110 protein-coding genes, 3 tRNA genes, 2 pseudogenes and 2 riboswitches (1 of these 117 only partly in view) are annotated in these 111,279 nt (G+C 57.5%); of the genes and pseudogenes, 58 read left to right on the top strand and 57 right to left on the bottom strand.

The features are described from left to right. Positions 1–172, bottom strand: the 5' portion of a protein-coding gene (locus tag CPPEL_RS00575) for a hypothetical protein (protein ID WP_229718472.1). 77 nt of this gene lie to the left of the window's left edge; 172 of the gene's 249 nt are visible here — the first part of the coding sequence; the start codon lies at positions 170–172; its stop codon lies beyond the left edge, outside the window. Between the two features lie 35 nt (positions 173–207). On the opposite strand from CPPEL_RS00575, the gene CPPEL_RS00570 reads away from it, so the two are divergent. The 3 genes from CPPEL_RS00570 (at position 208) to CPPEL_RS00560 (ending at position 2,493) form a co-directional block, all read left to right on the top strand. Next, positions 208–654 (top strand): hypothetical protein, encoded by a 447-nt coding sequence (locus tag CPPEL_RS00570; protein ID WP_123959169.1) that lies wholly within the window; start codon positions 208–210, stop codon positions 652–654. A 3-nt stretch (positions 655–657) separates the two neighbouring features. Then, the gene (locus CPPEL_RS00565; RefSeq protein WP_245990461.1) at positions 658–1,101 is read left to right on the top strand and encodes a GtrA family protein; all 444 of its coding nucleotides are present in this window, start codon (positions 658–660) and stop codon (positions 1,099–1,101) included. Between the two features lie 123 nt (positions 1,102–1,224). Next, positions 1,225–2,493 carry an HNH endonuclease signature motif containing protein gene (locus CPPEL_RS00560; RefSeq protein ID WP_123959166.1) on the top strand — a complete coding sequence of 423 codons (1,269 nt, stop codon included), beginning with the start codon at positions 1,225–1,227 and terminating at the stop codon, positions 2,491–2,493. Here CPPEL_RS00560 and CPPEL_RS00555 read toward each other — a convergent pair. Genes CPPEL_RS00555 through CPPEL_RS00545 form a run of 3 tightly spaced genes read right to left on the bottom strand, consistent with a single transcriptional unit; the run spans position 2,490 to position 4,881 of the window. Beyond that, positions 2,490–3,395 carry an ABC transporter substrate-binding protein gene (locus CPPEL_RS00555; RefSeq protein WP_245990460.1) on the bottom strand — a complete coding sequence of 302 codons (906 nt, stop codon included), beginning with the start codon at positions 3,393–3,395 and terminating at the stop codon, positions 2,490–2,492. The two genes, CPPEL_RS00560 and CPPEL_RS00555, sit on opposite strands and share 4 nt — an antisense overlap. 56 nt (positions 3,396–3,451) lie before the next feature. After that, positions 3,452–4,339, bottom strand: a complete 888-nt coding sequence (locus tag CPPEL_RS00550; RefSeq protein ID WP_123959163.1) for a PrsW family intramembrane metalloprotease — start codon at positions 4,337–4,339, stop codon at positions 3,452–3,454. Then, positions 4,336–4,881 carry a hypothetical protein gene (locus CPPEL_RS00545; protein ID WP_123959160.1) on the bottom strand — a complete coding sequence of 182 codons (546 nt, stop codon included), beginning with the start codon at positions 4,879–4,881 and terminating at the stop codon, positions 4,336–4,338. The genes CPPEL_RS00550 and CPPEL_RS00545 overlap by 4 nt, the downstream gene beginning before the upstream one ends. 43 nt (positions 4,882–4,924) lie before the next feature. On the opposite strand from CPPEL_RS00545, the gene CPPEL_RS00540 reads away from it, so the two are divergent. Both CPPEL_RS00540 and CPPEL_RS00535 read left to right on the top strand, forming a co-directional pair. Further along, positions 4,925–6,865, top strand: coding sequence for a M13 family metallopeptidase (locus CPPEL_RS00540; protein ID WP_245990459.1), 1,941 nt, complete (start codon positions 4,925–4,927; stop codon positions 6,863–6,865). 4 nt (positions 6,866–6,869) lie between these two features. After that, positions 6,870–7,736, top strand: coding sequence for an alpha/beta hydrolase family protein (locus CPPEL_RS00535; RefSeq protein WP_123959158.1), 867 nt, complete (start codon positions 6,870–6,872; stop codon positions 7,734–7,736). Here CPPEL_RS00535 and CPPEL_RS00530 read toward each other — a convergent pair. From CPPEL_RS00530 to CPPEL_RS00495, 8 genes are all read right to left on the bottom strand, one after another. After that, positions 7,708–7,998, bottom strand: a complete 291-nt coding sequence (locus CPPEL_RS00530; protein ID WP_123959155.1) for an MGMT family protein — start codon at positions 7,996–7,998, stop codon at positions 7,708–7,710. The two genes, CPPEL_RS00535 and CPPEL_RS00530, sit on opposite strands and share 29 nt — an antisense overlap. Next, positions 7,988–8,788 carry a VOC family protein gene (locus tag CPPEL_RS00525; protein WP_123959151.1) on the bottom strand — a complete coding sequence of 267 codons (801 nt, stop codon included), beginning with the start codon at positions 8,786–8,788 and terminating at the stop codon, positions 7,988–7,990. The genes CPPEL_RS00530 and CPPEL_RS00525 overlap by 11 nt, the downstream gene beginning before the upstream one ends. Continuing rightward, entirely contained in the window at positions 8,788–9,075 is a 288-nt protein-coding gene (locus CPPEL_RS00520; protein ID WP_123959149.1) for an RNA-binding S4 domain-containing protein, read from the bottom strand. Before CPPEL_RS00520 ends, CPPEL_RS00525 begins: the two co-directional genes overlap by 1 nt. 17 nt (positions 9,076–9,092) lie before the next feature. Then, positions 9,093–9,836, bottom strand: a complete 744-nt coding sequence (locus CPPEL_RS00515) for an SDR family oxidoreductase (RefSeq protein WP_123959146.1) — start codon at positions 9,834–9,836, stop codon at positions 9,093–9,095. An 11-nt stretch (positions 9,837–9,847) separates the two neighbouring features. Continuing rightward, positions 9,848–10,456: a DNA-3-methyladenine glycosylase I gene (locus CPPEL_RS00510; protein ID WP_123959143.1), complete on the bottom strand. Its 609-nt coding sequence runs from the start codon at positions 10,454–10,456 to the stop codon at positions 9,848–9,850. 194 nt (positions 10,457–10,650) lie between these two features. Then, on the bottom strand, positions 10,651–11,646 hold the full coding sequence (locus CPPEL_RS00505; RefSeq protein ID WP_123959141.1) for a hypothetical protein: 996 nt from the start codon (positions 11,644–11,646) through the stop codon (positions 10,651–10,653). A gap of 106 nt (positions 11,647–11,752) precedes the next feature. Next, positions 11,753–12,736, bottom strand: a complete 984-nt coding sequence (locus CPPEL_RS00500) for an LCP family protein (protein WP_123959138.1) — start codon at positions 12,734–12,736, stop codon at positions 11,753–11,755. A 59-nt stretch (positions 12,737–12,795) separates the two neighbouring features. Beyond that, positions 12,796–14,064, bottom strand: a complete 1,269-nt coding sequence (locus CPPEL_RS00495) for a glycosyltransferase family 4 protein (protein ID WP_164470333.1) — start codon at positions 14,062–14,064, stop codon at positions 12,796–12,798. A gap of 417 nt (positions 14,065–14,481) precedes the next feature. Here CPPEL_RS00495 and CPPEL_RS00490 point away from each other — a divergent pair, with 417 nt between their 5' ends. From CPPEL_RS00490 to CPPEL_RS00470, 5 genes are read left to right on the top strand one after another with little or no spacing between them, the layout of a single operon-like run. After that, positions 14,482–15,108, top strand: coding sequence for a sugar transferase (locus CPPEL_RS00490; protein WP_123959133.1), 627 nt, complete (start codon positions 14,482–14,484; stop codon positions 15,106–15,108). Continuing rightward, entirely contained in the window at positions 15,105–16,244 is a 1,140-nt protein-coding gene (locus CPPEL_RS00485; RefSeq protein ID WP_123959130.1) for a polysaccharide biosynthesis C-terminal domain-containing protein, read from the top strand. Before CPPEL_RS00490 ends, CPPEL_RS00485 begins: the two co-directional genes overlap by 4 nt. A 3-nt stretch (positions 16,245–16,247) precedes the next feature. After that, the gene (wecB, locus tag CPPEL_RS00480; protein ID WP_245990458.1) at positions 16,248–17,381 is read left to right on the top strand and encodes a non-hydrolyzing UDP-N-acetylglucosamine 2-epimerase; all 1,134 of its coding nucleotides are present in this window, start codon (positions 16,248–16,250) and stop codon (positions 17,379–17,381) included. Beyond that, positions 17,378–18,460 (top strand): glycosyltransferase, encoded by a 1,083-nt coding sequence (locus CPPEL_RS00475; RefSeq protein WP_123959127.1) that lies wholly within the window; start codon positions 17,378–17,380, stop codon positions 18,458–18,460. Before wecB ends, CPPEL_RS00475 begins: the two co-directional genes overlap by 4 nt. After that, on the top strand, positions 18,460–19,653 hold the full coding sequence (locus CPPEL_RS00470; RefSeq protein WP_123959124.1) for an O-antigen ligase family protein: 1,194 nt from the start codon (positions 18,460–18,462) through the stop codon (positions 19,651–19,653). Before CPPEL_RS00475 ends, CPPEL_RS00470 begins: the two co-directional genes overlap by 1 nt. Before the next feature lie 7 nt (positions 19,654–19,660). On the opposite strand, the gene CPPEL_RS00465 is transcribed toward CPPEL_RS00470, so the two are convergent. Further along, positions 19,661–20,533 carry a glycosyltransferase family 2 protein gene (locus tag CPPEL_RS00465; protein WP_123959122.1) on the bottom strand — a complete coding sequence of 291 codons (873 nt, stop codon included), beginning with the start codon at positions 20,531–20,533 and terminating at the stop codon, positions 19,661–19,663. Positions 20,534–20,567: 34 nt separating this feature from the next. Next, positions 20,568–21,893, bottom strand: coding sequence for an oligosaccharide flippase family protein (locus CPPEL_RS00460; protein ID WP_123959119.1), 1,326 nt, complete (start codon positions 21,891–21,893; stop codon positions 20,568–20,570). A 217-nt stretch (positions 21,894–22,110) separates the two neighbouring features. Between CPPEL_RS00460 and CPPEL_RS00455 the strand changes: the two genes are divergently transcribed. Next, positions 22,111–23,469, top strand: coding sequence for a phenylacetate--CoA ligase family protein (locus CPPEL_RS00455; RefSeq protein ID WP_164470332.1), 1,359 nt, complete (start codon positions 22,111–22,113; stop codon positions 23,467–23,469). Continuing rightward, positions 23,469–24,551, top strand: a complete 1,083-nt coding sequence (locus CPPEL_RS00450) for a glycosyltransferase family 4 protein (RefSeq protein ID WP_123959113.1) — start codon at positions 23,469–23,471, stop codon at positions 24,549–24,551. Before CPPEL_RS00455 ends, CPPEL_RS00450 begins: the two co-directional genes overlap by 1 nt. A gap of 39 nt (positions 24,552–24,590) precedes the next feature. On the opposite strand, the gene CPPEL_RS00445 is transcribed toward CPPEL_RS00450, so the two are convergent. From CPPEL_RS00445 to CPPEL_RS00430, 4 genes are read right to left on the bottom strand one after another with little or no spacing between them, the layout of a single operon-like run. Continuing rightward, entirely contained in the window at positions 24,591–25,541 is a 951-nt protein-coding gene (locus CPPEL_RS00445) for a glycosyltransferase family protein (RefSeq protein ID WP_123959111.1), read from the bottom strand. Further along, on the bottom strand, positions 25,538–26,806 hold the full coding sequence (locus CPPEL_RS00440; protein WP_123959108.1) for a nucleotide sugar dehydrogenase: 1,269 nt from the start codon (positions 26,804–26,806) through the stop codon (positions 25,538–25,540). The genes CPPEL_RS00445 and CPPEL_RS00440 overlap by 4 nt, the downstream gene beginning before the upstream one ends. After that, positions 26,803–27,924, bottom strand: a complete 1,122-nt coding sequence (locus tag CPPEL_RS00435) for a polysaccharide biosynthesis protein (protein WP_123959105.1) — start codon at positions 27,922–27,924, stop codon at positions 26,803–26,805. The genes CPPEL_RS00440 and CPPEL_RS00435 overlap by 4 nt, the downstream gene beginning before the upstream one ends. Continuing rightward, on the bottom strand, positions 27,924–29,342 hold the full coding sequence (locus CPPEL_RS00430) for a polysaccharide biosynthesis protein (RefSeq protein WP_123959103.1): 1,419 nt from the start codon (positions 29,340–29,342) through the stop codon (positions 27,924–27,926). The genes CPPEL_RS00435 and CPPEL_RS00430 overlap by 1 nt, the downstream gene beginning before the upstream one ends. Before the next feature lie 391 nt (positions 29,343–29,733). Between CPPEL_RS00430 and CPPEL_RS00425 the strand changes: the two genes are divergently transcribed. Then, positions 29,734–30,219, top strand: a complete 486-nt coding sequence (locus CPPEL_RS00425) for an arsenate reductase/protein-tyrosine-phosphatase family protein (RefSeq protein ID WP_123959101.1) — start codon at positions 29,734–29,736, stop codon at positions 30,217–30,219. A gap of 37 nt (positions 30,220–30,256) precedes the next feature. Here CPPEL_RS00425 and CPPEL_RS00420 read toward each other — a convergent pair whose 3' ends face one another. Beyond that, complete coding sequence (locus CPPEL_RS00420; protein WP_123959098.1) at positions 30,257–31,885, bottom strand: tyrosine-protein kinase domain-containing protein; 1,629 nt, start codon at positions 31,883–31,885, stop codon at positions 30,257–30,259. A 389-nt stretch (positions 31,886–32,274) separates the two neighbouring features. Between CPPEL_RS00420 and CPPEL_RS00415 the strand changes: the two genes are divergently transcribed. Further along, the gene (locus tag CPPEL_RS00415; RefSeq protein ID WP_245990518.1) at positions 32,275–33,360 is read left to right on the top strand and encodes an S-(hydroxymethyl)mycothiol dehydrogenase; all 1,086 of its coding nucleotides are present in this window, start codon (positions 32,275–32,277) and stop codon (positions 33,358–33,360) included. Further along, positions 33,357–33,998: an MBL fold metallo-hydrolase gene (locus CPPEL_RS00410; protein ID WP_123959092.1), complete on the top strand. Its 642-nt coding sequence runs from the start codon at positions 33,357–33,359 to the stop codon at positions 33,996–33,998. Before CPPEL_RS00415 ends, CPPEL_RS00410 begins: the two co-directional genes overlap by 4 nt. 41 nt (positions 33,999–34,039) lie before the next feature. Here CPPEL_RS00410 and CPPEL_RS00405 read toward each other — a convergent pair whose 3' ends face one another. Then, positions 34,040–35,611: a DUF885 domain-containing protein gene (locus CPPEL_RS00405; protein WP_123959089.1), complete on the bottom strand. Its 1,572-nt coding sequence runs from the start codon at positions 35,609–35,611 to the stop codon at positions 34,040–34,042. 59 nt (positions 35,612–35,670) lie between these two features. On the opposite strand from CPPEL_RS00405, the gene CPPEL_RS00400 reads away from it, so the two are divergent. Beyond that, entirely contained in the window at positions 35,671–36,969 is a 1,299-nt protein-coding gene (locus CPPEL_RS00400) for an ATP-binding protein (protein ID WP_123959086.1), read from the top strand. 20 nt (positions 36,970–36,989) lie between these two features. Here CPPEL_RS00400 and CPPEL_RS00395 read toward each other — a convergent pair whose 3' ends face one another. Next, entirely contained in the window at positions 36,990–37,646 is a 657-nt protein-coding gene (locus tag CPPEL_RS00395; protein WP_342767971.1) for an 8-oxoguanine DNA glycosylase OGG fold protein, read from the bottom strand. A gap of 166 nt (positions 37,647–37,812) precedes the next feature. On the opposite strand from CPPEL_RS00395, the gene CPPEL_RS00390 reads away from it, so the two are divergent. The 4 genes from CPPEL_RS00390 to CPPEL_RS00375 are packed head-to-tail and all read left to right on the top strand — an operon-like array spanning position 37,813 to position 41,081. Beyond that, the gene (locus tag CPPEL_RS00390) at positions 37,813–38,541 is read left to right on the top strand and encodes an amino acid ABC transporter ATP-binding protein (protein WP_164470427.1); all 729 of its coding nucleotides are present in this window, start codon (positions 37,813–37,815) and stop codon (positions 38,539–38,541) included. Positions 38,542–38,562: 21 nt separating this feature from the next. Beyond that, positions 38,563–39,441 carry a glutamate ABC transporter substrate-binding protein gene (locus tag CPPEL_RS00385; protein WP_123959079.1) on the top strand — a complete coding sequence of 293 codons (879 nt, stop codon included), beginning with the start codon at positions 38,563–38,565 and terminating at the stop codon, positions 39,439–39,441. A 15-nt stretch (positions 39,442–39,456) separates the two neighbouring features. Next, positions 39,457–40,143 (top strand): amino acid ABC transporter permease, encoded by a 687-nt coding sequence (locus CPPEL_RS00380; protein WP_123959077.1) that lies wholly within the window; start codon positions 39,457–39,459, stop codon positions 40,141–40,143. Then, positions 40,143–41,081, top strand: a complete 939-nt coding sequence (locus CPPEL_RS00375) for an amino acid ABC transporter permease (RefSeq protein ID WP_123959075.1) — start codon at positions 40,143–40,145, stop codon at positions 41,079–41,081. Before CPPEL_RS00380 ends, CPPEL_RS00375 begins: the two co-directional genes overlap by 1 nt. A 65-nt stretch (positions 41,082–41,146) precedes the next feature. On the opposite strand, the gene CPPEL_RS00370 is transcribed toward CPPEL_RS00375, so the two are convergent. The 4 genes from CPPEL_RS00370 to CPPEL_RS00355 form a co-directional block, all read right to left on the bottom strand. After that, positions 41,147–41,371 (bottom strand): hypothetical protein, encoded by a 225-nt coding sequence (locus tag CPPEL_RS00370; RefSeq protein ID WP_123959073.1) that lies wholly within the window; start codon positions 41,369–41,371, stop codon positions 41,147–41,149. A gap of 3 nt (positions 41,372–41,374) precedes the next feature. Then, a complete protein-coding gene (locus CPPEL_RS00365) occupies positions 41,375–41,608 on the bottom strand; it encodes a hypothetical protein (protein WP_123959071.1) in 234 nt (77 codons plus the stop codon). A gap of 181 nt (positions 41,609–41,789) precedes the next feature. Next, positions 41,790–42,776, bottom strand: coding sequence for an asparagine synthase C-terminal domain-containing protein (locus tag CPPEL_RS00360; protein ID WP_164470331.1), 987 nt, complete (start codon positions 42,774–42,776; stop codon positions 41,790–41,792). A 70-nt stretch (positions 42,777–42,846) separates the two neighbouring features. After that, complete coding sequence (locus tag CPPEL_RS00355) at positions 42,847–43,938, bottom strand: hypothetical protein (protein WP_123959067.1); 1,092 nt, start codon at positions 43,936–43,938, stop codon at positions 42,847–42,849. Positions 43,939–44,135: 197 nt separating this feature from the next. Here CPPEL_RS00355 and CPPEL_RS00350 point away from each other — a divergent pair, with 197 nt between their 5' ends. Continuing rightward, positions 44,136–45,263, top strand: coding sequence for a CE1758 family FMN-dependent luciferase-like monooxygenase (locus tag CPPEL_RS00350; protein WP_123959065.1), 1,128 nt, complete (start codon positions 44,136–44,138; stop codon positions 45,261–45,263). Next, a complete protein-coding gene (locus tag CPPEL_RS00345; RefSeq protein ID WP_123959063.1) occupies positions 45,260–45,817 on the top strand; it encodes a CE1759 family FMN reductase in 558 nt (185 codons plus the stop codon). The genes CPPEL_RS00350 and CPPEL_RS00345 overlap by 4 nt, the downstream gene beginning before the upstream one ends. Here the strand turns inward: CPPEL_RS00345 and CPPEL_RS00340 are convergent. Together CPPEL_RS00340 and thiC are read right to left on the bottom strand one after the other, a co-directional pair. Next, positions 45,786–46,082, bottom strand: a complete 297-nt coding sequence (locus CPPEL_RS00340; protein ID WP_123959061.1) for a hypothetical protein — start codon at positions 46,080–46,082, stop codon at positions 45,786–45,788. The genes CPPEL_RS00345 and CPPEL_RS00340 overlap by 32 nt on opposite strands. Before the next feature lie 248 nt (positions 46,083–46,330). Continuing rightward, positions 46,331–48,052: a phosphomethylpyrimidine synthase ThiC gene (gene thiC, locus CPPEL_RS00335; protein ID WP_123959059.1), complete on the bottom strand. Its 1,722-nt coding sequence runs from the start codon at positions 48,050–48,052 to the stop codon at positions 46,331–46,333. Beyond that, a riboswitch (TPP riboswitch) is annotated at positions 48,050–48,169 on the bottom strand. (Overlaps the previous gene by 3 nt.) Positions 48,170–48,275: 106 nt before the next feature. Beyond that, positions 48,276–48,380, top strand: a riboswitch (TPP riboswitch). Here thiC and thiO point away from each other — a divergent pair. From thiO to CPPEL_RS00315, 4 genes are all read left to right on the top strand, one after another. Continuing rightward, the gene (gene thiO, locus CPPEL_RS00330; RefSeq protein WP_123959057.1) at positions 48,373–49,407 is read left to right on the top strand and encodes a glycine oxidase ThiO; all 1,035 of its coding nucleotides are present in this window, start codon (positions 48,373–48,375) and stop codon (positions 49,405–49,407) included. (Overlaps the previous riboswitch by 8 nt.) Continuing rightward, positions 49,404–49,604 carry a sulfur carrier protein ThiS gene (thiS, locus tag CPPEL_RS00325; RefSeq protein WP_123959055.1) on the top strand — a complete coding sequence of 67 codons (201 nt, stop codon included), beginning with the start codon at positions 49,404–49,406 and terminating at the stop codon, positions 49,602–49,604. The genes thiO and thiS overlap by 4 nt, the downstream gene beginning before the upstream one ends. Positions 49,605–49,608: 4 nt before the next feature. Continuing rightward, positions 49,609–50,379 carry a thiazole synthase gene (locus CPPEL_RS00320; protein ID WP_123959053.1) on the top strand — a complete coding sequence of 257 codons (771 nt, stop codon included), beginning with the start codon at positions 49,609–49,611 and terminating at the stop codon, positions 50,377–50,379. Beyond that, positions 50,366–51,079: a HesA/MoeB/ThiF family protein gene (locus CPPEL_RS00315; protein WP_123959051.1), complete on the top strand. Its 714-nt coding sequence runs from the start codon at positions 50,366–50,368 to the stop codon at positions 51,077–51,079. Before CPPEL_RS00320 ends, CPPEL_RS00315 begins: the two co-directional genes overlap by 14 nt. On the opposite strand, the gene CPPEL_RS00310 is transcribed toward CPPEL_RS00315, so the two are convergent. Both CPPEL_RS00310 and CPPEL_RS00305 read right to left on the bottom strand, forming a co-directional pair. Continuing rightward, complete coding sequence (locus CPPEL_RS00310) at positions 51,027–51,716, bottom strand: thiamine phosphate synthase (RefSeq protein WP_123959049.1); 690 nt, start codon at positions 51,714–51,716, stop codon at positions 51,027–51,029. The genes CPPEL_RS00315 and CPPEL_RS00310 overlap by 53 nt on opposite strands. A 42-nt stretch (positions 51,717–51,758) precedes the next feature. Continuing rightward, positions 51,759–52,457 (bottom strand): alpha-ketoglutarate-dependent dioxygenase AlkB, encoded by a 699-nt coding sequence (locus CPPEL_RS00305; RefSeq protein WP_123959047.1) that lies wholly within the window; start codon positions 52,455–52,457, stop codon positions 51,759–51,761. A gap of 109 nt (positions 52,458–52,566) precedes the next feature. Here CPPEL_RS00305 and CPPEL_RS00300 point away from each other — a divergent pair, with 109 nt between their 5' ends. Further along, positions 52,567–54,927 carry an ATP-dependent RNA helicase gene (locus tag CPPEL_RS00300; protein ID WP_123959045.1) on the top strand — a complete coding sequence of 787 codons (2,361 nt, stop codon included), beginning with the start codon at positions 52,567–52,569 and terminating at the stop codon, positions 54,925–54,927. 8 nt (positions 54,928–54,935) lie between these two features. Here CPPEL_RS00300 and CPPEL_RS00295 read toward each other — a convergent pair whose 3' ends face one another. Then, on the bottom strand, positions 54,936–55,694 hold the full coding sequence (locus CPPEL_RS00295) for a sulfite exporter TauE/SafE family protein (RefSeq protein ID WP_123961168.1): 759 nt from the start codon (positions 55,692–55,694) through the stop codon (positions 54,936–54,938). 55 nt (positions 55,695–55,749) lie between these two features. Here CPPEL_RS00295 and CPPEL_RS00290 point away from each other — a divergent pair, with 55 nt between their 5' ends. Then, positions 55,750–56,811: an AbrB family transcriptional regulator gene (locus CPPEL_RS00290; RefSeq protein ID WP_123959043.1), complete on the top strand. Its 1,062-nt coding sequence runs from the start codon at positions 55,750–55,752 to the stop codon at positions 56,809–56,811. A gap of 23 nt (positions 56,812–56,834) precedes the next feature. On the opposite strand, the gene CPPEL_RS00285 is transcribed toward CPPEL_RS00290, so the two are convergent. Together CPPEL_RS00285 and CPPEL_RS00280 are read right to left on the bottom strand one after the other, a co-directional pair. Further along, entirely contained in the window at positions 56,835–57,254 is a 420-nt protein-coding gene (locus CPPEL_RS00285; protein WP_123959041.1) for a MarR family winged helix-turn-helix transcriptional regulator, read from the bottom strand. 103 nt (positions 57,255–57,357) lie between these two features. Beyond that, positions 57,358–58,425 (bottom strand): TIGR00730 family Rossman fold protein, encoded by a 1,068-nt coding sequence (locus CPPEL_RS00280; protein WP_123959039.1) that lies wholly within the window; start codon positions 58,423–58,425, stop codon positions 57,358–57,360. Positions 58,426–58,635: 210 nt separating this feature from the next. On the opposite strand from CPPEL_RS00280, the gene CPPEL_RS00275 reads away from it, so the two are divergent. Together CPPEL_RS00275 and CPPEL_RS00270 are read left to right on the top strand one after the other, a co-directional pair. After that, positions 58,636–59,535: a formate/nitrite transporter family protein gene (locus CPPEL_RS00275; protein WP_164470330.1), complete on the top strand. Its 900-nt coding sequence runs from the start codon at positions 58,636–58,638 to the stop codon at positions 59,533–59,535. A gap of 199 nt (positions 59,536–59,734) precedes the next feature. After that, complete coding sequence (locus CPPEL_RS00270) at positions 59,735–60,697, top strand: ROK family transcriptional regulator (protein WP_164470329.1); 963 nt, start codon at positions 59,735–59,737, stop codon at positions 60,695–60,697. Between the two features lie 20 nt (positions 60,698–60,717). On the opposite strand, the gene CPPEL_RS00265 is transcribed toward CPPEL_RS00270, so the two are convergent. After that, complete coding sequence (locus tag CPPEL_RS00265; protein ID WP_123959033.1) at positions 60,718–61,272, bottom strand: gamma carbonic anhydrase family protein; 555 nt, start codon at positions 61,270–61,272, stop codon at positions 60,718–60,720. 204 nt (positions 61,273–61,476) lie between these two features. On the opposite strand from CPPEL_RS00265, the gene CPPEL_RS00260 reads away from it, so the two are divergent. From CPPEL_RS00260 to thiD, 3 genes are all read left to right on the top strand, one after another. After that, complete coding sequence (locus tag CPPEL_RS00260) at positions 61,477–62,271, top strand: esterase/lipase family protein (protein ID WP_123959031.1); 795 nt, start codon at positions 61,477–61,479, stop codon at positions 62,269–62,271. A 105-nt stretch (positions 62,272–62,376) separates the two neighbouring features. After that, positions 62,377–63,090 (top strand): VIT1/CCC1 transporter family protein, encoded by a 714-nt coding sequence (locus tag CPPEL_RS00255; RefSeq protein WP_123959029.1) that lies wholly within the window; start codon positions 62,377–62,379, stop codon positions 63,088–63,090. Between the two features lie 10 nt (positions 63,091–63,100). Further along, positions 63,101–63,934: a bifunctional hydroxymethylpyrimidine kinase/phosphomethylpyrimidine kinase gene (gene thiD, locus CPPEL_RS00250; protein WP_123959027.1), complete on the top strand. Its 834-nt coding sequence runs from the start codon at positions 63,101–63,103 to the stop codon at positions 63,932–63,934. On the opposite strand, the gene CPPEL_RS00245 is transcribed toward thiD, so the two are convergent. The 4 genes from CPPEL_RS00245 to bioB form a co-directional block, all read right to left on the bottom strand. Continuing rightward, the gene (locus CPPEL_RS00245; RefSeq protein WP_123959025.1) at positions 63,931–64,488 is read right to left on the bottom strand and encodes a methylated-DNA--[protein]-cysteine S-methyltransferase; all 558 of its coding nucleotides are present in this window, start codon (positions 64,486–64,488) and stop codon (positions 63,931–63,933) included. The genes thiD and CPPEL_RS00245 overlap by 4 nt on opposite strands. Continuing rightward, a complete protein-coding gene (locus tag CPPEL_RS00240) occupies positions 64,445–65,857 on the bottom strand; it encodes a cell wall-binding repeat-containing protein (RefSeq protein WP_123959023.1) in 1,413 nt (470 codons plus the stop codon). Before CPPEL_RS00240 ends, CPPEL_RS00245 begins: the two co-directional genes overlap by 44 nt. A gap of 202 nt (positions 65,858–66,059) precedes the next feature. Then, positions 66,060–66,314, bottom strand: coding sequence for a biotin synthase auxiliary protein BsaP (bsaP, locus tag CPPEL_RS00235; RefSeq protein WP_123959021.1), 255 nt, complete (start codon positions 66,312–66,314; stop codon positions 66,060–66,062). Beyond that, a complete protein-coding gene (gene bioB, locus CPPEL_RS00230; protein ID WP_123959019.1) occupies positions 66,314–67,312 on the bottom strand; it encodes a biotin synthase BioB in 999 nt (332 codons plus the stop codon). Before bioB ends, bsaP begins: the two co-directional genes overlap by 1 nt. A gap of 100 nt (positions 67,313–67,412) precedes the next feature. Here bioB and CPPEL_RS00225 point away from each other — a divergent pair, with 100 nt between their 5' ends. Then, positions 67,413–68,735: a M20/M25/M40 family metallo-hydrolase gene (locus CPPEL_RS00225; RefSeq protein WP_123959017.1), complete on the top strand. Its 1,323-nt coding sequence runs from the start codon at positions 67,413–67,415 to the stop codon at positions 68,733–68,735. On the opposite strand, the gene CPPEL_RS00220 is transcribed toward CPPEL_RS00225, so the two are convergent. Together CPPEL_RS00220 and CPPEL_RS00215 are read right to left on the bottom strand one after the other, a co-directional pair. Beyond that, entirely contained in the window at positions 68,693–69,220 is a 528-nt protein-coding gene (locus CPPEL_RS00220) for an aspartate/tyrosine/aromatic aminotransferase (protein WP_123959015.1), read from the bottom strand. The two genes, CPPEL_RS00225 and CPPEL_RS00220, sit on opposite strands and share 43 nt — an antisense overlap. After that, positions 69,217–70,422, bottom strand: coding sequence for an MFS transporter (locus CPPEL_RS00215; RefSeq protein ID WP_123959013.1), 1,206 nt, complete (start codon positions 70,420–70,422; stop codon positions 69,217–69,219). The genes CPPEL_RS00220 and CPPEL_RS00215 overlap by 4 nt, the downstream gene beginning before the upstream one ends. Before the next feature lie 129 nt (positions 70,423–70,551). Between CPPEL_RS00215 and CPPEL_RS00210 the strand changes: the two genes are divergently transcribed. The 7 genes and pseudogenes from CPPEL_RS00210 to CPPEL_RS00180 form a co-directional block, all read left to right on the top strand. Next, positions 70,552–71,358, top strand: a complete 807-nt coding sequence (locus CPPEL_RS00210) for an ABC transporter ATP-binding protein (protein WP_123959011.1) — start codon at positions 70,552–70,554, stop codon at positions 71,356–71,358. Continuing rightward, positions 71,355–71,990: an ABC transporter permease gene (locus tag CPPEL_RS00205; RefSeq protein ID WP_123959010.1), complete on the top strand. Its 636-nt coding sequence runs from the start codon at positions 71,355–71,357 to the stop codon at positions 71,988–71,990. The genes CPPEL_RS00210 and CPPEL_RS00205 overlap by 4 nt, the downstream gene beginning before the upstream one ends. Then, positions 71,987–72,640 (top strand): ABC transporter permease, encoded by a 654-nt coding sequence (locus tag CPPEL_RS00200; RefSeq protein WP_123959008.1) that lies wholly within the window; start codon positions 71,987–71,989, stop codon positions 72,638–72,640. Before CPPEL_RS00205 ends, CPPEL_RS00200 begins: the two co-directional genes overlap by 4 nt. Before the next feature lie 61 nt (positions 72,641–72,701). Then, positions 72,702–73,337: an ATP-binding cassette domain-containing protein gene (locus CPPEL_RS00195; RefSeq protein WP_164470328.1), complete on the top strand. Its 636-nt coding sequence runs from the start codon at positions 72,702–72,704 to the stop codon at positions 73,335–73,337. Further along, a complete protein-coding gene (locus CPPEL_RS00190) occupies positions 73,325–74,053 on the top strand; it encodes an ABC transporter ATP-binding protein (protein WP_123959004.1) in 729 nt (242 codons plus the stop codon). Before CPPEL_RS00195 ends, CPPEL_RS00190 begins: the two co-directional genes overlap by 13 nt. 9 nt (positions 74,054–74,062) lie before the next feature. Next, positions 74,063–75,553 (top strand): ABC transporter substrate-binding protein, encoded by a 1,491-nt coding sequence (locus tag CPPEL_RS00185; protein ID WP_123959002.1) that lies wholly within the window; start codon positions 74,063–74,065, stop codon positions 75,551–75,553. Further along, positions 75,553–77,199: pseudogene (locus CPPEL_RS00180) on the top strand (ABC transporter permease subunit); the annotation flags it as partial. The gene CPPEL_RS00185 and the pseudogene CPPEL_RS00180, both read left to right, overlap by 1 nt. A gap of 34 nt (positions 77,200–77,233) precedes the next feature. Here the strand turns inward: CPPEL_RS00180 and CPPEL_RS11355 are convergent. Continuing rightward, on the bottom strand, positions 77,234–78,469 hold the full coding sequence (locus CPPEL_RS11355; RefSeq protein WP_123958998.1) for an MFS transporter: 1,236 nt from the start codon (positions 78,467–78,469) through the stop codon (positions 77,234–77,236). Positions 78,470–78,528: 59 nt separating this feature from the next. Further along, a tRNA-Leu gene (locus CPPEL_RS00170) sits at positions 78,529–78,613 on the bottom strand. A gap of 417 nt (positions 78,614–79,030) precedes the next feature. On the opposite strand from CPPEL_RS00170, the gene CPPEL_RS00165 reads away from it, so the two are divergent. The 8 genes and pseudogenes from CPPEL_RS00165 to crgA all read left to right on the top strand — a co-directional run bounded on the left by CPPEL_RS00165 (position 79,031) and on the right by crgA (position 88,187). Next, positions 79,031–79,879, top strand: coding sequence for an FHA domain-containing protein (locus CPPEL_RS00165; RefSeq protein ID WP_123958996.1), 849 nt, complete (start codon positions 79,031–79,033; stop codon positions 79,877–79,879). 41 nt (positions 79,880–79,920) lie between these two features. Next, complete coding sequence (locus tag CPPEL_RS00160) at positions 79,921–80,394, top strand: FHA domain-containing protein FhaB/FipA (RefSeq protein WP_123958994.1); 474 nt, start codon at positions 79,921–79,923, stop codon at positions 80,392–80,394. Beyond that, a complete protein-coding gene (locus CPPEL_RS00155; RefSeq protein WP_123958992.1) occupies positions 80,394–81,848 on the top strand; it encodes a PP2C family protein-serine/threonine phosphatase in 1,455 nt (484 codons plus the stop codon). The genes CPPEL_RS00160 and CPPEL_RS00155 overlap by 1 nt, the downstream gene beginning before the upstream one ends. Further along, complete coding sequence (locus CPPEL_RS00150; protein ID WP_123958990.1) at positions 81,845–83,164, top strand: FtsW/RodA/SpoVE family cell cycle protein; 1,320 nt, start codon at positions 81,845–81,847, stop codon at positions 83,162–83,164. Before CPPEL_RS00155 ends, CPPEL_RS00150 begins: the two co-directional genes overlap by 4 nt. Then, positions 83,161–84,603 carry a penicillin-binding transpeptidase domain-containing protein gene (locus CPPEL_RS00145; protein WP_123958988.1) on the top strand — a complete coding sequence of 481 codons (1,443 nt, stop codon included), beginning with the start codon at positions 83,161–83,163 and terminating at the stop codon, positions 84,601–84,603. Before CPPEL_RS00150 ends, CPPEL_RS00145 begins: the two co-directional genes overlap by 4 nt. Beyond that, positions 84,604–85,621: pseudogene (locus tag CPPEL_RS00140) on the top strand (serine/threonine-protein kinase); the annotation flags it as partial. Between the two features lie 334 nt (positions 85,622–85,955). Next, a complete protein-coding gene (gene pknB, locus CPPEL_RS00135; RefSeq protein ID WP_123958984.1) occupies positions 85,956–87,887 on the top strand; it encodes a Stk1 family PASTA domain-containing Ser/Thr kinase in 1,932 nt (643 codons plus the stop codon). Between the two features lie 30 nt (positions 87,888–87,917). After that, positions 87,918–88,187 carry a cell division protein CrgA gene (crgA, locus tag CPPEL_RS00130; protein ID WP_123958982.1) on the top strand — a complete coding sequence of 90 codons (270 nt, stop codon included), beginning with the start codon at positions 87,918–87,920 and terminating at the stop codon, positions 88,185–88,187. Positions 88,188–88,622: 435 nt separating this feature from the next. Here crgA and CPPEL_RS00125 read toward each other — a convergent pair whose 3' ends face one another. Together CPPEL_RS00125 and CPPEL_RS00120 are read right to left on the bottom strand one after the other, a co-directional pair. Next, positions 88,623–89,288 (bottom strand): rhomboid family intramembrane serine protease, encoded by a 666-nt coding sequence (locus CPPEL_RS00125; RefSeq protein ID WP_123958980.1) that lies wholly within the window; start codon positions 89,286–89,288, stop codon positions 88,623–88,625. A gap of 70 nt (positions 89,289–89,358) precedes the next feature. Next, positions 89,359–89,883 (bottom strand): peptidylprolyl isomerase, encoded by a 525-nt coding sequence (locus CPPEL_RS00120; RefSeq protein ID WP_123958978.1) that lies wholly within the window; start codon positions 89,881–89,883, stop codon positions 89,359–89,361. 97 nt (positions 89,884–89,980) lie between these two features. Between CPPEL_RS00120 and CPPEL_RS00115 the strand changes: the two genes are divergently transcribed. Next, on the top strand, positions 89,981–90,640 hold the full coding sequence (locus tag CPPEL_RS00115) for a hypothetical protein (protein WP_123958976.1): 660 nt from the start codon (positions 89,981–89,983) through the stop codon (positions 90,638–90,640). 39 nt (positions 90,641–90,679) lie between these two features. On the opposite strand, the gene CPPEL_RS00110 is transcribed toward CPPEL_RS00115, so the two are convergent. The 3 genes from CPPEL_RS00110 to CPPEL_RS00100 are packed head-to-tail and all read right to left on the bottom strand — an operon-like array spanning position 90,680 to position 93,455. Further along, complete coding sequence (locus tag CPPEL_RS00110; protein ID WP_123958975.1) at positions 90,680–91,441, bottom strand: ATP-binding cassette domain-containing protein; 762 nt, start codon at positions 91,439–91,441, stop codon at positions 90,680–90,682. Continuing rightward, positions 91,438–92,469 carry an ABC transporter permease gene (locus tag CPPEL_RS00105; RefSeq protein WP_123958973.1) on the bottom strand — a complete coding sequence of 344 codons (1,032 nt, stop codon included), beginning with the start codon at positions 92,467–92,469 and terminating at the stop codon, positions 91,438–91,440. The genes CPPEL_RS00110 and CPPEL_RS00105 overlap by 4 nt, the downstream gene beginning before the upstream one ends. Further along, positions 92,466–93,455: a substrate-binding domain-containing protein gene (locus CPPEL_RS00100; RefSeq protein ID WP_425453800.1), complete on the bottom strand. Its 990-nt coding sequence runs from the start codon at positions 93,453–93,455 to the stop codon at positions 92,466–92,468. The genes CPPEL_RS00105 and CPPEL_RS00100 overlap by 4 nt, the downstream gene beginning before the upstream one ends. Before the next feature lie 216 nt (positions 93,456–93,671). Here CPPEL_RS00100 and CPPEL_RS00095 point away from each other — a divergent pair, with 216 nt between their 5' ends. Both CPPEL_RS00095 and CPPEL_RS00090 read left to right on the top strand, forming a co-directional pair. After that, the gene (locus tag CPPEL_RS00095; RefSeq protein WP_123958971.1) at positions 93,672–94,925 is read left to right on the top strand and encodes an alpha-amylase family glycosyl hydrolase; all 1,254 of its coding nucleotides are present in this window, start codon (positions 93,672–93,674) and stop codon (positions 94,923–94,925) included. Positions 94,926–95,230: 305 nt separating this feature from the next. Next, on the top strand, positions 95,231–95,644 hold the full coding sequence (locus CPPEL_RS00090) for a hypothetical protein (protein ID WP_123958969.1): 414 nt from the start codon (positions 95,231–95,233) through the stop codon (positions 95,642–95,644). Positions 95,645–95,689: 45 nt separating this feature from the next. On the opposite strand, the gene CPPEL_RS11195 is transcribed toward CPPEL_RS00090, so the two are convergent. After that, on the bottom strand, positions 95,690–96,025 hold the full coding sequence (locus CPPEL_RS11195) for a hypothetical protein (protein ID WP_206608933.1): 336 nt from the start codon (positions 96,023–96,025) through the stop codon (positions 95,690–95,692). A gap of 150 nt (positions 96,026–96,175) precedes the next feature. Between CPPEL_RS11195 and CPPEL_RS00080 the strand changes: the two genes are divergently transcribed. Further along, on the top strand, positions 96,176–96,370 hold the full coding sequence (locus CPPEL_RS00080; RefSeq protein WP_123958965.1) for a hypothetical protein: 195 nt from the start codon (positions 96,176–96,178) through the stop codon (positions 96,368–96,370). A 39-nt stretch (positions 96,371–96,409) separates the two neighbouring features. On the opposite strand, the gene CPPEL_RS00075 is transcribed toward CPPEL_RS00080, so the two are convergent. The 4 genes from CPPEL_RS00075 to gyrA form a co-directional block, all read right to left on the bottom strand. Continuing rightward, positions 96,410–96,482, bottom strand: a tRNA-Ala gene (locus CPPEL_RS00075). Positions 96,483–96,492: 10 nt separating this feature from the next. Then, positions 96,493–96,566 (bottom strand) — tRNA-Ile (locus tag CPPEL_RS00070). Positions 96,567–96,660: 94 nt separating this feature from the next. Then, positions 96,661–97,005, bottom strand: a complete 345-nt coding sequence (locus CPPEL_RS00065; protein ID WP_123958963.1) for a DUF3566 domain-containing protein — start codon at positions 97,003–97,005, stop codon at positions 96,661–96,663. Between the two features lie 2 nt (positions 97,006–97,007). Beyond that, entirely contained in the window at positions 97,008–99,569 is a 2,562-nt protein-coding gene (gene gyrA / locus CPPEL_RS00060; protein ID WP_123958961.1) for a DNA gyrase subunit A, read from the bottom strand. A 422-nt stretch (positions 99,570–99,991) separates the two neighbouring features. Between gyrA and CPPEL_RS00055 the strand changes: the two genes are divergently transcribed. The 4 genes from CPPEL_RS00055 to CPPEL_RS00040 all read left to right on the top strand — a co-directional run bounded on the left by CPPEL_RS00055 (position 99,992) and on the right by CPPEL_RS00040 (position 102,383). Next, positions 99,992–100,783: a hypothetical protein gene (locus CPPEL_RS00055; RefSeq protein ID WP_123958959.1), complete on the top strand. Its 792-nt coding sequence runs from the start codon at positions 99,992–99,994 to the stop codon at positions 100,781–100,783. A gap of 234 nt (positions 100,784–101,017) precedes the next feature. Next, positions 101,018–101,731: an Abi family protein gene (locus tag CPPEL_RS00050; RefSeq protein ID WP_123958957.1), complete on the top strand. Its 714-nt coding sequence runs from the start codon at positions 101,018–101,020 to the stop codon at positions 101,729–101,731. 164 nt (positions 101,732–101,895) lie between these two features. Then, the gene (locus CPPEL_RS00045) at positions 101,896–102,111 is read left to right on the top strand and encodes a CopG family transcriptional regulator (protein WP_123958955.1); all 216 of its coding nucleotides are present in this window, start codon (positions 101,896–101,898) and stop codon (positions 102,109–102,111) included. Continuing rightward, positions 102,108–102,383, top strand: coding sequence for a hypothetical protein (locus CPPEL_RS00040; RefSeq protein WP_123958953.1), 276 nt, complete (start codon positions 102,108–102,110; stop codon positions 102,381–102,383). The genes CPPEL_RS00045 and CPPEL_RS00040 overlap by 4 nt, the downstream gene beginning before the upstream one ends. Before the next feature lie 126 nt (positions 102,384–102,509). Here the strand turns inward: CPPEL_RS00040 and CPPEL_RS00035 are convergent, their stop codons facing one another. Then, on the bottom strand, positions 102,510–103,385 hold the full coding sequence (locus CPPEL_RS00035; protein ID WP_123958951.1) for an SDR family oxidoreductase: 876 nt from the start codon (positions 103,383–103,385) through the stop codon (positions 102,510–102,512). A gap of 247 nt (positions 103,386–103,632) precedes the next feature. Between CPPEL_RS00035 and CPPEL_RS00030 the strand changes: the two genes are divergently transcribed. After that, complete coding sequence (locus tag CPPEL_RS00030; protein ID WP_123958949.1) at positions 103,633–104,073, top strand: DUF6918 family protein; 441 nt, start codon at positions 103,633–103,635, stop codon at positions 104,071–104,073. 49 nt (positions 104,074–104,122) lie between these two features. Here the strand turns inward: CPPEL_RS00030 and gyrB are convergent, their stop codons facing one another. The 5 genes from gyrB to dnaA form a co-directional block, all read right to left on the bottom strand. Next, the gene (gyrB, locus tag CPPEL_RS00025) at positions 104,123–106,168 is read right to left on the bottom strand and encodes a DNA topoisomerase (ATP-hydrolyzing) subunit B (RefSeq protein WP_123958947.1); all 2,046 of its coding nucleotides are present in this window, start codon (positions 106,166–106,168) and stop codon (positions 104,123–104,125) included. A 93-nt stretch (positions 106,169–106,261) separates the two neighbouring features. Beyond that, positions 106,262–106,837 carry a DciA family protein gene (locus CPPEL_RS00020; RefSeq protein WP_123958945.1) on the bottom strand — a complete coding sequence of 192 codons (576 nt, stop codon included), beginning with the start codon at positions 106,835–106,837 and terminating at the stop codon, positions 106,262–106,264. Beyond that, on the bottom strand, positions 106,830–108,002 hold the full coding sequence (gene recF / locus CPPEL_RS00015) for a DNA replication/repair protein RecF (RefSeq protein WP_123958942.1): 1,173 nt from the start codon (positions 108,000–108,002) through the stop codon (positions 106,830–106,832). The genes CPPEL_RS00020 and recF overlap by 8 nt, the downstream gene beginning before the upstream one ends. Positions 108,003–108,014: 12 nt before the next feature. Next, complete coding sequence (gene dnaN / locus CPPEL_RS00010) at positions 108,015–109,199, bottom strand: DNA polymerase III subunit beta (RefSeq protein ID WP_123958940.1); 1,185 nt, start codon at positions 109,197–109,199, stop codon at positions 108,015–108,017. 568 nt (positions 109,200–109,767) lie between these two features. After that, complete coding sequence (gene dnaA / locus CPPEL_RS00005) at positions 109,768–111,279, bottom strand: chromosomal replication initiator protein DnaA (protein WP_123958938.1); 1,512 nt, start codon at positions 111,277–111,279, stop codon at positions 109,768–109,770.

Below are 111,279 nucleotides of genomic sequence, written 5' to 3'. Positions count from 1 at the left end.
GAATCTCATACACACGCACCCGATCCGCACTATCAAGCAACGGCAACTCCTGCGCCACCAACAACGTCATACGATTATCCAAAGGCGTATTCGTCCTCTCCGCCGCAATCCGCGGCGCAGCCTCCGCCTTCTTTGCCCGACGCTTCGCACGAGAAAAACCAAAACCAACCATAAGCGCAATCCTAGACGCGGTAACCTAAAGCAACTATGACAAACGCCAACCCACTCGACGACACCACCACAGGGCGCATCACCCAAGCACTCGCCCTCGCCACCTACACCGCCACACCCGACTACATCCACAACAAAGCCCTACGCACACTCGCCAAACTCGGCATCACCACCACCGCACTCGGCATCATCAGCTACGCCAACCTCCAAGACGACAACCCCGACAACGACCCCCAGGCAATACTCGGGCGGCTGGAAGCGGAGATGGCAGCCGAAGATGAGGAGCTCTCCCCCGCCAAAACCTACCTCCTCCTTCTAGGTATATGTCTAGCAGTAGGGGTGCTGGGCAAAATCGATGCCGTTTTGACCAACAAGATCACCCAAGCCCTGCGCCGCGCAGGCGTGCGCAAACCACACACACTTTTAGGAGTGCTGGCCGGTGGTGCTGTGTACGTGGCGTCGACAAGCGAAAAGCGAGGCTAAAACGTGAAAGCCGAATACACAGCCGACCCCATCGCCGGCGCACTCGCCGAACCAAAACAGGGACTAGCCGCCCAAGGCACCAAATTCCTCATCTCCGGCGGCATCTCAGCCGTCGTGGATCTCAGCATCACCTTCTTCTTCCAAACCATCATCGGTTTCGGAGCCTTCAGCGGACGCACCGTCGGATTCATCTTCGGCACCACCACCGCCTACCTCATCAACAGGCGCTGGACATTCAGAGCCGCACCAAGCGCAAAACGATTCATGCAAGTAGCCGTGCTCTACACCATCACGTTTTTCATCAACGTCGGCGGGCACAAAATCCTCTACGCATTCTTCACCGAACACCACATGGCCGAAGCGATCGCGATTGTGGTGGCGTTTGTGATTTCGCAGGGGGTTGCCACGGTGATCAACTTCGTGGTCCAACGCACCTTCATCTTCTAGATATATATCTAGAAGATGGGGGTTATCCACAGAGGGGTCAGTTATCCACAGATTTAGCCCTCCCCCGCAACTATTTCTTCTCCCCGCTTGAGTGCTCGTCTGGGCGTTTTTAGCGTCTGAGGTATGGATATTTCGCAGGCGTTTTCGGTGTTTGGTTCTCAGGGTGTGGCGGTTGCGTCTTGGGTGTATGAGCAGGTGGAGGAGTTGGTGGCGCAGCGGGGGCGGCGTTTGGCGGCGGAGTGGTTGTCGGAGCAGTTGTGTGTGCCGATGTCGCGGGCTAGGGCGTTGTTGGCGTTGTCGTTTGATTTGTTTGGGAGTCGGTGTGAGCAGCCGGAGGTGCGGCGGGCTGCGGTTGATGCGGCTCGTGAGGCTGGGTTGGGTCTGGAGTTGTTGTTGGCGGTGAATTCGGCGGTGCGGGCGCTGCGCAATAGGCAGGCGTGTAGCGTCGATAAGCTGAGGTTAGAGGTGTATCAGCTTGCCGCTGGTTTGAGTGTGGCAGAAGCCAAGGATGCGGCGCGGGCGCGGGTGCGGGGGTTGAATGCGCAGTTGGATCAGGAGCCTACTCAGCAGGCTCTTCGCGTGTCTGCCACCCCCGATGCGCTGGGGCTTCGTCACCTCCACGCCGCCTACCCCGACGCCGACGCCGCCAGCATCGAACACGCCCTGCGCCAGGCCGCCAACAAGCTTTTCGACGACCCCGCGTGCACCCTCACCCACACCCAAGCCATGGCCGAAGCCCTCAAACGCGCCGTGCTCGCACCCACAGGCTGGAACACCAACAACAACGAACACACCCCAGCCACCACCGAACACATCCTGCGCCACCCCATGGTGATCATCCCCGCCATCGGCATGCGCAACCTCGGCGACGGCATGCTCGCCACCACCGACGGCGCCACCATCCACTACACCGAACTCTGCGGCGGCATCGCAGAAGAATACGGCTACCTCATGATCTACGCCGAATCAGCCGAAGGCCACCCCGAACCAGTCGGCGGAGCGCTCATCAAACAAAACCCCCGCTTCGCCAGCCCCGCCCAACGCCTCATGATCGCCACCGACCAACTCCTCTGCGCCGACCCCACCTGCCACCGACGCGCCGCCAACTGCCACATGCACCACATCCAAGCCTGGGCCAACGGCGGCGAAACCACACTCAACAACCTCATCGCCTGCTGCGCCACCCACAACCGCCAAAACGACGACAACCCCGAAAAACCCAAAAACGGCCGCTACATCCGACACCCCCACACCGGACAAGCAGCCCACCAAACACCCAACACCCCACCCCAACACGCCACCACCAACCAACGCGACCTCGCCAAACGCTCAGGCCGCACCATCATGAATCAACACTTCACCCGAGCCACACAAACAACGCCCGAACACTAACCAGCATCCACCGAATCCAAAAAATCAGACGCAATCTGCGAAGCCGGCAACTGTTCCGTGACCGAGCGGCGGTTGAGGCGCTGGAGGGTTGGGGTGTCGAGGTGGCTATTGACGCGTTCTACAACCTCCGCCCCTCCTAGATATATATCTAGAAAAGCGAGGGGGACGACGTTCGAGGAGACGAACTGGCCTTTCGGGTCCTCAAGAATAACGAGGTCGTTTTCCTCGATCGCCGGGTCTGAGGTGTAAATAATTGCCAATTGGATGTCCCCATCCTTCAGGGACTTCACCGTCAGCGGCCCACCCGAATCCTCAATGGGGGTAAATCCCACGTCGATGCCATAGACATCTTTCAGCCCTTCTGGACCATTCGGGCGGTGCTCCGCCTCAGAATTTGCCCCCAAGGTCAAAGGCGTGGGCACATTGGCCAGATCGGCAATGGTGCGCAGATTATATTGCTCGGCAAATTCACGAGTCACCACATAAGCATCTTGATCAGCCGCTTCAGAAGGCTCTAACACCACCAAATTATCCGGAGCTGACTCCTGCAACCCCGACAAAACCTCAGCCGGTTTGCGCGCAGACGTATCGGGATTCCAATACTGAAGCAATGGGCCTGTGTACTCAGGCATGATATCGATCGAGCCCGACTCAATCTCCTGCATGTACACCTCACGCTGGCCAATTTGGAATTGGCGATCAACGCTATACCCAGCCCGCTCCAACGCCTGGGCATAAATCTCGGCAATGATCTCATTGGAGTAGTACGCCTGCGAGCCCACCACAATCGAACGGTCGCCAGCATGTGAGCCCGCCACACTATCGACGGTGCCGCAAGCTCCGAGCAGGAGGGCGGGCAAGACGGCAAGTGGAACCAGACGGGGGCGTCGAAAAGCTTTCACCGCTCCTCCTAGATATATATGTAGAAGATGGGGGCCATAGTACCTGCAGGTCCTGGCTAGGCGCCGGGCAGCTCCTCAAACCTCGTCACCGGCCGTTTCACAACGACCACGCCGGGGTCTTCGCGGATGGCGCGGCGTGACCATATCCAGATGCCGATGGCGGTGCCGTAGAGCAGGATGGCGACGATGCACATGCCGGTGAGTTGCATCCACCATTGGGGCCATTGGATGTTCCAGACGAAGTGCAGTGTGAATGACCATGCGAGGCCGCTGAGCAGCGCTTGGAGTCTTTGGACTTTGTCCCATCGGTAGGAAAATAGGGCCAAACCGATGCCGAAACCGGCCACCGCTGTGAGGAAGACGTGGAGGCCTGGGCCTGCGATGAATCGCAAAGCCCACATCGTTGTCGCTCCTTCTAGGTCACTGTTGGGATCCAGGATGGCGCCCACGCCGCCGTAGAGCAGGTTTTCAAACACCTCGAATCCCAGGCCGATGAGCCCGCCGGTGACGAATCCATGCCAGGGGCGTGTGCAGCCGCGCACCCCGTACATGATCAGCAGCACACCCAGCGCTTTTGCGGCTTCCTCAGGCCACGCGCCGGCGAAGCTGGCGGTGACGATCTCCCAACCCAAGTTGTCTGTGAGCGTCATCCATGCCTCGCCCGAGAGCATGACCAAACCAAAAGAAACACCCGCGCCCCACGCCAGCGAAGCAACCCACCACCAAACCGGGGCCGTTTTGGGCCAGAGGCCGCTGAAGCGTAGCAGCGCACCAAACCCCACCAGATACACCCCTGCTAGACATATACCTAGAAGAGAGGCGGTGGGTGAAAGCAGCACGGTTCCCAGCAGGCTCAGCAACGTCACCCCAAGGCCCGCGATCACCAGGATCCATAGGGCGATGTTGAATCCTCTTAGCTTTTCGACGTTTTCGTGGTAGCTCATGCGCGGGCAATGTCCTTGGTCTGCTCGTTTTCTTCAATGAGCTCGTTGAGGGCGAGGTTGTATAGCGGGCCGAAGTTTTCGCCGGATACGTACACCAGCAGGGTGTATTCAACCCCGTCGATGTTGCGTGCCAAGCTCATGGCGCCGCCGTTGAAGGAGTTGTGGGCGCTGCGAAGGTTGCCTTTGTATTCCCATTGGGCGGCTTCAAGGCCGTTGGCTCGCAGGTATCGCTGGAATGTGTTGTCTTGGTTTTTGCTTCCTGTCACCACGCTGGATTCGATGGTGGCGTCGCCGCAGTCCCAGGTTGCTTGGAAGGTATCGCCGATGGTTTCAACGCATCGCACGGGGCTTCCATCGACGTCGATTAAGGGGATGGCCCAGTCTTCGGCTTCTGAGCCGAGGTAAACCGGGGTTGGTTTGGAGTCGATCACGGGGATCATTTGGGCAGCCAATACCGGCCCTCCTAGATATATAGCTAGAAGAGAGAGGGTGGCGGCCCATGTGCGTTTATTCAACCGCGGCCTGAACTGGTAGTACGCCATGTGTCTGAGGTTACCGTGTTTGTTGGGCGCTATTGTGGGGCGTATGACTGTTGTTTTGCGTGATTTGTTTTCTTTGGTGAATGGTCCTTGGTTGGAGTCGCATGTGATTCCGGATGATCGGGGTGTGGATGGCACGTTTTATGCGTTGCGTGATCGTGCTGAGTCGGATGTGCGTGCGTTGGTTGAGGCTGAGGGTGATTCGCGGGCGGGGCGTTTGTTTGCGTCGTTTATGGATGTTGATGGGGTTGTTCGTGCTGGTTTGGGGGTGTTGGATGCTGATTTGGTTTCGGTTGGCTCGGTAGGTGAGCTGGTTGAGGCTTTGGGGCGTTTGGATCGTGTGGGTGTTGGTTCGCCTTTGGGGTGTTTTGTGGCGAAGGATGCTGGTGCTGAGGAGTCGGTTGCTTGGTTGATGCAAAGTGGCCTTGGTTTGCCTGATGAGGCCTATTATCGGGATCCGGCTCATGCGGAGTTGTTGGCGGCTTATGAGAGCCATGTGGCGAAGATGTTGGGGTTGTTGGATCTTCCTGATGGCCGTGGTGCTGAGGATTTGGCTGCTGATGTGGTGGCGTTGGAAAAGGAGATTGCTGCTGGCCATTGGGATGTGGTGATGTCTCGTGATGCGGTGAAGACGTATAACCCTCGTGAGTTGGGTCAGTTGCCTGAGCGGGTGCAGGCGTTGTTGCGGGCTGCGGGTTTGCCGGAGTTTCGTGTGAATGTGATGATGCCGTCGTTTGTGGATCATCTTGAGAGTTTGTTGGTTGAGGATCGTTTGGATCAGTGGCGTGCGTGGATGTTGTGGCATGTGTTGCATGCGCGTGCGGGGGTGTTGGATCCGGAGGTTTCGAGGGCTGATTTTGAGTTTTATGGGGTGAAGCTTTCGGGCGCTACGCAGCAGCGGGATCGTTGGAAGCGTGGTTTGGGTCTGGTTGAGTCGCTGGTGGGTGAGGAGTTGGGTCAGTTCTTTGTGGCTGAGCACTTCCCTGCTTCTTCTAAGGAAGAGATGGTGCGGCTGGTGGATTATTTGATTGCTGCGTATCGCGAGCGCATTGGGCAGTTGGAGTGGATGACGCCGATTACGCGCCAGCGTGCTTTGGAGAAGTTGGATAAGTTCAAGGCCAAGATTGGTTATCCGGATCGTTGGCGCAGTTTTGAGGGTTTGGAGTTCGCTGCCGAGGGTGAGCAGTTGGTGGCGAATGTTCGTGCCGGTGCTGCGTTTAATCATGATTATGAGTTGGCCAAGATTGGCAAGCCTGCTGATCGTGACGAGTGGGTCACTACTCCGCAGACGGTGAATGCTTTTTATAATCCGGTGGTCAATGACATCACGTTCCCTGCTGCGATTTTGCGTCCGCCTTTTTATGCTCCTGAAGATGATGCGGCGGAGAAGTTTGGCGCCATTGGTGCGGTGATTGGCCACGAGATTGGTCATGGTTTTGATGATCAGGGTTCGCAGTATGACGGCGATGGCAATTTGAATGCTTGGTGGACGCAGGAGGATCGTGAGGCCTTTGATGATCTCACCTCCCGTTTGGTGGAGCAGTTCAATGGTTTGGTCCCGAGTGTCCTTGAGCAGGCTGGTGTTGAGACCACGGGTGTCAATGGCCGTTTCACACTGGGTGAAAACATTGGTGATCTAGGCGGTTTGGGTATTGCCGTGGTGGCGTATCGCAAATATCTAGAAGATGAGGGCTTAGATTTCGAGACTGCGCCAAAGCAGCTTGTCGACGCCTCCGGTGCCGATTCCTCGCTGGAAGGCAAGGAGTTTTCTGGATTGCAGCGGCTGTTTATGTCGTGGGCTCGCGTGTGGCGTTCCAAGATCCGCCCGGAGCTTGCCCAGCAATACTTGGCGGTGGATCCCCACTCCCCTGCTGAGTTCCGCTGCAATGTGATTGCGGCCAATATCGCCGAGCTCTATCAGGCCTTTGATGTAGAAGAGGGCTCGAAGATGTGGCTGGCCCCCGAGCAGCGCGTGCGGATCTGGTAGCAGCATGGATGATCAACAGATGCGTGAGCAGTGGGAAATTGGTGGCCGCGAGCGAGAGATGAGCCGCGAGGAGCAGCTCGAACAGCTTGCCTCATATATTTATGCCCACTATGAGCAGCCCGAGAAGAACCCGCCGTGGTCTGATCACCCCAGCGACCCGGCTGAAGCCGACACTTATGATGCTCGTTTAGCTGATCGCAGCACCCATGCCGCGATGATCATGTTGGGCGCGGCGGTGGATCATTCAACCCCTGGTGTGGCCTTCGGCCTGGGTGCAGAGACCACGGAGGTGCCAGAAGTTGGTGGCATGATCATCCGCCCCAAAAAGCCCAGCGGGGTGTGGGGCATTTCGCTGCATCCCGGTGGATGGTGGAAAGGTTCAGGGGTGGCTTTGGAGCATGCCTGGCGCCCCGATGTTGCAGCGGTGGCCAACCTTTCGGGTGTGACCTTCTTGGATCTGGATTATCCGCTCGTCCCTGAGCACACCTTGGCGCAGGTAAGTGCTGCGGTGCAAAAGGCTGCAGCGTGGATCCGCGACACCCAAGCTCCGAAGGCTTTGGTGGGCTGGGGCTATTCTTCTGGTGCTGCGCTGGCGGTGCTTTGTGATGTGCACTTTGATCGTCTGGCGCTTACCTTCCCGCACCTGGATCTCTCGATGTTGCCAGATGAGGTTCGTGGCCAGGCAGCATTTCCGCAGCGCATCAACGCAGATGCCACCTTGTTGCAGGTTGCCAGCAATGATGCGATCGCGGGGCGCTACGAGTGGGCAGAGGAACAAGCGCAGGTCAAGCACTACGTTTCTGAACATCGCCTGAGCACCCCAGAGGTGGCGCGCGAGCGGGTTAGGGACGTCGCAGCATTTTTGGACTAACGCCGCGCTTAGTGTGCGCAATGCCCTCTTTGGCCCAGTAGGCTTTGGCACGCTCGGCTACCGCCGAGGTGCCATCGGCGCGAACAACGCGCCACCAATTGCTGCTGGCACCAAACAAGGCCATGATGCGCCCAACTTGGCGAGGGCTGCAGCCGAGCTCGTCGGCAATATCGCCATAGGAGCGCACCTGGCCTTCGGGGATGGCGTCGACGGCTTCGAGTACCGCGGCCTCAAGTTCGCTGAGTTCTGCTTTAGAGCTCAATGCCTTCGAGGGGGTCGGATTCGCGTGGTTCTTCTACGGGCTCATCAACTTCGCACAGGGTGCAGGTGGCGCCGGTGCTATCGGCGATGATGCTCATGCGACCAAAGGGTGAATCCCAGGGTTCGCGGATGACCTCGCCGCCAAGTTCTGGCACCTTCGCTACTGCTTCATCGATGTCGCGCACGCCCAGGTAGCTTTGCCAGAAGCTTGGAACCTGCGGCGGGAACTGCCCTTCGGCGTTGAACACGCCGGCGAAGGCCGCGCCGTCGACAAGCGCTGTGGTGTACTCCATCTCGTCCATGGCGGCTGTCATCCAAGCAAAAAGGCTGCGATAAAACTCCACGGCCTGCTCATAGTTGGTGGTGCAGGTCAGCTCGTGCCACACGGGGGTGCCGGGCTCGCCGGCGGCAATGAAGCTATCCTCGCCCGCAGGTTGGATCAGACCAACCAAAGCGCCGGCGGTATCCACGCACAAGGCCATGAGGCCAAGGCGCACCTCGGCGGGGTTGGCGAGCACGCGGCCGCCGAGCTGCTCGATCTGCTGGCAATCGGCGTGAATGTCCTCGCTAAAGAAGTACGTGACCCAAGTATCGGGCTGCGGTGAATCCTCGGGCGCGGGCATAAAACCCGCCACGGGAAGACCCTGGAGGCGGGCAAGGCGATAGCCGTTATCGAAGGTCTCGATCTCCCAGCCGAGCAACTCGGCATAGAAGTGGGAGGATTTGCGGATATCGCTGGTGCTGAGGTCAATCCAATAGGGCATGCCGGGTTCGGCCTGGAAAGCTGGCATTAGAGATTCCTCCACACTTCGGGGTCAAAGTCGTCATCGGCGGTGGCTTCATCGAAATAATCATCATCTTCGCCGCACACCACCTTGGCGCAAAGCTGATCAACGCACACCACGTCGCCTTCTCTTAAGGTCTTGCCGCGGCGGGTATCGACCTCACCATTGACGGTGACCTCGCCTTGAGCAATGGCCTCCTTGGCGGCACCGCCGCTTTCGACGAGGTTGGCAAGCTTGATAAATTGCCCAAGCTTGATGGATTGGTCCCGGATGGTGACTTCAACTGGCTGCATAGCTGGCATTCTATCTTCTAGATCACTTGGTCTTGCGGGGTGATCACCATGCGGTCGATGTTCATGTGCGCCGGGCAGGCCGCAATCCAGCGCACGGCCTCGGCAATGTCTTCTGCACGCAAATTGAGCTTATCGGCATAGACCTTTTCCGCCTGCTGCTGATCACCGCGGAAACGCACCAGAGAAAAATCGGTTTCCACGCGCCCAGGATTGATCTCTGAGATGCGCAAATGCTGCTCAGCTAATTCGATGCGCATCACCTTGGTCATAGCGCTGAGCCCAAACTTCGCCGCGTTATAGCCAGCGCCGCCAGCATAAGGCGCAATACCAGCAACAGAACTCATATTGATGATGTGCCCATTGGCCTCACGCAGCTTTGGCAACAGCGCCTTGCTCACCCTCAAGGTCCCAAGCACATTGATCTCATACATGCGCTGCCACTCTTCTACATTGGCATCGGCTACAGCATCCAAGCCGATGGCACCGCCGGCATTGTTGACCAATAGATCGCAGCGTTGCACCTGCTCGGCGAAGGCATCGACACTGCCTTGATCACTCACATCTAAGGCGATGGCCTCACCACCAATCTCCTGGGCAATGGCCTGCATGCGCTCCAGCCTGCGCGCACCTAAAATCACATGCCAGCCATCGGCTGCCAGTGCTCGCGCGCTAGCGGCACCAATGCCAGAAGACGCGCCAGTAACAACGGCTACTTTCTTAGTTGCTTGCTCATGTGCTTGCTTATGTGCTTGCTCAGTCATGCCCCCATTGTTCACGATTGTTCAAGCAAAGGGGCAGCGCCCACGGGGCGATCATCAACCATGCCAAGTGCTTGCATGAGCGCATAGCAGGTCGTAGGGCCTACAAAGCTAAAGCCATGGCGCTTGAGGGCCTTGGCCATCGCCTGAGATTCTTCAGACACACTCGGCGTGGCAGCAACGCTGCGCGGGCGCTGGTGCACAGCAGGTGTGAATTGCTCAAGAAAATCCACCAAGCCGCCGTGCTCACGCAAAGCGATGGTGGCGCGGGCATTGTTGATGGCCGACTCAATCTTCCGGCGATTGCGAATAATGTCGGCGCATTGCAGAAGCTCTGCAACTTCCCCCTCCCCAAACTGCGCCAGCAGGTCTGGATCAAAATGCGCAAAGCGATCACGGAAGGCCTCGCGCTTATGCAGGATCGTTTTCCAGCTCAAGCCTGCCTGGAAGCCTTCGAGGATGAGGCGCTCAAGCATGCCCGATTCGCTGCGCACGGGCCTGCCCCACTCGTAGTCGTAATAGTGCTGCAGCGCTAAAGATTCCGCCGCCCAAGGCGGGCGCAGCCTTCCGTCTTCGCCAAGGATAAGGTCCGGTGCTGGCTGGTGCTGTTCAGTTGCTGGCATGGTGTGCTCCTTTTTCTGGCCTAGCGTGTCATAGCTTCTCAGCCTGAATATCACTTCAAAAGACACCGCAATTGGTTTTTCTTTGCAAAATACCTTTGGCTTTCGGGGCGCAGCTTAATGTTTTGGCAGCACGCAGGAATCACGCTGCCAAGGTCTTATCCTCCACGCCCCCGGCGCACACCAGGCCAGGGATCTTAGCTTGCCGCAGGCCCTTCGGGCTGGGGTTCAGAATCAGGCTGTGCCGCAGAATCAGAATCTTGCGCGCCTGCATCTTCAGGCTCAACAGTGCTCGTAGAAGCTGGTTGGGTCCTGGTGGAATAGGCCACGGCCGAGGCGTTGGGCTGAGTGTTATCCGCCGATGCTTCTCGGCTCACCGAAGGCGTTGGCACATCTTCGCCCTCATCACCTTCGACTGGTGCCTCGCTATCATCCTCGCTGCCACCATCGCTATCCGGATCGCCACCAGGGGTTGTGGTGGGCGTTTCGCTTTCGGTGTTTTCGCCTTGACCGTCGCCTGCACCGGGATTTTGGTTTTCATTGTCCTGGGAAGGTCGGCTGGGTTGTCTAGAAGGAGAAGGGGTAGCCCTCGTCGGGCGCTGTTCTGGAGAGCTTTCAGGTTGCCGGTTGTTTGTCTCTGCTTCTTCTGTGCGTGTTGGGTCCTGGTTTTCCTCAGTGCGCGTTTCGCTGGTTCGCGTTGTTGAAGTCGCACTCGGTTGCGGAGAAGAGGTTTCCTCCGGTTGTTCTTCTTCGGAGGGTTCTTCGCTCTTTGTTGGCTCTGGCCTGGAGGTCTTGCCGTCAATTTTGTCAAAGACTTTAGGTGGATCCACAGGTCCTAGGCGTTCAAGGCCGCTCAAGCTCACGCAGCCTGCCACAAAAGCTACCGCGGCGGCTGGAACAACAAAGCGCCACTTGCGATCCACGGCGGCGTTATAGGTTTCTGGCTCCATGCCGGCCCGGTTGCGTCTGCTGAGGTGCCAAAAGTACCAACCGGAAGGCAGCACAAACACCACTGCAAACAGTGCTGCAGGCAGCAGACCAGTTTTTCCATAGATCAGCGGAAATCCAATGAGTGCGGCATAGCCGATGGCCATGGCTATCACCGATAGCGCAATGCCGGCGATAGAGGCGCCAGACGTGTAGTTTGCGATTCGCTCCCGCAAACTCGGACCATCGACGTTGCGCTTAAACAACCGCGCCGCCTTTCGGACTAGAACAACTCATGGGCAACCCCATAAAGTCTAAGGCTTCATAATGCCAATTACTAGCGATAACAAAGTTGCTTCTTTTTCTTCACCGCTATGAAGCAGGCAGCGGGGTGCCCTGGGAAAAGGCCCTCCAGTAGGCTTTGGCTTCCTCCGAGGCCACCACATTGCCGCCTTCGCTGCTCAAATTCACGGGAATGGTCTGCGTATTCACGCTGCCGTGCTTCATTGTCGAAAGCATCCGCTGCGCATTACTAAAGGTCACCACGCCTTCCGTGGCGAGCATGTGGCCGCTAAGGTCGTGCGCCATGGTCAGCAGCGTTGGCACATCTTGAGGCACCGATAAGCCGCGTACCTGCTGGATTACCGCTTTGAGTAATTGCTGCTGGCGCTGGATACGCGCGAGGTCTGATCCATCATCCACGCCCTTGCGTGCCCGCGAGAAATTGAAGGCCGTTTGGCCATCGACCATGTGGCAGCCTTCTGGCACCCCTGGAATTGCCGCGGCTTGTTCGGGCGTGGCGCATAATTCCACGCCACCAAGCTGATCCACCACGTCTTCTACGCCCTTGGAATCGAGCACCACGGAACCACCTAAGCTAAAACCAGTCAGCCAGGTAACTGCCCGTTCTGCGCAGCGCATCCCAGCTTCTGAAGCCTCTTCGCTTCCATCTGCACCGGCTCCGAGGGCATAGGCTGCATTGATTTTGGTGCGTTGCGGCTCGGTTTTCGTCCCATCAGAACGTTCACATGCGGGGATATCCACCAAGGTATCTCTGGGGATCGAGACGAGATCGATGCTTTGATCTTTGAGCACGCGCGCAAGCACCATTGCGTCGGTGCGTCCTACATCGGCGTTCGCAGATGCATCGGCGTTGAGGAGATCCGCGTTGCCGCCTGCTCTGGTGTCACGGATCATCACCAGGTAGACGGCCTCTTTACGAGTATCAGCGTTGGGATCTCTCTTACTCACACCGAGGCCTGAAGTAACCCAGAAAAATCCGGCTACAGCAACCAGCCCAAGCACCACGATCACTGCAACCACAGCGATTAACAAGCGACGCACCATTTTCGACATACGCGAATCCTAACACCCAACCACGGGCAAAAGAGCGGGATTTCTCCAGGTCATAGGGGCTATTTTTGAGTAATCACCTGGCGCAGTAGCGCATCTGTTGCCTCGCCCGCCTTCTCGGCAGAAAACTGCTCCCTGTGAACCTTTGCCGCATTGGCTCGCCACGTACCCAATTGGGCATCATCAACCGTGGCAAGCGTGTGTAAACATTGCGCAAGCTTTTCGACGTCCCCCGGCCCACACACCAAACCAATATCATTTTCGCCCACGACCGCTGCAACATCGCCCGGCGCGCTGCACACGATCGGAGTGTGGGAAGCGATAATCGACTGCGTCTTGCTTGGCATCGTGATGGCAGAAAGCGGCGCATCCGATAAACCAATAAAGGCCGCATCCACTGCGCCGAGCAATTCGGACATCGCCTCTTGCTCCACGCGGCCAATAAAACGCACCGGGGCATGAAGTGAAGCCGCCAATTCCCGGAGTGCTTCTTCCTGAGTACCGGAACCAGCCATCACCACTTCTGGGCCTTGATCCCCAGCCTTGGCTGCGGCGCGGATCAACGTCGACAAGCCCTGCGCCTCACCCATCGCACCTGCATACAGCAACACGCGACGCTGCCCTTCGGTGCCGAAACGCTCACGGGCTTTGGCGCGCTCAGCAACGCTTAAAGGACGAAACACACTTTCATCAGGGGCAACGGGAATGAAGTGAATCTTTTCCTCCGGCACCCCACGGCTGACCAACACATCGCGAATACCTGGAGAAAGCACCACCACGGCCTCGGCGTGCCTATACAGCAAATTGCACCACCAATGCAGTACCTTGCCAGCCACCTTCAGCACAGAATCCGCGCCTTGTAACCCAGCAACCCCCATCGTGTCGGGCCACAGATCTCCAACCCACACAACCGTCGGGATGCGACCAAACGCCCGCGAAACAAGCATCGGCAACCCCACCGTGATAGGCGAATACGCCACCCACTGCACATCAGGGCGCTGAATCTTTCCGCGCAGCCTCCCCCAGAACACCCCCGCAGCAGAGGAAAGACCAAAGGAGGCATAGTTTGCAATCCGCTTTAACGCCGAAGCATCGTGAGACGCAAACAGCGGCACACGCCAAACCTTGACCCCATCGAGCTCAGAAGGCTGCAAAAAAGACATCTTCCAACCAGGCTGCAACTCGCCCGTTGGGTAATTAGGAAAACCCGTCAACACCTCCACTTCATGCCCCCGCTGGGTTAACGCCTGAGCAATCACCGCGGGCACCACAGCAGGGCCGGGTTCTGGTGGGTACCACTGGGTGATCATCAAGGTGCGCAAAGCAGCCATGGTTTCACATCCTTCTGGATATATATCTAGGAGAGAGGGTCGTGCCATGGGTTAGTCTATCCGTGTAGCACGTTTCCCGATCTCAAGGAATCCCACCGTGGCCAACCCTGATGCAACGCTTACTTCGGTGTGCGCCCGGAGCGCACTGAAGAGGTGGCCGTTGTTGTTTCAGCGGCGTGTTGCTACGGGGGTAGGTTCCCTGCTGTGCGGGTGCGTTGCTCGGCCTGTGGGTGTTGCGCCGTTTGGCAACACCTCCTTTGCTTGGTTTCAATTTGGCCTTCTGCGGCAGGTTTCGTGTGATGCGTTCTGCCAACGTCGCAATGCTGCTTGTGTTTCGAGTTGTTTCTCGGCGGGCAGTGGTGATGTATCCATTGCGGAACCGTCCCTTTTACCCGGCCTTTATTCAGGAGATCCCCAATGAGCGCACAAGCGCAACGCGTTGAAGATTTTGCACGCCGAACGATCGATATCGTGGCCTCTGCTGGTGGCTTGGCGGTGCTTGCTGTGCCGATGGTTGCTGTGGCGGTGGCGGTGAAGGTGAGTTCGCCTGGTCCCGTTTTCTTTACTCAAGAGCGCGTGGGTAAAGATGGTGAGCATTTCAACCTGATTAAGTTCCGTTCGATGCGGCCGGCGGTTGACGATACAGCAGCTCAGGTGACCGCTGGTGGCGATCCTCGGATTACCAAGATTGGTGGCTTCTTGCGCAATTGGAAGCTTGATGAGCTGCCTCAGCTTTTTAATGTGCTCAAAGGGGATATGTCTTTAGTAGGCCCACGCCCGGAGGTGCCTCGTTACACCCCCTATTGGCCCAAGCAATATGCAGATATCATTCTCACGGTGCGACCGGGGATTACGAATCCGGTCACTGTGGAGTTGCGGGATCAAGAGGAGCTGCTCGCCGGCAGGGAAGATCCGGAGCGCTTTTATATTGATCAGATGCTGCCCGAAAAGGCCCGCAAATACGCCGAGTATGTGCAGGCCCGCACGCTCGCTGGGGATCTTCGCACCATCTTCCACACCATTAAGGCTGTGGCACGACTATGAGCGAGCATCAACCAACTATTTGCATCGTAGGCGCAGGCGGTTTCCTCGCCTGGCATGTTCGCCTCCACGCCTGGGCACATGGCTTTGCTGTGCGTGGGTGTTCCACCCGGCGCGATAGCCTTGAAGCTATTGCTGCTGCGATTGCCAATGCTGATTTAGTAGTACACCTTGCTGCCTGCAATCGCCCGGCAGAAGGCCAAACGCTCGAAGACGCCGCGGAGGCTACTCGGGTGGCCGGACAGATCACGGCACAGGCAATCGAGCTGGCAGCTAGGCAAGGTAAAGCCCCGAAGGCAGTAAGCATTGCGGGCACGACCCAGGAGGGCACGGCATACGCCGATGCCAAACGCTTCGCGGGGGAGGCTTTGTTCCAGGCTGCAGGCGATGCTGGGGTGCCTGCCACGCAGTGGCTTCTGCCTAATCTTTTTGGCGAGCACGGTACGCCGCGCCACAACATGGTTACTGCCACGTTTATCCAGGCATTGCTGGACGGAGAAACGCCGCAGATCCATGGCGATAACCCGATTACGCTGCTGGCGGCGCGTCATGCCGCCGAATTGCTGTTGGCCCCGGTGACTTCTTCCGTTGAGCCGGGAACACATGCGGTTCCTACCACGCATCTTCGTCACACCACGGTGCCTGCCTTATTGGGTACATTGCAGGATATTCACCAGGGCTATCAATCCAACGGGGCACTGCCTGATACCGCTGATCCCTTTATTAATGAGCTTTGTGCTGCGTACCTCTCCCACGCAGTTCCGCTGCGGCACGCGGTGGATTTGGTGCAGCATAGCGATGAGCGCGGCAGCTTCGTAGAAACGGTGCGCGCCGGTGGCCAAGGCCAGGTGAGCTTTTCCACCACGGTTCCAGGCATCACTCGCGGTAATCACTTACACCTGCGCAAAATTGAGCGCTTCGTGGTGCTCAAAGGTGAGGCGAACATTGAGATGCGCAAGCACGGCAGCGACGAGCGCATCCTTGTTCACGCCAGCGGCGATGCCCCCAAGGCAGTGGATATGCTGTGCGGCTGGACGCATAACATCACCAATGTCGGTAGCGACATCCTCTACACCCAGTTCTGGATCAATGAGCCCTTTGATCCGGCCGATCCCGACACGTTCTACCAGGAGGTCTAGGCAGTGAGCACTGGCAAGTTGAAGGTGATGACGGTGGTGGGTACCCGCCCGGAGATCATTCGCCTTTCCTGCATTATTAAGGCCTTCGAGCAGCACTTCGATCATATTTTGGTCCATACCGGCCAAAACTGGGATCGAAACCTCAATGAGGTGTTCTTTGAGGATCTGGAGCTGGACCAACCAGACGTGTACCTCAACGCCGATACTTCTTCCCTGGGTGCGGTCTTGGGCGATGTACTTCGCGGAACAGAAGCGGCAATCCTTGAGCACCGCCCCGATGCGCTGGTGGTGCTTGGAGATACAAACTCTTGTATCGCAGCGCTAATGGCGAAGCGTTTGAAGGTGCCGGTGTATCACTTGGAGGCGGGCAACCGCTCTTTTGATCAGAACGTGCCTGAAGAGATCAACCGCCACCTAGTGGATCACGTGAGCGACTACAACCTCACCTACACCGAGCATTCTAGGAAGAACCTCCTGGCCGAAGGCTTGCACCCGGCGCGTGTGGTGATTATGGGTTCCCCAATGCGGGAGGTGCTGAGCACCTTTAGCCAACAGATTGCGGCTTCTGATGTGCTTGAGCGCCTTGGCCTTGAGCCCGGAAACTACATCCTTGCCTCCACCCACCGGGAGGAAAATGTTGATCTCGAGGATCGCTTGAATAGTGTCGTTGCCAGCTTGGCTGCGGTGGCCAAGGATCAGCAGTGCCCGGTGTTAGTTTCCACCCACCCTCGCACCCGCAAGCGCCTTGATGCCTATGGCATCAGCGCCGATGCAGATGTGCGCTTTCATGAGCCTTTGGGCTTCCACGATTACAACAAACTGCAGCAGCAGGCGCGTTGCGTGATTTCAGATTCGGGCACGATCAGCGAGGAGTCCACCATGCTCGGATTCCCCGCCGTGACGTTGCGCGATGCCATCGAGCGCCCGGAGGCCATCGATACCGGCTCGATTATTACTACTGGTTTAGACCCTGATGATGTTGTAGACGCAGTCCGCATCACCATCGCGCAATGGAATGCCAATGGTCCGACTGCCTGCCCCGTGGATTATCAAATCAGTGACTCTTCCCGCCGCGTGGTCAACCTGATCCGTTCCACTGCAAGCACCCATCACCAGCGATTGGGTATTAGACGATGAGCAAAGCAGTGGTGTTTTGGCAACCAATCCTTTCGATCCACCAGACGCCTCTTCTAGAAGAATTTGGGCGCATCTATCCCGGCGATTGCTACCTGGTGGTGGATAAGCTTTTTCCGAAAACGCGCGTGAACGCCGGTTGGGATGTCAAGGCACCAGAAAACATTCGCCTCATTGGCCCTGAAGATAACGCCAATACGGTTCCTTCCGATGCGATCCACGTGGTCAGCGGATATGTTGGCCCTCAACGTTGGTTGCAGCAGCGCAAGCGAGTGCTTGCCGACGCCAACGCGGACGTTGTAGTCATGGTTGAAGGGATCTCGCGCTTGGGTGGGCCGGCGAAGCGCGCGGCACGCTTTTTCAAACAAGGGATGGGGCGGATGCATCTGCGCCACCACCTCCGCGGCGTGCTTGCTATTGGAACGCACGCTCAGCGTCAGGCTGCACGCATGGGGATAGCAGAAGAACGCATCTATCCCATGCTCTATGCCACGGCCACGCCAAAGGTGCAGCAGCGTCAATCCTTGCCGGAAAACTGTGCGGTGTTCGTGGGCAAGCGACGCAGCCTCAAAAACACAGACACCCTGGTCAAAGCCACCAAGGGCCTATGCCCACTGGTGCTGATTGGGGCACAGGAAGAAGGCTTCGAAGATGGCGCTGAAGCTGCAAGCCATGTAGAAGTATTAGGCCCTATTGAAAATGAGCTGCTTGCTTCCTATTTAGTTGAGGCCGCCGTGCTCGTGCTTCCTTCCTGGCACGATGGCTGGGGTGCCGTAGTTAATGAAGCCCTGGCCTGCGGCACACCGGTGGTGTGTTCTGCTTATGCCGGTGCGGCAGACCTCATCAATTCTTCAGGACCATTTCGTGGTGTGGTGGTCGATCACCCAGACCAAGATGCCCTGCACGAGGCCATCGCCCAGGTGCTGCATGCGAAGGCTGATCGGGACGTGATTCAGTCCTGGGCTTTAGAGCACATCAGCCCGAGCGCAGTGGCACCGTACTTGCAGCGCTGCTTAAATGCTGCCGCTAGTGCAAACCAAGGCCGACCGACCGCGCCCTGGCATAGGGGGTTATTAGGCTAATGCTCACCTTCTACTCAGTGCTTGCAGCCATCATTGCAGCACCCCTTGCCATTTGGTTTTCAATGGTGTGGTTCCGTAGACCCGCCTTTGCCATGGGTACAGGGGCTGCGCTCTCGGTGCTCTCGCTCACCCAGTTCTTCCCCGATTCCCTTCGTCTTGCGCTTGCCGCCTCCCTGGTGCCCCACGCCATTACTGCCCTATACGCTGCTACCCGCGGCACCTCTCCGAATAAAGACCTGAGATTCCCCAGCGTGATCCCCGTGGCGCTGTATGTGGGCATGTGCGCGCTGAGCATCCTTTGGTCTTTGGACCGGGCCCAAACCATCACCTCGACACTCGCCTGGGTGGTGCTGGCAATGTTCGCGCTGACCTTCAGGCAGTTGGTGCCCTATAAGAAGATCCGCGTGATCTTCTTCTACATTTTGCTCGGTTTCTTCATCGCTTGTATCTTCGCGCTGCTCACACCATTCGGGTGGGCAGGTGGCCGAGCCCGCGGCGTATTCCAAAACGCCAACGCCAGCGCCATCTTTGCCTTCCTCCTAGCAGGTTTAAGCATCTGGATGGGCAAGAAGTATTACCGTTGGCTGCTTCCACTGTGTTTCGTATTCATCTTCATCACGGGATCGCGCGCGGGCATGCTCGGCTTTATCGCTGTGGTGGTGGTGTCCTTCTATTGGCGCATGAACACGCTGCAAAAGCTCTTCTCTTTTGGCCTGGCGCTTATTGCACTGTTCCCGGTTGGCAACGTGGTGTTGAACTTCCTCACCTCCGGTGAAACCGATGCGGTGCTGTTGCGCACGGATAATACGCGCGAAGACACCACTGTCTTAGCACTCGACTTCATCAAAGAAAATCCCTGGCTCGGCGCGGGCTATCGTGCTACGCCCCCTGGATTGGGCTCGAATTCTTATCTGAAATTGCTGGCAGAATTCGGCATCGTTGCCATCTTCGCCGGCGTTGTACTTGCAATCGCCTATATCTCTTGGTCAAGAGTGGATTCAGTGATGTTCGGACTTACGATCGCCACCCTGATCGACTGCCTATTTGAAGATTGGCTGCTCACCGCTGGTGCGCCCATGCTGCTGATTTACTTTGTGCTGCTGATGTCAACACCGCAGCCTCAAAAAGATGAGGACACGGGCAAGAAGGTTCGAAAACCGTACTCACCTGCCGAGCAAACCTTAAAGCTCTAATAGTTTTCTAGAGCTTCGCTCGAAGTGCCGCGAGTTCCTTGCGTTTATGCGGCAGCTTATACACCAGCGAAGTAATCAATTGGGAGCCGTGCAGCACCATGTTCAATATCGCCTGCCGAGCTGCCTTAGGCAGCCTGCGAAGGTCCCGGTAGATGCTTTTAAGATGCTGCTTGGCCGAGAGGCCTTCTTCAATCTCATGCAGGGCACACAAATGCGTCAAGGCAATCCCCGAATAGATCTGCTTTTTTAGCATCACTTTCTTCGGTTCACTCTTGGTTCGCGGCTGCAGCAAAGCACCTTCAATAAAGTTGGTGGGTATTCCTTGTTTGAAGCAGCGAACCGCAAGCTCTACGTCTTCTCCCCCGTATGCAGGAAGCGACTCATTAAACCCACCCACGCGCTCGAGTAAGTCTCTACGCGCTGCACAACAACTACCCTGTGCAAACCAGATGCCAAAGCGTTGTTCCCCGCCGACTCTCGTGGCGCCGTTGATATAGAAATATCCTCCAGCGAGTTGCTCTTTATCACTATGCGCCAGTGCATCACAATAGGCACGGCCCCAGCCGGGAAGCACTACATCATCGTCGTCTACAAAGGCCACGACTTCGCCTTTAGCAAGAGCTAAACCGGTGTTGCGTGCGTAGGAAAGAGAAGGGCGATCATCTGCCCGAAGCTGTAGGGCGCGGTAAAAGACATCCGCGTGGTGTTCAAGCCAGCGTTCCACCACAGCGTATGAGTTATCCGAAGAGCAGTTATTCACCACGATGAGCTCCATGCGAGCCGCGATGTCCTGCCCCGCCAGTGCGTTGAGTTGATCCTGAATCACTGTTGCACGATTATGCGTGGCAATAACTACAGAGAGTTCGGGGGCTTGATCCATGAGGTCATGCTAGCAAAATGGACTCTCAATAACGCTAGATTTGCTGCCTCCTGGCCTGCAGCGCACGGCTAATAGTGCCGATGAGCGTGAGGTTGAGATCGAACTTCTTCCACACGAATATCGCCATCAGAATTTGGCGTAGCGATAAGCCCAACGTGGAGGCAAGCGCGATGCCATGAACCCCTATGACTGGTGCAAAGAGGAATGCCAGGCCCACCGATACCGCTACCGATACCAAGACTGCCGCTGCGGCTCGCAACTGTTGCCCGGCAAACATCGCCACTGATTCCACCGGACCGAATACCTGTGACACTGAAAATCCCAGGCCCAAAATCAGCAGAATGCTCCAGGATCCCAGGTACTCACTTCCATAGACCGCCGAGATCACCGGGCGGCCAACAAAAATGACGGGCAGCATTACAAGGAATGAGCTGCCGAGCGCCCAGAACATTGTTCGATCTGATTCGGCAGCAATTTTGGATTTATCCCCACCGGGAACTGCCTCGGCCAGGCGAGTATTAGCAACGGCAGCGATGGCGTTGTTGCCCATTACCACCAGAGCCATGCCGGCGAGCGCGACCTTGTATAGGCCTGCGGCTTTCAGGCTGAACAGGGAGTTCAGCAAAATCATGTCGATATTGCCAGAGAGAATTTTCGAGCTGCCCAGAATGGACAGGGTAAAAACAGCAAGCAAAAAGGTCTTGCGCGACATGTATGTCTTTGGCGGCTGATCAGGCAGCGCCTTGATCGCCGGGCGGATCATCCAGGCCCCCACCAAAAAACCAATCAAGGTAGCGCTTGCATAGGCCACCGCTCCCACTTCTGGGCCTACATGGTGCACGCTCACAAGAAGCACAGTGACGATGATTGCGGTGCCCACTGGCCGCACAATCATGTCTGGGATCTGGGATCGAACTGCCTGCCCCATACCTTGCATGATTGCCATTCGGTTTGAATCCGCGGCAAGCATGGGGGCTACCAGGGCGGCGACGAGGATACCTGTGCTGGTTCCTGCGATGGTGAGCCCGAATTTCCAAGCAACGATAGCGGCGAAGGCCAAGATGGGAAGCAGCAGAAGGAAGGTGTTTCGGCCACGACGGATGACCAATCGGATCAACCCTGGATCTTCATTGACTCGCGCTGCTGCTACCTCACGCGCCATTGCTCGGGGCAGGCCGGCGGTAAAGGGGATGGCAATAATGGCAGCGGTAGAAAGAATCACGCCATAAGCGCCGTAATCACTAGGGCCGAGCAGACGCGCCAAAAGCACGGACACGGCAAAACCTAATCCGCCGTTGAGTCCACGGATCCCGATGGATCGCACGTAGCTCGATCGCTGTAGCTTTGTTAGAAAATCCATTCTTCTTCTGATTCTGCGCTGCCTAATGTTTAGCCATCTTGGATCCTAGCCCTCAACACGGCAATGTCAGAGTACGGTGGCCGGTTCAACCTTCTATGGGGCCATTAGGCTTGCTGCAAAACGCGGAACTGTGCAGCAAGTGGCGTGATAAAGTCCATTGCATATTGGCGATCAGCAGCTTTCGCCCCAGCAAGCAAGAACACGAAAGACAACGCGTATGCTCGGATACCCCGCTCAATTGATGCGCGCTACGCTGGGCCGCAAGCGTGCTCAGGCAGCGTCGACTGCCGCTTTGCAGTGGTCACAAGATGCCAAGCTGGACCCTGAAGCCATCGCAGATTCTCAGTTGCGGCGTTTTAATCAGCAGTGGGAATACGCCAGCACCCTGCCTTTTTATCGGTTTTGGAAGCAACACCACGACCTGCCGGATCGCATCTCCACATTGGAGGAACTCGATCAGTGGCCGGTGTTGGAAAAAGATCATCTCCGTGAGCACGAGGATTTGGTGCAAGCGACCCCTGGCGCCACTGCTGTCTACCGAACCTCTGGATCTACAGGCAAGCCTTTTGCTTTTCCCCGCGGCGCTGCTGAATTGATGGATGGTTACGCCCGCACATGGGCGTATAGGCAAGCCCACGGCTTAAAGCCTTTCGACGCTTTCGTCTTAACCGCTAATACGCTCGGACACCAGGCACATACCCGGAAAGGCTATGTGGAAGCACGGGTGAAGCGCATGGCAAAAGACATCGCCGGTAACTCGTGGACCTTCCCAGGTTTAATCGCCTCACCAGATCAAGCGGATGCAGCGCTTGCTACGATCAGGCGCCTTCGGCCACGCTACCTGGTGGGCTATACCTCCGCCTTAGTGATGATCGCCGAGCGTTACCTGAACACGGGCGCCAAGGGTTTGGAATTTATCACTCACGTTATTCCCTCGAGCGAAACCGTCACCCCGGCGGATGCCGAATTGCTGAGCAATCTCGGAACGGTGGTGGTGGAATATGGCGCGATCGAGGCCGGGGTGATTGCTGCGACGATGCCACAACCACAGGTTCAACATGGATGGCCAATTCAAGTGCTGTGGCCTTGGATTATGCTGCGCGAAGGATCAGTGCTCAGCACCTTAAGCAAGCGAGTGTTTCCCCTGATTCATTACAGCCTGGGCGATGACTTAAGCGCATCCAAATACGGGCCAGGGGGCACAATCTTGGAGCTCTCAGCGGTGCAGGGACGCACCCGCGATGTGATTCGCCTTGCCACCACCAACGGCCCAGAAGATATCCGCGCCTGCGAGCTTTCCATGCTTGTGCGCAATATCGATGGGGTGCTTTCAGCCCAAGTTGCTCCTACTGCCGATGAAGGTGCAGATATTGCGGTGGTCTGCAGCAAGGATCACCCCAGCAACAAGATTGCAGCCCAAGCCAAAAAGGCGATGCAGATCCACCACCCCGAGGTTGTACCGGGGCGTGTGCGCTTGCGTTTTGTTGAAGAATTTGTGCCTTTAGCTCGCGGCAAAAGGGGCGTTGCTATTGATGCCGCTCGCATTCCTACCGACGCCCCGGCGGAGGAGATCTGATGAAACTGCACATTATTACCTCGTTGTGGCCATCACGCGCTAACCCCATCAGCGGCATTTTCGTAGCTGAACACGTATCCGCTTTGCGTGAACAAGGCCATGAAGTATGGGTCACGGTGGTTTCGCCAAGAAAGAGCGAATGGCTTGAGATCGCTGGTGTTACCCCGCACTATGTGCGCACCCTGCACCTGCCTGTTCGTTTTCACAGGCTCCATAGGCCAATCAACACCAAGCTCGCCGCCCGGGTTGCTAAGTGGACCTTGCCTAAGCCAGACGTCGATGCACTTATTGTGCACAATCAAATACCGCTGGGATTTTGTGTTCCGTGGTGGCAATCGAAGCCCTTGCCTACTGCCGTAATCGTGCACGGAGATAATCCGCCACTCAACGACCCAGATAACGCGGCTTGGATGCGTAAGCACCTTCCAGATATCCCCGAGCATGTGAAGGTCCTTCCGGTTGGTAAGACGGTCGTGCCGTTTCTAGAAAACCTCGGGGTGCGCCACCACACTGTGTTAGGAAATGGCACCAAATACGCCGAGAAGGCTGCTGGCAGTAGCACGCCTAAGCTTGTCGTGAGCATTTCTAATATGCACAAGGGCAAAGCCTTGGATGTGCTCATTGATGCCTTTGGGTTGCTCGATGCTAGCTGGCGGCTGCGCATCGTAGGCGATGGGCCAGAACGCCGCGCACTCGAAGATCAAGTAGAGGCGCTGGGCATTGGCCAGCGCGTGGAATTCTTAGGCCGGCTTGATCGCGAAGCCACCCTAGCTGTACTCGATGGTGCTGATCTTTTTGCTTTGCCTTCTACCCGTGAACCTTTTGGTGTGGTGTATCTCGAGGCTGCCATGCGTAGCATCCCTCCGGTTGGCTGCTTTGGCACCGGAGCCGAGGAGATCATCAACGATGGCGTCACTGGCCGTCTCGTGCCAAAGCGCGACCCAGAGGCCCTAGCTGCAGCGCTAGAAGATATGTGGGAAAAGCGAGATGCCCTCGGGGATGCGGCACGCGAGGATGCTTTAGGTAAAACCTGGCACCACTACAACGAGCAGTTATTAGCAATCCTCGGATTCCCCTCGTAGCCAGCATTGAGCCAGCAGCCAAAGCATGTGGCTCAATGCCTAGCCCAGCAGCCAATCAAAATAGGCATCTGGGTCAAAGGGTTCCGGTTCTGCTGGGATATTGGCCTGCAGTGCATGGGCTGTTGCTTGGGCAAGCGTGCTATCTGCCCCATAGGCACTTAGCGCACCACCTGCGATTTCCCTATTCTGCTGGCTATCCGGGGCGATCACGGCACGACCACCGCAGCGCGCTTCGGCTAGGGCGTAGCCAAAGGATTCCAGGGTTGGTGGAAAGAAAATGGCCTTGGCTCTACCCCACCACTGCGCCAAATCCTCGGCAGGCATAAGCCCAATGGGTTGGTAATTGGGATGCCCATCGGCTTCTGGGATATCACCTGGGAAGGCTGTGACAGCGACTTTGGTTGCGCTTTGCTCTACCGCCTCTAGTAAGGCTGGAATGTGCAGGTCAAGGCGCTTATAGGATTGTGGAACAATCGGCACCAAAATGAGGTCGTTTTCTGGCTGCATCTCAGCCCAGCCCCGCGGTGAGACGGGGTGCATCCGCACCTGGATACGATCTTCTAGCTTCGGTGCATGCTTGGCCACGCGCTCGGCCATGGCGTGGCACGGCACCACGATCCGGTCTGCTCGATGCGCAAGCGCCCGAATCACTGGGATCTGTTTACGCATGTGCTCGCTGGGGGTGTAGCCGAGCTGGGCAAATTCTTCTTCGCTGGCGAAGTGCAAGGCGTTGCGCAAAAGCACGGTTCGCTCACCGATAGGACCAAAAAATGATGCATTATTTAGCGCAATCTTTTTTGCTCCTAGGGCTTGCCATTCGCGTTGCACAAGCCATGTGGAAGAAAGCCGCTCGCCACCAATCAAGCGCACGTCTTCGCGGGGGTGGCGCTGCAGATAATCTTGAAGCTCAAGGAGAAAGCGTCTGGCGCCGCCGTTTGTGGCGCCTGCGGTATCGATGATCGTCTTTGCTGAGTTTCGCTTCAGGCTCATAGGCGCACCACGTTCGGGCTATCCGGTACCACGTTGCGGGTATCAAATACCGGTACTCCAAGCTGGGCTAAGCCAGAAAGATCGAATCCTTCGTGATCATTGATCACCACAACCACATTGGCCTGGTCTGCCCGTTCCAGGTCCCAGCGTTCTACCGCCTTTGGCCAAAGGTGCTCAGGCACAAAGGGGTCTGCCGCCACCACGTTGGCACCACGGGCTTGGAGCAGTTCGATGATGCGCAATGAGGGTGCTTCGCGCACGTCGCCGGTGTTTGGTTTATAGGCCACACCTGCCAGCAGCACGGTGGAACCTTTGAGTGATCGCTCTTGATCGTTGAGCAGGTCCTGGACGCGCTGGACCACATAGTCGGGCATGTGGTTATTGATGTCATTGGCCAGGTCTACAAAGCGGAAGGCATGGCCCAATTGGGATTCAACCTGCCAGGAAAGGTAGGAGGGATCAATGGGAAGGCAGTGCCCGCCAACGCCTGGACCTGGTGTGAACTTCATAAACCCAAAGGGTTTGGTGGCAGCGGCGTCGATCGCCTCCCATACGTTAATTCCTAATTGGCCGGCAAATTGTGCAAGCTCATTCACCAGTGCGATATTGACGTGCCGGAAGGTGTTTTCCAGCAGTTTTGCAAGCTCTGCTTCGCGGGTGCCGGAAACGGCAACGGTGCGTTCGATGAAGGTATCGAAAAATCCCTGGACTCGTTCAAGCGAGGAGGCATCGATGCCGGAGACGATCTTGGGCGTTTCTTTTAAGCCATAGCGACTATTGCCTGGGTCGATGCGCTCGGGTGAATAACCAACGAAGAAATCCTCGCCCGCTTGAAGCCCGGATCGCTGCTCCAGGATCGGGATGAGCAGTTCCTCCGTGGTGCCTGGGTAGGTGGTTGATTCTAAGATGACGGTCGATCCGGGGCTTACGAAAGGCCCGAGTGCCGCACCGGCTTCTTCAATAAAGGTGAGATCCGGGCGAGTATCGCGCAAGGGGGTGGGCACCGAGATCACGGCGATATCGAAGTCAGTTGCTAGCTCATAGCTTGTCGACGCAACGTAGCGCCCAGCATTGGCAACCGCTTCAAGGCGCGCATCGCTGATATCTTCTACCGGCGATTGCCCTTGCTGCAAGAGGCCGACTTTGCGCTGGTCTAGGTCGATGCCAGCTACGTCCCATCCGACCTCTGCGGCACAGACCGCGACTGGCAAACCAACATAGCCCTGGCCAATGACCACTACTTTGCCGCGTGCATTGTTCTTCATCGGATCCAGTTTCCTTTCTCACGGCTTGGATCGCCCACCAGGCCGCTTGCATCTACCCCGAAACGAGCGTCGAGAGCTGCAAGGTCACGGCCTGCAGAGAGCAAATCGCCACGAAGTTCGGGTACTTCAAGCAATTTTGCGGCGAGCTGTTCGCGCGTCATTCGCTCTACCAGGTCGGAATCAAAGTCTTGATCGGTTTCCAATCCAGCTACGCCTCGATCGGCAAAGTGTTCATAGTTCAGACCACGGTTATCTACCGGAAGCCTCAAGTGTGTGCCCAGATCCTCGGCAAAGGCGAGTTCCTCACGGGTTGCCAGTGTCTCATGCAACTTTTCGCCGTGGCGCACACCAATGGTGGTGATATTCGCGGGGACGTCGAAAAGCTCGCACATCACCTCAGCCAAATCGCCCACGGTGGTAGCCGGCGCTTTTTGGATGAAGATATCGCCTGCTTTACCCAGGCGAAACGCGCGCTCGACTAGATCCACTGATTCCGCCAGGGTCATCATAAAACGCGTCATGCGCGGTTCGGTGAGCGTGAGGTTCTTGCCCTGGCGCAGTTGCTGCACAAATAGAGGGATCACAGAGCCACGCGAGTACATCACGTTGCCGTAGCGCACACAGCTCACGGTGGTGTTGGCTCCGCCGACACGCCTGGCGTGCGCCCGAGCTACCTTTTCCATCAGCGCTTTCGACATACCCATCGCATTGACCGGGTAGACGGCCTTATCGGTAGAAAGACACACCACGCTTCTTACGCCAGCATGTTCTGCAGCTTCAAGCACGTTTTGAGAACCCAAAACATTGGTGGCTACGGCTTGATCTGGAAAGAATTCGCAGCTCGGTACTTGCTTGAGGGCGGCGGCATGGAAGACGTGGTCTACTCCGCGCATGGCGCGTTCCAAGGAGCCGGCATCGCGAACATCGCCAATGACATAACTCACGCGATCATCACCTAGACGGTGGCGCATGGCATCTTGTTTAGCTTCGTCGCGAGAAAACACTCGCACTTCTTGCGCTTGGGTACGAAGAATCCGCTCAACAACGGTGTGGCCAAAGCTGCCGGTGCCGCCGGTGACCAACACCGTGCGGGCATCGTATTCGGATTGCTTGCTCATTATTTCGCTCCTTGCTCTTGCTCAGCGCGGGCGTATTGCTCCATCACTTCGCGCACATCGTTTCCTTCTGGCACGCTGCTTAGCGGCGCTACACTTACCTCGCTTACGAGCGGGTGGCGATCGCCTTGGATTGCGGTTTCGCGGACGTCGAAAAGCTCTTCCGACATCTTTTCTCCTGGTCGGAGGCCTGTGTACACGATCCTCAAATCATTGCGACCGGCCATCGACATCAGGCCCCTTGCTAGATCCTCAATGAGCATTGGCTCGCCCATATCCAGCACCAAGGTTTCTCCAGACCGCCCCACTAAGGCAGCTTGGAGCACTAACTGTGCTGCCTCGGGGATCGTCATAAAGTAGCGACGAACCGAGGGATCGGTAATGGTTAAGGCATTACCGCGTTTGATCTGCCCCATGAAGGTCTCCACCACGGAGCCCCTGGAACCCAACACATTGCCAAAGCGCACCGAGACCCACCGGCCTGGGGTGCCAGCCGCTGCACGTGCGGCAGTAAGCCGCTCAGCCATTCGCTTCGAATCGCCCAGCACGCAACAGGGATTGGCGGCTTTATCGGTGGAAACATTGACCACGATTTCTGCGCCACAGGCCTCGGCGGCCAACAACACATGCTCGGTACCGAGCACATTCGTCTTCCACGCTTCTTCTGGGTAACGCTCCAGCAGTGGTTGGTGCTTCAGCGCCGCAGCATGAATCACTACTTCGGGGCGAAGTGTGCAGAATAATTCGCGGATTCCGGCCTCGTCGCGGATATCAGCCAGGATCACTGTCTCATCGTCTAAGAGCGCCTTGCCAGTCAATGAGAGCTGCGTATGGTGCAAGCCTCCCTCGTCGCGGTCAAGCATGAATAATTCTGCTGGATCAAAGCGATACACCTGGCGGCACAGTTCGGAACCAATGGAACCGCCCGCACCGGTGACGAGTACACGCTTGCCGCTAATGATGCTGCGGATGCCCTCAATATCAAGGCTGGCTTGTTCGCGGTCCATGAATTTGGCTACGTCAATATCCTCAAGGTTGCCCAAGGATAGGCCATCGACATGCTGCATCGACGGCACCGCAAGCACTCGCATCTTCGCTGCGCGGGCGGCGTCGCGAACGCGATCCAAGGTTAAATCGCTCAGTCCTGCATCGGCGATGACCAGTGTTTTCGCACCGGTCTTTTCTGCAACAGCGGCCAACTCATCTAAGCCACCGCGCACACGCATGCCATGAATAAGCCCGCCGCGGCGTTGAGGATCCTCGTCGAGCACCGCTTTGACAATAAATTCGGATTGCTCCGACTCTGCCAACTGGGCTACAAAATGCCTGCCAAGCTGCGTAGCCCCATAGAGAATAATCGGTTCACGGTCGTGCTCGCGTACCTGCGCCACCACCATCTCGGTTGCGCGAAGAAAGAGCACAAGGCACACCACGATGGGTGCCGCTAATAAGGGAACGGTCCTTGGAATCCCGGCGTTGGGATACAGTGTGACCGCTACAACAAATCCGAGGAACCCCCCCCATTAAAACTGCGGCCGCTGTAAGGATCACATTGGTGCGGCTCAAGGGGGATTGTTCCCCACTACCGCGACGGTACACACCAAGCAGCCCGCCACAAATCGCGTGGCCGAGCATGATCGCTGCCACAATCACCGGCCAATAGGAATGGCCCAGTTTGATGGTTACTGGCTCAAAGTCCAGGCGAAGCCAGATCGCCGAAATCAGCGCCGGCATCCACATGCACACATCCAATAGCATGCGACGCCATGTGAATGTGTTCATCGATGATTCCTTCCAACGTAGACTTGGCTCATGTCCTCAGTGCTTTTTATTTGTACGGCTAATATCTGCCGTTCACCCTTGGCCGAGGCTTTGTGGCAAGCCAGAGGCTTCGAAGCCTCAAGCGCCGGCATCGCCGCACGCAACGGCATGCCCATGCACGAATATTCAGCCTTGGTGCTAGAAGAGCAGGGCATCGCCGCAAAAGACTTCTCATCAACGTTGGTAACACCGGTGCAAATTGCCAATGCCACTGTGGTGTTGTGCATGGAAGCAGCACAACGCTCAAAAGTGCTAGCTATGTCACCGGCAGCCATGTCCAAGACCTTCACCTTGGGCGAATATGCGGCGATCCTCCAAGACCACCCCGGCGTGAGCACCCGCGATGCGCACAGACAACGTCGCGGATACCAAGCGCCGGATGTTGCAGACCCCATCGGTGGCACCGTGGAGGATTTTCGCACCTGCGCGGATACCATCGGAGCTTTACTCGACATCATTGAAGCTAACGCCACCTAGGATCTGCCCACCACAACTTCTTGGGTCTGGGGCATGCTCATGATCTGCCCTCAGCATCCTTGCCCGACTCAGATTCGCTTGGTTGTGGTGCTTGCTCATCTACAACCGGCGGGAATTCGTGGGTATCTGGGTGGCGCTCGGACTGTGGCTTCAGCGCGGCACTCGCCCCGGCCTGGGGAGCCTCGGCGAGCACCTTGTTTTGGGCAACGGCAGCCTTGGTGGCATCCGTTGAATTGGACTTCTTGGTATTGCCGTAGCCGTAGCCATAGCCGTACTTGCCATAACCTGAGCCACCGCCGCTACGCACACTGTTGACGATCACACCAGATGGGGTGACATTGGCAATGGAGAGGTTTTCCAGGGTGCGGGCTAGAGCTGTGCGGGTCACCACATTGACTCGGGCAACGAGCACCACAGCATCTGCCGCTGGTGCCAGCACCACGGCGTCGGTCACTGCATCGACCGGTGGGGTATCGATGATGGTGATGTCATAGTGCTCACGCGCCCATTCCAGCAGGGCTTGCATTCGCTTGCTCGACAACAGCTCGGAGGGGTTCGGTGGCGTTGGGCCTGCGGGGATCACGTCGGGTTCCATATCGCCACCGGAGAAGATCACATCTTCAAACTCGATCTGTCCTGCCAGCACGTTAGACAAACCAACATCCTCCGGCACGTCGAAGGCTGCACCGATCTTGGGCGAGCGCAGGTCGGCGCCGATAACCAAGACGCGGCTTCCCGCCTCTGAATAGGCGCGGGAGATATTGGCGGATACGAAGGTCTTGCCCTCACCTGGTAGCGCAGAGGTAATAAGGAATACGCGAGACTCCTGATCCCCTCCAACAAAGCTCATAGATGTACGAGCTGCGCGCATCGCCTCGGCAGAAGCAGAGTGGCCGGAGCGGAAGTCCAGCAACACGCCCTTCTTTTCTCCCCTGGATCGGGATTGAGGTACTTCGCCAAGGATCGGAACGCCGGGAGCCAGGGTGATAAATTCCTCGGGCCGACGCACGCGGCGATCAAGCAAGTCAGCCAAAATGCCCATGAGCAAACCGGCAATGATGCCAACGAACAGGCCAAGAGCGATCATTTGAGTGCGCGTAGGTGGCACTACCGAGGGGTTCTGGGTGTTATCGGAGACGATCGTGGCAAAAGCCTGAGGGCCGGTTCGGAAAGGAATGGCTTTGCCGTTTTCATCAAAGACAACAGGTGGCCCTCCAGGCCCCCACTTAGGCGTCTCTAGCTCCTCAATGACCTCGGGATAAACCTCCGCTAGCCCGCGAGCAACCTGAGATGCAGTCTCGGGGCTCTTGGCGGTAGCGGAGACGTCGAAAAGCACCGTCTTTTTCACATCAGAAGCATTGACCATGCCCCTGAGCTGCCCCACAGGGATCCCGGTGAGTTCAGAGACGCGGTCGAGCACCAAATTGGAGCGAACCAGCTCAACATAAGAGGCAATGCGGGTTTCGGCCGCCAAATTGTTCTGATAGGACGCGCTCGCTGAGGACGCCTCTCCGGTCATGGTCACTGTGAGTCGAGCGCTGGCCCTGTACTCCTGCTGGCGAAGTGTGCCCCAGCCGCCGACCAATCCGGCGATAACTACTGCGGTAAGCAAGATAACCCACCACTTGCGCCTTAAAGCGCCCGCCAACATTGCCAATTCGCGCATTTTGCCTAACTCCTTCGGCGCGCAATACTCATTGCGCGACTTTTATTGCACGACACAAATCTGGGCTCGTGACCGCAGTAATAGTGTCCATGAGCAAAACCCATAGAGCAAAAGTTTGTTGGGGAGCACACTGCACTTGAAAGCCGATCCGAAGGGATGGAATTCAGCACAACCGGTTTTCCCTGCAACGTTTCACTCCTGGTTCCACGAATGCCTAATCGTTGCATCGACACATTCCGAAACGATTACCCCCATTTGTGTAAATGACAATCGTTATTAGCAGCGCTTTAGTGCCCCACCCCGAAGCAAATCTAATGGCATGATCGTAAAAAGAAGCCCCCCCCACCAAAGAAAGAGGGAACGTGCCTTACTACGACAAAGTCCAAGCCATCATCGCCACCGAGGCCAACGCCCCAACCACCTCCACAACCATCTGCATTCCCGAACCAGGCCCGCATGATGTGGTGGTCAAGATCCAGGCCTGCGGCGTGTGCCATACCGATCTGGCCTACTGCGAGGGCAATATCAGTGATAATTTCCCCTTCCTGCTCGGCCACGAGGCCGCCGGGGTGGTAGAGGCCACCGGCTCGGCGGTGGAGCACGTCCAAGAAGGCGATTTTGTGGTGCTGAATTGGCGCGCGGTGTGCGGCGAGTGCCGTGCATGCAAGAAGGGCGAGCCAAAGTACTGCTTTAATACCCACAATGCTTCTCAGCCCATGACCTTAGAAGACGGCACTGAGCTTGAGGCAGCGCTGGGCATTGGCGCTTTTGCAGAAAAGACCCTGGTGCATGAAAAGCAGTGCACCCGCGTGGATGCTTCTGCTGATCCCGCCGCCGTTGGCCTGCTTGGCTGCGGCATCATGGCTGGCCTTGGTGCCGCTGTGAATACCGGCGAGATCAAGCGTGGCGAGTCTATTGCCGTGATCGGCGTGGGCGGCGTTGGCATGGCCGCTATTGCAGGTGCCGCTTTAGCTGGTGCTAGCACCATCATCGCCATCGACATCTCCGATGAGAAGCTAGAAAGGGCCCGGAAGGAATTCGGCGCTACGCACACCATCAATTCCAAGGGTTTAAGCCGCGATGCATTAGTAGAAAAGGTCCAAGAGCTCACCGGCGGTGTTGGTGTAGACGTCGCAGTGGATGCGGTGGGCCGCCCCGAGACTTATGAGCAGGCCTTCTATATCCGTGATCTTGCCGGACGTGTGGTGATGGTGGGGGTGCCTTCGCCTGATATGAAACTCGAATTGCCTTTGCTGGATATCTTTGGCCGCGGTGGCGCTTTGAAGTCTTCTTGGTATGGCGATTGCTTGCCTGAGCGCGACTTCCCCATGTACACCGACCTTTTCCAGCAGGGGCGTTTCCCTTTGGATTCCTTTGTTGATGAGCGCATCGGCTTAGGCGATGTCGATGCTGCCTTTGACACCATGAAGCAAGGCAAGGTCTTGCGATCTGTCGTAGAAATGGAGCAAGCATGAGCACATCTGAATCTGGCCTGCGCATCGACCGCGTCGTCACCCACGGCATCTTCGCCCTTGATGGCGGCGAGTGGGAAGTAGATAACAATATTTGGGTGCTTGGCGACGACCACGACTGCTACATCATCGACGCAGCCCATGATGCCGCGCCGATCATTGAGGCGGTGGGCAACCGCAATGTGCTGGGCGTGTTGTGCTCCCATGCGCACAATGATCACGTCAATGTTGCCCCTGAGCTTGCACGCCACTTTGATACTCGCATCTTCTTGCACCCAGGCGATGCGCCTCTGTGGCAAGAAACCCACAAGGACCTCCCCTTCGAGGAACTTGAGCAGGACATGGCCTTTGCTATTTCAGGCTCGAAGTTGCAGGTGCTTAACACCCCAGGGCACTCCCCTGGCTCTTGCGCCTTCTATCTTCCCGACGCCAAGGTGCTCTTCTCCGGCGACACCCTGTTTGCCGGCGGACCCGGCGCGACTGGCCGCAAGTACAGCTCCTTTGACACGATCATCGACTCGATCCGCCACAAGCTGCTCACCCTGCCGGGCGACACCGAGGTCTATACCGGCCACGGCGATGCCACCGAGATCGGTAAAGAGGCACCGCACCTTCAAGAGTGGATCGCGCGCGGGCACTAGCCTCACCCGCTAAAAGCACGATCCCGCACTAGGGAATGCCGCTAGGCCTGGTCTTGGCCTAGCACCGCCTCACGCAGAATGTTCATGGGCACGCTGCCTACCGCAAGTGCCTTGGTGTGGAATTCGCGCAGGCTCATGCCTTGGGCGAGGGCGTCATCGCGGAGTTCTTCCCACAGCCTTTGGCCAAGCGCATAGGAGGGTGCTTGGCCTGGCCAGCCTAGGTAGCGCATGAGCTCGAATTGCCTATTGGGCAGGTCCATGGAGGAATTGGCCGCCAAAAATTCCCAGGCGTATTCATAGCTCCACTCGCCGCCGTCTGGGGTGGGCAGGCCTAGGTGGAAGCCGATGTCCAAGACCACACGTGCGGCGCGGAGACGTTGGGCGTCGAGAAGCCCCATGCGAGTAGCGGGATCATCATGGAAGCCAAGCTCGGCCATGAGCTGTTCGGCATAGAGTGCCCAGCCTTCGCCATGGCCGGAATTCCAGCAGGCGATCCGGCGGAAGGTATTCAGCGGCTGTTGCATGGCGGCGGTGCATTGAAGGTGGTGGCCTGGCACGCCCTCGTGGTAGACGGTGGTGAGTTCTTGCCAGGTGTGGAATTGCTCCTGGCCTGGGGCAACAGACCACCACATGCGGCCGGGGCGGGAAAAGTCTGCGCTCGGCGGGGTGTAGAAGATGCCGCCGGTACCTGCCGGGTCAATGCAGCATTCAAGCTCGCGGGCAGGGCCTTCAATATCGAAGTGTTCACCGGCGAGGGCTGCAAGTGCCTCATCGGATCGTTGCTGCATCCACTGCTGAAGTGCCTCGACACCATTGATGGTGTAGCGCTGTTCCTGATTCAACCGGGCCATCGCTTCTTCTACGCTGGTGCCCTCACCAAACAGCTCGGCGGCGATGCGCTCTTGTTCAGCCACAATGGCAGCCAGGCGCTGTTTACCCCAGGCGTAGGCATCTTCTAGATCCACCGATGCCCCAACCCATTGGCGGCTGGCAAGCTCATAGCGCTGCCTTCCCACGGCATCGTCTTGGGTTGTTCTAAGCGTGCCCATCCAGGTGGCGAATTCTTCCAAATAGGCGCTGACCTCTGGGTTTTCTGCCGGCAGCTTGGATGCGAAGGCGCGCAGATCCTCTTGCACCCCGGCCACCTGACGGGCAGCAGGCAGCAGGCCGCGCGATTGCCCGAGTTCCAGGCTCTGCTGATAGCCCTTGAGCGCTTGGGGGATCTGCGCCACGCGCGCAGCGAGCACTTCGCGCTGCTGATCTGTCTCGGCTGGCATTTGAAATAGCGTGTCGCGGATCCACTGCACCGGGCTGGTGATGTTATTGACGTGGCGCAGGTGCTCGCCTGCCTCAAAGGCCTCAAGTTCAACGCCGAGGCGATCAATCAGCGTGGCGCGCGTGACCTCATCTTGGGCGTCTTCTGCCTGATATTGCAGCGCAAAATCGCGCAGGCTTTGGGCAAGGTCTGCTAATTGCTGGTGGTATTCGGGTGTAAAGGCATCGATCTGGGTGGCGTTTTCTTGATCCATGCCCCATGCGGTGGCGCTAAGTGGGCTCAGGCGAACCAGTGCGTGGATGTAGTCTTCGCAGCGTTGATCTAGTGCAGTGCTCATAGCCTTTCAAGTTACCCTTCGTGCCAGCTCTGAGGTTGAAGCAGTGTTAGAGTTAGAGCATGTCGGTGCGCCACAATCCCTCCCCCATGAGTGCTTCTGCCCAGGCAGCCCGAGTGGTATCGCAGGGCAAGAAATTTGCCAGCGCCGAATTGCCAAAACTGCGTGAGAGCCAGTGGTTTTCCAAACTCCCCGAAGGCAGCACCGCCCGCGATCTCGCCATTACTCTCCTGGCTTTTCATAACGCCGAAGGCGGCACCCTGATCTACTCCGGCAGCAAGGAGCTTTATCACGAAGCCTGCCTGCTCATTCACCCAGACTTCCACGCCCATTTCCGCGATTACCCCGATTTCTGCCTGGTCTATGTAGACCCTTGGCACTTCTACCACGAGCTCGCCAGCGGCGAATGCTATGTGCGTGTGGGCACGCGCAATAAGAAGCTGAATATGAACCAGCGCCAGGAGATGTGCTGGGATCGTGAGATCGAAGGCTTTACCGCACGCGCTTTGCAAAACACCGCGCATTTTCGGGTGCTGCTGGATCAAAAGCTGCTGGGGGGATTTCAGCGGGCCTTGGGCACGTCTTCGCCCAAAAAGGCGCTGCGTGCACGCGATTTATTAAGCGTTGAGGGCAATGTGTGTATCGCCGCCTACCTGCTGCTGGCCAAGCGGCCCCAGACGATGTTCCCCTATGCCTATGTAGAGGTACGTGGTGAACACGAGGTGATTCGTTGCGAAGGATCCATCCCTGAGCAGATCAAAGCAGCGGCAAAAGCTGTCGAGCACCTCGGCACCTCCATTCCGCGTGAGGCCTGGCTGGAGGGGTTACGCAATGCAGTGATCCACCGTTCCTATGCCGTGGCAGGCGATCATGTGCGCGTGCGGGTATTTGCAAACCGCATTGAAATCACCAGCCCTGGGCGTTTTCCCAATAACACCAATCCGCACACTGTAAGCAGGCTGTTTCGTAATGCCCGCAACCCGCGGGTGGCCAGGGTGTGCGCGGATCTGGGTGTGAGTGAAGCACGCGGCGCGGGGATTCGAAGGATGTGCCAGGCCATGCGTGAGGCAGGTTTTGCAGATCCGCATTATCAGCAATTCACCGAGGCAGTCAGGCTCACGCTTTTTAGTGAAACTGCTCCTGCCAAAGCCCTGCCGGATCAGATGGGGGCTACTGCCACAAGGATTGTGCACGAGCTTAAGCTAGCCAAGCAGCCCCTTGGCACAGGCCAGCTCACCGCCCTTTTGGGCTTGGCGCGGCCAACGGTGCTTCGCCACCTGAATGCCTTGCGCAAACAAGGCCTGGTGCAGTGGCAGGGGCGCAGCAAGCGCGATCCGCAGGCCACCTGGAGCGTGGGCTAGGCCGTGCTCATCCGGCCAAGCTAGACGCGCTTGCCCACGGCAAAAAGCTGGTATTCCACCACATCGAGCGGCAGATCCGGGCGCCAGCGACGCCGCAGTTGCTCGGCTGCATCCAGGTAGGCCAGGTATTCCGCGGGCGTCCACGAGGCCGTTTTTCTCCACCCCAGCGCCTGGGCCACGCGCGAATCCAAGATGATCGGCGGGCGCACATCGCCCACCTCAGGTGGCGGGGCCATAAAGTGCATGAGCTTGCTAAAAAACGCAGGCCCTAGAAACTTCACGCGGTGTGTTCCATTAAGTGCCTCATAAGCGCCAAGAGCATCGCCGCGTTGGGCTAAACACAGCCCCGCCCATAAGCGTTCCTCCAAGTCAGGCTGGCGCAGTGGCCGGGCTAGACGGTAGGCGCTCAAGGCACTGGTTCCCGCGCCCCAGGCACAGACGGCCACATAAAAATTACGCATATCTTCAGGCCCACTGGCTGCGGCACCAAGGGCAAAAAGATCCTCGCGGCACACCGAACGCTTCGGCGTTTCACCAGCTAGAACAGGCAAGTGTTGTTCCGCCTTGGGCCAATGTTGCGCAAAATAGTGTTCTGGAAGCAAGCGCACCTCAGCCACACTCGGTGCCACTTCAGGTGCCCCGAGGCGCCTTAATACTGTTTGCAGATCAACGTCCATGAGCAATCCCGGCAGATTCTATACCTTCTGCCACCCAGGGCGAGAGTTTTTTCAGGGCGTGACGGATGCGTTGGAGGGGGCGTCGAAAAGCTGAAAGCTGCAAGGGCTTTGTCTGTGAGTGCTCTTACCCTAGGATGCCAGTATGACAGAGAACACATCCACTTCGATGATTTCCCTTCGGGGCGTGAATAAGCACTTTGGCGATTACCACGCGCTGCGCAATATCAACCTGGAAATTCCAGCCCGCCAGGTTGTTGTGCTGCTTGGCCCCTCGGGTTCCGGCAAATCCACCCTCTGCCGCACCATCAACCGCCTTGAAACCATTGATGAAGGCGAAATTCGCATCAACGGCGAGCTCCTGCCAGAAGAAGGCAAAGACCTGGCCAAACTTCGCGCCGAGGTGGGCATGGTGTTCCAGCAATTCAACCTGTTTAGCCACATGACCATCCTGGATAACGTCACGCTCGCCCCGATCAAAGTGCGTGGCAAATCCAAAGAAGCCGCACGCAAGCGCGCCATGGAACTGCTCGAGCGCGTGGGCATCGCGCAGCAGGCCGAAAAATACCCCGCGCAGCTTTCCGGCGGGCAGCAGCAGCGCGTGGCTATTGCGCGCGCCCTGGCCATGGATCCGAAGGTGATGCTTTTCGACGAACCAACCTCTGCCCTCGACCCCGAGATGATCAACGAGGTGCTTGAGGTGATGGATGATCTAGCCCGCGAGGGCATGACCATGGTGTGCGTGACGCACGAGATGGGCTTTGCCCGCAAGGCAGCCGACCGCATCCTGTTCATGGCCGATGGCGAAATCGTTGAAGACCGCTCGCCCGAAGATTTCTTTAATAACCCCGAATCGGATCGCGCCAAGGACTTCCTGGGCAAGATCCTTGGCCACTAGCAGCCAGGGGAAGGTGAACTTGTGAAACGACTAGCAAAAAGCAGCATCGCCGCAGCGCTGGCGCTAGCCTGCACCGCAGCACTTGGCGCCTGCTCTGATTCCGGGCCGCGCAACCTCCTGCAAGATATTGAAGCAGGCCATGTGGTGCTTGGTACCAAATTTGACCAGCCGGGCCTGGGTGCACGCACACCCGAGAAGGAATTTGTGGGTGTAGACCCGGATGTTTCTCGCTTTGTGGTCAGCTACATTGCCAACAAGCACGGCTGGGAGGAACCGGAGATTACCTGGCGCGAGACCCCTTCGGCGCAACGCGAGACGCTGATTAATAACGGCGAAGTAGACATGATTGCCGCTACCTACTCCATTAGCGCATCGCGGCTTCGTGCCGTGGATTTTGCAGGCCCCTACCTGCTCACACACCAGGCTATTTTGGTGCGTGCCGATGATCCGATCGGTGGCTTAAAAGACATGAATGCCGACACCAAGCTCTGCTCTGTCACCGGCTCTACGCCAGCGCAGAAGATTAAAAAGGCACTGCCTGAGGTGCAGCTTCAAGAATTCGATACCTACTCCGCCTGCGTGGAAGCCCTTGCCCGCGGCAAGGTGGATGCTTTGAGTACCGACGCCACCATCCTGGCCGGCTTTGCCCAGCAATACCCGGGCACCATGAAAGTGATTGAGCTGAAAAATGAGGATGGCTCGTATTGGACCAATGAGAACTATGGCATTGGTATCGCTCAAGGCCAGCCCGAAGCCATTGCGGAAATCAATGAGGCATTAAACGCCCTGCATGATTCTGGCGAGTACGAAAAGATCATTCACAACAACCTCGGCGATGCCATCGACCCAGGTACCAAGCCCAAGATCGGTGATTTGTCCTTCACCGAAGAAAAGAAGTAGGAAGGAGGACATTTCATGAGTGCAGAACTCTGGGCCGATATGGCTCCGAATCTTTTGCCGGCTTTTTGGATGACGATCAAACTCACCGTGGCCTCTGCCATTGGTTCGATGATCCTTGGCACCATCTTGACGGCCATGCGCGTCTCCCCCGTAGCGATCTTGCGCACCATTGCCACCATCTACATCGACATCACGCGCAATACCCCGCTGACGTTGATCGTGCTCTTTGCCTCCCTTGGCCTCTATGTGAACCTCAACGTCACCCTCGCACCTGAAGGTCCAAGCTTTACCTCGCAGAACAATTTCCGCCTCGCGGTCTTGGCATTTGTGATCTACACATCGAGCTTCGTGGCAGAGTCCTTGCGTTCCGGTATCAATACCGTGCCCTTTGGCCAGGCAGAAGCCGCACGATCCTTGGGGCTAAGCTTCATGCAAAACTTCCGCCACATCATCTTCCCTCAGGCGCTGCGCGGCGCGATCGTCCCCTTGGGCAATACCTTGATCGCGCTGACTAAGAACACCACCATCGCCTCGGTGATTGGTGTGGCTGAGGCCTCCTTGCTGATGAAGTCCTCGGTGGAAAGCCACGCTGACCAGGTATTTGTGATCTTCGGCGTGATTGCCCTTGGCTTTATCATTCTGACCCTGCCCACTGGCCTGATCTTCGGTGCCGCCGCTCAGCGATTGAAGGTGAAGCGCTAATGAGTACCCGCGCAACAGTTCTCTATGACACTCCAGGCCCTAAAGGCGAACGCTTTAATAAGATCCTCACCGCCCTCACCGTGGTGATCTTGCTGCTGGTGGGTTGGTGGGTGATCTCCACCATGAATGCCAATGGCCAATTCGCAGCAGAGCTGTGGAAGCCATTTAGCACCTCGGATATGTGGACCACCTACCTGCTGCCAGGCCTTCTGGGCACCATCAAAGCAGCAGTGGTCTCGATCCTCTTGGCGCTGCTGATCGGTGGTTTGCTCGGCATCGGGCGATTAAGCCACAACAAGGCCATCCGCATTCCCTGCGCTGTGATCGTGGAATTCTTCCGCGCCATCCCCGTGCTGATCTTGATGATCTTCGCCTACCAACTCTTTGCCATCTACGGCCTGGTGCCCACCCAGCACCTCGCCTTTGCCGCAGTGGTATTCGGCTTGACCATGTATAACGGCTCGGTGATCGCAGAAATCCTGCGCTCTGGCATCAATGCCTTGCCCAAGGGCCAAAGCGAGGCAGCGATGGCCCTTGGCCTTTCGCGTTCGCAGACGATGATCAAGATCCTCCTGCCGCAGGCCATCGCCTCCATGCTGCCGGCGTTGATTAGCCAGATGGTCATCGCCCTGAAAGACTCTGCACTGGGCTACCTCATCGGCTATGTCGAGGTCGTGCGCTCTGGCCTGCAGGCCGCCTCCTGGTACCGCAATTACCTGGCAGCGATGGTGGTAGTGGCGATCATCATGATCGTCATTAACTTCCTGCTCTCTCGCCTGGCCGAGCGCGTGGAAAACCAGCTCCGCGCAGGCCGCGCCCGCAAGAACATCGTGGCCAAGGTGCCTCACCAGCCCGACCAGGGTCTGGCCACCAAGGACGAGGTGAACGTGGACTGGCACGACCCCGCCCACAAGGATCTGCGATCTACCTACGAGTAATTCGCTTTTCGACGCACCAACGCCCCTCCCCACAAACGTGGTTGGAGGGGCGTTGCGCTTGGGGTTTAGCTCTCGGGCTTTTTCTTCTTGGAACTCAGCCACAAGTATATGTGCCAAAGGATGAACAATAGCGTGAAAAGACCTGCCAATTTGAGCCAGAGATCCTTTACGCCGTCATACTCTTGGGCATATCCCAGCCCGAGATAGTTGATAGCCAACCAGGCAAAACCGTAGAGGCCAGCAATGCCGAGGACGAAATCGAAGACTATTCTAAGGGGACGTTTCTTCATGACTTAATCTTCTTCACCGAACGTATCAACGAAGAGTGCCTCAACTTCGTCATAGGAAGTTGCATTGGTCATCTTTTCTAGGAATGCTGCAAGCTCTTGCACCTCGGCCTCAGAAACCTGTTGTTCGATCGGCGGCTGAACTGGTGCTTGGCTCGTGGGGCTTGCGACTGCTTGAAATGGCAGGGCAACCGCGAAGGTGAGGGTTACCAGACCTGTGGCGAGCCTGTTCTTCCTCATGGGTAATCTCCGTCAAATTTGGGGAGTATTTTGTACTCCACTTGATCGAAAGCGATCAGACTTGTCTCAGTACATATCAACCAATTGGTTTTGGCTGATACATGCAACCTATTCAGAACAAAAATTAACAGTCAATGAATATGTTGATTATTCCCCCATCTGGAGGGATTTGACCAGCGAGCTAGCTTTGTGAATGCAGTAGCTCCAGCATCAGGCGCGAGGCAATGAAATCCACCGACTCAGTCTTGGGATTCGTATAGGCGGTGTGCCCGCCATTCCCGGCGAGTAGCTCGCGTGCTGCATCGACAATCATGTCAATGCCACCGGAGGAAACCTGCATCGGATTCTTGGTGTTCATCACCAAGTTTTGTGGAAGTCCTGCCCGGAGCGCAGCTTCGCGCATCACAAGCTTGTCGGTTTGCAGGTCGCCACCGCGCACGGCTGATGCCGCCATGCTCATGGCCAGCTCGAAAGCTTGATGCGTTTGCCACACCTGGATATGTCGTTCGGAATCTGGACCACGATCGTCGAGCAGTCTCTCGTAAAAATCAGGAATCTGGCGGTGTCTTGTGAAATTTTTCTCCACCTTCGCGCGTACCGTCTGCTGCCAGGTGCCCGAAATATCAACGTCATCTGAAAAATTGAAGCCACCGAGGAAGAGCGCATCCGCGCCGGCACCTGTAAAAATCGCGCCGTCGTATCCTTCTGCGTCAGCAGCACGGACGCACGCCAGTAGCGTGACGCCGGCGAGCACTTCCCATGGATCGCAAGTATCCAGGCGCCTGGTAGCTTCCCGCAACAACTCCAAAGCTTCTTGGGGGTTAGGATCCACCAAGATGTGCTTGAGACCTAATTCTTCAGCGACAGCGCGAGCGGTTTCCAGTTCAATTCGAGAGCTCTCAGAATTGGAATGCACAAACGTAACTGCCAACACATCCGGAGCCTGCTTCGCCACAACTGAAGCGAGTAGCACCGAGTCGATGCCACCTGAAAGCATGATTATTGGTTTCGTGGGAAATTTCGACAATACAGCGGTCACTCTGCGCTGAAGGTACCGTCGGATCTGGTTCGCTGCAGCTTCAACCTCAAGCAGGGAAGGCTCATAGGACTCTGAAAGATCGACGCTATCAGCAACATAGTGCTGTGGTGCCGCAAGATCGTCTTCCATGGCTAGTCCTTCAGTTGCAGTGTGAGAAGTCATTGCGATTATCTTACTCGCGCGCCATTGCCACCTTCTCTTACTCGCGCGACTTTTTCATCTTCTGGGAAGTAAGGAAATGGATGATAAAAAGGAACGCAGTAAGAAACGCGACCGAGATACCCAATATTGTCACTCGCTCCCATCCCACAAGGGCATCAGCAACCATAGTTTGGAAAGTTGCCACCAGCACCCCGATAAGTGCAGTAAACAACGCCAGAATCTCAATTATTCGCAGTATCAATTCCTGATGCCCACGTTGTATTTCTGCTCGTGCTTGCTCAATTTGTCCTTCTAGCTCCGCAGAGTGCTCATTGAACTCTTGCTTTAGTCGAGCTTCTAGTCGCTGCGTACTCTCTTCCAAAAGTTTCACTTGCACTTTGTCTCGAACAATCGAGTCCCGTAGGCCTGAATACTGATCATGAAGATTGTGGTCGGTATTCGCCACACCAGCAATTGCCTTATCTGCAAACTCTAGTGCCTTATCAAACTCACGAACACGCCTATAGCCAACTGCAAGCCGCATCATGGTGTTGGGATCCGTACGCCACGAACCGCCACCTTGGCGGAGCAAGCCCTCACCAAGTTTCACCATAGAGTCACCAAAGTCCGCATGAGGCGAAAGGTACATCCCATGCAACAATATGCTTCGCCAACGTGGATGCACCGAAGACTTCATCCAGGGGGTTAACTCATCTTCATCAATGTTCTCACCCTTAAACAACCGCACGAAAAGGCGATGAGCCTCGACCATGGTTTCCCTTGAACTTGGTAGCTCGCCGTACTGATCTAACAGATTTTGCAGGGAGTCGATATCGAAATTAAAACGTGCCTTGCATAATGCACTGTAATAGGCAATAAATTGTTTTTTCTCCCCATCCACCCGCCGCAGGTTGGTGGCGCCTAACGCAGTGGCCTCATTATCATCTCTTCTAATAAGCCAGGCCAGATCGGACACGAGGTCGATCATCTCTTTTTCAGATAGTGCACCCTTCTCTAATAGATTTGTAAGCGGATCCAACCAGTTTTCTGGGCATGTTCTCACCAAAGCATCTGCGAGCTCTTTCCATGATCTGCGTGCTCTGCCTTCGGCAGCAAGATGTTCCAGCTCAAGAAGGTTTTCATCGGACATAATCTCTCCCCTATAGATCAACGATATTTCCCGTACGAAGATTAACACCTAGGTTCCGAGTCCGGATTTGCGTGCACCAGCAGCGGTGATTGCGTACGGAACGCCCAAGAGCAAGGGCAAAGCTACAAGGGGTATTGACAAACTGGCGTCGCAGCGCTAACTTGTTGTCATATCAACAACAACTGAAGGAGCACACCATGCAATTCGGAATTTTTAGCGTCGGCGACGTCACCAAAAACCCCGTCACGGGGCAAACCCCTAGCGAGCACGAGCGCATTAACGCCATGACGCAGATTGCGCTGAAGGCCGAAGAGGTCGGATTAGACGTTTTTGCCACCGGCGAACACCACAACGAACCCTTCGTGCCCTCTTCACCCACCACGCACCTGGGTTATATCGCCGCGAAGACCGAGAAGCTGCAGCTTTCCACCTCCACCACGCTGATCACCACCAATGATCCGGTGAAGATCGCCGAGGATTACTCCTTCCTACAACACCTGGCCGATGGCCGCGTGGACCTCATGATGGGCCGCGGCAACTTCGGGCCGGTCTACCCCTGGTTTGGCAAGGACATCACCCAGGGCATCCCACTGGCACTGGAAAACTACGACCTGCTGCGTCGCCTGTGGCGCGAGAAGGACGTGAACTGGCAGGGCAAGTTCCGCACCCCGCTGCAAGGCTTCACCGCTACCCCGCGCCCGCTGGACAACGTCGCCCCCTTCGTCTGGCACGGCTCCATCCGCTCGGTGGAAATCGCCGATCAGGCCGCCTTCTACGGCGACGGCTTCTTCCACAACAACATCTTCTGGAACAAAGAACACACCGCCAAGATGGTGCAGATCTACCGCAAGCGCTTCGAGCAATACGGCCATGGCCAAGCTGATCAGGCCATCGTGGGCCTGGGCGGGCAGACCTTCATCGCCGATACCGAGGCAGAGGCCAAGAAGCAGTTCCGCCCCTTCTTCGATAACGCACCCGTCTACGGTGGCGGCCCCTCCTTAGAGCAGTTCACCGAGATGACTCCGCTGACGGTGGGCACCGTGGAGCAGGTAATCGAGCGCACCATGCAGTTCGCGGATTGGGTTGGCGATTACCAGCGCCAGCTCTTCCTGGTGGACCACGCCGGCCTGCCGCTTGAGGTGGTGCTCAACCAGATCGAGATTCTGGGTACCCAGGTCGTGCCGGAGCTTCGACGCCGCATGGAGGAGCGCCGCCCCGATCACGTGCCTTCCGATCCGCCCACCCACGCAAGCCTGGTGGCCGCACGCGAGGCTGGTGAATCCAACCCCCACTTCCAGATTCACCCGGCACAGCACTCAGCATGAACGCCATCACCATCGTGAGCGCAGGGCTCTCGCGGCCCTCCTCAACCCTGCGCCTGGCCGAAGCCATCGCCGCCCAATTTCCCGGCGAGAAGATCAGCACCGTGGAGATCCGCGAGCTGCTGCCGGATTTGGCCCAGGCGATGGCAGGTGGGGGCCTGAGCGCCCCGCTGGAGCAGGCAATTTCCAAGCTTGTCGACGCCCACGCCCTCATCATCGCCACACCCGTGATGAAGGCCAGCTACTCCGGCATGCTGAAGCTATTCTTTGACGTGCTGGACCCAAGCTTGCTGCAGGGCAAGCCCGTGGTGCTCGCCGCCACCGGCGGTTCAGGCAGGCACGCGCTCATGCTGGATCATGCAATGCGCCCACTGCTGAACTTCATGCGCGCCACCGTGGTGCCCACCGGAGTGTTCGCCACAGCCGAGGACTTGGCAAGCCTTGGCACCGGCGGGGAGCTGGATACACGAATAGGGCGTGCCGCTGAAGAACTGGGCGCACTAATGCCGATCTGCAGTGCGCGAGCTAGTGCTGAGGTGGTTTCTGCTGGCGCTTAAGCGCTGCGATTGCCTCAGTGATTGATGAGCCCGGGTGAGCTTCGCGATAGCGCTTGACCTCATCCGGGCTCGGATTGTCTCGATAGCGAAGCTGCTCGAGTTCCTTGATTTCCTTAGAGCTAGGCACAGAGCTAAAAAGGTTCCATGCAGCCGGAATAAGTAACACCCCGGCTGCTGCAAGGTGGTGGCTCTGCATCCACAACCACCCAGCGGCGAGCATGCCAAGCACGAAAGCGACGGTGGCGATGATACGGCGTTTGCTCATGCTCTTTCCTTCTCGCGGTGGCTTGTACAGGTTGCGCTGTTATGCACGCACATGGAGCTGCTGGAGTGTAGGACTCTACGCTCCTCGCATCGCATCCTCTACGCTCTCCACCGAGGAATCAGCTTCTGCCCTGCTTTGGAACGCAGAGCTGGCGATCCTTCCTTTGGGGCTTGGTATGAACGCGAAGTCCGGCAAGGCCATCTTCGCCGCGATCCTCGCCGGACTCTCCCCGATCCTCTCAAACCAAACTAATCCGCAGGCTTTTCTGTCAGTGGCACGTAGACCTTGGAGCCTTCGGCCACAAATTCTTGGGACTTCTCCTTCATGCCCGCCTCGATAGCCTCCACCGTTTCTAGCCCATGGGCCGCGGCATAATCGCGAACATCCTGGCTGATGCGCATGGAGCAGAACTTCGGTCCGCACATGGAACAGAAGTGCGCGGTTTTTGCGGGTTCTGCCGGCAAGGTTTCATCGTGGTATTCCAGCGCGGTGTCCGGATCAAGTGCCAGAGCGAATTGATCGTGCCAACGGAACTCAAAGCGTGCGCGCGAAAGCTCATCATCGCGATCTTGGGCACCGGGCAGCCCCTTGGCCAGATCTGCCGCGTGAGCTGCGATCTTGTAGGTGATCACACCGACTTTCACATCGTCGCGGTTGGGCAGACCCAGGTGTTCTTTGGGGGTGACGTAGCACAGCATCGCGGTACCGGCTTGGGCAATCATGGCCGCACCGATGGCGGAGGTGATGTGGTCATAACCTGGAGCAATGTCGGTGGTCAGTGGCCCGAGTGTGTAGAAGGGGGCTTCGGCACAGTATTTTTCTTCTTCTTCAACGTTCACCGCCACCTTGTGCATGGGCACATGGCCTGGGCCTTCGATCATCACCTGTACGCCGTGGTCTTGGGCGATCTTGGTTAGCTCGCCAAGGGTGCGCAGCTCGGCGAATTGCGCCTCATCGTTGGCATCGGCGATGGAACCGGGGCGCAGGCCGTCGCCAAGCGAAAAGGTGATGTCGTATTTGGCAAGGATCTGACAAAGCTCAGCGAAGCGCTCGTAAAGGAAGGATTCGCGGTGTTCTTTGAGGCACCACGCGGCCATGATGGAGCCGCCGCGAGAGACGATGCCGGTGATGCGCTCGGCGGCCAGGGGCACGTAGCGCAGAAGCACGCCGGCGTGCACCGTCATGTAGTCCACGCCCTGTTCTGCCTGCTCAATGACGGTATCGCGGAAGATTTCCCAGGTGAGTTGGTTCGGGTCGCCCTTGACCTTTTCCAGCGCCTGATAAATCGGCACCGTGCCGATGGGCACAGGTGAATTGCGCAAAACCCATTCGCGGGTTTCGTGGATATCCTTGCCGGTAGAAAGGTCCATCACGGTATCGGCACCCCAACGGGTAGCCCACACCATCTTCTCTACTTCCTCGGCAATAGAAGAGCTCACGGCAGAATTACCAATATTGGCATTCACCTTTACCGCGAAGGCCTTGCCAATGATCATCGGCTCGATCTCCGGGTGGTTATGGTTCGCACAAATCACCGCCCGACCTGCGGCAACCTCATCGCGAACGAACTCAGGGGCAAAACCTTCGCGCGCGGCAATAAAGGCCATCTCCGGGGTGATGTGGCCTGCACGAGCCCACGCCAATTGTGTACGCACCAGGGTTTCTGGCTGCGCCTCGCTCGCAGGCGAAGCCGGCGGGTAATTCCATTGCGCTCGAGTTTTTGGCAGGCCTCGCTCAAGATCAATTTCGGGCGATTCCTCGGTGTAGATACCCGAGGTGTCATACACATCGAAATGATCGCCGGTGGTCAGCTCGATTCGGCGGCTCGGAATACGAAGCGTTTGGCCATCAAAGGTGACTTCTTCATAGTGCTTGTGGCTGCGATAGATCGGCCCCGTAGTCACCGTATCTGGAGCGGTGTCCTTGGTGGAGGCGTTCTTTTTTGCTGATGGTGGGGTCACTGCACCCATGAGAGGTTATCCTTTCCCTTCGCCGGCATTACCCGGACAGGTTCATCCGGTCGACGCCTCATAAGCTCTAGCGTCCTCTCAGCTCCTCGCATGATCGGAGCTCCCGGTTACTTTCCTCCACGAGTGTAGGCACGTCGCCTCCCGCTCGTGCACGCAACGGGGGTATTTGGTGGGGGTATCTGGGGGCTGGCGCGGCGAATACCAAGGCGCGCTATGCTGGCAATCGCACACCTACGGGAGCCCGCCAAGGGCTGAGAGGGCAATGCCATTGCCGACCGTTCGAACCTGATGCGGCACCCCCGCCGGAGGAAAGGTATCTGATGTACACCGTTATTGGTGCTGGCCTCATCGGCCTAGCTACCGCTGCGCTCTTGCAGCAACGCGGCCATGAAGTCCGCGTGATTGACCCCGATCCTGCCTCGCAGGCCTCGCATTTTGCCGCGGGCATGCTAGCGCCCACGGCAGAAATGCAATTTGAGCAAGATCCCCTCTATCCGCTCATGTTCGCCTCGGCGGATGAGTACCCAGAATTCCTCGCCCTGATCGGCGCTGAGGATGCCCTGATTGCTTCTGGCACCTTGGTGGTTGCTGGCGATCGCGCCGATCTAGGGCACCTCCACGATGTATTCGATTTGCAGCAGCGCTATGGGGCCGAAGCCGAAAAGCTCACCCCGAGCCAGGCTCGCAAACTTGAACCAGCACTATCGCCTGGCATTGCCGGTGCAGTAGCAATTCCTGCGGACCATCAAATCAACCCTCGCGTGCTCATGGCCCGGCTCTTGCAGCAGGTGCAGGTGGAGCGAAGAAAAGCACAACCTGGTGACCTTGGGCCTCAGACCATCGTGTGCGCAGGTCTTGGTGCTGCTGAGCTATTCGATCTGCCGCTTCGCCCTGTGTATGGCGATATTTTGCGCCTGAATATGCCACGCACCAAAGGCGCGGAGCCGCTGTTACATAGGGTGGTGCGTGGCTTTGTGCTGGACCGGCCCGTGTACCTCGTACCGCGCGGCGATGAGTTGGTCCTAGGTGCCACCAGCCGCGAGGATAGAGAGCCGCTGCCGCTTGCAGGCGGCGTATTAGATCTACTACGCGATGCTGCGCGGGTATTGCCGGATATTCAACTGTTGAGCATCAAGGAGGTTGCGGCGGGAGCACGCCCCGGCACACCCGATGATGTGCCCTTATTTGGGCGTGATCCAAAGACCTCCTCGGTGATTTCTACGGGCTATTTCCGCCACGGCATCTTATTGGCGGCATTGGCTGCGCGCCTTGGTGCCGATCAGCTCACCGGCGTAGAACCGAGTGAACAAGACCAAGCATTTATCCAAGCGATGAACCCGGAGCGATTCCTATGAAGATTCAACTCAACGGCAACAGCCACGATGTAGATGCAAACGCCACGCTAGAGCAGGTGGTTGCGCTCATTACTGCCGATACCGCGGGAACAGCGGCGGCGGTAAATGAGGAAGTAGTGCCCAAAGCAAATTGGGCTCAATATAGTTTGCATGAAGGCGATGCGGTAGAAATCCTCACCGCCGTCCAAGGAGGCTAACGCCATGACCTGGGAGCTTGCAGGACGCACGCTCACTTCCCGCCTGCTACTTGGCACCGGCGGCATGAGCAGCGTGGATTCCATGGAAAAGGCACTCATTGCCTCTGGTGCAGAAGTGGCCACGGTAGCCATGCGCCGGCACACCCCCGCCAAGGGCGATCTCTACGGCATGCTGCGCAATGCAGGGGTGCATATTTTGCCCAATACCGCCGGCTGCCATACCGCACGCGAGGCCGTGCTCACCGCCCGTTTAGCTGCCGAGGCTTTGGGCTGCGATTGGGTCAAACTTGAGGTAATCGCCGATGACGATACCCTCTTACCCGATACCAATGAGCTGCTCATTGCCTGCGAAACGCTCGCAGCAGAAGGCATGCACGTATTGGCCTATACCTCCGATGATCCGGTGGCAGCGCGCCGGCTAGTAAGCGCCGGTGCCAGTGCCGTGATGCCTGCGGGTGCTCCCATCGGCACCGGGATGGGCATTTTAAATCCGCACAATATCCAGTTGATCACACAGCTTGAGGTGCCGGTACTCGTTGATGCCGGCATTGGCACCGCCTCAGAAGCCTGCCGCGCAATTGAATTGGGTTGCGATGGCGTCTTACTCGCCAGTGCCGTCACGCGAGCCCAAAACCCCACGGCCATGGCCCACGCCATGCGCCTTGCTATCCAAGCAGGCGAATACGCCGCAGGAGCAGGAAGAATTCCCGTGCGCGATCACGCCCAAGCAAGTTCTCCCATGAAAGGAAGGGCCTGGCGCGATGCCGTCCTCTAATCAAGCAAACCCCGCACACAACCCAAACGCCACTAAGAACGCCAGCGACCTTGAGGCCAAGCGCCTAGAACGCACCAGCGTCTTGCCTGGTTGGGATGCCGAAAAGGTAGCGCAGACCCACGTTGCCATCGTTGGCAGCGGCGGGCTTGGTTCTCCCCTGCTGCTTGGCCTGGTGGCCTCCGGCATTGGGCGCATCACCTTGTATGAGCACGACACCATTGAATTGCACAATCTGAATCGGCAGATCCTCTACTCCAGGCCAGATGTGGGCCAGCCCAAGGCCGAAACGGCAAAGAAGAAACTGCAGGCCTTAGGCGATACCACCATTGATCTCGCGGGCACCTTCGAGCCAAATACCCACATTGATGCCGATATCATGATCGATGCCAGCGATAATTTCCGCACTCGCTACCTTATCGCCGATGCTTCCCTGGATATGCCCTGCGTGTGGGGCAGCGTGCTGCAATACGGCGGCCAAGTTGGGGTGTTCCCACCTGGGCATTCCTTGCGCGATCTTTACCCCGAGCCGCCCAGCAATCCTCCTTCCAATGCCATTGGGGTGCTAGGTCCCGTGGCGCATGTGATCGGCTCCATGATGGCGGTGGAAACGCTCAAATTGGCCCTTGACCTTGGCCAGCCCGCCCAGCTCAGCGTGTACGATGCGTTGAGCGCAACCACCAAGCAGTATCGTCTGCGTTAGGCTGCCCGGCGCGAAAAGCGGCCTTGGCCTGCGAAGTCACGGCTGCGGGATCGTCCGCCTGCATGATTTCTCGCACCATCGCCACCCCGGCAATACCTGTGCCAGCTAGCTTTTCGACGTCCCCCACGCGCACATCACCAATGGCCACAATGGGTAGCTGCGTGACAGCCACCAGCGGCGGGTAGCCTGCAACACCAAGCGGCGGGCGCCCGGAGTCTTTGGTGGGAGTAGGCCGAAATGGGCCAGCGCCTAGATAATCCAGCACACCTGGGTGTTGCTCGTGGTAGCGCTGCGCTTGCTCTACCAATGCAAGCGTGCCGGTGGTCAGCCCGATGATGGCATCGGCACCTAATAATGCGCGCGCATGATGGGCGGGAAGATCGTCCTGTCCGAGGTGCACCCCATGCACGTGGCCTCCCGCTTGCATGGCGGCGAAGGCGACGTCGACGCGGTCGTCGACAAGCACCCTGGTGGCAGGATTGGCCTGCTCTACTGCCTTGGCAACCGCTAAGGTCACGTCGAGCAGCTCGCGGGTGCTTACGTCTTTCAATCGCACCTGCACCAACGCTGCGCCACCTGCAGCCGCCTTGGCTGCTTGCTCGGCGGGATGGTTGCCCATGGTGATTGCGTAGATCATGGCTCTACTATGGCACGGCAATACGCTTGCGTGCGCCCGGTACTACACCTCCACCTGGCGGAAGGTGATATTGATTCGCCCGGACTGCAACCCGCAATCGCTTGGTGCTGTGTCTGGGAAAAGCTTGGGCACACCATGAAACATCGCCCTCGATGGGCCGCCGAAGATCACCACATCACCGCTCATCAGCCGCAGATCTTCATAGGGCTTGGTGCGGGTTTCATTGTTGCCTGCGCGAAAAATCGCCTCGTCGCCGATGGAAAGCGACACCACCGGGGCATTGGAGTGCTCGAAGGCATCCTGGTGCATTCCCATGGAGGCACCCTCTGGGTAGAAGTTAACCAAGGCCGCTTCGATTCGATAGTGCCCAACCCATGCAGCTAGCGCCTCATCGAGCGCAGCCGCCTTCGCCAGCAGCCCCTGGGCAAGTGTGACCCAATGCTTGGGCACCGGCGGCACTGATTGGCCTTCGATCTCACTTGTATATCGGCCATATTCATAGCCCCAATGCCTGCCAAGCTGATACATGTATACCTTCATCTGCCCGGTGCGGGTGTGTGGACGCTGCATGGCAAAAGGTGTGCGCTGCAAACTTCTTGCATACTCGCGAGCCTCATGCACCAATTGGGCCTGCACCGAAATACCAAGGGCTTCGGGTAAAAACACCAGGCCTTCTTTGATCTGGGCAGGTTGGCGCGCAGGTAGTGGGGTATGAAACAGCGTAGGCACGCCCTTGATCATAGGGTTAGAATTGCCTCGACCAGATTCCGATGGGAGCACTCATGCGCACACTCACGCAACAAAGCAATGATCTGCGCGCACGAGGCGCCAAGGAAGTACAGAAGCACTAGTGAGTCCTTTTAATCTCGAGCGCATCGGCACAGGGCTACCGGTTGCAGATGTCATAGGAAAACTGCAGGCTGCCTGCGCGCAGCACCACGCCGCGGTAGTGCAAGCCCCGCCGGGCACGGGCAAGACCACACTTGTGCCACCGCTATTGGCTAACGAGGTAGAAGGGCTCGTCCTTGTTGTAGCCCCACGCAGGGTGGCGGTGCGCGCTGCAGCCAGGCGCTTTGCACACCTAGACGGTTCACGCATTGGCGATCGTGTTGGTTTTCGTATCCGCGGCGAATCTCACCCAGGTAGTCGCGTGGAATTTCTCACCCCTGGTGTGTTGCTTCGCCGCCTCTTGCACGACCCAGAGCTTGCAGGGGTGTCGGCGGTAGTGCTCGACGAGGTTCACGAACGCCAACTCGATACCGATCTTGCCTTAGGCATGCTCATTGAACTGCGTGAGCTCCGCGATGACCTGGTGGTAGTAGCGATGTCTGCAACGCTGGAAGCAAATACGCTTGCCCAGCTCATGGATGCCCCCATTGTGCAGGCTCATGCCCCCATTCATGAGCTCAGCATCAGCTATGTTCCCAGCACGCATCCTCGCACGGCCGTGAGCCGTGATTTTCTCCAAGAGGTAGCCACGGTGAGTGCGCAGGCGGCACACAAGAGTAAGCACAGCGTGTTGGTCTTTGTTCCCGGCAAGCGCGAGGTGCATATCCTCTGCGATCTGCTAGCGCAGCGCACATCCTTGGCGGTATTTGCCCTGCACGGGCAATTATCCAGCAGGGAACAAGATGCAGCACTCGGCTATGAAGGCCAGCGCATCGTGGTGGCCACAAGCATTGCCGAATCTTCTATCACCGTCCCCGGCGTGCGCACCGTTATTGATACCGGGCTTGCTCGAGTGCCCAAGCGCGATGCTGCCCGCGGGATCAACGGCCTGGTCACCTTGAGTACCTCGCAGGCATCTGCCGAGCAGCGTGCCGGACGCGCTGGCCGCGAAGGTCCTGGCAGCGTCATCCGCTGTTATAGCCAGCAGGATTTCTCCCGCTTTGCTCTTCATAGCACCCCAGAGATCAATGCAGCAGATCTCACCCAAGCCATGCTCACCCTGGCCTGCTGGGGCACCACGGATCTCAGGACCTTCCCCTTCCTTTCCCCTCCCCCAGCACCAGCCGTGCGAGATGCCCGCGATACCTTGCATGCCTTAGGCGCTCTTAGCTCCACCGGTGTTGCCACCGAGCATGGCCGCGCCTTGGCCGCCTTGCCACTTGCCCCCAGGCTTGGCAGCGCCTTACTCCATTGCGGCCAGAAGGCGGCTGACACGGTGGCTGCAATCAGCTTGGATGTAGCCGGGGATCTCAGCCGTATCAACCCCACCAAGGAGCTCGAACGCGAGGCCCGGCGCCTGGCTGCCCTGGCACCGCCGAGCAACAACGATGTTACCCCTGGTCAGGTGATTGCGCATGCGTTTGCCCAACGCATTGCCCGTGCAAGTACCAAGGAGGGCGAATTCCTTTTGGCCTCCGGCACGCGCGCACGCCTGGATAAGATCACCGCACTGGCCGGCTGTGAGTGGATTGCGGTGGCTGGGCTGCGTTTGAATGCTCAAGGCGATGCCTTGATCAGTGCCGCGGCACCACTGCAACAAACCGAAGCAGAAGCGATCGCCGGGGTAGAAGAGCGCACCACCGCCACCATTGAAGCAGGCCGCATCAAGGCCACCCGCGAGCGCGCACTCGGTGCAATTGTGCTCAGCAGCACCCCGTGTAGCCTCAGCCGAGAGGAAGCCAAAGCAGCCCTGACCCAGCATGTTCAAGAACATGGCTTAGATATCTTCCACTTTGAGCCTGCGGCGAAGTCTTTGTGGAATCGCCTGAAGTTCTTATACGAGCACGTTGGCGATCCCTGGCCGGATGTTGAGGTTATGAGCGCCTCCGTTTTAGAACCAGAGATTGCGCAATTGGCCCAAGGTGTGCCCCCAGCAAAGATTGCGATGGCGCCGGTGCTCAAACGCATACTGCCCTGGCCAGAGGCCGCACATTTGGATGAATTAGTGCCAGCCACGCTTGCGTTGCCCAGCGGCAACCAGGCCAACATCGACTATCAAGACCGCCCCGTGGTGGCTGCAAAGCTGCAGGAGTGTTTTGGGCTGACACAAACCCCGCTGATCTGCGGGCAGCCAGTGTTATTCCACTTGCTTTCACCGGCTGGGCGCCCCTTGGCGCTCACCGATGATCTGGCCAGTTTTTGGGCTGGGCCATATCAAGGCGTGCGTGCAGAGATGCGCGGGCGTTACCCCAAGCACCCCTGGCCGGAGGATCCGCTACAAGCCCAAGCCACCGCCAAAACCAATCGTGCTTTGCGCTCTTAGGCGCCCTGCTAGCCCCATTGCTGGATGGCTAAGACCACGCTCATGACCACCACCATCACCAGCAGGGCGATCCTTAACAGGCGATCACCGCCGCGAAGCACGGTGCGGGCACCTAGTTGTGCGCCGCAGATATTTGCCAGCGCCAGCACTAACCCGAGGCTCCACCACACATGGCCGCCGATGATAAACACGCACAAGGCGCCAAAGTTCGTGGCGGCGTTGACCACCTTTGCCATTGGCGCGGCGTGTAAGAGGTCTGCGCCTAAAAAGCTACTAAAGGCCAGGAGCAAGAACATGCCGGTACCGGGGCCGAAGGCTCCGTCGTAAAGCGCAATGGCGGCGGCAAGCACTAAAGCAAGCCGTGGGCGCATAGCCCCGACCTTGGTGCCGAATTGCGGTTTGCTTGCCACGATCACGCCTACTACCAGCAGCAACACGATGATCAGCGGGCGCATCACCTCGCGGCTTAAGGAGCTTGCCACCAAGGCGCCGGCACCTGCAGATACAAGGGCCACGGGAACAAAGCGCAGCGCGAAGCCTCGTGGCGGTGGGAGGTGGCGGCTGAGCTTGATCGCAGCAGAACTGGTGCCAAAGAATCCGGCTACTTTATTGGTGGCCAGCGCCGAGGCAGGCGCAAGCCCTGGGCATACTGCGAGTAGCAGCGGGATCAAGATGAGCCCACCGCCGCCGATAATGGCATCGATCCAACCCGCCACTGCGGCACCTGCAATGAGGACCGCCCAGCTTGCAGCTCCAAGTTCTAGCATGGCCACCTCCTGACTTTCGGGCACTATTGTCGAGGATATGCCCACCCGCTTTCACATGCCTGATGCGAACCTCGCTTTCCGATGGGCTATCGTCGTGCCTGCATCAATCGCGTTGGGGTGGGTGCTGCAGCACTACCATGTGCCTGCGGCCTGGATTCTTGGTGGCATCGTCGTCTCGGCGGCGATGGCCTTAAGCACCGCCAAAGAACTGGTGATGAATAAACACCTCTTTAGCTTTGGCCGTGGATTTATCGGCATTCTCGCCGCCCTGCCGCTGCTTGCTAGCAACCCTGCAACCTTAAGTGCCTATATCCTGCCCGGGATCCTTATCACCATCATCACCTTGGGCATTGGTGTGATCGGTGGGGTGCTCCTGGCGCGTTCCCAAGCGGCAATTTCAACCCAAACCGGCATCTTGTCCATGCTGGCTGGTGGGGCATCCATCATGCCGTTATTGGCCAGGGAATTCGGTGCAGACTTTCGCTATGTGGCCTTAAGCCAATACCTCAGGTTGTTGGCGGTGAGCCTCTCGCTGCCCTTGGTGGCCCACTGGCTTTTGACTTCCGGGCAGCATGCTCCTGATAACGCCACCCAAGCTCACCTTGACCAACCATGGTGGGCACTGCTTGCCGTGATCCTGATTGCCGCTTTTGGTGAGGGGATTGGTAGAAAGCTGCATATCCCCGTGCCCTCGGTCTTAGGGCCGCTGCTGTTGATGCTGCTTGTGGGCACGCTGGCTCCGCCGGCTGATTTCACTCCCCCGGAGGCAGTGCGGACCTTTGCGTTTTTATCTATTGGCTGGATGTGCGGCGGTTCGCTGTCGGTGGCATCGCTCAAATCTTTTGCTCGCCAGCTTCCCGCCACGCTGGTGTTTATTGTGGTGCTGCTGCTTGGTTGTGCGGTGAGTGCTTGGCCATTGATGCAGTTTTTGCACATCTCCTATTTTGAGGCCTATCTTGCTACCTCACCCGGCGCGCTTGAGACGGTCTTGGCCTTATCTGATGAAGGCGGAGCAGGCCCGGTGGTAGTAGCCATTCAGATCATCAGGCTTTTAGGTGTGCTGCTTATTGCCAGCGCTTTGCCGTATTTGCGCAAACGCCACAAGGGCGCGCGCTAAGGTTGCGCGTTCGGGGTTGCGCTTTAGGGGTGGATAAAGCGATCTACGATCTTTTCCAATACCGCCACTTCTTCCTTGCTAAAGCCCAGGCTGCCGCTGATCTCCTGGCTCATTGCTTCGGAGCGAGCCTCAAGCGCTTTGCCTTTTTCTGTAAGGAAGATGCGCACCACTCGGGAATCCTGGTCAATGCGGTTGCGCTGGATCAGGCCTGAGTGTTCCATGCGGCGTAGCAGCGGCGAGATGGTGCCGGAATCAAGATCTAGGGGCGCACAGAGGCCATTGATGCTTCGTCCATCGCGTTCCCACAACAGCCTGAGCACCAGCAGTTGCGGGTAGGTGATCCCAAGGTATTCATCCATATAGGAACGCAAAAGGCGCTGCGAGGCTCGCGAACCGCGATAGAGCGCGAAGGTGACGCGCTCTTCGTTGTTGGGAAGTTGCATGGTCGTGGTCCTTCACAAGATAAGTGATGCAATAGCGTGTAGCTAGTACTTTAGCCCCATTTGCTGCACAAACACTGCAAGATACCTTTGTGGGGGATAAGGATTACCACTTCAGCCCAGGGCTTACCCAGTGCGCGAATCCCTCGAAGAGTTCCTCCACCGTTTCAGCAACAACGATTGCGTCGAGGTAGCGATTGGGAATAAAGCCTTCCTCACTCATTGAGCGCAATGCATGCAGCATGGGATCCCAATACTCCTCGGTATTTAAAAGCCCAACCGGTCCGGTATATGGCCCAAGTTGCTGACGCACGAGCACTTCGAAGAGTTCCTCCAATGTGCCCATGCCTCCAGGTAGCGCCACGAAGGCGTCGGCAAGCTCCTCCATGCGAGTTTTGCGCTGCGCCATCGTTTCGGTGACGTCCAAAGTAGTAAGCCCTGGGTGAGAAAGTTCCAGATCCACCAGGGCTTTGGGCATCACACCATGCACGCGACCACCGGCTTCAAGGCAAGCATTGGCCGTTTCTCCCATCAAACCCACGCTGCCGCCGCCAAAGACCATCTCAATATTGCGATGGGCTAAGCCTTGACCCAAAGCGCGGGCAGCGCGGGTGAATTCCCCGCGGGCACCATGAGCCGAACCACAATAGACGGCCACACGCTGGATCTGCGGGGAAAGCGCTTTCACCATTACCGTTGCGGCATCGTTGGAGTGGGTTTGGGTAACAAAGTCGTGGCGGGCATAGAGCTTGCGGGCTGGGCTGCGGGTATCCACATTTAAGGTAATGCCAGGCCAACCGTGCCGACGCCCGTGCTCCGAGGCCTCGCCAATGAGCCAGGAACCAACGCCTTGGCCCTGCCAAGCAGGATCTACGTTTAAGACCATCTCAGGAACATTGTCTGCAACGAATCCGAAGCCGTGAATAAACGTTACCCACATGGTGCCCACAACCTTGTCTTCGGCATCGTGGAGCACCACGCCAATATCCCCGCGGGCTGGATCAAAGCTCAAGTACTCGCGGTGGCGGCTACCTGCTACATCATCGAGGGTGTAATTGGCGCCAAAGCGGTTGATGTTGCGCAGATAGGCTTCGGCACGAAGTGGGGTATCTTCTGAAGTCATCGCGCGAGCGCGCAGCTCGGGGATCGGTGGCATGGTTGCGGGAACGCTCATGGCTTTTGAGTGTAACGCCCAAGAAGGCTGCAACCATAGACGAAAAGCCACCGCCGCTTTTTAGGCCAACTTGGTTCGCGACTTAGCTAGCGACTTGTCTCGCGCATTGGCTCGCCACTTCGCTCGCGACTTGGTTCGCGACTTGGTCTAAGCCCGCTGGCACGTATGATATGCAGACCACGCACGCAACAAGCACTTAAAGGATTTCGCATGAGCGTACATCACTCGGGCTCCCACGATGCCCGCGCCGCCAAGAAGAGCCAGGGCTCGCACCTTGATTCGGTACTTCAGGCCCAGGAGGAAGCGCCGGTATCCGAGGCCACTGAGCGCCTGGTAGAAGAAGGCACGGCGCGTATCCGCCGGCCGTTTACGGCTTTGATTACCACCGGCATCATGGGTGGTTTAGAAATCGGCATTGGCCTTTTGGCTAAATATATTGTGGTCCGAGAAACCGGCAATGAGCTGCTTGGCTCCATCGCCTTTTCCATTGCCTTTGTCATCTTGTTGCTGGCGCACTCTGAGCTTTTTACCGAGGGTTTCTTAGTGCCCGTTTCTGCGGTGGTGGCCAAGAAAGCTACCGTGACTGGCCTGTTGCGTTTCTGGGCTGGTACTGCCGCGGGCAATATCATTGGCGCGGCGATCATCATGTGGATTTTGGTCAAGGCCTACCCCGGCGGCCAGGATTACTTTATTAAAGAAGGCGAACACTACGCCTCGATGGGCTTGAGCCTCTCAGGCTTCTTATTGGCAGCCCTTGGTGGCATGATGCTGACCTTGGTTACGCGCATGCATCAGCATTCCGATGAGACGATGCCGCAGGTGTTGTCTTCGATGATCGGCGGTTCCATGCTTGCCGGCACCGGCATGCTGCACTCGGTGCTGGATACCTTGTACATCTTTGGCGGCATGTTTGCCGGCGGCGATATCTCTATCCAGTCCTGGCTTGGCTTTGTGTGGTGGATTGCGCTGGGCAATATGGCAGGTGGCCTGTTGCTGGTATCCGGTATTCGTTTTGTGCGCGCCCGTGGATCCCTGGGCGGCTCCAATGCCAAGAAGCAGCGCGAGAAGAATAAGCAGGACTCAAAGCGCGAAAAGCAGAAGGCCGACTAACTTTTCAGCTTCGCGCGCAGCGGCAGGCACGACCGCCGCACGCCTTGCCCACAAGACGGATTGCCCGCCGCACGCCTTGGCCGAATATGCCCAATTAGACCGCTTTGTCTATGCCTTGCGCTGGCAATATTCCATCTATAAACCAACAGGTGCATAGTCACTAGACATAGCGGTCTATCGGGCGCTAGAATCCATGCTCATGCACACCCTCGCACGCTCAGCCCCTGCTCCACAGTTCGTGCGACCCACCCTGCCCGCGGCGGCCTGCCTGCACTTTATCCGGCACTTCCAGCCAATTACCCGCGGCGATCTCATCACCTACACCGGCAAATCCCAACCCACCATCACCCGCGCGATTGCTGCACTGCTGGATGCAAACCTCGTTCGCGAACGCGCCGATCTGGCCGTGGTACAAGGCCCAGGGCGGCCAAAAATCCCGCTCGTGCTCGCACCTAGCCCCTTTGTGCAGGTCGGCATCGCCATCGGCACCCACGCCACCTATATCGGCGCCTATTCTTTGCGCGGCAGCGCATTAAAAGAACAGCTCGTTCACATCACCGCCGCAAAGCACACCCCCGAACAATTCCTGCACACCATCGCAGAGGCGGCCATGCACGTGGCGCGCGAAACAAAACTCCCCCTTGCCTGCGTGGGCATTTCCACCTCGGGCACCATCAATCGCTTTGGCTATGTGCAGGCGCCGAACTTGGGTTGGCGCAGCGTTGCCCTGCAAGACATCGCCCACCAGCTTTTCGACGTCCCCGTCTCCATCAGCACCGCCATCCAGGCCATTGCCGGGGCAGAATTACAAAGCCAGCAACCCGATCAACCCAGCAACGTGGTGGTGCTGCACTCCGATGATTCCATCGGCGCGGCCTTAATCGACCAAAAAGAGGTGCGCTCCCTCGAGGTGGCCGACCGGGCCAGCCTGCTGGATGCATCAATTCAATTGGTAAAAACCCATGCACCTCACACGGTTGTCTTAGCCGGCGACACCTTCGAATCCACCACCGAAGCCCGGCGCTTCCACCGCACCTTGCTCCAAGAAGCACCACAGGAAGTATCCGTCAGGGTCTTTCCCGCGCACCTGGATAATGCCAGGGCCGCAGCCCGTGCAGTGGCGATGGAACGACTGATGCAAGACCCGCTGAGCCTGGCCTAGATCCCGGCTTAAACCCCGGCTTAAGAAAAGCGCACTTCCTCCAAGCTGAGCCCTTCTTCGCAGCGTGCATGCAGCTTAGAGATGTCGACATACCTGCCTGCGTGAGGGATAAAGGCCTCATACTGCTCGGCTTCAAGTACGCGACGCACCTTGCCGGGCACACCGGCAACCAGGCTGTGCTCTGGAATTTCTTGACCTTCCAACACCACCGCACCAGCGGCAATCAAACTTCCCTGCCCAATCACGCTGCGCGAAAGCAAGGCCGATTTCATGCCCACCAAGGTGCCATCGTGCACCGTTGAACCATGCACCAACGCCATGTGTCCAACGGTCACGTCCTCGCCTAACACGCAGGCGGCATCGCGATCGACATGCAGCACCGAATTATCTTGGATATTGCTGCGCGCGCCGACGTGAATGCTATTGATATCTGCCCTTAATACGCAGCCATAAAACACCGAGGCATCGGCCTCAATGGTCACATCGCCGATAATCGTCGCCGTAGGGGCAATATAGGCGTCTTTGTGTATGCGCGGGGTTTTGCCATTGATAGAGAGAATGAGCGGGCCTTGCATGGGTGCCTCCTTGCATCAGTGCTGGATCAAGTGCTCGCGCTGCTTGGCGCACAGCACGCTATATCCGACGTTAGCCGCAGCAGCCGATTCGCGTGGGCTACTAAGCTCGGGCTACTAAGCTTCGGGCTACTAAGCTTCGGGCTAGAACAAAGACTCAAGCATGAACTACTGCAACGTTGAAGCGTTGTGGAATAAGGAGCAGGCATGCCCAAAGAAGTTATGAACCACACCTTGCCGCTCTCCGCGCGCCTGCCGGCGCGAGGCCTGTTTGAAGACGACTGGCGGGCACGCCCAAGCAAGAAGCACCCCTACCCTGTTGTGTTAATCCACGGCACCGGGGTAACCAAGGGCGATTGGATGGAGCTTGGCCAAGACCTCCGCGAGGAAGGCTATGCCGTATTCGCCCCGGATTTTGGTTTTCGTTCCACCGTCTTAGTAGAAGAATCAGCTGAGCAGGTGGGCGCCTATATCCATGCCGTGCTGCAAGTGTGTGAGGCAAAGAAGGTGATTCTGGTTGGGCATTCCCAAGGAGGCATCATCGCCCGCTACTGGATGCACCACATGGGTGGTGCCAAACATACCCACCACCTCATCTCTTTGGCCGTACCGCACCACGGAACTTTGCATGGCGGTGTGATGAATCCTTTGAGTAAAACTAAGCGCGGCAGCGAGGTCATGGACTCGCTGATCAGTGGCTTTTTTGGTCAATCGGGTTTTCAGATGCTCAAAGACTCCGAGTTGATCAATGCGTTAAACGCCAAGGGCGAAACTTTAGAGGGGGTGCACTATAGCTGCATTGCCACGCGCACCGATAGCGTTATTCAGCCCGTGGAATCTGGATTCCTCGATGGGGCGCGAAATATTTATCTCCAACAAGTTGATCGCAATGCAATGGTGCTCCACGAGGATCTGCCCTATGATCCTCGCGCTCGGCAATTGGTGCACGCGGAGATCCGCCGGCTGGAGCACACCCCCTGGCGTGGCCACCACCAGCACTAACGCAGTACAGCCTTGCATTACTAAGGGTTGCTTCGGATTGCTTGCGGGCAATACAAGCTCATGTGACTATGGCTCAAAACACACCATTGTCAAAGGAGCACAGCCATGGGTATCTCCGAGGCCGTCTTAGACCACCACGAGCCACACAATGGCAATCTCAATGCCAAACTGAACTGGCTTCGTGCCGGTGTCCTTGGCGCCAATGATGGCATCGTCTCTGTTGCAGCCCTGCTGCTGGGCGTGATTGCCGCAGGTAGCAGCAACACAGCCATCTTTTCAGCCGGTATTGCCTCTACCGTGGCCGGTGCGGTGTCGATGGCGCTTGGAGAATATGTTTCTGTCTCTGCCCAACACGACTCCGAAACGATGCTGATTGCCAAAGAACGCCGCGAGCTCGCAGAACTACCAGAGGCAGAATGTGCAGAAATGGCACAAATCCTCACCACCTATGGCATTAGCCAGGCCACGGCGGATCAAGCAGCGAGGGAAATTAGCGGCGGGGATCCCATCCGCGCACACCTTCGCTTAGAACTAGGCATTGATTCTGAAGACTTAACCAATCCACTGCACGCGGCCTTTTCTTCCGCCACCGCATTTATCCTCGGTGCGCTCTTGCCGCTTCTTGCTGCTTGGCTTGCCCCGCAACCAGCCCTGGCGGTGGCGATAGTTACGATGTTGGCGCTGCTTATTACTGGTTTTGTATCCGCCAAATTGGCCCAAACCTCCCCGCTTCGTTCCTGCCTACGTTTGGGTATTGGGGGTATGGCAGGTTTAGCGCTTACCTATGGTGCCGGTGCACTTTTTGGAGCCGCAGCCTAACCTTAAGGCCATGAGTACCGGATCTGCCTTCAAACCGCGCGTTGTATCCATAGCCGGCACTGATCCCACCGGTGGCGCCGGTGCCCAAGCCGATATCAAAGCCATCAGCGCTGCTGGCGGCTACGCCATGTCGGTGATCACCTCCATCGTGAGCCAAAATACGCTCGGCGTGATCGATGTGTTTTACCCTCCTATCAAGGTGGTGCAATCTCAGCTTGAGGCCATTAGCGATGATGTGGTGATCGACGCCATCAAAATTGGCATGCTTGGCACCAGCGAGGTAATCAACTGCGTGCACGCCTGGCTGCAGCAACAGCCCAGCAGCCCCGTCGTACTCGATCCGGTGATGGTATCCACCAGCGGCCACCGCCTCCTAGATAGCGCCGCCGAAGATGCCCTGCGCCAACTACTACCCCTTGCCAGCCTGATTACCCCCAATATCCCGGAGCTAGCGGTACTGAGCAACAGTGAACCTGCAAGCGACCTCGAAGGTGCGATTGAGCAAGGCCGCCAGGTGCTTCAACGCTATGGCTGCAGCGTGCTAGTCAAAGGTGGCCACCTTTCGGGCGAGCCTTTGAATGCGGTGTTGAAGGCTTCAGAAGATGGCAGCGACATCAGCGTGCATGTGATTGAAAATCAGCGGGTGCATACCCGCAATACGCATGGCACGGGGTGTTCTCTATCCTCTGCCATCGCTACCCGCTTAGGTGCAGGTGAAAGCCTTGAGGCTGCGGTGCAGTGGGCAACGCAGTGGTTACACGGTGCCTTGAAGGCCGCCGATGCCCTTCAGGTGGGCAAAGGCCATGGCCCGGTGGATCACTTCCACCACCTGCAGATCAACTAAGTGCAGTTGAACCCTTCTAGCTCTAGCAGGGCTTGTTTCCATCTGCTACCGCCGGCATAGCCACCAATGCCCCCATGAGCAGGAAGCACGCGGTGGCAAGGAATAAGGATGGGAACGGGGTTGGCTCCGCAGGCAGTACCGATGGCTCGGGTGGCTTGAGGCCTGCCAATATATGTGGCTACTTCGCCATAGGTCCAGTACTTGCCGTATTCGATCATGCGCAGTGCCTGCCAGGTGCTGCGCTGAAACGTCGTGCCATGGTCGATGGCGATGGGCAGATCGAATGCTTGGCGCTCGCCTTGGAAGTACTGCCTCAATTGCTGCAGTGCTGCCTGCAGGTGCGCCTCGGTGGTGGCAGAGGGGTTCGCATGCACACAGGCGGCCAAGGGTGAGTCGCTGCCAAAACGCACAAAGCGCACCCCCTGATCGTCTGCTGCAATGAGCAGATCACCACAGGGAGTGCGAAGGCTCGCGGCACTGAAGCCGGGGTACTCCGAAGCTAGGCGGAGGTTATTGATAGGAGACAAACCAGGGGCGCGGTTGGACGTCTTCATAGGTCTGTTCAGGGGTGAACATGGGCTGGTCTTCGTCGTAGAAGTTCTTCCATGCCATGAAGATCTCTGGCTGCAGATCCTGGCGGATCACATTCCAGGTATCAAATTTCTGCTCAGGGGTGCCGTGGCCGTCGGCATGCAGCACAAAGGCCAATTCTGGGTAGCTCACGTTGAGATCATCGCGGTTTTGGATCATCTGCACCTGGAATTGGTGCAGCACCAAGGCCTTTTGGGGCAGATTATTCTCGCGCACCAAGTTGGCAAGCCACTCGGAGGTTTGGTTAATCTCTTCTGCTTCCACATTGCCCACGCGCTGCATGGGCACCTCGCCTGGGTTAATGCGCCACTCGGGATCAAGTGCAAGGCCGACATTTGGGCGCTTGAGCAGGTCCTCATAGAGCTTGGCTTGCTTTAAGAAGTCCGATTGGCCCGATTGCAGGTCCAACACGGCGTAGCCGCCGGCCTCGGTGATGGCGTCGATGTAGGGAATGAGCTCTTCTGGGTCGGCCTCATTGGAGTAATCCCCATCGGGGCCTGGTTCGGCGGCTGCCACGGTGGCAATGATCTCAAAGGCGGGGATCACCGGCTGCGATTCCATGGGCTGGTATTGGGCAACCAGTTCCTTGGCGTGCTCTACGGCATCGTCTGGTTTGTATTCACCCATCACACCGAGTGCTCCGCCGGAGGGGTGCCCGTAGAGGGCGATCATGCGGCGCCCAGGAAAGACCAGGCCGCCTCCGCCGGGAAGCTCACCATTATTGGCCAGCTCTAGGCGGGTATCGAAGTCATCTTCTTCTACGAAACCCTGGCCGATGGCAAGCACATCGGTATCGGGGTTTTCCATAACCAATTCGGATTCGCGGGGATCGCTGCCCATGAGCAGGTTGATGGGCGCACCGATGGCACGCGCTGTGGCAGCCGACGCCACCGAGGTGGTGGAGTTAATCAGAATCGGCTCGCCTTCGCGTTCCTTCTTGGGCTTGAGCTCGACGATCTTTTGCACAATATTGTCTTTGCTCAGATCTTCGGGAGCTTCTTGCTTAGCCTTCTCGGCATCGACATGCTCGGCTTCGGCACCGAGGCGCTCGATCTCCTTTTTCACCTCATCGGAGTCGCCCTGCAGCATGGGCACGCCTTCTTCTACTGCCTTCTTTGCTGCTGCCCACTGCTCCGGAAGGCTATCGCCAGCAACATAGACCTTCTTGCTCTTATCAAAGAGTTTGGCAGATGCTTGCGTGCCGTCGGCGCTTGCTACGCGCTCGGTTTCTTTGAAGTCCACGGCGTTGTCATTGTCCGGGCTAGCACCATTGCTGCAGGCAGCCAGGGTGAGGGTCGCCGCCGCTGCGAGGATTGCGCGTGAAAGTTTCATGGTTGCCACCTTATATGAGCAATAGTGCCGATGTGCCAAGGCAGTGAGGTTTTTTCATCAATACCCCTTAGTGCACACTGCTGTCATTTGCACTAAGGGGTATTCGTTTGTGCTTTGGCGGCCAAGTGGGAGGTTCCACGTGAAACATCGCGGCTCCTAATCCCTAGGAACCGCGATGGATGTGCTTTGAGGCTTGAAGGTTTTAACGCTTGCCTAGGTACACCGAATCAACGCTGCCGTGGCGTGAACACTGCGCTTCCCAGCCATCGGGGCGCACCTGCACCACCATGCGGCGGCCACAAAGCTGGCAGAAGCGAGGGGCCTCAAATCCAGCACGGGCCGATGGTGAGAGGCGCTGTTCTTCGTCGAAAGGCTTGCCGGTATTCGGGTGAAACGCCGGGGTATCACCAGCGAGCAGCGCCTCAAGCAACTCGGTGGAATTATTCACGCGGGCCATTAGACGCTCGAATTCAAGGCCTTGATGGGAAGGCGCAGCTTGCCCAACATATCCAGATCCTCTTCCATCGGGCGGCCCAAGGTGGTGAGGTAATTGCCCACGATCACGGCGTTGATGCCACCAAGAAGACCCTGCTCAGTACCAAGATCGCCCAAGGTGAGCTCGCGGCCACCGGCAAAACGAAGGATCGTCTTGGGCAGGGCCAGGCGGAAGGCACCGATGGCGCGCAGGGCGTCGGCAGTTTCCATCAGCTCTTTATCTTCAAAAGGCGTACCGGGGCGCGGATCCAGGAAGTTCATGGGCACCTCGGTGGGGTTGAGCTCTGCCAGATCCGCGGCAAATTCTGCGCGCTGTTCCAGGGTTTCGCCCATGCCCAAAATGCCACCCGAGCACACTTCCATGCCCGCTTCTGCCACCATGCGCAGGGTATCGCGGCGCGATTCCCAGGAGTGGGTGGTAACCACGTTGGGGAAGAAAGAACGAGCCGTTTCCAGGTTGTGGTTATAGCGGTGCACACCTGCTGCTGCCAGGCGATCCACCTGCTCTTGGGTCAAGATGCCCACCGAGGCAGCAACCTCAATGTCCACCTCGGACTTAATGGCGGCCACGGCCTCTTCCAACTGGCTCATCAGGCGCTCATCGGGGCCCTTGACGGCGGCGACGATGCAGAATTCGGTAGCACCAGACTTTTGGGTCTGCTTGGCAGCTTCTACCAGGCCGGCAATATCGAGCCAGGCGGAACGCACCGGCGATTGGAACAGGCCAGACTGCGAGCAGAAGTGGCAATCCTCGGGGCAGCCGCCGGTCTTGAGCGAGATAATTCCTTCTACCTCAACCTCTTCACCGCACCACTTCAGACGTACTTCGTGGGCGAGTTCAAGCAGTTCATTAATGCGGGACTCGTCAAGCTGTAGCACCTCAAGCACTTCTTCTTTGCTGAGGCCTTCGCCCTTTTCTAGCACCTTCTCGCGTGCGAGTTCTAGGATATCGGCAGTCATTCTCGTGTCACCTTTCGCCTGTTGTTTCAACACTCCTTGGCCATCCTAGTCGGAAACTTGAACAGTGTTTAGCTTTTTGCTTCGGGTTAGGCTTCTAGGTATGCACCATGAGCTTTTCGACGACACCCTCGCCCTCCTGCAAGACCTCATCCGCAACGCCTGCGTGAATGACCTCACCGCGCCCTCGGGCCAGGAAGTGCGCAATGCCGATACCCTCGAGGCCTTCTTTGCAGGTTCTGGTGCACAGGTTCAGCGCTTCGAATCTGCACCCGGCAGGGTGAGTATTGCTTTTAGCGTCCCCGGCACCGATCCTGATGCAAAGCCCCTCACGCTGCTCGGGCACACCGATGTGGTGCCAGTAGATCGTGGGCGTTGGAGCGTCGATCCCTTTGCAGCCGAAATCCGCGAAGGCAAGATTTATGGGCGCGGGGCTGTAGACATGCTCTTTATTACCGCCATCATGGCCGCAGTGACCAGGAAGGCTGCGCGTGCAGGCGGCCTTGGCGGCACGCTGACCTTTGTTGGTGTGGCAGATGAAGAAGCCCGCGGCGGCCTGGGAGCGGCGTGGTTACAAGAGCATCACCCCGAGGCCTTTTCCTGGCAGCATTGCCTTTCAGAAACCGGCGGCGCCCACCTGCCTACCGCCGATGGCTCCGATGCGCTGACCGTCTATGTGGGAGAAAAAGGTGCGGCCCAGCGCAGGATCCATGTTTATGGGGATGCCGGGCATGGTTCGGCGCCGTATCACAAGGATTCTTCGATTGTGAAGATTGGCCAGGTGGCAGCTCGTATTGCCGCTATCGCACCGCAGGTGAGCACTGATCCAACATGGCAGGGCTTTGTTAAAGCCTTCCGCTTTGATGCCGCCACCGAAGCGGCGGTGCTGCGCGGTGAGCGCTATGAGGCGCTTGGGCAATTGGCGGCCTATGGCGATGCCATCTCGCATCTCAGCATCGCCCAAACAGTCCTGCGCGCTGGTCAGGCCATTAATGTGCTGCCAAGCCACGCTTGGTTGGAGCTGGATATTCGCACCCTTCCGGGTCAAAGCGATGAGGATGTCGATGCCCTATTACATGAGGCCTTAGAAGGCATCGATGTAGAAATTGAGCACCTGATCAGTGAGGAGGCCACGATCTCTCCCACCGATCATCCCCTCTATGAGGTGCTTGAGGCTGTGCTGGTGGAGTTATTCCCCGGCGCGCAGGTGGTGCCAACGATCGCCGCCGGTGGCTCGGATCTTCGCTTTGCCCGGCGCGCGGGTGGGGTGGGGTATGGTTTTGCGGCTCATGCCATCGAGCGCACCCTTGGTGCGGTGCATGCGCAGCTACATTCCCATGATGAATACCTGCACTTGGAGGATTTAGATTTAAGCCTCCGCGCCTATGACGCGGTGGTGCAGCGATTCTGCGGTCCTGCTGTTTGAGCCCCCAGAATGTATTGGATTTGTGCCAGGTGCTGGATGGCGTCGTCGATAATTGAGATCAGCCTGATGCCATAGGTGACATCTGCTTCGAGGATCCTTGCGGCTTCTTGCTCACTGAATGCCGCGGTGTAGTTTCTGGTTGCACGCAATGCTAATTCCACATAGTGCAGCAATGCATCGAATTGTTCTTGGGTGCTTACCTGCACCCTAAGCGCTTCTTGCCTGCTGTGGCCATAGCCCATCTCGGCACCCAGCCCGGTGCGTGCTGCGAAATCCTGCTCTAACCAGATCTGCTCTGAGCCGCTGAGCTCTGCGAGCTGAATATCGAGTTCTCTACCGGTGTGCCATAACAGCCACACGATGGAGTTGGGGTGCCCGCCTAGGTGCGCATTGGCGCATTCAAGGCTGATGTTGGCTTGCTCGATGGATCTAAGCACCCTAAGGGGGCGCTCGCTCAAATCGATGAGGAGATCATGAAAGCTCATGGCCTCGACTGTAGCGATGCCTTGACCCAGACTGGGCCAAGCAGTGCAAGGCCAAGCACCAGCACGCCCATGGCACCGGCGAGGATGGGTAAGCCGAAGGCGGCCACGATCGGGCCTGCGAGGATACCGCCGCTGGCACCGCAGATATTCATAATCAAGTCGTTGCGGCCTTGGTAGGCTGCGCGTTCTTCTGCCTTGGTCACGCGCACCAACAGCGCCGAGCCGCCCACCAAGGTGGCAGACCAACCAAAGCCCAGCAGGATCAGGCCGATCAATACGCCCACCTGGCTTTGGGCAAAGATCACCACCACTGCGGCGGCGGTGACGTTGAGCAGCACACCCAAGCCGATGGCGCGCGAGGCCCCGGCGCGGTCGGAAAGAATGCCAAACAGCGGCGCTAGTGCATACATGGCGCCCACGTGCCCGGAGATCACCACGCCGATCCACCCAAGGCCTGCGCCGTGGTGGTGCAGGTGCACCGCCGTCATGGACATGATGCCGATCATGGCAAAGTGCGATACTGCAACGGTGGCCATGGCGAAGCTGGCTTGGGCATTATCGCGCACGCGGATCTTTTGGCGCTGTGGCACATCACTGGGTTGAAGCTCTGGGCGCAGGCCAAATTGCAGCAGCACAATGCCGAGGGCTTGGACCGTGATGCACAAAAGGTAGGCGCCTGCGAATTGCACCAGGCCAAAGTGTGCGCCAATGCCTTCGGTAAGCCCGATCAATTGTGGGCCTACAACAGCACCGACGGTGGTTGCCCACATCACCAGCGAGAGGTCGCGTCCGCGGTGTTTGCCCACTGCTACGTCTACTGCCGCAAAGCGTGCCTGGTAATTGGTGGCTACCTCGCCGCCTAAGAGTAAGAAGCCAAGCAGCACAAAGGGGGCGAATCCAAGCTGTGCGCCACTTAAGGCGCTGATTGCACCGAGAATGCCAAGGCTTAAGCCCAAGGTCAGGGATGCGCGCCGGCCTTTGTTTGCTACTACTCGCCCAAGCGGCACTGCCCACAGCGCTGCGCCACCCATGGTGAAGGCCAGTGCGGTGCCTCCCCAGGCAGAGCCCAGCAATTCCGAGATCAATAGTGAGCCCATAGAAAAGGTCACGCCGTGGCCTAATCCGGCCATGACTTGGACGAACATGAGGGTGGCGATCACGCGGCGTCGATAAGCTTTTGCGGCGATTGCTGGAGTAGACATGCGCTATAGCCAAACACGAGGCATACCGCTTTGTCTAGTTTTAACAGACAATTTATTCTCAAACAGTGGCCTGCACGGACACAACAAATTCCACTACGCTTATGGTTCGAGCTTTCGAAGGGACACGCCGTGATCGAATTCCAGCATGTGAGCAAGCACTATGGCCATACCCGTGCCGTGGAAGACTTCAGCTATCGCTTCCCAGAGCGAAAAATTACCGTGCTCGTAGGATCCTCCGGCTGCGGCAAAACCACCCTCCTGCGCATGATTAACCGCATGGTCACCCCCAGCGCAGGCACCATCACCGTGCGCGGCGAAGATATTGCCAGCACCGATCCAGTCGCGCTGCGCCGCTCCATCGGCTACGTCATCCAATCCGGCGGGCTCCTACCGCATAAAACCATCCTGGCCAATGCCAAAACCGTGCCGCTATTAAATAAGGAATCCAAACAAGAAGCCTATCGGCGCGCCACCCAAGCACTCGAGGCCGTGGGCCTTGGAGAAGAACTCTATAAGCGCTACCCCGCCCAACTTTCCGGCGGGCAGCAACAACGAGTGGGCGTAGCCAGGGCGCTGGCGGCAGACCCAGATATTTTGCTCATGGACGAACCCTTCGGTGCCGTTGACCCAATCGTTCGCGACTCGCTACAAACCCAACTCTTGCAATTACAAGACAGGCTGCATAAAACCATCGTGCTGGTCACCCACGATATCGACGAGGCCTTCCGCCTTGGCGATGAAGTGATCGTATTAGAAAAAGGCGGGCGCATCGCCCAGGCCGGCACCCCCGCAGAACTATTGGCACAACCAGCCAATGAGTTTGTGGCCGAGTTCGTTGGGGCAAACAGCAGCCAGCGCACACTTCGCACCACCACCCTTGGCGGACGCACCGTGGTAGTCGATGGCGCCGGCAAACCAGTCGGGGTGATCGAATGACCTGGCTTTCTCATGCCTGGCCGCAGGTGTGGAGCCTGCTCTTGCAGCACCTCGCGCTTGCAGTTCCCGCCATCGTGATTGCTGTGCTCGTGGCTACCCCACTGGGCATGCTGGCAGCTCGCACCAAGCGCATTGGCTCCATCCTCGTGGCCAGTACGGCACTGATTTATACCGTGCCGGCTTTGGCCATGTTGGTGATCTTGCCCTTCATCGTCGGCTTTCCGCTTCGCTCTACCGCCAACGTCACCACGGCACTCGCGCTCTATGGCATTGCCCTTTTGGTGCGCACGGCAACGGATGCCTTTTCTTCAGTACCCGCCCATGTTCGCACCGCCGCACTTGCGCAAGGGGTAAGCCCAAAACAGTTGCTGTGGAAGGTTGATTTGCCGCTGGCCATCCCGGTGCTGATCTCGGGTATTCGCGTGGTGTGCGTTTCTACCATCGGCCTGGTCACCATCGGCGCGCTCATCGGTGTGCCAAGCCTGGGCACGCTATTTACTGATGGCTTCCAGCGCGGCATCTACGTCGAGGTGCTCAGCGGCATCGTCTTAGTGGTGCTGCTTGCCTTGCTTTTCGACGCCCTCACGCTGCTCATCGGCCGCGTGTTAGCCCCCTGGGAGGCAAAAGCATGACCTGGATCGATGACCTTTTCGCGGCCCTAACAGATACCACCGCCTGGCCCGAATACGCAGCGCGCATGCTCCAACACCTAGGCATTTCTTTTCTAGCAGTGCTTCTTGCCTCGCTGATCGCCATTCCTGCTGGCACCGCCATCGGCCACACCGGCCGAGGCTCGCTGCTGGTAGGTGGCGTCTCCGGTGCCGCACGCGCCCTGCCCACCCTTGGTTTGCTTACCATTTTCGGACTGATCTTCGGCATTGGGCTCGGTGCCCCACTGCTGGCCTTAGTTATTTTGGCCATCCCCTCGGTGCTTGCCGGCACCTATGCCGGGATTGCCGCAGTGGATCGCAACACCATCGATGGTTCGAAGGCGATGGGCTTTACCGAGGCCCAGCTCATTGGCCGAATCGAGCTACCCCTTGCCGCCCCGGTGATCGTGGGAGGTGTGCGCAACGCTGCGTTGCAGGTGATCGCCACTGCCACCCTGGCTGCCTACACCGCCGATATTGGTCTTGGGCGTTTGATCTTCCACGGGCTTAAAACCCGCGATTATATTGAGATGCTCACCGGTTCGGTGCTGGTGATCTTGTTGGCATGGGTAGTAGATCTGCTCTTTGGCCGCATAGCCTCCCTGCTGCGCCGCGCAATTAGAACCGCCTAACCGCCCCACCTGCGCTGAAAGCACCTAGTGTTATTGAGTTTCTTTGTCATATAATACTGCGGTGTCTCACCTGCTCCATTTCGATGCTCGCCTCTACCCAAAGGCAGATCCAAGCACGACCCTGCTCCAGGGCACCGTCGATATTGACCAGGGCGAATCCATTGCCATCCTCGGACCTTCCGGCAGTGGTAAATCTCTGCTAAGCCAAGCCCTTGCTGGGCGTTTGCCCGCCACCATCGGTGTGGAAGGAAGCATTCAGCGAGCCGCGCCGGTAACGCTGATCCAACAGCAGTGCCGCACGGCTTTAAATCCCTTGGTGCGCATTGGCAAGCAATTAAGTTTTGGTGCTGTGTGCGCCCACGACTTGCTGGAGCGCGTCGGGCTTCGGCCCACCTCGCGTTTTATGCAGGCCTATCCGGGTGAATTATCTGGAGGCCAATTACAAAGGGCGGCGATTGCCATGGCGCTTGGAACCCAGGCCCAGGTGCTGATTGCAGATGAATCCACCACCGCCTTGGATGCCATTACTCAAGCTGAGGTGGTAGCAGCGCTGCAACAGGCGCAGACCTTGGTGTTTATCAGCCACGATATTGCGCTGGCGGCGAGTATTTGTGAGCACGCCTTAGAAATTCGTAGTGGTGAGATCGTTGCCGATAGCACCATGGCCTCGTATGTGGAGTTGCAATGCAATCACTAACACCGGAATTGCGCATCGAGCAGGTGGATGTGCGCGCAGGCGATACGTTGATCGTGCACAACGCCTGTCTAAGCCTCAGCGTTGGGCAACGAGTGGCGTTGCTTGGCCGTTCCGGCTGCGGTAAAACCACCCTCTTACATGCCGTGATGGGCCTGATCCCCCTTGATTCTGGCGAGGTTGAGGTGCGCGGGGGTGCGTCGAAAAGCTTGGCGCGCATGGTCCAACTTATCCCCCAGGATGCTGCGGGAAGCCTCAGCCCAAGGCTGCAGGTAGAGGCACTACTAGCCCGCCCTTTGGCCAAATTGAAGGTGCCGGGTGATCATCGCCAAAGGATCCTGCAGGCCATGCAGCAAGTAGATCTTTCCCCCTCCTTGCTCAACCGCAAGGCCCATGAGCTTTCCGGCGGCCAAGCCCAGCGCGTTGCCATCGCCCGCGCTCTTGCTATTGGTGCACAGTTTTTGCTTTGCGACGAACCCCTGACCGGCCTCGATCCCGCCCTCAAAGACGATACTGTGCAGATGCTCTCCGAGCTTAATGATATTGGTATCCTTTTCGTTAGCCATGATCTCTTGGCCGCGCAGCAACTATGCCAACGCGCCGTGGTGATGGAATCAGGGCACATCACCGATGAAGGCGATTGGGATCACCTTTTAGGCCCATCCGGCAGCCCCATCCTCGAGGAGCTGCTGCGCGCAACCCCACAACTGCATTCCTAGGAGACACCCATGCACCTACGCACACCCGCACTACGGATCGGCGCCCTCGGCGGCATCTGCCTTCTGCTCGGGGGCTGCTTTAGCGAGGGCGGAAATTCCGGCGATAGCGCCCAGCGCATCCACGTAGCCATGGCCGGCGTGCCAAAAGCCGAGCTCTCTCCGCACTCCGACGATGCCTTCATGCTCACCCGCTGGCAAAGCGCAGAAACGCTTACCTCCATGCAACCCGATGGCAGCATCGCCCCCATGCTGGCCACCTCCTGGAAGCAGCGCGACGACCGCACCTGGGAATTCACTATCCGCGATGGCGTGAAGTTCCACAATGGTTCCGAACTCAATGCCGCGGCCGTGGTCACCGCACTCCAGGCTGCTGCCAAAGCCAACCCGGCGCCAAGGCCGATCAATGGGCTCAAGCTGGAAGTGCGCGATGTTTCCACAGATGATGCCCAGATTGTGCAGGTAAGCGCCGATAAGGCCGTACCGCTGATGCCGGAGCTTTTAAGCTCTTCTCAATTAGTCATCCTCGCCCCCGAGGCCTATGGCTCGCGCGTTGATGCCATCGAGCACGGCACCGGCGCCTTTGTGCTGCGCTCGCTCAATGCCGATAGCAGCGCCACCTTGGAGCGCAACGAAAACTACTGGGATGGCGAGGTCCAGGCCGAAGGCATTGAGGCCTCCTTCGTTCCCGATGGCAATGGCCGTACCGCCGCGCTGCGTTCCCAAAACACCAATGTGGTGGAGGCGATTCCGCTGGCTCAAATCAAGCAGCTCGAATCCCAAGAACTCATCACCGTCCAACAACCCCGCATTGCAGAATTCCTGCTCAACACCCGCAGCGGCGCCTTTAGTGATCCCGCCCTGCGCGCTCAGGCAGCCGAGGCCTTAAATAAGCAGGCCATTGCCCAAGAGGTCTTCTTTAATCAAGATCCGCCTACTGATCGCCTGCTGAGCAGTGCTGTGCCTTGGGCCAAGCAGTTTCAAAAGCCCGTAGAACTGCCAAAGGCTGCCAACCCGGACAAAAAGAAGATCACCATCGCCACCTACTCCGATCGCCCGGAGCTACCCGAAGCGCTCCTGCGCATCGCCGCCGACCTTGAGGCCGCTGGTTTTGAGGTGGAACAAGAGGTGCGTTCCTACGCCAACTTGGAACAAGACGCGCTGGACGGCAAATTCGATGCCGTATTGCTCTCGCGCAGTGTGCTGCTCGATAGTGGCGACCCGGTGGGCTTTTTCACCTCCGATTTCTCCTGCGATGGTGAATACAACATGGCGCAACTTTGCAATGCCGAAGTAGATGAGCTCATTGCCAAGGCAGAAGCCCTAGATGCCGGCGAGCAGCGCCAAAAGGCCGCTGTGGCAGCAGAGCAGGCCATCTTGGATACCGGCGCCGTGATTCCCGTGGTTGAAGAAAGTGTGATTATCGGCAGCGATAAGGTCGAAGGCGTCGTAGCTGACCCCTATGCCCGATACCTCATTGATAAAAACACCCGCCTGAAATAATGCATCGATCCTCCTCGCGCCTCGATCTCATCCCTTGGTGCTCACGCCTGCTCGCCTATGTGGGCATGTTGGTTTTGGTGGGAATGCTGCCGTGGATCAGCCAAGAAAAAGCTGAGCTGATGGTGCTTCGCTCTCGCTATGCAGAGCTTGCCCCCACCGATGCCAACCTTGAAGCGGTAAGCAAAGAACTCCACCTGGATCAAGGCCCTGTGCATCTGCTGCGCCACTGGCTAGCCGGGCTGGTGCGCGGCGATATGGGCCAAAGTTGGGTATCCGGCGCGCCGGTGGCAGGCCCGGCATGGTCGGCCTTTTTAGTTTCACTGACCCTGATGGGCTTTGCCATGGTGGTGGCCTTCATCGTGGTGGTGTTGATCTTGGCCCCGCAACTGCTCGCCTTAAGCCGAGGCACATCGCGCAAAGCGGCGCTGACGGTGCCTACCCTGCTGACCGCCTTTCCAAGCTTTCTTATCGCAGTGGTGCTGGTCTTGGTGTTTAGCATCTGGCTGAAGATCTTTCCCCCGCTCGGTTTTAACTCCTGGCACCATGCCGTGTTGCCCTCAATCGCCCTCGGCTTACCCGCCGGTGGTGTGATTGCTCGCCTGCTTTCCGATTCTCTCCAGCACGCCATGCGCGAACCCTGGGTGCGCAGTTGGTTCGATGCCGGCGCCCCGCGCCCCATGCTGTTAGCGGCGGTGCTTCGCCGCGCGCTTGCCCCCGTGATCCACCAAATTGCCTTAGTGATCGTGGCCGTGACCGGTGGTGCGGTGCCGGTAGAAGAGATCTTTGCCATCCCCGGCATTGGCAGGCTGACCCTCGGGGCCTCAAAGGCCCAAGACATCCCATTGCTGCAGGCAGGTGTGCTGCTGCTTTTCGGTTTCGCGGCACTGGTGGGCATCGCAGCCCAAGGTATCCATCGCCTACTGCTCGGTGCTGCCGCCAAAAGCAATGTGCCGGTGGCTGCCCCTGAGGCGCCGCGGCGTTCGCGTGATCTGGCGTTGCCCATCATCACCATCGTTCCGGTGGTGCTGTGCGTAGCGCTTGGTTTGGGCCGTAATCCTTATAGCCTGGATCATCCGCGCTTTGAGCCACCGAGCCTGGCCTTGCCCCTTGGCAGCGATGCCGCAGGTAGAGACGTGTTGGCTCGTTTGGCCTATGGTGCTGCCTTGACGTTGAGCTTTGCCATCGCGGTGACCCTGCTGTGTATTTTGCTGGCCTTGCTTGCCAGTGTGATGCCGCGTTGGAGCGCAGGGCTTGTCGACGTCACCAACGCCACCTCCCCTGTTCTAGCAGGCCTGCTCGTGGCAGGTGTAGCAGGGCCTTCCATGATGAGCGCAGCCATTGCCGTGGCACTGGCATCCTGGGCACCCCTGGCTGCCCATGCGCGCGATCTATTGCGCGAAGCCAAGCTGCAACCCTACATCGCCATGCTGCCCACCCTTGGCGAATCACGGGCCAGCACCTACCTGCGCTTTTTGCTTCCAGAGATCGCAGGCCCGCTACTGCGCCACAGCTTCCTTCGCCTGCCAGGCAAGGCCTTAGCACTAGCCAGCCTGGGCTTTTTGGGCATGGGACCGCAGCAACCAACCCCCGAGTGGGGCGCAATGCTGGCAGAGGGCTTGCCCTATGTGGAACAAGCCCCTTGGATTGCCCTGGCCCCCACCTTCGCTTTGATGCTGCTTTCTATGAGTGCTCAGGGTTTTGCTGCTCTGCCTCCTGCAAATACACGCCACGGAAATACCAAAGGCCAAAAGCAGAAAGGCCTAGCAAGATTGCGGCAAACAGCCAAGCGCTGGGGAAGGATACGTCGATAAGCTTGCCGTAGAAGGAAGTAGATGCCAGTACGGCGATGCCACCGAGGGTATTTAGCAAACCGTAGTAGGTGCCCAGAAGCCGCGTCGGGGCCAGCATGACCACGATGGAGCGCACCATCGGGGCAATGAGCATCTGGCCGGCATGCAGCACCACCAAGAAGGCAACCAGCGGCCATATTGAGTGCGCGCCAGCAAGGGCAAACACCGCCATCGCCGCCCAGGCACAAGCCTGGATCAGCATGGCAAGCGGGAGCATCAAGGCGGCACCGCGCGATTCCGACCACGCCGAAAAGCGCATCTGGCCTGCCACCACATAAATGCTTACTCCAGCAAAAAGCCAGCCCACCAAGCTTTGGTTCAGATCGGCGTGCTGAAGCCAGGCAGGAAGAGCAATATATTGCAGGTGATAGGACACCTGGGTGGCACAAACCAGCAGCGCAAAGACCATAAAGGCGCGGTGGCGCAAGGCCGTGCCAAGACCCGAAAGGCTCGAAGTATCAACAATGGTCTCCGGCGCAAGCTGCGGCTTTGGCTGAGTAGTCCAACGCAGGTGGCAGAAAAATAGGAGCACGAAGATGCCGGCGGCAACAAGGCACACCACCTCGAAGCCAAGGGGAATCAACAGCGCGCCGAAGGCCGGGCCAATCAGCGAACCCGCGTGAAGGAAGGTGGCGTTGGCGGCAAAGACATCCTGGGTAGATTTGCCACCACGTTCTTTGGCCGTTAAACCACCCAGCCTTGCTTCTACCGCTGGTGAAAATAGGGCCGCTGCCACGCCAATGAGCACCACGCCAAGACCAAGACCCATCACCGATTGGGCTTTGGCGGCAATAAGGAAGCCGAGCACCCGGATGGCAATACCGCTGAGCAACACCGGTTTGAGGCCGAAGCGATCACTTAAGATCCCGCCGAGCACAAAAAGGCCTTGTTGGCTAAAGGTGCGCAGCCCGAGGATGACACCGATGGTGGCACCTGCAATGCCGAGGGTGTCTGCCATATAGATGGCGAGGAAGGGAACGACTAAGTAGAAGCCAACATTGAAGGCGAATTGGGTCCACAATAAGAGCTTCGCCTGGGTACTCAAACCCTTCCAAATGACATTCATTGCAAACAGACTAGAGAAGATAAAGGAAAAACCGCAACCTTCTCGGTTGCGGTTATCTGTGCCCAGGGGGGGACTTGAACCCCCACGTCCGTAAAGGACACTGGCACCTGAAGCCAGCGCGTCTGCCAATTCCGCCACCTGGGCAGGTGATGCATTATTGCGACTGGAATAACCTAACACGTCACCGGCAGAATCCACCAATAATCCAGCTCAAAGGCCAAAAATGTTGAACAAGCGCCAGAGGACAATAGGGCGAAAATGCGTTTGGACTCTATACTAGGGCTTGACCGTGGCTTGGCTATAGCTTCGCTATAGCTTCGCTATGGCTTCACCTTTGCTTGACTGTGGCTGCGCCGTAGCTGCACCGTAGCTGCACTGCGACCGCCCTGTGGTTGCACTGTAGTTGCAGTGGGGTTGCACCGTAGCTGCACTGTAGCCTCACGGTTACTTGCAAGGGTGCCACACACCTGTGGTGATGCGCTGCGTGCTTGCAAAGGCACATGGGATTGCCGCAAACGAGCAGTATGAGTACAGACAACGACGCAAAAGGAGGCGAACGCTGTGTCACTAATGGGCAAGATCGCCAAGCTCGATAGCGCGATGCAACGCGGTTTGGACAATAGCTTCGCCTTCGTATTTGGCGGGCGCGTTGTACCAGCCGAAATTGAAGAGCTGCTCAAACAAGAAGCAGAAGACAATACGGTTCATACCTACGAAGGCACCATCGAGGCACCCAATGAATTCCGCGTGGAAGTCAGTGCCAAAGATTTTGCCAACCTCCAGGCAGAACACCCGCGTCTGCCCCAAAACTTTGCTGACCAACTCGCACGTTATTACAGAAACCAAGGCTGGCAGGCAGCAGGCCCGATCACCGTGGCAGTGGTATCTGTCCGCGGGCTTCGCACCGGGCAACTGCATGCCGCTACCGCCACCGGACCCGGTGGCCAGATGGGCTTTATCCAACAACCAACCCAACGCGAAGAAGCACCCCAACCAGAAAGCGAGGCTTCCGTGGACAGCATGAATCAACAGCCCAGCACCCAGTACATGTCCGCAGCCCCCGAGCACGACCCCAACGTGCCAGTGGGTGAGCCCGAAACTTCAGAGACAGGGTTGAGCATGACCCTGCTGTTGCAGGATGGGTCCTCGCGTACCTATCTCGTGCGCATCGGATCAAATATCATTGGCCGCTCCAATGATGCTGATCTGCGCCTGCCTGATACGGGAGTATCGCGCCAGCACGCCGAGATCGAATGGAATGGTCAAGATGCGGTGCTGACCGATTTGCACAGCACCAATGGCACCACCGTCAATGGCACGCCAGTGGAAAATTGGTTGCTTGCCGACGGCGACGTGATCACCGTGGGTCATTCGCACATCGAAGTACGTATCGTCGACTCCCAGCGCTAAGCCGACTTTCAACACCTGGAACCGAACTAGGAGCATCCCCCTTGGATTCCGTGATTTTGCTTGTATTGCGCATTGCGCTGCTAGCACTGCTGTGGCTGTTCATCCTCTTTGCGTTGAACACCCTCCGCCGCGACACCAAAGCCGCGGCCGCCCAAGGCATGCCCGGCGTGCCCGTGCAATACACCCAAGCTCCGCCGGCGCCAGCGCCAAAACGCGGCGCTATGCCAAGAAAAATCGCCATCGTGGATGGCCCGCTGCTCGGTTCCAGCCTGGCACTTGGCCAGCAATCAGAGATCATTATTGGCCGCTCCCAAGATTGCGATTTTGTGCTCAGCGACGACTACGCATCGTCACGCCATGCTCGCCTGCTCAAGCGCGGCAGTGAGTGGTTTATTGAGGATCTCGATTCGCGCAACGGCACCTATGCCGGGGGTTACCGCATTGACCAGCCCGAGAAGGTATCGGTAGGCAGCGACATCAAAATTGGACGCACGACAATAAGGTTGAACGGCTAATGAAACTCAACTACGCCGCCGCCTCCGATCGTGGATTGGTCCGAGGCAATAACGAAGACTCCGCCTACGCAGGCCCGCACCTTCTTGCGCTTGCCGACGGCATGGGTGGCCACGCCGCAGGCGAAGTGGCATCGCAGATCATGATTCGCCACCTCGAGCCGCTCGATGCAGACCCCGGCGATAATGACATGCTCGCGCTGCTTGCTTCCGGGGCAGATGATGCCAACCACGCCATTGCCCAGGGCGTGCGCGAGGTTCCAGAAACTGATGGCATGGGCACCACCTTGACTGCCCTGATGTTCAATGGCAGCGAATTGGCACTGTGCCATGTTGGCGATTCTCGCGGTTATCGCCTCCGCGATGGCCAATTAGAACAAATCACCATCGACGACACCTATGTGCAATCGTTGGTAGATAAGGGCGAGTTGGATCCGGGTGATATTTCTACTCACCCGCAGCGTTCGATGATTCTCAAGGCCTACACCGGCAGGCCCGTAGAGCCCACACTGCGAAGCATCGACGCGCAACTGGGCGATCGCTACCTGCTGTGCTCCGATGGGCTTTCCGATCCAGTTACCCACTCCACCATCGAACAAGAACTCGCACAGGGCTCGCCAGCAGAGGCCGCACGCCGCCTAGTAGATCTCGCGCTTCGTTCTGGCGGCCCGGATAACGTCACCGTGGTCGTAGCCGACATCGTCGAAGGCGACGATCCTGCGACTCCCCTGCCCACCAAACCCGCCACCGTGGGTGCGCTGTTGGGCAGCACCTTTGATCAGCCCAACCCCGATACCGCAGCAGGCCGCGCGGCCATTGCCTTATCGCAGCACAACCCCGGTGCCAAAGACGCCTCCACGGGGCGCGAACCGCAGGTGATTGAGCCACATCCTTCCAACCAGGCTTCCAATCCACCCGACTCAATTGCGCAGCCGGCAAAAACCAAGAAACTGCTGGGCGTGCTTGGCATTTTGGTGGTCCTTGGCGCACTCATCATTGGTGGCTGGTGGGCTACCAAGACCATTGAGCAGCGCTACTATGTGGCCACCCGTGATGGCCAGATCGTGATCGAGCACGGCGTAGATTTCAGCGTCTTTGGCAAGGACCTGCACAAGGAATATCAGCGCGCGTGTTTGAGCGAAGATAGCGAACTGACGTTGATTGCCAGCGATGCAGAAGAACCCTGCAACCCCTTCAAGGTGGATGATCTGAAGGAATCTGCCCGCTCCTCGGTGGATTCTTCAGAGGGTGGTTCTTATGACGAGGTACTAGAGCAAACCCAGCGCCTGGCCAAAGAGGCGTTGCCGGTGTGCGTGACCCGCGAGGCCTCCAGCACCAAAACCAGTGCCAAGCCGAGCGCTACTCCCAGCAGCACCGCAACGAGTACCCCTCGTGCTTCCAGCTCACCGGAAGATCTCAACACTCCCGGTGAAAACTGCAGGCAGGTGAGCAAATGAGTTTCACTCAACGCTTAGCCGCACGACGTACCGAATTCGCCCTGCTGCTGCTCGCAGCGGTGCTTATGGCCGTGACGGTGATTAACCTCAACATTGCCCAGGGTGCCGGGGTAAATTCCGAGGTGTTCTGGGTGATCGGCGGCTTTATCGTCGTCTTCACCATCGCCCACTTGGCCTTATGCTTTACCGCACCCCATGCCGATCAGGTGATGCTGCCGGTGGCCTCTGTGCTCAACGGCCTTGGCCTTGCCATGGTCTATCGCCTTGATTTGGCAAAAGATCGTAACCTGGCCAGCAAGCAGGTGATCTGGACGCTCATTGGCGTGGCTTTGATGGTGGCGGTGCTGGTGATTGTTCGCGATCACCGCAGCCTGAGTCGCTATTCCTATATTTTGGGTCTGCTTGGCTTGATTCTGCTTGCGCTTCCGCTGGTGTGGCCAACAGAGATGAATGCTGATGCAAATATCTGGATCTCTATTGGCCCCTTCTCGGTGCAGCCTGGTGAGTTTTCCAAGATTTTGCTGCTGCTCTTTTTTGCACAGCTCCTGGTAAATAAGCGCGCCTTATTCAATGTTGCCGGCTACCGCATCCTTGGCCTTGAATTCCCGCGCCTGCGCGATCTTGGCCCGATCCTTGCGGTGTGGGCCGTGGCCATTTTGATCATGGCCGGCGAAAACGACTTCGGCCCGGCGCTGCTGCTGTTTGCCACGGTGCTGGCCATGCTCTACCTCGCTACCGGTCGCGTTTCCTGGTTGCTCATTGGTGCAGTACTGGTGGCCCTCGGTGGCACGGCGGTGTATCAGATCTCCGATAAGATCCAGGCCCGCGTACAAAACTTCATCGACCCTGTCTCCCACTACGACACCACGGGCTATCAGCTCTCACAGTCGCTCTTTGGCCTCTCCTCCGGCGGCATTGCCGGCACCGGCTTGGGCAAGGGCCACCCAGAGCTGATCCCGGTGGCAGAAAGCGACTTCATCCTCGCGGTGGTTGGTGAGGAACTCGGCCTCATCGGCCTTTCGGCTGTGATTGTGCTCTTTGGCATTTTTGTCACCCGCGGTTTGCGCACGGCGCTTCGCTCGCGCGATTCCTATGGCAAATTGGTGGCCGCCGGGCTGTCCTTCACCATCGCCATCCAGGTATTTGTGGTGGTGGCTGGCATTACTGCCTTGATGCCGATGACTGGCTTGACCACGCCGTTTATGTCTCAGGGTGGTTCGAGTTTGATGGCAAACTACATTCTTTTGGGCTTGATTTTAAGAATCTCCGATTCCAGCTATTCCAATGACCAAGCAGGTGTGGAGGCAAGCCGATGAACCGTTCAATTCGCTTTACCAGTGTGTTCGCGCTGCTGCTGATCTTGGTGCTGCTGATTAACCTCACCATCATCCAGGCCTTTAGCCGCGAAAAGTACGCGGAAAATCCCCTGAACCGACGTGGGTTCATCGAGATGAAGCAGCAGCCCCGTGGTCAGATCTCCGCCGATGGTCAGATCCTTGCGGAGTCTTATCAAGATGCCGATGGGCTGTATCAGCGCCGCTATGTGGCCAACCCCATGGCCTATGGCCCGGTGGAGGGCTATATCTCTGATCTTTATGGTGCAGCAGGCATCGAGGCCAGCTATAACAGCATGCTCAGTGGCACTGATCCTTCTTTGAGCATCAGTGGTATCTGGGATGATCTTTTGGGCAAGCAGAAGGCAGGCGCCAATGTGGAGCTGACCTTGAAGCCGCAGGTGCAAGAGGTGGCCTATAACCAATTGGCCAATGCCGGCTACGAGGGTGCTGTGGTGGCTATTCGTCCATCTACCGGCGAGATCCTCAGCATGGCTTCTACCCCGAGCTTTAACCCCCAAGAGATCGTAGATCCCAATACCGCGGAATCTGCTTGGGAAAACTACAACGCTAATGACGGCGATCCGCTGCTTAATCACGCAACCCAAGAGACTTTGCCTCCCGGTTCCACCTTCAAGGTGGTCACCACTTTGTCTGGTCTGCGCGCAGGTTATACCCCTGATTCTCAATTGACGGGGGCGCCGAATATTACCTTGCCTAATACCAACACCACCTTGGAAAACTACGATGGCCAAACCTGTGCGGGCCAGCAGACGGTGAGCTTGGCTACGGCCTTCCAGTACTCCTGCAATACGGCATTTGTGCAGATGGGTATTGATGCTGGTGCCGATAATTTCCGCGAGGCTGCGGCCTCCTTTGGTGTGGGCGATACCTATGACTTGGGTTTGCCTATGGCTGCCGGCACCATTGGTGAGCTGCCCGATGATGCAGCCCTTGGGCAGTCTTCTATTGGCCAGCGCGACGTAGCGATGTCGGTGTTGGAAAATGCCGTGATTGCCGCCACCGTGGCTAATGGCGGTAAGCGCATGGCTCCGCATGTGGTGTCGAAGGTGGTCACCCGCGATTTGCACACCGTTACTGAGGTCAAGCCCCAGGAACTGAATCAGGCGCTCACAGAGCAGGAGGCTGCAACGCTGACTGATTTGATGCGTCTATCTGAGCAGCACACCGCCGGGTATGCGGGGCAAAATATTGCCTCCAAGACCGGTACTGCCGAGCATGGCGAGGATTCTCGTAATTCCAACCCCCACGCTTGGTACATTGCCTTTGCCCCGGACTCTGATGTGGCCGTGGCTGTGGTGGTTAAAAATGGCGGTGATCGTGGCCAGGCAGCAACTGGCGGTTCCGTGGCCGCCCCGATCGGCCGTGCGGTGATCCAAGCGGCACAGGGAGCAGCATAAATGGCAACTGATCAAGCACTTCAGCAGATGTTGGGCGATGACTATCGCCTGCAGTGGGTCGTTGGCCAAGGTGGCATGTCTACCGTTTGGCTTGCCGACGACCTACGCCGCCAACGCGAGGTGGCCATCAAGGTATTAAGGCCCGAGTTTTCAGATAACAATGAATTCCTCTCGCGCTTCCGCAACGAGGCGTTGGCCAGCGAAAATATCCACTCTGCCAACGTGGTAGAAACCTATGATTATCGCGAAACCACCGATGATTCCGGGCGCACCTTATGCTGCATCGTCATGGAGTATGTCCGTGGTGAATCTTTGGCGGATATGCTCAGCAGGAAGGGCAGCTTAGATGAGCGCCTCGCCCTCGATGTGTTAGAGCAGGCAGCCCATGGCCTTTCCATCATTCACCGTATGGGTTTGGTACACCGCGATATTAAGCCCGGCAATCTGCTCATCACCGAGTCTGGCCAGGTCAAGATCACCGACTTCGGCATTGCTAAGGCCGCCGAGGCTGTTCCTTTGACCCGCACCGGCATGGTGGTTGGCACCGCGCAATATGTTTCCCCCGAACAGGCCCAAGGCCGCGACGTCAGCGCCGCTACGGATGTGTATTCCCTTGGCGTGGTCGGTTACGAGATGTTGGCAGGGCACCGGCCTTTTAGCGGGGATACTTCCGTATCGGTGGCGATTGCCCATATCAACCAAGCTCCTCCTGCTTTGCCCACCACGGTCTCGGCCCAGGCCCGAGAGCTCATCGGCATTGCTTTGCGTAAGGATCCAACCCAGCGTTTTGCCGATGGCAATGAATTTGCCCTCGCTATTTCCGCGGTGCGCATGGGCAAGCGCCCACCGCAGCCAAAATCGGTGCAATTGCAGCGTGTGGCCCCGCAGCCGCCTCGTACCGCATCCACGCAGATGCTTGGCCAGGTAGCTCAACCCACCACGGTGGTGCCAGCGCATGTGCCACCGCAGCAAAGGGTGCCTATGCAGGGTCGCTACGCGGCCCCGGCGCCTGCGCCTGCTCCGCGGAAATCTTCTGCCCCGGCGGTGATGCTTGTGCTGCTGCTTACCGCGATCGTTGGTGGCGTGGTGTGGGCTGCTTCCCAGGGCATGTTTGATTCTTTGCTCAACCCGAAGCCTTCTACCTCGAAGCCGCCGGTGGTAGTCACGGTGGAAGAAACCACGGTGGAGGAATACACCCCGGAGCCAACGCAGGAGTACACCCCCGAGACGCAAACACCGAGCCCCACGAAGACGACGAGCCCTTCGATCTTAGAAAAGCTCAGTGATCTTTTGCCCGAACCAGAGCAACCAGAGCAGCCAGAGCCAGCTACACCAGAGGCAGGTGAGACACCATGATTGCAGATCGCTATGAACTCGGCCAGGTGATCGGCACCGGTGGCATGTCGGAAGTCTTTGTTGCTACCGATACTTTGCTCGGCCGCCAGGTGGCAGTGAAGATGCTGCGCGCCGATTTGGCACGCGATGTGAATTTCCGCGAGCGTTTCCGCAGAGAGGCGCAAAATTCCGGTCGCTTGAATCACCCCAATATCGTGGCGGTATATGACACGGGTGAGACGGAAATTGCTGGGCTGAATACGCCTTATATTGTGATGGAGCTGGTGCATGGACGCACGCTTCGCGACATCATCCGTGAAGACGGCCCGCTGACTCCCGCCGAGGCTGCGAGCACGCTTATTCCGGTGTGCCATGCGCTGCAGGTAAGCCACGAGGCCGGCATCATCCACCGGGATATCAAACCGGCCAATGTGATGATCACCAATACCGGTGCCGTGAAGATCATGGATTTCGGTATTGCCAGGGCGCTTGACGACGCTACCAGCGCCATGACCCAGACCTCTGCGGTGATTGGTACGGCGCAATACCTTTCTCCTGAGCAGGCGCGCGGCAAGCTTGCCGATGCCCGCTCGGATGTCTATGCCCTCGGCTGCGTGATGTATGAAACCATCACCGCGCACCCGCCCTTTGAGGGCGAAACCCCCTTTGCCGTGGCCTATCAGCATGTGCAAGAAGATCCGGTGAAGCCGAGCGAATATATCCGCGATCTCACCCCCACGGCCGCGGTGAATGTGGATGCGGTGGTGCTCACGGCCATGGCCAAGCACCCGGCGGATCGTTATCAATCGGCCCAAGAAATGGCCGAGGATCTTGAGCGCCTGGAACGCCATGCGGTAACCAACGCCGCTCGAAGCTACGTGGATCCCGTCGATCCTCCAACCCAGGTTGCCCCTGCGGCAGCGCCCACCAAGGTGCAACAGGAGCCGCCGGCTGCGCCTAAGCATCAGGCACCCACGCCGGTACCGGCGAAGAAGAATAAGAACTCCGCGCTAAAGGTGATCGCAGCGCTGCTTGCCGTGGCAGTGCTTGGCATTGGTGGCGCCTTTGCCTATGACTACCTCAGCGGTGGTTCAAGTGCCTCGAAGAACATGGTGATGGTGCCAGGCTTAGAGGGCATGTCGCAGCAGGAGGCTGTGGAAAAGCTTGAATCCTTGCAGCTTCAGGTGGCTGTGAATGAGGAGCCGAATCCGCAGATTCAGCGTGGCGAGGTGATCAGGAGTAATCCTGGGGCCGGTTCTTCGGTTCCGCCGAATTCCACGGTGACGCTCACGGTATCTTCTGGCAAGGAGATCACCGAGGTGCCCGATCTGCGTGGCAAGACCACCAAGGAAGCCGAGCGCGAGCTAAAAAAGGCCGGCTTGGAGCTTGATTCCACCGTGCGTGAAGATGCCTCCGATGAGGTGAAAAAGGGCGAAGTGATGGAACAAAGCCCTTCGGCTGGCGCGCAGGTTTCTCGCGGATCGAAGGTGGCCATTACCGTCTCTACTGGTAAAGCCACTGAGCGGGTACCAAATATTACCGGTTTGCAGTGGTCGCAGGCAGAAGGCAACCTCACGGCCTTGGGCTTCCGCCCCCGCGTTGAGCGCGTCGATTCACTCGAGCCCGAGGGCACGGTGATTGCGGTGAGCTCTGAGGGCGAGAATCTGCCCGCTGATTCTGAAGTGGTGGTGCAGGTTTCGAATGGCCAGCTCATGGTGATGCCCGATATCAGGATGCAATCGCCGCAGCAGGCCGTGAACACCTTGCGCCAGGCTGGTTGGACCGGTGATGTAACCAAACTTCCAGAACAAGGCACCGTGGCCACGCCGATCATCACTGATCGCGGCAAGATTGCTGGTTCTACCCCAGAGGCCGGAGAGCAGGTGCGCAAGGATGCCACCATCACCATCCGCACCTATGAATTCGATCTCGGCGCCATCACCGGATAATCTCGACATAAACAACAAGGAAGCGAAGTCATGCCCAAGGCAAAAGTAACCAAGTCTAACGAGTACGTTCCTAGCAGCAGCGCCACCAACCGCACCCCGGTCAAGGTGAATTCTGCTGGCACCCCGATCTGGTATAAGACCCTCATGTTTGGCCTGCTCCTTTTGGGTCTTGGCTGGCTGATTGTGTATTACCTGGCCGGCCCCGAGCTCTCCTTCATGGTGGAGTTAGGCAACTGGAACTACGGCATTGGCTTCGGGCTTTTCACCCTTGGCCTTTTAATGACGATGGGTTGGCGCTAACGCCTTTTAGTTCCTTCACCTACGCCGGGCAATGCGAATGCCCGGCGTTTTTTCTATCCACATACAGAGTTATCCACAGGTGTGGATAAAGGTGTGCAAAAATCACACTTTGAACTTCCCCACAGCTCTTTCCACAGACTGTGGATAACTTTTTCCCCTTTATACCCAAGCTGGGCATTGTTCGAAGCTGAAATAACAAAACCCAGCTCAGATCATTCGAACACCAGGGTTTTTCGAAACTCTGTCGGGATCTTACATCGATGTAGTTATCCACATTGTGGATAACTACTGTGGATAAACACCGGGCTGTGAACAAAGACCTTGAGGCGCAAGCAATCAACAGCCCCAGTGGAAAACTTTCCCTTTGCCCAGCTCAAGGGCGAAAAGCGCCGAAGAATGCTTCGCAGCACAAAAAGGGGGAGGTATTTGACACCCTTAGACCATGGAATTGCCCACATAGGCCACAGCGAGAAGCTCTGCACCGAATAACACCCACACCATGTGGCTCAAGCGGAAGCGGGTAAAAAAGAGCAACCCAATCACCGCACCGCTGAAGAATCCTCCGATATGGCCCCAAAGAGAGATATTTGGGGTAATCAGCGTGTAGCCAAAATTCACGGCGATCAGCACCAAGGCGGGGGTTACCTGCGAGCGGGTGCGCATGCAGATCGCCACGAACACCGCCATGAGCCCATAGAGTGCGCCAGAAGCGCCCACGGTGGGTGCAAGCGGCGCCTGGAGCATCACTGCCAGTGATCCACCGACCCCGCAGGCAAGGTAGGTGCCTAGGAAGGCCACTGATCCGAGGGTCTTTTCTACCTCGCGGCCGATCAGGATCAGCATGAGCATATTAAAGCCCAGGTGCGTGGGGTCGATATGCAAAAAGGAGGAGGTGATCGCGCGCAGCCACTCGATGGGCTGGTGCATCAAGGGTGCGTAGAGGATGCCGTCTTGGGCAAAGCTGGAGGCATCAAGCGGCGAGAGCCAGGAGCGTGATTGCACAGCGCTGAAGGCATAGGCAAGGAGGTTGAATCCCAAAATCACGGCGGTGACAGGGGCGGGGCGGGCGAAGCGTTTGATGCTTTGAGTAAGTGATGACATGTTCTTTGCCTACAAAAGAGGCCTTCGTCGAAAAGCTAACGACGAAGGCCTTAAAACGCGGTGTGCGGAATTATTCCTTGATCTCCACAGATTCGATCACGACTGGCTCGACGAGGCGATCCATCCGGTCGGTCTTGGTGCCGGCGATATCTACCACAACCTTCTGCGATGCAGCATCGCTGACCTCACCGAAGATGGTGTGGTGGTTATTCAGGTGCGGGGTGGGGGCAACGGTGATGAAGAACTGGGAGCCGTTGGTGCCGGGGCCTGCATTGGCCATGGCCAGCAGGAAGGGGCGGTCGAATTGCAGCTCGGGGTGGAACTCATCGGCAAACATGTAGCCGGGGCCGCCACGGCCGGTGCCGGTTGGGTCGCCACCTTGGATCATGAAGCCGTCGATCACGCGGTGGAACACGGCGCCATCGTAGAAGGGACCTTCGGATTCGCCCTTGGCGTTTTCCGTTTTGTAGTCGGCGCTACCATCAGCCAGGGTGACAAAGTTTTCCACGGTCTTTGGGGCGTGATTGCCAAAAAGATCGATGGAGATGTCTCCGCGGTTGGTGTGCAGGATTGCGGTTGCAGTCTTTGCAGTCATGGTTTGGCATTATACGCGCGTTTTTTCGGAATTGTTTGCTGCAAACTCAGGCTCAGACACATAGACTAAAACGCAAACATCGAAAAAGGAGCAGCACATGAACCCAACTACCTTGCGTATTGGCTACCGTGGCGTCAAGGCCGCGTGGCATAAGTTCCAAGAATTCAAAAACGATAAGGCCTCCGAGTTCTACGATGGCCTGCTTGAGGCCGGCAACGCCACCCAGGAGCGTTCCGATGAGGCTTCCGAGCAGCTATCGAGCGTGCTGGAGCAGTCTAAGAAGCGCCTGGAAAAGGCCAAGGCTGAATTTGGCAATAGCGCCGAAGAAGTAGAAAAGCGTGGCAAGAAGGCCTTCAAGCGCCTCAGCGATAAGGCCGATAAGCAAACCAAGGCTTCTCGCAAGAAGGCTCAAAAGGCTGCGAAGAAGGCTCAGGCGAAGGTCTCTGGCAAGAAGAAGTCTTCGAAGCTGAAGAAGTTCGGCATCTCTGCCCTGCTCGCAGCCCTGGTTGCTGCCATTGCCTACGCCGTGGCTCGTTTTACCAAGCAAGAGGCAGAAACTGAGCCGCCGCGCGTTGAAGACTTCGGTGCTCAAGCACCCACCGAATCAACCCTGGTGTATTCCTCCGAGGAGCGCATCGATACCGCCGCCGATGCAGCCGCAGCCGCTGATCCGGTAGAAGGCACCCCGGAGCGCGATGAGGAACTGCTGAAGTCCATCGACGAGCAGATTGCCAAGCACCGCCTCAAGGAAGACTAGAAACGAAAAACCAGCCCCAGAAAAAGGGGCTGGTTTTTTTTAGCGCGCAAGCTCGTGGGAGAGCGCCTCTAATTCACCACCACCGGCCATTTGCTGAGTGAGTTCTTCCAGGCTGACCTCTTCGCGGCTGCCATCGAGCACCTGACGGCCCAGGTTTAAGATGCTGAAGTGATCGCCCACCAGATAGGCATGGTGCGGGTTGTGGGTAATCAGCACCACCCCGATGCCTTGATCCCTGGCTGCGGCAACAAATTTGAGCACCATGCCCGATTGCTTCACGCCCAGTGCCGCGGTGGGCTCATCGAGGATGATCACCCTGGCGCCGAAGTACACGGCGCGAGCAATGGCCACCACCTGGCGTTGGCCGCCAGAAAGACTATCTACTTCTACATCTACATCGGGCAGGTCGATGCCCATGTTCAGGAGCTGTTCTTGGGTGATGCGCTTCATTTCTGCCTCGCGCAATTTGCCAAAGCGTGAGGTGCGCTCCTGGCCTAGGAAGAAATTGCGCCACACCGACATCTGCCCCACCACGGCAAGGTCTTGATACACGGTGGCAATGCCATGCTCGAGGGCATCGCGAGGGCCTTGGAGATGCACCTCGTTGCCGTCGACAAGCACCGAGCCAGAGGTGTGTTTGTGCAGACCAGCAAGGATTTTGATCAGGGTGGATTTGCCGGCGCCGTTATCGCCAAGCACGCACACCACTTCACCTGGGTGCACCTTGAGGTTTACTCCGCGAAGGGCATCGAAGCTGCCATAAGACTTGCTCACATTGTCGAGTTCAATGATGGGGTTCATCGACGGCCTTTCGTGAAGCTAGCAAAGGAGGTGTTGGTGAACACGGCAAAGAGCAACATGGCACCGAGGAAGAACTTGAACCAGTCGGGGTTCCAACCGGCGTAGACGATGCCCTGGTTGGTCATGCCGAAGATGATGGCGCCAATTGCGGTTCCGATTGCGGTGCCGCGGCCGCCGGTCAAGGCGCAACCGCCGATCACCGCGGCGATGATGTAGAGGAACTCATTGCCCACGCCCTGGCCAGCCTGGATGGAGTCGAAGGCAAAAAGGTTGTGCATGCCCACAAACCAGGCGGCGAAACCGACGAACATGAACAAGATGATTTTGACTCGCGCCACCGGCACACCAACTGCGCGGGCAGCATCCTGATCGCCACCAACGGCGAAGATCCAGTTGCCGAATTTGGTTTTAAACAACAGGAATGAGGCCAGCGCTACAAAGAAGATCCACCAGAACACCGTGGCGCGGATACTGATGCCGCCAATGTGCACGGTGCCCGCAAAGACGGTGCGAGCAGAGGGGAAGCCCTCCATATCCGCGATGGTTGGCGTGGCTACCTGGCCGGTAACGAGCTTGGTAATGGCCAAGTTCAGGCCTTGGAGCATGAGGAATGCCGCCAGGGTGATTAGGAAGCTGGGAATACCCGTGCGGGTAACAAGGAAGCCATTGAGCGCGCCGATGCTCAGCGAAATCACCAGTGCCATGCCCGCACCAACCCAGGAGTTGAGGTGCAGGTTGTAGTTGAGCATGGAGGCTGCCAGCGCGGCGGTGGTCACGGCCACGCCGGAGGAAAGATCGAACTCATCGCCGATCATGAGCAGACCCACGGCTAAGGCCACGATGCCCAGGGTGGAGCTGGCATACAGCACCGTGGAAAAGGCCTCCATGGAGCGAAACGCAGGGGCGACGGCGATAAAGAGGATGAAGATGGCTACCGCGCCGAGCAGGCTGGCGAGTTCGGGGCGCCTGATCAGTTTTGCCATGCGTGAGCGTTGCACCAGGCGGTCATCTGCAGAGGTATTGCTCATCGCAGGCCCTCCTGTGCCGCTTCGGCAATCTTGTTCACATTAGAGCTATCAACAAAGCTTGGGCCAGTAAATACGGGCTGATCGCCGCCGATCACGCTGCCATTGCGCTTTGCTAGCCAGATGGAATCCACCGCGAGGTAGCCCTGAAGGTAGGGCTGTTGATCAATGGCGAATTGGATGGTGCCATCTTTAATGGCCTGCACGAGCTGGGCATTGGTATCGAAGGTAGCGATCTTGGCATCACTTCCCGCATTGCGCACAGCATCAACGCTGCTAATTGCTACCGGAGCCACCAATCCCATGACCCAGTCGATGCTCTTATCTTGAGCCAACTTGGCCTGCACCGTGGATTGGACGCTGGTGAGGTCTTTGCCATTAACGTACAGAATTTCCATCTGGGCGCCCTTAAGCCCATCTTTCACACCACCGCAGCGCTGCTCCTGCGAGGAGTTGCCCTGTTCGTGGATCACGCACAGGACGTGCTTGGCGCCTTCTTTTTGCAGGCGCTCACCGGCAAGGGTGCCGGCTACTTTTTCGTCCTGGCCAAAGAAGGAAGAAATGTCGTACTTCTTGTACTCATTCATGCCCGCGTTCAAACCGACAGTGGGAATGCCAGCGTCTACTGCCTTTTGCGCAGCAGGGCCGATGGCCTGGGCATTGGGCAGGGTGACGGCAAGGCCATCGACCTTGGCGTCGATCGCCGATTGCACCAGGTTGGCTTGGTTTGGTGCCTCGGGGTCGGAGGAGTAGCGCAGCTCAATATTGTCTTTCTTGGCTGCATCCTCAGCACCTTTGCGCACGAGATCCCAGAAAGTATCGCCCGGCGCGCCGTGGGTGACCATGGCTACGACATAGCGGGGGGTATCAACGCCACCTGCTTGGCCGCCTTCGCCATTGCTGCGCGGTGCACCTCCAGTTGAGGAGCAGGCGCTCAGGCTCAGGGCTGCAATGACACCGGCTGCGAGTGCTTTTTTGAAGATTTTCACTCCAATATCGTTTCCCAGTACATGGGAGCAGGTCAAACTAGAGAAGCCCAGTTGAGCTGCTAGTTTATCGATTCAGTAGCCCTGCGCTGGGAGCTTGCTTGCCCACAGATGAGGGTGGTGGGGCTTGCGCCGGTGTCCGTTTATGTGGGATGGCGGCCCTTGGCGCTAGAAGGTGCATACGATGGAGGTGCACTGTAATTGTTCAAGGAGCTTCTTATGGCCTGGATCGACCACGCAATCTTTTGGCATGTGTATCCCCTCGGCTTTGCCGGAGTAGATATTCGTGGAGACCAAGAAGCCCACCCAGGCAACCCAGGTGAAGCCCACCCGGGCGATCCAGGTGAAGCCCACCCGGGCAACCCAGGTGAAGCCCACCCGGGCAAGAACGGCAAGGCCGAAGGCTTGAAGCAACTAGAACAGTCCTTGGACTACCTGATTCGCCTTGGTTGCAATGGCCTGCTGCTTGGTCCGATCTTTCGTTCCCATACCCACGGCTATGACACGATCGACCACTTTGGCATTGATCCTCGACTAGGCACCGAAGAAGATTTTGATGCATTGGCAGCGGCCTGCAATGAAAAGGGCATCGCTTTGGTGCTTGATGGGGTGTTTAGCCATGTGGGTGAAGGATTTGTGCGCCCAGAACTGATTGGCGAGGGTGTGTTTGAAGGCCATGGGGATCTCAAGCGGCTTAATCACGCTGATCCTGCCTGCCAGGCGTATGTGGCTGAGGTGATGCAGTATTGGTGTGCTCGCGGGGTGCGCGGCTGGCGCCTTGATGCGGCCTATTCCATGGAGAACAGTTTTTGGGCTGAAGTACTGCCAAAGGTTCGCCAGGAACATGCTGATGTGTGGATCTTAGGCGAGGTCATTCATGGTGATTATCCAGCGATTATTGCCGAATCCGGCATGGATTCACTCACGCAGTATGAGTTATGGAAGGCGATTTGGTCTGGCTTAAACGATGCGAACTTCTTTGAGCTTGAGTGGTCGGTGCGCCGCCACATGGAGTTCTTGGAGCACTTCATTCCCAATACCTTTGTGGGCAATCACGATGTCACGCGCATTGCTAGCAAGGTGGGCCAAGATAAAGCAGTGCTTGCAGCGGTGCTGCTATTGACCATGCCGGGTATTCCTTCCATTTACTATGGCGACGAGCTGGGCATGGAAGGCATCAAAGAAGAGCGCATCGGTGGCGATGATGCGGTGCGCCCGGAGTGGAAGCCCGAGTGGGTCGAAGGTGATGAGCCTGCAGTGCTTGGCGTGTGGAAGTCTTTGATTGCGCTGCGCCGCCAGCATTCTTGGCTTGTGAATGCCACGGTGGAAACACTTGAGCTGGAAAATGAGCACTATGTGTATCGGGTGCAGCAGCGTGGCGGGCAGGAACGTTTAGAGGTGGAGCTTTCCCTTTCCCCCTCGCCTAGGGCCATCATCCGCAATGCCAATGCAGAGGTGATTTGGCAGCGCTAAAATTGCGCAAAGGCGCATGTAAATGGGGGTGCGTTACCCCCATTTGGGTGCCCTCTTTGCCTTGCTTTTCTTTGCTAGAAGGAAGCGAAAAAGCAGCGCACAGGGGTATAGCCAAAAATGTAAGCAGCACCACAGCCTATGAGAATGTTGATGGTTGCGTAAACCCTGGGCCAAAGATTTAAGATTCGACACGGATTTTCAACGCAGACCTGCGCCTTTTCCAAAGCCCTCAAGCCTGATCCGCCGGTAGCGGCACTTGAGCGGCAATCCCCCAAACACACAAACTCGGCCACAAAGGACCCGCCATGAGCCAAACCGCTTCCATGAACGAAGCGAGCACACAACCCACCCAAAACCGTGTGCAGACCACCGAAGCGCAACCCCTGATCAAGTCCGCTACCCCCATCGCCTTGGCCTTGGTTGCCGTAGCGGCAGTGGGCTTCTTCTTCTCCCACACCATCGCCGTTGTAGCGCTGCTTGGCGCAGCACTGGTGATTGCTGTGCGCGCTTCTTTTGCCCACCATGTAGCCAATGACTTCGCCGATATGTACCGGGCACGCGCTTTGCACGCCCAAGGCAAGCAGCCCAAGGATCACGCAGAATTCGTGTACCTGCGCAGCTCTGAGATGCTGGCTCGCCCGCAGTTGCTCACCGGCTATGCCCTAGCCCAGGTTCAAGAACTCAACGCTTGGGCCAAAGTGGAATTCGAACACGCCTAGTCGGCCACTCGCATTGCCCGCTCCTGCACGTCAGGGGCGGGTTTTTTATTTCATGTGCGCAGCGCACTGCTCGGTCCAGCCGGAGGTGCCATCTGTGAAGAAGGTGGTGCCTTTCTCATGCAGACCCTTGGTGCCACAGCGTTCAATGACCTTATTTATAGGTGTGGGCGTAGTCTGCCCCGGCGCCTCGGTATAGCCCATGACAGGGCCAGGCGTTGCTTCCTGCTGGGTCATGGTCACGGTCGTGGACGGCCTTTGGCTTGTCGACGTCACCGTCATCGTCACCCGCGACGGTGTTGAAGGTGTGCTGCCATCAAGACCTCCCGAGCACGCAGTAAGCAACAAGCACAGCGCACTCATGCTGCAGGCGAGGCATTTCATGGATGGCCTTTCCATAGAGGGCATGAGAAGATGCTTTGCTCTTAGTATTCGGCATGCACACATAAGATGGAAGGCTCAAGGTGAAAATACGCGGTAGATTGGCCTTAGGTTCACTTGCTTTCTTGGCGTTGGAGTAAAGGGTTATCCGCTATGTCTCAAACCACGCGCGTGCTGCTGTTTCGCTTGCTTTATACGCTGCTTGCCATCGTGGGAATCGTCTTGGTGTTTCTGCAGCATTACGTTTTTGGCATTATCGCGATTGCCGCGTCCACGCTGGTGTATTTGCTGGTGCTCTACCCCACTCGCCGGCAAGAAATTGAGCGAATCCGCCACCAGGAGCAATAAAAAATCCCGGCCACATTGCGTGACCGGGATTTTGGGCTGTGGAGCATAGGAGAATCGAACTCCTGACCTTCTGCTTGCAAAGCAGATGCTCTACCAATTGAGCTAATGCCCCTTTGTTCCTGTGGGCCTAGCAAGAATCGAACTTGCGACCTCATCGTTATCAGCGATGCGCTCTAACCGACTGAGCTATAGGCCCTGGGAACGAGATAGAACTTTACCCATCCCGTTCCAAAGAACGCAAATCAGCAGGTTAATGCAGGTTTTTGGCCCACGTTAGAACGTCGAAAAGCTTAATCTACAGTCTCACGGACATACACCCGCAGGCCTCCGAAGATGTCTACGGATGCGTTGTAGATGATGGCAGCCACGGGTGCAAGCAGGATGTTGAGCACAGCCACCACCGCACCCAGCATGGCTGAGGTGGTAATGACCAGGCCAAAGGTGATGCCCTGCTTGCCACCAACGCCGCCGATCACGGAGTTAGCTTTGTCCCACACACCGGCGGCATCGAGGCCGAAGTAGAGCAGGCAAACACACACGATCCAGGCGGCAAAGCCAACCAAGGAAAGTGCAAGCGCGGTCAAGACTGCCGACTTCGGTGAAACCCGCACGATATTACTGCGCTTGATTGCCATGACTAGGCCTCACCATCTACGTCGAGCGACTGCTGAGCCTGCGGTGCCTTGTCTTTGGGGCCTTCCTTCTCGCCCTTAGCCACGGCCTCGGCTTCCTCTTCGCCTTCGCCTTCAACGTTGCGGTCGATGGCGAGCAGGTCTACGTCATCAGGCAGGTTGACCAGGCGCACGCCCATGGTGGCGCGACTGCTCGGGCGAATCTGGTTGACCTCGGTGCGGATCACGCCGCCAGCAGAGGTGATGGCGAAGATCTCATCGTCTTCATCCACCACGAGTGCGCCAATGAGCTTGCCGCGCTTCGGGGTGTACTTGAAGGTGAGCATGCCCAGGCCACCGCGACCCTTGGTTGGGTACTCCTCAAGTGCGGTGCGCTTGCCGTAGCCGCCAGAGGTGGCCACCAGCAAGAAGGCATCGTCGCGGACCACGGTCATCTCCAGGAGCTGATCGTCGCCGCGGAAACGCATGCCCTTCACGCCGGCGGTAGAGCGGCCCATGGGGCGCAGTTGCTCGTCGTCGGCGCGGAAGCGCAGGGATTGGCCTTCCTCAGACACCAGCAAGAGATCATCGTCGCTGGAGCACAGGGCCGCGCCGATGAGCTTGTCGCCTTCGTTGAGGTTGATGGCAATGAGGCCACCGGAGCGGTTGGACTCGTAGTCGGACAGGCGCGACTTCTTCACGCGGCCTTGCGCAGTGGCGAGCACCAGGTAGGGGGCATCCTCGTAGCTTTGGAGCTGGATTACCTGGGCAATGCGCTCTTCTGGCTGGAATTCCAGCAGGTTGGCAACGTGCTGGCCGCGGGCTGTGCGCGATGCTTCGGGCAGCTCGTAGGCCTTCAGGCGGTACACGCGACCGAAGTTGGTAAAGAAGAGGATCCAGTCGTGCGTGGAGCTGACAAAGAAGTGGCGGACCACATCGTCTTGCTTGAGCTCGGCACCGCGCACGCCCTTGCCGCCGCGACGCTGCGACTTGTAGGCATCGACCTTGGTGCGCTTGGCGTAGCCGGTGGAGGTGATGGTGACCACCACGTTTTCGCGGGCGATCAGGTCTTCTTCGGTTACCTCGCCGGTTGCTGCCACGATCTGGGTGCGGCGCTCATCGCCATACTTTTCGACGATCTCGGCCAGCTCATCACGAACGATGGATCGCTGACGCTCGGGGCGGGCAAGGATGTCCTTGAGGTCTTCGATCTCGCGCTCGATCTCGGCTAGCTCGTCGACGATCTTCTGGCGCTCCAGGGCAGCCAGACGGCGAAGCTGCATGGCCAAAATGGCATCTGCTTGGATCTCGTCGATCTCCAGCAGCTCCATCAAGCCGGTGCGGGCCACGTCCACGGTGGCGGAGGCACGGATTAATGCGATGACTTCATCGAGCATGTCCAGTGCCTTGACCAGGCCGCGCAGAATATGGGCGCGCTTTTCGGCCTCATCCAGGCGGTACTGGGTACGGCGCACAATCACGTCGATCTGGTGGGCCACATAGTGGCGCAGTTGCTGATCTAAACGCAGGGTGCGCGGCACACCATCGACGATGGAGAGCATGTTGGCACCGAAGTTGGTCTGCAACTGGGAGTGCTTATACAGGTTGTTGAGCACCACGCGCGGCACGGCGTCACGCTTGAGCGTGATCACGATGCGCATGCCCACGCGGTCGGAGGATTCGTCCTCGATGCGTGAGATGCCGGCAAGTTTGCCGTCACGGATCTGATCGGCGATATTCGAGATCAGATTGTCCGGGTTTACCTGATAGGGCAGCTCGGTAATGACGATGGTTTGGCGGTTGCCTTCCTCTTCAATGGAGGTAACGCCACGCATGCGGATGGAGCCGCGACCGGTGGTGTAGGCATCTTTAATGCCCTGGGTGCCAACGATCAGGCCAGAGGTAGGAAAGTCCGGGCCTTTGACGTATTCCATGCAGGCCTCGAGTGCCTGGGACTCATCGGCGTCGGGATTATCCAAGAGCCAGTAGATGGCATCGGCCAGCTCATTGAGGTTATGCGGAGGAATATTGGTGGCCATACCAACGGCGATACCGCCGGAGCCATTCATGAGCAGGTTGGGAATGCGCGAAGGCAACACATCCGGCTCTTGATTCTTGCCGTCGTAGTTGGGCGAGAAGTCGACGGTGTTTTCGCGAATATCGCGCACCATTTCCATGGCGAGCGGGGTGAGGCGACACTCGGTATAACGCATAGCAGCAGGGCCGTCATTGCCGCGGGAACCGAAGTTACCTTGGCCGTCGACAAGCGGATAGCGCATGTTCCAGTCCTGGGCGAGGCGCACCAGGGTGTCGTAAATTGCGGAGTCGCCGTGGGGGTGGAATTGACCCATGGTGTCGGAGACGGGGCGCGCAGACTTTACATAGCTGCGATCCGGGCGGTAGCCGGAATTGAACATCGCATACAGGATGCGGCGGTGCACAGGCTTGAGGCCATCGCGAACCTCTGGCAGCGCGCGACCCACGATCACGCTCATGGCGTAATCGATATAGCTGGTCTGCATCTCCTCGCTGAGGTCGATCGGCTTAATGCGATCAAACTCATCAGAGGTGAAGAGATCGTCGCTCATAAATCACCTTTTCTTCTTGGGCAGGATAACAGTGCCAGTTTAGTCGCTTGAGGGCGTTTTGAGGCGTTGAGCGCGCGGAAGCGGTATCGCCGTGGTAGCAGGATGTGGGTTCTGCGGTGAGGTTGACGGGATCTCATCGGCTTCCTCGGGCGGCGCAGGGTGATTATGTACGATGTTGATGTGCTACATGTACATGTGCAAGACGTAAGATGTGTGAAACGACGATGTGCTTCATCCACCTTTTACCTGGACTAACCAAGCGCTTTGTGCAACCTAATCGCGATATATGTGCCACACACCACTTGTATATGTCTTGCACTTAGGTTGTTAATGTGTCTAACATATCCATAGCGGCAAACAAGAACACACCTCCCGCACCAACACAAAGCCCGAAACGGCACCGAAAGAAGAAAGGATCCCTAATGGGACACTCATTGACACTCTCTAAAGCGGCCCTCTACTTGGCCGATCTGCTCACGGATCCGGAAGGCCGCAAGCCCTCCGTCAACATCGGCCGCATGCGCCAACTGCTAGCGGTTCGTGCCCTGCATGATGTTTCTGTGGAGGGCGAAGCCCCCAGGATCGATCAGCGTGAAATTGAGCAGCTTGCTGCAAACACCACCTACATCGCTGACTACGCCGAGTACGGTGTGGAAAACCCGATCTTCCGCGTGAGCTTGCGCGAAAGCCAGGTCAATCCCGTCTACGCCGAGGAGGGCGGCCGCGAACTGCGCACCCACTCCGGCTACGACTACGACAATCTGGCAAACCTCAGCCAGGACATGCTCTACGGCACCTTCGAGGGTGTTTGGCCGATCAGTGACGAGAACGCCGACTTCGCCGTGGACTCCGAGGCCTACCTGCTGCCTTCCACCGTGGGCCTGGTCAAGGCCAGCAATGTTCGCCGCATCACCGACTGGGAGCCAGTGGCGGATTCCACCCGCAAGTACTTCCACACTGAGGAGCTCACCCCCGATGACCCACTCTTCGTTGAGTCAAAGAAGGCTTTCTTTTGGGTGGACGTCCCGCCTGGCCGGATCTGTGGCTTCGATTTCGACCCGAACGTCGAAAAGCAAATTGACCAGTTCGAGCTGAGTGGCGCGCAGGCCTCCGACGCCGACTCGATCGACGAGCTGATCGCGCTGAAGATGAAGCAGCTCAAGATCCTCGATGAGCTTGCCGAACTCAAGCGCCTCAAGCTCGGCCTTACCTAGCGCGAACCGCTCCCCCAGTCACAGTGCTGCGGGGAGCTTTTGGCATTTTCCGCTGAGCCACTTTGCTACTCCACTTAAGCCACCCGGCTTCAAGCGCGCGAAATAACCGTTTGGCAGGTAAATTTTGCGCTTAGGGGATCTAATTACAACGACCCCGGGCACTAGGCGCGGGGTCGTGGGGTAAGGTGCGCCGACCTACATCGACGCTCACTGGAAAAAGGGTAACAGATATCGATGGAATCCAAAAGCAGGTTGGAAACAATGCTCGGGGCTGCTCGATTCGAGACTTACTATTTGGCGGCTGGTGAAGATTTGGAAAAAGCGGTGGACCTGTATCGATGGAATACCCGGATGGCTGGAGCCCTGCATTCCCATTTGTCCTATTTCGAGGTACTCATGCGCAATGCCATGAATCTGGCACTTCAAGATTGGAATGAAACGATAACCGGGAGCAGGAATTGGTGCCTCGAACACCAATCAGCGGATCTTCTGTACTCAATGTTGAAGCGTCCAATGATGCAAGCTCGACGGCATGCTACGAAGGAATCACGACGAAGGCATCGTCTTCACCCCCGCAAGAATCAACCACTGACCCATGATGATGTTGTAGCGCAACTCACTTTAGGAAATTGGTCAAATTTGCTTGGGGAGGCACTTCCGGATCTCCGCCCAAAAGCCAAAGTTCTTTGGGCGGACTGCCTACACAACGCGTTTCCGAATATCGATCACGACGATCAATCACGCGTGGATTTAGGGAAAAGGGTTGAACGACTCACCCGACTACGCAACCGGGTTTCGCACCAAGAAAATCTTTTAGGCACCAACTTCCGTGGCCGCCTGAATGACACGCTTTCAGTGCTCAAAGCTATTGATAATAGTTATCCGCAATGGGCTCTTGTTGAAAGCCAAGTCCGCCAGATCGCTCGAGAAGATCCCCGAAAGCAATAAGGGAAATACCTAGGCTCCGGGCCACACCCGTGCGACTCCAGCGAGTCCTTTCACCGCGTTGCGCTGCACCATCTTCTACTGCGCCATTTTCCGCTGAGCCACTTTGCCACTCCACTTAAGCCACCCGGCTTCATGAGCACGCCCTCCCGTGCTACCAATGACCCATGGCCATGACGCTCAGACTCAGCGAAGACGAAGACCGCGCCCTCACCCTGCTCGCCCAAACCCAAGGCACGAGCAAACAAGAAGCCGCCAAGCGCGCGATTCTTGCACAAGCATCCAGGCAGCTTTTCGACGCCCACGTGGCCGAACTCGCCCGCACCCACATCCCGGAAGTGCGCGCAATGCGCACACGCCTTCGCAGTGTGCAAAAGCCATGAGCCCAACAGAATCCGTGATGCGCGGACTCACGCCTGAGCAGGTACTCATCATCGCTGACCAGCTAGATCAGCCGGTGCGCAACTACGCCGGCATCGTGGCACTTGCTGCTGCAAGCGCTGCGCAGATTCAAGGTATTCCCGTGCATACCGATAGCCGCCGCGCCGCTGCTGCACTGCGCGAATTGGCCCTTGCCACTGCTCCCCTGCGCGCAGAAAATGACGTCTTCGCCGAGGTCCTTGCCCGAGTGTTCCTCGATATTCAAGAGATCTAAACCACAGCAAACACCTACTGGAAAATTTTCCAGTACGTTTCAAGTACTTGCATATCCCCAGGTCAAACTAGAAAACTACTGGAAACACGGTGTTTCCAGTAGTTTCCAGTACGTTGCAAGCAGCTACTACTTTGAGGCCTTCTCTTTACGCCCCACAAATTCATCCATGGAACTGGATGTGCCGATGAGCTTGGCAATGGCGTCGTAGGCACGCACGGGCAGCAGGCGCCCAACATAGGCAACGCGCGCGGTCCAGGGCAGCACGAGCTGGTGGCGTCCAGCCTCGATCGCGTCAATCACATGCACGGCTACTTCTTCTTGTTCGAGCACGGGCAGCAGCCAGGGCGCTTTGGATTTCGCGCCCTCAAACATGCCGGTGTTGATGTAGAAGGGGCATACCACCAGCGAATTGACGCGGTGGCCGCGCTCTTTCATCTCCACACGCAGGGATTCTGCAAAGCCCACGGCGGCGAATTTCGAGGGCGAATAATCTGTCTGCTTGGCCACGCCCGTCAGCCCTGCCGCGGAGGCGATGGTCACGATGGTGCCGGAGTTTTGGCGGATCATGCCGGGCAGGAAGGCCCTGGTGGTCAAATACAGGGAGCGCACATTGACCGCGAAGGTGCGATCGACATTTTCTTGGGGGTTTTCTAAAAAGTCCTCGCCGCTGACGATGCCTGCGTTATTGATCAAAATATCGATGTCGCCGACATGCTCTGCGGCAGCTTCCACGGCCTGCTGATCGGTAACGTCTACGACCTGGTAACTTGCAGCAACGCCGAGGGACTCAATTTCATCTACTACTGCGCGAGCGCCTTCTTCTGAAAGATCCCAGATCTCTACTTTCGCTGCGTTCCTTTGGGCGCATTCGAGTGCCATGAGCCTTCCGATGCCGGAGGCGCCGCCGGTAATCAGCACCCTCTGGCCGCGCAGGGGCAGCTTATAGGGGTTGGGAATGAACTGGGCTGCGCGGTGGAGCAAGGTGGTGGCTGCGTTATGCATGGTGTTCCCTTCGATCGCTTTTGTGTTGCTTAACAATATGCTTTGCTCAGAATACTTTATGCAAGCACCCCACCCCCACCCTTATTGTGAGGCTGGTGTGAAAGCTGATAACATTTGTGACTGTTGTGATTACGGCGAGGCCGGTGAGTGCTCGCTGTGGAGGAAGAATGACAACGCCTCTCGCGGCCTTCGAACCCAAACGAAGGCCGCTTCACCTTTCTCCACCAAAAACCACTACGCTTGTGCCATGTCTGATTTCACCGATCTTTTGAATAAGCGCGAGGCAGTTGCCGAAGATCTAGCGCGCTTTATCAATGAAGCCGTCGCACGCCAGTCCGGCATCACCGGCGTCGCACTCAAAGGCGCTGTGGCCGCAGCCAAGAAGGCAAAGCCCGGCATCGTAGAAAAAGGTGCCCACGCCCTTTTGCCAGAGCTTGTCGACGCCCTCGACCCCCACTGGTTGCAGTACAAGGCGAACCTCGGCGAATCCTTTGGTCAGTACCTAAGCCAAAACCAGCGAGAAGTATGCAACTCGCTGCTTGAGGTAGCAGACCGCAATGCCAAGAACATTGACGTCCCCGGCCTAGATAAGGCCTATAAGTCTTTGCGCGGCAAGGCAGAAAAGATCTTAGGCCCAGAACTCCAAGGCTTAGGCGATCTGCTCGAAAGCCACGTCGAAGAACAATAACGCAGCACAAAGGCCCGGAATATTCCGGGCCTTTGTTTCGTCGAAAAGCTTAAATGTCCAAGAAACGGACGTCGCGCGCATTGCGGGTAATAAAGCTGCGACGAGCCACCACATCATCGCCCATAAGGATGCTAAAGAGCTCATCGGCTGCGGCAGCATCATCAAGATTTACGCGACGAAGGGTACGCACGCTCGGATCCATGGTGGTTTCCCACAGCTCCTTGGCGTTCATCTCGCCCAGACCCTTGTAGCGCTGGATGCCATCGTCCTTGTTGATCTTGCGGCCGGCAGCCAAGCCCTCGGCGAGCTGCTCATCGCGCTCGCGATCAGAATAAGCAAAACCGGGCTCGCCCTTCGCCCACTTGAGCTTGTACAAAGGCGGCTGCGCCAAGAAGACGTGGCCGTGCTCAATCAGTTCCGGCATGAAGCGGAAGAGCAGGGTCAACAGCAGCGTTGCAATGTGCTGACCATCGACGTCGGCGTCGGCCATGAGCACGATCTTGTGATAGCGCAGCTTGGAAATATCGAACTCATCGTGAATACCGGTGCCAAGGGCGGTGATAATCGCCTGCACCTCGTTATTCTTGAGCACCTTATCCAAGCGTGCCTTTTCCACATTGAGGATCTTGCCTCGCAGCGGCAAAATCGCCTGGTAGAGCGAGTCACGGCCGGACTTCGCCGAACCACCTGCGGAGTCACCCTCCACGATATAGAGCTCGGATTTCACCGGATCCTTGGAACGGCAATCGGCCAACTTACCTGGCAAACCACCAAGATCATTCGCAGACTTACGACGCACCAGATCGCGTGCCTTACGCGCAGCCACACGAGCATGGGCAGAAGACACAGCCTTAGAAATGATCGTCTTCGCCTCGGCAGGGTTGGCATCGAGCCAATCCGACACATGCTCATTGACCATGCGCTGCACAAAGCCCTTGACCTCGGTATTACCCAGCTTGGTCTTGGTCTGACCCTCGAATTGCGGGTCGGCCACGCGCACAGAAATCACCGCTGCCAAACCTTCACGGCAGTCATCGCCGGTGAGGTTCGGTTCTTTATCTTTTAGCAGCTTGTGATCGCGGGCGTAGCGATTCATCAACGACGTCAGCGCGGCGCGGAAGCCCTCTTCGTGGGTGCCGCCCTCGAAAGTGTTGATGGTGTTGGCAAAGGTGTGCACGCTCTGGGAATAACCAGAGTTCCACTGCATGGCCACCTCAACCTCATGCTCCTCACCCTTGCCCTCAAAAGAAATGATGGAGGGGTGGATCGCAGTCTTGGTCTTATTCAGGTGCGCGACATAATCTTCAAGCCCATTGGGATAGTAGAAGGTCTTTTTCTTTTCCTTCTTCTTCTCCGGCTTGGGGGCATCGAGGTTCTTATCGCCGTCCTCGTCGAGCTTGTCTAGAGAAACATTCTCGGCGGTATCACCGGACTCTGCCAGCGCTTCAAGCTCGAGTTCTTCCTCGGTGGCGCGCTTATCGGTCAAGGTGATGGTCAGGCCCTTATTCAAAAAGGCCATCTCTTGGAGGCGACGCGAGATCGTCTCGAAGCTATAGGTGGTGGTCTCGAAAATCTCGGGATCAGCCCAGAAACGCACCGTGGTACCCGTGCCGCGGGCATTGCCGCCCTCGACCAGGGGATCTGGCACCGCATTATTGAAGTTTTGCAGCCAGTGCTTGCCATCGCGCTTAATATCGGCCTCGACGCGCGTGGACAGGGCGTTCACCACAGAGATACCAACGCCGTGCAGACCACCGGAAACGGCATAAGACTCAGAGTCGAACTTGCCGCCGGCGTGCAGTTGGGTCATAACCACCTGCACCGTCGGCGCACCGGTTGGGTGCATTTCGACGGGAATACCACGGCCATTATCAACGACCTCAATACCACCATCTGCCAGGATGGTGACGTCTACGCGGTCGGCATAGCCCGCCATGGCCTCGTCTACCGAGTTATCCACGACCTCCCACACAAGGTGGTGCAATCCGCGCTCGCCAGTGGAGCCGATGTACATGCCCGGACGCTTACGAACCGCCTCGAGGCCTTCGAGGATGGTAATAGATGAGGCGCCGTATTCATGCTGAGCGTTAGCCACGAAAGATTGCACTCCTTGTTTTGCAGGTAAATAACCTGTTCTAGCTTACACGTTGAAGATGGTACGTCCCTGTATTAAGCCACAGTGACAACCCTATCCGTAGGTGTCTCTTGGGCCACGGCCTTTCACATGCAAAGGCCCATGGCGCCAACTGGGCGTTTTTGGCCCGAAAATGCGCAGCTCGGTGATGATATCGGGGCCAACTTCGGCATTGATTTTCTGCAGAATCTGCCGCTGCATCAAGCGAAGATTCGAAGCCCAGGCCGTGGAATCACAACTTAAGAAAAGCTTTTTATCCTTCACCATCTCGACTTTGGTGTGCTTAGCTACCTGCTCGCCAACGAGTTCTTCCCAATGGCCGAACACCAAAGCGCTGGCCATTTCCTTTTGCCAGCCTCGGCGACGAATCTCACGCTGGATCACCTGGCCGATGCCTTTGACATTGGAAGCCTTGGGCAGCGCTCTGCCATCTTTGCCAGTGGGCCTGCCAATAGGCGGCCGGGGCTGAGCCTTGGCATCTGAGCTTGCAGGACTTTCAAAGGAGTCCATGGAGCGGGCCTTGGCATTCAGGCGTGGAACATAGCCTCCACGGCGCTTCGCCTGGGCACGCATCTGCTCAAAGGCTGCAGCAATGGGATCATCTGCAGCACTCGAAGATTGCTCACTCATCAAGCACCGATACCCTTGCTTCTCCTTGATCCTGCATATTCACATAATGGCGATGCACCTCGTGGGCATCTAAGCCCTCAGGCAGATCATCGCCCACAGCAGCACTAATGATCACCTGCTCGGCTTCTTGGGTGACTTCCACCAAGCGCTGACGGCGCTTGGCATCGAGCTCAGCAAAAACATCGTCAAGCATCAAAATGGGTTCTGTGCCGCCGGCTCGCAGAAGCTCAAATTCCGCCAAACGCAGCGCAAGAGCCATCGACCAGGTTTCGCCGTGGCTGGCAAAGCCCTTGGCCGGATAATTGCCCAAGAGCACATCCAGATCATCACGATGCGGGCCTACCAAGGACATGCCACGTTCAATTTCGCGCTGGCGTTTTGCACCAAGTTCCGCCAAGATCAGTGCCTCAAGCACCTCCGTGGAATATTCGATGGAATCAATCTGACTGATATCCACCGAGGGGCGATACTCCACCGAGGCTGGCCGCGACTCCGGGGCAATGCGCGCATAGCCATCGTGGACCAAAGGCTTTAAGGATGCGATGAGTTCGATGCGCGCCAACATGAGCTGAGCGCCCAGCATGGCTAATTGCGCATCCCAAGTATCCAAGGTCAATAGCGCAGCATTATCGCCACCATAGCCGCGGCGCAAGGCGGCCCCTGCGGATTTCAGCAGGGAGTTCCGCTGCCTGAGAACGTGCTGATAATCAGCCTTGACCCCTGCAAGGCGAGGCCTTTTCGCAGCAATCACATGATCCATGTAGCGGCGGCGTTCTTCGGGTTCACCGCGAACTAATGCCAAATCTTCAGGAGAAAACAGCACGCTTTGCACCACGCCGAGCAATTCGCGTGGGCTTTTGAGCCGCGTCCGGTTGATCTGTGCCAAGTTCGCACCCTGGCGCTTGAGCAGCAGATGCGCCGTGAGCTCGCGGCCATGGTTGACTGCGGTGGCAGAAATCCTGGCCTGTTGCATGCCCTGCCGAATCAGTGGGGCATCGTGTGATACGCGGTGCGATCCCAGGTGCGCGATGGTGCCAATGGCTTCGAGAATATTGGTTTTTCCAAAGCCATTGCGCCCCACAAATAATTGCACCCCTGGCGCTAGGTCAAGCTCACAGTGCTCCCAGGAACGGAAGTCATGTAATTCCAAATGCCGTAGGTACACCGATGCTCACTTCTAGCCCGGCAGGCGCACAGGCATGAGCAAGTAGGTGTAATCCGTTTCCGGGGTGGGGAATACACCCTGCTCATCGCGGCTTGGCATCTGCTCTGGTTCAGGCACCAAAATGGCTGGACGCGAAGGCTCATTAAAGCCAAACACCACGTTTTCCGTGCCAAGGGAGTTCAGGCCGGTCTGCAAATAGCGGGCGTTGAAGGCGATGATGAAATTATCCTCGCCCGAGTATTCGCACTCCACCATTTCCTCGGCGTGGCCTGCATCCGAGGCGCCGGCAGACAAGATGAGCTGGCCTTCGCTGAATTGCAAACGAAGCTGCGCACCGCGATCAACCAGGGTGACGCGCTTGATGGCAGAGACAAGCTGATTGATATTCACTTTGGCCACCGAGGTGTGGGTCTTAGGTAGCAGCGGTGCCACGTTGGGGAAGTCTGCGTCCAACATGCGCATGGTGGTTTGGCGATTCCCGTAGTGCAAACCGAACAGCCCTTCGGCGCCGATCTGCTCGCCGGTGCCCACGGCGATTTCTACCTGCTCATCGCCGGAAACGCTCAAGGTGTGGGCGTGATCGCTTAGGTTCTTCGCCGGGATCAAGAGCTTGGCTTTGGCCTGCTCTACCTGCGGCAGCCAGCGCAGGCGGCGCTGGGCGAGGCGGAAGCGGTCGGTGGCAGTCAAGGTGACATTTTCGCCGTCGATTTCCATGTGGATGCCGGTGAGCATGGGCAAGGTGTCATCGGAACCAGCGGCGGAGGAAACCTGGGAGATGGCTCGCTCAAATAGCGCTGGGCTGAATTCGCCGGTGACCTCAGGCAACTTCGGCATCGGAGGATAATCATCAAGCGGGATCAAGGGCAGCTCAAAGCGCGAGGTACCGCAGGTAACTTCCAGGGAATTCCCGGCAACCTTCATCTCGATGGGCTTGCCAGGAAGGCTGGAGATGATCTCTGCCAGCAGGCGACCTGCCACCGCCACGGTACCGGTCTGCTCGATATCAGCGCTCGCGCGCACCTTGGTGGACACTTCGTAGTCGTAGCCAGCTAATTCGAGCCCCTCATCGGTGGCGCTAATGAGCATGGCTCGCAGCATTGGTTGCGTGGGCTTCGTGGGCAAATTACGAGCTACCCAGCCAACGGCGCTGGCGAGTTCATCTTTGCCAACCCGGAATGACACCGCTTGTGCATCCATGCTTCTACCCCACAGCTCCTCGGATCTTGATCAGATTTTTGTTATTCGCGGCAGCGCTGACTGCCACAAGAATTACAAGACCTAACGTACCTGCGTTTCACACGCAGCCAAACTTTTGTGATTTAGCAACACCTCACGCTCACCGCCTCACAATCCCCAGCCCCTGTTTCTACTAAGAGAATTACTAGAAATTTCGTTGGTAGTAACAGTAAGTCCTGTGCAAGGTGTGGAAAACACATGTTTTCTCAAGCTCAAGGCGCAAATTTCACCTGTGGGCACCACTGTGGAGATTTTGTGGATAACTCAAGGTGGTTGTGGATAACTTTTTGGCTCAAGCAATCTTCCACAATCTTTCCCCAGTACACAGCGCTGTTGTGCACATGATCTGGGTAGTTATCAACAGCGTAGTTTTGTGGAATTCTGTGCGCACAATCACTAACTACAAGCATGTAATTACACAGGTGTGGATAACTCTGTGGAAACTGTAGAAAACGCAGTTATCCAGCCAAAAGAGCAAGAAAAAACCCCGCCGAAGCGGGGTGTGGTGAAAATGTTGAGCTAGGAGGCGCTAGGCGTGTCCATTGCCCTTGATGCGCGCGGTAAGTTTTTGGATCTCATCATAAGTATCACGCTTTTGGGTGATTTCCTTGCGGATCTTATCCACCGCGTACAACACCGTGGTGTGGTCCTTACCGCCAAACTGCTCACCAATTTTCGGCAGCGATAAATCAGTTAATTCACGGCATAGATACATAGCCAATTGGCGCGTATGCGCCACCGCGCGAGTTTTGCGCGAGCCACGAATATCGCGTTCTGGCACATTGAACATCTTTGAAGTTTCTTCAATGATGCGATCCGCCGTGACCTCCACAGATTCCTGCTCGGGCATGATGCTTCGGAGCGCATGCTCGACCGTATCCATGGTGATGGGCTCATTATTAATCGAGGAATAGGCATTGATACGAACAAATGCGCCCTCCAGCTCGCGGATGGAGGTATTAAAGCGGCTGGCAATCAGCTCAAGCACATCCCTGCGCATGGTCACACCACTGGCCGCTGCCTTCTTTTCCAAAATGGCAATACGGGTTTCCAGATCAGGCGGATACACATCCACAATCAACCCGGCCTGGAATCGCGTGCGAAGACGATCCTCCAAGGTAGTGAGTTGTTTCGGCGGGCGATCTGAGGAAAGCACAATTTGCTTCGACGCCTGCTCAAGGGCATTAAAGGTATGGAAGAACTCCTCCTGAGTTCCCTCCTTGCCCTGGAGGAACTGAATATCGTCCAGCATCAAAATATCCACCGAGCGATACCGGCGCTTGAAGGATTCCTGGCGATCATCGCGCACAGAATTGATGTAATCGTTGGTGAATTCTTCGCTGGAGACGTACTTGATTTTTAAGTTCTGATTGAGCAACTGCGCATAGTTGCCAATGGCGTGCATCAAGTGCGTCTTACCAAGGCCAGAACCACCCCAAATAAACAGCGGATTGTAGCTTTGCGCTGGCTGTTCAGCCACGGCATTGGCAGCAGAAAACGCAAGACGGTTGGAATCCGACACCACGTAGTTTTCGAAGGTGTAGTTGGGGTTGAGAAGCGCTAGATCATTGGGATCATGCGCAGGAGTCTCGCGCGGACGCAGCTTTTCCGGCTCTTCTACATGAGAGGTAAACCAGCCAGGCTCCGGGGCTTTAGGTTCGGGTTGCGCCGGTGGTTGTTCCACTGCAACAGGCTCAGGGGTGATAGCGGGTGCGCTGATCTGCGTTGGCGTGGCCGGAGGTTCCGAGGCCGCTTGAGTATCGACCGTGACGGCGATGCCGAAGGGGCGACCCATCTTCGCGCTTAACACCCGGTTGATATAGGGGGCGAGATCCTGCTCAACGGTCTTTTTTGCTGCCTCATGAGGGGTGGAAAGCACAGCGATGCCCTCGACGAGTGCCACGGGCTTAATCAGGTTGAGGTTGGCGAGCTGTCGGTGGGATAGCTGCGGAATCTCACTTGCGGGGTCGGCAGAGGCTTGGGTGAGCTCAGCGACCACTTCGAGCCAGGTTGCGCCCAGTGCTTTGGAGCCTTCCGTCAC

This window comes from Corynebacterium pseudopelargi (genome assembly GCF_003814005.1).
In the GTDB taxonomy this organism is placed as follows: Bacteria; Actinomycetota; Actinomycetes; order Mycobacteriales; family Mycobacteriaceae; genus Corynebacterium; species Corynebacterium pseudopelargi.
The sequence above is the reverse complement of the archived record's forward strand: the minus strand, read 5'-3'. Positions and strand labels throughout refer to the sequence as shown.

What these genes read in the sequence shown, in the direction of transcription:
- CPPEL_RS00265 (WP_123959033.1), bottom strand. Translation starts at nt 61,272, where the DNA reads ATGCAAGGCCCGCTCATTCTCTCTATCAATGGCAAAACCCCGCGCATA.
- CPPEL_RS00260 (WP_123959031.1), top strand. Translation starts at nt 61,477, where the DNA reads ATGCCCAAAGAAGTTATGAACCACACCTTGCCGCTCTCCGCGCGCCTG.
- CPPEL_RS00275 (WP_164470330.1), top strand. Translation starts at nt 58,636, where the DNA reads ATGAGCGTACATCACTCGGGCTCCCACGATGCCCGCGCCGCCAAGAAG.
- CPPEL_RS00560 (WP_123959166.1), top strand. Translation starts at nt 1,225, where the DNA reads ATGGATATTTCGCAGGCGTTTTCGGTGTTTGGTTCTCAGGGTGTGGCG.
- CPPEL_RS00310 (WP_123959049.1), bottom strand. Translation starts at nt 51,716, where the DNA reads ATGATCTACGCAATCACCATGGGCAACCATCCCGCCGAGCAAGCAGCC.
- CPPEL_RS00105 (WP_123958973.1), bottom strand. Translation starts at nt 92,469, where the DNA reads ATGAGCAATACCTCTGCAGATGACCGCCTGGTGCAACGCTCACGCATG.
- thiD (WP_123959027.1), top strand. Translation starts at nt 63,101, where the DNA reads ATGAGTACCGGATCTGCCTTCAAACCGCGCGTTGTATCCATAGCCGGC.
- CPPEL_RS00370 (WP_123959073.1), bottom strand. Translation starts at nt 41,371, where the DNA reads ATGAAGAAACGTCCCCTTAGAATAGTCTTCGATTTCGTCCTCGGCATT.
- CPPEL_RS00225 (WP_123959017.1), top strand. Translation starts at nt 67,413, where the DNA reads ATGCACCATGAGCTTTTCGACGACACCCTCGCCCTCCTGCAAGACCTC.
- CPPEL_RS00445 (WP_123959111.1), bottom strand. Translation starts at nt 25,541, where the DNA reads ATGAGCCTGAAGCGAAACTCAGCAAAGACGATCATCGATACCGCAGGC.
- CPPEL_RS00145 (WP_123958988.1), top strand. Translation starts at nt 83,161, where the DNA reads ATGAACCGTTCAATTCGCTTTACCAGTGTGTTCGCGCTGCTGCTGATC.
- CPPEL_RS00350 (WP_123959065.1), top strand. Translation starts at nt 44,136, where the DNA reads ATGCAATTCGGAATTTTTAGCGTCGGCGACGTCACCAAAAACCCCGTC.
- CPPEL_RS00375 (WP_123959075.1), top strand. Translation starts at nt 40,143, where the DNA reads ATGAGTACCCGCGCAACAGTTCTCTATGACACTCCAGGCCCTAAAGGC.
- CPPEL_RS00305 (WP_123959047.1), bottom strand. Translation starts at nt 52,457, where the DNA reads ATGATCAAGGGCGTGCCTACGCTGTTTCATACCCCACTACCTGCGCGC.
- CPPEL_RS00270 (WP_164470329.1), top strand. Translation starts at nt 59,735, where the DNA reads ATGCACACCCTCGCACGCTCAGCCCCTGCTCCACAGTTCGTGCGACCC.
- CPPEL_RS00080 (WP_123958965.1), top strand. Translation starts at nt 96,176, where the DNA reads ATGTCTCAAACCACGCGCGTGCTGCTGTTTCGCTTGCTTTATACGCTG.
- CPPEL_RS00115 (WP_123958976.1), top strand. Translation starts at nt 89,981, where the DNA reads ATGAACCCAACTACCTTGCGTATTGGCTACCGTGGCGTCAAGGCCGCG.
- CPPEL_RS00535 (WP_123959158.1), top strand. Translation starts at nt 6,870, where the DNA reads ATGGATGATCAACAGATGCGTGAGCAGTGGGAAATTGGTGGCCGCGAG.
- gyrA (WP_123958961.1), bottom strand. Translation starts at nt 99,569, where the DNA reads ATGAGCGACGATCTCTTCACCTCTGATGAGTTTGATCGCATTAAGCCG.
- CPPEL_RS00485 (WP_123959130.1), top strand. Translation starts at nt 15,105, where the DNA reads ATGAGCGAGCATCAACCAACTATTTGCATCGTAGGCGCAGGCGGTTTC.
- CPPEL_RS00395 (WP_342767971.1), bottom strand. Translation starts at nt 37,646, where the DNA reads ATGGACGTTGATCTGCAAACAGTATTAAGGCGCCTCGGGGCACCTGAA.
- CPPEL_RS00150 (WP_123958990.1), top strand. Translation starts at nt 81,845, where the DNA reads ATGAGTTTCACTCAACGCTTAGCCGCACGACGTACCGAATTCGCCCTG.
- CPPEL_RS00255 (WP_123959029.1), top strand. Translation starts at nt 62,377, where the DNA reads ATGGGTATCTCCGAGGCCGTCTTAGACCACCACGAGCCACACAATGGC.
- CPPEL_RS11195 (WP_206608933.1), bottom strand. Translation starts at nt 96,025, where the DNA reads ATGAAATGCCTCGCCTGCAGCATGAGTGCGCTGTGCTTGTTGCTTACT.
- CPPEL_RS00295 (WP_123961168.1), bottom strand. Translation starts at nt 55,694, where the DNA reads ATGCTAGAACTTGGAGCTGCAAGCTGGGCGGTCCTCATTGCAGGTGCC.
- dnaN (WP_123958940.1), bottom strand. Translation starts at nt 109,199, where the DNA reads ATGGATGCACAAGCGGTGTCATTCCGGGTTGGCAAAGATGAACTCGCC.
- CPPEL_RS00035 (WP_123958951.1), bottom strand. Translation starts at nt 103,385, where the DNA reads ATGCATAACGCAGCCACCACCTTGCTCCACCGCGCAGCCCAGTTCATT.
- CPPEL_RS00450 (WP_123959113.1), top strand. Translation starts at nt 23,469, where the DNA reads ATGAAACTGCACATTATTACCTCGTTGTGGCCATCACGCGCTAACCCC.
- CPPEL_RS00340 (WP_123959061.1), bottom strand. Translation starts at nt 46,082, where the DNA reads ATGAGCAAACGCCGTATCATCGCCACCGTCGCTTTCGTGCTTGGCATG.
- CPPEL_RS00510 (WP_123959143.1), bottom strand. Translation starts at nt 10,456, where the DNA reads ATGCCAGCAACTGAACAGCACCAGCCAGCACCGGACCTTATCCTTGGC.
- CPPEL_RS00095 (WP_123958971.1), top strand. Translation starts at nt 93,672, where the DNA reads ATGGCCTGGATCGACCACGCAATCTTTTGGCATGTGTATCCCCTCGGC.
- CPPEL_RS00380 (WP_123959077.1), top strand. Translation starts at nt 39,457, where the DNA reads ATGAGTGCAGAACTCTGGGCCGATATGGCTCCGAATCTTTTGCCGGCT.
- CPPEL_RS00490 (WP_123959133.1), top strand. Translation starts at nt 14,482, where the DNA reads ATGAGCGCACAAGCGCAACGCGTTGAAGATTTTGCACGCCGAACGATC.
- CPPEL_RS00435 (WP_123959105.1), bottom strand. Translation starts at nt 27,924, where the DNA reads ATGAGCAAGCAATCCGAATACGATGCCCGCACGGTGTTGGTCACCGGC.
- CPPEL_RS00525 (WP_123959151.1), bottom strand. Translation starts at nt 8,788, where the DNA reads ATGCCAGCTTTCCAGGCCGAACCCGGCATGCCCTATTGGATTGACCTC.
- CPPEL_RS00190 (WP_123959004.1), top strand. Translation starts at nt 73,325, where the DNA reads ATGCAATCACTAACACCGGAATTGCGCATCGAGCAGGTGGATGTGCGC.
- CPPEL_RS00545 (WP_123959160.1), bottom strand. Translation starts at nt 4,881, where the DNA reads ATGGCGTACTACCAGTTCAGGCCGCGGTTGAATAAACGCACATGGGCC.
- CPPEL_RS00460 (WP_123959119.1), bottom strand. Translation starts at nt 21,893, where the DNA reads ATGGATTTTCTAACAAAGCTACAGCGATCGAGCTACGTGCGATCCATC.
- CPPEL_RS00570 (WP_123959169.1), top strand. Translation starts at nt 208, where the DNA reads ATGACAAACGCCAACCCACTCGACGACACCACCACAGGGCGCATCACC.
- CPPEL_RS00400 (WP_123959086.1), top strand. Translation starts at nt 35,671, where the DNA reads ATGTCGGTGCGCCACAATCCCTCCCCCATGAGTGCTTCTGCCCAGGCA.
- CPPEL_RS00495 (WP_164470333.1), bottom strand. Translation starts at nt 14,064, where the DNA reads ATGGCTGCTTTGCGCACCTTGATGATCACCCAGTGGTACCCACCAGAA.
- CPPEL_RS00110 (WP_123958975.1), bottom strand. Translation starts at nt 91,441, where the DNA reads ATGAACCCCATCATTGAACTCGACAATGTGAGCAAGTCTTATGGCAGC.
- CPPEL_RS00020 (WP_123958945.1), bottom strand. Translation starts at nt 106,837, where the DNA reads ATGAGTGAGCAATCTTCGAGTGCTGCAGATGATCCCATTGCTGCAGCC.
- CPPEL_RS00055 (WP_123958959.1), top strand. Translation starts at nt 99,992, where the DNA reads ATGGGACACTCATTGACACTCTCTAAAGCGGCCCTCTACTTGGCCGAT.
- CPPEL_RS00045 (WP_123958955.1), top strand. Translation starts at nt 101,896, where the DNA reads ATGGCCATGACGCTCAGACTCAGCGAAGACGAAGACCGCGCCCTCACC.
- CPPEL_RS00515 (WP_123959146.1), bottom strand. Translation starts at nt 9,836, where the DNA reads ATGACTGAGCAAGCACATAAGCAAGCACATGAGCAAGCAACTAAGAAA.
- CPPEL_RS00065 (WP_123958963.1), bottom strand. Translation starts at nt 97,005, where the DNA reads ATGGCAATCAAGCGCAGTAATATCGTGCGGGTTTCACCGAAGTCGGCA.
- CPPEL_RS00040 (WP_123958953.1), top strand. Translation starts at nt 102,108, where the DNA reads ATGAGCCCAACAGAATCCGTGATGCGCGGACTCACGCCTGAGCAGGTA.
- CPPEL_RS00355 (WP_123959067.1), bottom strand. Translation starts at nt 43,938, where the DNA reads ATGTCCGATGAAAACCTTCTTGAGCTGGAACATCTTGCTGCCGAAGGC.
- CPPEL_RS00540 (WP_245990459.1), top strand. Translation starts at nt 4,925, where the DNA reads ATGACTGTTGTTTTGCGTGATTTGTTTTCTTTGGTGAATGGTCCTTGG.
- CPPEL_RS00465 (WP_123959122.1), bottom strand. Translation starts at nt 20,533, where the DNA reads ATGGATCAAGCCCCCGAACTCTCTGTAGTTATTGCCACGCATAATCGT.
- CPPEL_RS11355 (WP_123958998.1), bottom strand. Translation starts at nt 78,469, where the DNA reads ATGAATGTCATTTGGAAGGGTTTGAGTACCCAGGCGAAGCTCTTATTG.
- CPPEL_RS00125 (WP_123958980.1), bottom strand. Translation starts at nt 89,288, where the DNA reads ATGTCATCACTTACTCAAAGCATCAAACGCTTCGCCCGCCCCGCCCCT.
- CPPEL_RS00315 (WP_123959051.1), top strand. Translation starts at nt 50,366, where the DNA reads ATGCCGTCCTCTAATCAAGCAAACCCCGCACACAACCCAAACGCCACT.
- CPPEL_RS00405 (WP_123959089.1), bottom strand. Translation starts at nt 35,611, where the DNA reads ATGAGCACTGCACTAGATCAACGCTGCGAAGACTACATCCACGCACTG.
- CPPEL_RS00215 (WP_123959013.1), bottom strand. Translation starts at nt 70,422, where the DNA reads ATGTCTACTCCAGCAATCGCCGCAAAAGCTTATCGACGCCGCGTGATC.
- CPPEL_RS00280 (WP_123959039.1), bottom strand. Translation starts at nt 58,425, where the DNA reads ATGAGCGTTCCCGCAACCATGCCACCGATCCCCGAGCTGCGCGCTCGC.
- bsaP (WP_123959021.1), bottom strand. Translation starts at nt 66,314, where the DNA reads ATGGCCCGCGTGAATAATTCCACCGAGTTGCTTGAGGCGCTGCTCGCT.
- CPPEL_RS00030 (WP_123958949.1), top strand. Translation starts at nt 103,633, where the DNA reads ATGTCTGATTTCACCGATCTTTTGAATAAGCGCGAGGCAGTTGCCGAA.
- crgA (WP_123958982.1), top strand. Translation starts at nt 87,918, where the DNA reads ATGCCCAAGGCAAAAGTAACCAAGTCTAACGAGTACGTTCCTAGCAGC.
- CPPEL_RS00240 (WP_123959023.1), bottom strand. Translation starts at nt 65,857, where the DNA reads ATGAAACTTTCACGCGCAATCCTCGCAGCGGCGGCGACCCTCACCCTG.
- CPPEL_RS00365 (WP_123959071.1), bottom strand. Translation starts at nt 41,608, where the DNA reads ATGAGGAAGAACAGGCTCGCCACAGGTCTGGTAACCCTCACCTTCGCG.
- bioB (WP_123959019.1), bottom strand. Translation starts at nt 67,312, where the DNA reads ATGACTGCCGATATCCTAGAACTCGCACGCGAGAAGGTGCTAGAAAAG.
- CPPEL_RS00475 (WP_123959127.1), top strand. Translation starts at nt 17,378, where the DNA reads ATGAGCAAAGCAGTGGTGTTTTGGCAACCAATCCTTTCGATCCACCAG.
- CPPEL_RS00290 (WP_123959043.1), top strand. Translation starts at nt 55,750, where the DNA reads ATGCCTGATGCGAACCTCGCTTTCCGATGGGCTATCGTCGTGCCTGCA.
- CPPEL_RS00155 (WP_123958992.1), top strand. Translation starts at nt 80,394, where the DNA reads ATGAAACTCAACTACGCCGCCGCCTCCGATCGTGGATTGGTCCGAGGC.
- CPPEL_RS00455 (WP_164470332.1), top strand. Translation starts at nt 22,111, where the DNA reads ATGCTCGGATACCCCGCTCAATTGATGCGCGCTACGCTGGGCCGCAAG.
- CPPEL_RS00200 (WP_123959008.1), top strand. Translation starts at nt 71,987, where the DNA reads ATGACCTGGATCGATGACCTTTTCGCGGCCCTAACAGATACCACCGCC.
- thiO (WP_123959057.1), top strand. Translation starts at nt 48,373, where the DNA reads ATGTACACCGTTATTGGTGCTGGCCTCATCGGCCTAGCTACCGCTGCG.
- CPPEL_RS00360 (WP_164470331.1), bottom strand. Translation starts at nt 42,776, where the DNA reads ATGGAAGACGATCTTGCGGCACCACAGCACTATGTTGCTGATAGCGTC.
- CPPEL_RS00090 (WP_123958969.1), top strand. Translation starts at nt 95,231, where the DNA reads ATGAGCCAAACCGCTTCCATGAACGAAGCGAGCACACAACCCACCCAA.
- CPPEL_RS00050 (WP_123958957.1), top strand. Translation starts at nt 101,018, where the DNA reads ATGGAATCCAAAAGCAGGTTGGAAACAATGCTCGGGGCTGCTCGATTC.
- CPPEL_RS00390 (WP_164470427.1), top strand. Translation starts at nt 37,813, where the DNA reads ATGATTTCCCTTCGGGGCGTGAATAAGCACTTTGGCGATTACCACGCG.
- CPPEL_RS00410 (WP_123959092.1), top strand. Translation starts at nt 33,357, where the DNA reads ATGAGCACATCTGAATCTGGCCTGCGCATCGACCGCGTCGTCACCCAC.
- thiS (WP_123959055.1), top strand. Translation starts at nt 49,404, where the DNA reads ATGAAGATTCAACTCAACGGCAACAGCCACGATGTAGATGCAAACGCC.
- CPPEL_RS00120 (WP_123958978.1), bottom strand. Translation starts at nt 89,883, where the DNA reads ATGACTGCAAAGACTGCAACCGCAATCCTGCACACCAACCGCGGAGAC.
- CPPEL_RS00420 (WP_123959098.1), bottom strand. Translation starts at nt 31,885, where the DNA reads ATGCGCGAATTGGCAATGTTGGCGGGCGCTTTAAGGCGCAAGTGGTGG.
- CPPEL_RS00285 (WP_123959041.1), bottom strand. Translation starts at nt 57,254, where the DNA reads ATGCAACTTCCCAACAACGAAGAGCGCGTCACCTTCGCGCTCTATCGC.
- CPPEL_RS00320 (WP_123959053.1), top strand. Translation starts at nt 49,609, where the DNA reads ATGACCTGGGAGCTTGCAGGACGCACGCTCACTTCCCGCCTGCTACTT.
- CPPEL_RS00500 (WP_123959138.1), bottom strand. Translation starts at nt 12,736, where the DNA reads ATGTCGAAAATGGTGCGTCGCTTGTTAATCGCTGTGGTTGCAGTGATC.
- thiC (WP_123959059.1), bottom strand. Translation starts at nt 48,052, where the DNA reads ATGGGTGCAGTGACCCCACCATCAGCAAAAAAGAACGCCTCCACCAAG.
- CPPEL_RS00245 (WP_123959025.1), bottom strand. Translation starts at nt 64,488, where the DNA reads ATGAAGACGTCCAACCGCGCCCCTGGTTTGTCTCCTATCAATAACCTC.
- CPPEL_RS00470 (WP_123959124.1), top strand. Translation starts at nt 18,460, where the DNA reads ATGCTCACCTTCTACTCAGTGCTTGCAGCCATCATTGCAGCACCCCTT.
- CPPEL_RS00220 (WP_123959015.1), bottom strand. Translation starts at nt 69,220, where the DNA reads ATGAGCTTTCATGATCTCCTCATCGATTTGAGCGAGCGCCCCCTTAGG.
- CPPEL_RS00550 (WP_123959163.1), bottom strand. Translation starts at nt 4,339, where the DNA reads ATGAGCTACCACGAAAACGTCGAAAAGCTAAGAGGATTCAACATCGCC.
- pknB (WP_123958984.1), top strand. Translation starts at nt 85,956, where the DNA reads ATGATTGCAGATCGCTATGAACTCGGCCAGGTGATCGGCACCGGTGGC.
- CPPEL_RS00345 (WP_123959063.1), top strand. Translation starts at nt 45,260, where the DNA reads ATGAACGCCATCACCATCGTGAGCGCAGGGCTCTCGCGGCCCTCCTCA.
- CPPEL_RS00425 (WP_123959101.1), top strand. Translation starts at nt 29,734, where the DNA reads ATGTCCTCAGTGCTTTTTATTTGTACGGCTAATATCTGCCGTTCACCC.
- CPPEL_RS00520 (WP_123959149.1), bottom strand. Translation starts at nt 9,075, where the DNA reads ATGCAGCCAGTTGAAGTCACCATCCGGGACCAATCCATCAAGCTTGGG.
- CPPEL_RS00185 (WP_123959002.1), top strand. Translation starts at nt 74,063, where the DNA reads ATGCACCTACGCACACCCGCACTACGGATCGGCGCCCTCGGCGGCATC.
- CPPEL_RS00205 (WP_123959010.1), top strand. Translation starts at nt 71,355, where the DNA reads ATGACCTGGCTTTCTCATGCCTGGCCGCAGGTGTGGAGCCTGCTCTTG.
- CPPEL_RS00440 (WP_123959108.1), bottom strand. Translation starts at nt 26,806, where the DNA reads ATGAAGAACAATGCACGCGGCAAAGTAGTGGTCATTGGCCAGGGCTAT.